Origin of the sequence: Pseudomonas hunanensis, from assembly GCF_013393325.1 — a bacterium.
GTDB lineage: Bacteria > Pseudomonadota > Gammaproteobacteria > Pseudomonadales > Pseudomonadaceae > Aquipseudomonas > Aquipseudomonas putida_P.
The window spans coordinates 674867-790209 of record NZ_QJRC01000095.1 but is presented as its reverse complement, the minus strand read 5'-3'; the positions used below and the strand labels follow the sequence as shown (position 1 = coordinate 790209).

Below are 115343 nucleotides of genomic sequence, written 5' to 3'. Positions count from 1 at the left end.
CATTGACCGCAGTGACCTCCCAGCTCTGGCGAGCCTTGCGGCGGTCCTGCAGGAAGCTGTCGACTTCGTCGAGCAGCAGAACGGCCTGTTCTTGCTGGGCACGATCGAACGCTTGTGCCAGGTTCTGCTCGGTCGTACCCACGTAGGGCGAAACCAGGTCCGAGACACGCTTTACCATCAGCGGTTTGCCCAGCTGTTGCGCCAACCAGTGGCCAAACGCGGTCTTGCCGGTGCCTGGCGGGCCGTAAAAACAAAGCCGGGCCTCTGCGTCAGCGCGTAGCCCGTCGACCAGCCCGTCGAGGGGCTGGTCGGTGTTGATCCAGGCGGGGGAATAGAAAGCGGGCAGAGAATGCTCATTGCTTTGCAGCTTGTCGAAACCTTGTGCCTTCAAGGTCGCGTTCACGACGCAACGAATGGTGTTGTCCAGCATCTTGCCGGCGCGCGGGGCCACGCTTCGCCCCACACGCACTGCCCGGTCCAGCACAGCAGGGGTGACCTGGTCATGGGCGCTGAGGTGTTCTACCAAGGTACTGCCCAGCTTGCCTGCGCCACATTCGCGCAGCATCTGCTGGCGCTGCGCCAAGGGCGGGTTCGGCACCTCGATCACCAGGTCGAAGCGACGAATATGCGCAGCGTCGATGTCTTCGATGCTGTTGCTCAGCCAAAAGCACGGCAGCGTGTTTTCTTCCAGCATGCGGTTGATCCAACCCTTTTGCGAGCGCTTGCCAGCGTCTGCACTGGCGGCCTGGAAGATGTCTTCGATTTCGTCCAGTACCAGCAGGGCGGATTGCGTTTGCAACACACTGTTGGCCGCGCGCAGCGAACACAGGCGCTGTTTTGCCGATACCGGGTCGCCGTGGCTGTCGGTGCAGGCTACTTCATAAAGCGCACGGCCCAAGGTATTGGCGAGTAGCCTGCTCAGCTGGGTTTTGCCAGTGCCAGGAGGGCCGTACAGCAGGATGTTCACACCTGGGCGCTGTTTGGCCAGGACGCTGCCCAGGTAGCGCTCGGCGATCAGCAACTGCTGGCTGACATGGCTGTAGTGTTCCGCCGTCAAGCTGCCAGGAGGGCTCAAGCGAAAAGCGTAGGCGAACAGCTCCAGGGGGGTACCCTTGTTGAAGCGCAACCGGCCAGGCAGCTCCTGGTTGCTCACCGACAACATCGAGCTCAGCGCCATGGCGGCGCGGTTGCTGGTGCTGATTTCCAGCAGGCCGGTGCGCAGCAACGGGCTGTTGTGTGCCAGGCAGGCTTCTACGGTCGCAAGTGGCAAGCCGAGGAGTACAGACAGCACTTTCACTGCTTGTTTGAACCCCAGCATGCCCAACTGGTCGGTGGCATCGCTCAGCGTTGGGTCGCAGTGCAACAACACGCAGAAGCCGAGTACCTGCAGGTCCGCTTCGGAAAAACTCAGCAATTGCCCCAAAGCCTCGAGATTGGCCGCCAGGTTATCCGGGTAATCTACTTGCGGATGCTCGGCGGTGAACGCGCGCGCGCTCTTGCGCAACGCGGCCAAGGCAAGGGCAGGTTTGTAGTGGTCGTCATCCACCCACTTTGCGATGCCCAGCTCATAACCCAGGTCATCGTCATTCAGCCCGTGGCGGCCGATGAACGTACGATGCGCCCCAAGGTCCAGGAGCAGCTGGAAACTCCACTTCAGGGACAGTGTGCAGGTATCGACAGTGCGACGGCTGTCGAAGGCGAAGGGGTGCAGTCGAGAACCCATGATGAACATCCTGATGCTGTGGGGTGCTCATGGTCTGGGGGGCGATGGTCAGAATGTGTCGTCATCGGCGCTGCGCACCCCAGCGCAGCCGACCGCAAACAAATGAAAAGAAGCAATCGAACACGGGCGCGAAGCTTGGATACATCGATAAAGATAAAGGGTTGAAGCTTGCGCCGTCGTGCAAGTCATGGGTTCGGGCCAGGTGACTGGGCGCATTCCACGAGCCAGTCGATCAACACCTGCAGGCGTTTGGGCATCGGGTCATGATGCGGGTAGACCAGGTAATAGCCATAGTTGGAGGTGTCGACGAAACCGCCGAACGGCAGGACCAGTTCACCTTGCGCAATGCGCGTTCTGACCAGTTGTTCCCGGCCGATCGCGATGCCTGTGTGGTTCAGTGCCGCGAGCGTGCAAAGGTCGGAGCGATCGAAGGTGAGGAACCGGCGCGGGAGGCTGATACGCGCACCTGTGGTGCTGGCCCAGAGCTGCCATTCGGCATCGAATGCAGCGTTGTCCCAGGCCGCTACATCATGCAATGTGGTGCATTGATCCAGCCGGTTCAGGTCATTGGCCAATGCATGGGTCTGAGCGTAATGAGGGGAGCACACCGGGGCGATTCGCTCGTTCATCAAATGGATGCTCTGCAAACCCGGATGGTGACCATCCGAATAACAGAGGACCAGGTCGATCTTGCGGGTGCGGTAATCGATGCTCTCGTTGCCCACCCTGATATCGAGCTGGATGTCGGGGTAACGGGTGGTGAACTGCGCCAGCCGTGGCACCAGCCAGCACTGTGCGACTGACGGGCGTACATACAGCGTCAGCTGGCCGGCGATTTCGGCGTGCGCGCGTGCCTGCACGGCCTCGCTGAGCTCATCCATGGTGCGCTGCATGACCGCGAACAGGCGCTCGCCGTCTTCGCTGAGGCTGACTTTGCGCGGCATGCGGTGGAACAGCTTGAGCGCCAGTTCATCTTCCAGTCGATTGATGCGATGGCTCACGGCACTGGCCGTCAGGCACAGCTCATCCGCCGCGCGAGAGAAGCTCAAGTGCCGTGCGGCCACCAGAAAGACATGCAGGCTGCCCAGGTGCGAGCCACTGAGTTTCACGGCGCCGCCGCTGGGCTTTTTCATGGTTCAATCCTTCCTGTGCAGTTCACTGATTGCGGTTACACGCTGCGCCCTTTCGCCAGGTAGGCGTTGAACTCATCTTCCGGCACCATGCTGCCACCGGTTCCCCAGACGAGGTGGGTTGCCTGCTGCAGCTGGGTTGGGGTGAAGCCTTGACGAGCCAGGTACTCGTCTGCCTGCAATACCCGTAGCATACCGGGTACGCCGGCCAAGGCAGAAGGTTCCAGTTTGACCTTGTCCTGCTCATGGGCGATGACCATCAAGCGGTACAGTGCTTCGTCGGTCACGGTGTAGTAACCATCGATCAGCCGCTGCATGGCTTTGCCGACGAACCCGGATGGCCGCCCGACCGCCAGACCGTCGGCGGCGGTGATGTTGTCGATGCCGAAGTCCTGCACGCTGGTTTCATCGTGCAGGCCGGTGTACACGCCCAGCAACATGCAAGGGGAGTGGGTGGGTTCGGCAAAGATACAGTGCACCGCATCGCCGAATACCAGCTTCAACCCGAACGCTACGCCGCCAGGGCCGCCCCCTACGCCGCAAGGCAGGTAGACGAACAGCGGGTGATCTGCGTCCACCTGGATGCCAGCCTGGTCGAACTGGAGGGCCAGCCGTTCAGCGGCGACGGCATAGCCCAGGAACAGCTGAGGCGAGTTCTCGTCGTCAACGAAGTAGCAGCTGGGGTCGGCTGCCGCCTGTTGGCGCCCTTGCTCGACCGCAACGCTGTAGTCGGAGGCGTGCTCGACCACGGTCACGCCGTTGGCACGCAGCTTGTCCTTTTTCCACTGCCTGGCGTCGGACGACATGTGCACGCTCACCTGGAAGCCCAGCTTCGCGCTCATGATGCCAATCGACAAACCCAGGTTACCGGTCGAGCCCACGGCGATCTTGTACTGGCCGAAGAAGGCGCGCGCCTGCTCGCTTGCCAGCCGGGTGTAGTCATCCGTTGGCGTGATCAGGCCGGCCGCCAGGGCCAGGTCTTCGGCATGCTTGAGTACTTCATGAATACCACCCCGGGCCTTGATCGAGCCGGAAACAGGCAAGTCGCTGTCTGCCTTGAGCCACAGGCTGCCGGCGTTGCGCAATGCGCCTTCCTCGATCAGCCGTTGGCGAAGCAGCGGCAATGGGGCGATGTGCGACTCGATGATGCCACCGGCTGGCGCTGTTTCGGGGAAGACTGTTGCCAGGTACGGCGCAAACCGCTGCAGCCGTGCGCTCGCCGCCTGCACGTCTGCAGCCGTGAGGCCCACGTCGCGTAGGGCTTCGGATGCCTGGGCGATACCCGGGTTGAACCAGCTTGTTTCTTTCAGGGCGACCAGGTCGGCGATGATCGGGTGGCTTTGTTGCCAGGCTTCCAGGGTTTTTCCGTGAATCATGATTTCACCTGTTGTGCAGTCTTTGCAGAGTAGATCAGACAATTTTTGAAAGGAGCAGGGTCAGGCACAAGGCGATCACCGAGGCCAGCACTGTCGCCGCAGTGAATTTTTTCAACGCATCGCTGAGTGACAGCCCCAGATACTCCTTCACCACCCAGAACGCCGAATCGGTAATGTGTGTCCAGCCGATGGCGCCTGCACCGATGGCGATCACCAGGATTTCCCGGTTGTATTCGGGGTGTTGGCCCAGGATCGGCATGACCATGCCGGCCGCGCTGATCATTGCCACCGTGGCCGAACCGACCGCGAAGTGCATGATCCCAGCGATCAGCCAGGCGAGGATGATCGGGTTGAGCTGGGTCTGGTTGAGCACGTCAGCCAGCGCCTTGCCGATGCCGCTACCGACCAGCATGTCGTTGAAGGCGCCGCCGGCACCGATAATCAGCAAAATACCGGCCAGGGGCGGGAAGCAGCGCTGGGTCAGGTTGAGCAACTGCGCCATGTCCAGGCCGCGGCGCAGGCCCAGTGCCCAGTAGCCGAACATAACCGACAGCGCCAGGGCGATCAGTGGGTTGCCAACGAAGGCCACCCACTCGTACAGCGTGGAGCCCTTTGCCAGCACCATGACGGCCAAGGTTTTGCCGACCATCAGCAGCAACGGCAGCAGGACGGTGGCGAGGGTAATGCCGAAAGCAGGCAGCGGCTGGTCATCGACCTGGGCCTCGGTACGTGCCGAAAGGAAGGTATCTTGCGCTTGTGTTGCGCCGCGCTTGCAGGCGAAGCGTACCCAGACCGGGCCGGCGATGATGGCAGTGGGCAAGCCAACGATCAGGCCATAGAGGATGACCGTGCCGATATCGGCATTGAGCATGCCGGTAATCGCCGTAGCAGCTGGGTGTGGCGGCAGAATGCAGTGCACCACCATCAGCGAGGTGGCCAGCGGGACGCCGAGGTACAGCATGCTGATGCGGGTTTGCCGGGCAACCACGTAGATCAGCGGAATGAGCAGCACGAAGCCGACCTCGAAAAACACCGGGATGCCAGCGATGAAGCCCACCAGCATCATGGCCCATGAAGCATTGCGTTCACCCAACAGGTTCAGCAGCGTGGTGGCGATGCGCCTGGCCCCACCCGACTCTTCCAGCAGTTTGCCGAGGATACTGCCCAGGCCGATGATGCCGGCAAGAAAGCCCAGCGTGCTGCCCATGCCTTTTTCGAACGCGGCAACCATGGCCGTCGGCGGCATGCCGGTACCAATGCCCACCACCAGGCTTGCGGCCAGCAGTGCCAGGAAGGGGTGGACCTTGAGCTTGCTGATCATGACCACGATCAGCAGTATTGCAGTGCCCAGAACGATTAATGAGAACGTTGGAGTCATCGTGTAGTTATCTCTATCGCTGATCGCTTCCGTGCGAGCTTCTTGTTGGTTTGCAACCATTAGATTTCAGCGATTTGATCGACTCAAACGATCACTCCTCACACCATAGGTGAGCCCATGTCATGCATGGCGTCAGCACTTATTGTCGCGCCGACCAGGCGCAATTCAAGGCTGCCATCGCGATCGCCAGTGCCGCCCCGGCGTAGGCCCAGATCGCTGGCACCTGCGGCAGCAGCACACCCGCCAGCATCGGCCCGAGCCCCGCGCCAATGTCACGCCACACGGCGTTGCCGGCCAGCGCCTGGATGCGTTGTTGCGGGTTGCGCAGGGCCACCAGTGTCATCACCAGCGGCAGTTGCAGGGCGCGTAGCACCAGCACGAAGAAGGCGCCGATGAACAACCAGTGGCTGGCAAACAGCAGCAGCGCCAGCGACGTGGCCAGTGACAGCGCTACCAACATGCGCAGCGGCCCGAAGCGGTCGGCCAGGCGCCCGCCGAAGGGGCTGAAGAGCATTTCGCTCAGGTAGCGCACCGCCATCAGCACGCCCGCTGCCAGCACGCCGGACTCCCCCAGGTGGGTTTGTGCGTAGAGCGAGAGGCCGAAGATGAACAAGCCGTCCAGGGTCACCCCTTCGATGAAGGACCAGGTAGCGATGCTGTCGGGCAGGCGCAGGCGCCGGCCCCCGCGGCTGGCGACCGCGTGGCCGGTGCCGGGCAGGGCGCGCGCACGCCACAGCCCGAACAAAGCACCGATGCAGAGCACGAAGAACACACTGCGCGGGCCGTAGGCCTGTGCCATCAGTGCACCCAGCGGCAAGGCCAGCATTGGCCCGATGGAAAGGGTCGCTCGCGAGCGCCCCGCACGGCGTGCCGCCCCTTGTACCTCAGCGGTAGCGAGGGTTTGGGTACTCAGGTTGAACGTGGCAAAGCACAGGCCCCAGACCAGGCGCAGCAACAGTAGCGCGGCGAAACCGGTCAGCATCGCATTGCCCAGTGCGCACACGGCGGCGGCGAAGGCCGCAAGGCTGCAGGCCGCGCGGTCACCATGGCGGGCATAGAAGCGCACGACCCAGCCGTAACCGATGATGCGCACCAGGCGGTTGGCCGCCAGCAGCACGCCAGCTTCGGCCAAGGTCACGCCGAAGTCGGCTGCGTACATCGGCAGCAGCAGGTAGAGCAGTACGTCACTGGGCAGGCACAGGCTGAGCACCTGGGCCGCGTTGCGCGAGTCTCGGTCGGCGCGTTGGGTTTGCACCGGAGTGGCGACGGACGACATGACAATCTCGTGACAAGGGGAGGGTGCAGGATAACCTGCGTCGCTTCCCCAATGAAACCTGGCCACGGCGCCTCATTCAGCCATAAGGCGGCGCCGGCAGTTCAGCCAGGAGTGTCTTCAACCCGTCGCTCCATTGCCTGCGAATTTGCTGGTAATAGGCATCGTCGCTGTTGATGCGCCTGCGTGTCATGCTCTCCAGGCTGTTCTTGCGGTACACCAGCAAGTCCAGCGGCATGCCCACCGACAGGTTGCTGCGGATGGTGGAGTCGAACGAAATCAGGCCACAGCGCAACGCTTCATCGAGCGGCGTGCGGTAATCCAGGTTGCGGTCGAGTATGGGTCGGCCGTACTTGCTTTCACCCAGTTGCAGGAACGGAGTATCCGGCGTGGCCTGAAAGAAATTGCCCTGCGCGTAGACATTGAAAATGGCCATGGGCCCGGCGGCTATCTGGCCGCCGACAATGAATGAACTGCTCAGGTCGATGCCCGCGGTGAGTTTGCTGCGGTCACGGCTGACCACTTCGCGCAGGGTGTCGGCAACCAGCACCGTGGCATCGAAAAGCGTGGCAACGTTCAGCAGGTGCTGGCCGCTGCCCAGGGTACGCTGGCGCAGCAGGTTGACCACGGACTGCGAGGTCGCCAGGTTGCCGGCGGTCTGCAGCACGATCAGCCGCTCGCCTGGCACGCTGAAGACGAACAACTTGGCAAAGGTGGAGATCTGGTCGATGCCGGCATTGGTGCGTGAGTCGCTGATGAAGACGAGCCCGTCCTCCAGGTGCATGGCGACGCAGTAAGTCATGCGGTTTCCCTTGTGTTGCGTATGGAGTGGCCTTGCCGCGCTCGCGCGACAAGACCTGCCTGCAGCCAACCTGTCACTGGCGATGAACGTGGACGCTGGCCTGCATCGATTCGACGCCGCCGCCACGGCGCACCCCCCTGACTGGGCAGGCATCGAGGTAGTCCAGGCCAACTGCCAGCTTCAGGTGACGTTCTGGGCGCGTCAGGCGGTTGGTGACGTCGAAGCTGAACCAGGCGTCGTTGATCCACGCTTCGGCCCAGGCGTGGCTGGCCAGATGCTGCTCGTCCTCGGTGCACAGGTAACCGGAAACGTAGCGTGCCGGCACCCCCAGGCTGCGTGCGCAGGCCAGGAAGGCATGGGTGTGGTCCTGGCACACGCCAGCGCCACCCCTGAACGCTTCGATGGCTGTGGTGCCCACCGAGGTGGCCCCAGGGCTGTAGGGCATGTGCTCGGCCAGGCCTTGCATCAGCCCCGTCAATGCCCCCCGGTCGCGATGCTTGCCGCACTGCCGGTTGGCGAAGGCCTTGAGTGTGTCATCGGCTTGAGTCAGTCGGCTGTCACGCAGGAAGGGCAGAGGCGACTGGCTTTCGCCCTCCTGCTCGCAATCCGGGTCGATCTCTACCTGGCCACTGGCAGTCAGTGCAAGGTGCCCGTGGGGTTTGTCCAGGGTCAGCACATGCAGGATGTTGCCGTACGGGTCGATCTGGCTCTTGACCTTGCTGGGAAGGACCAGTTGCCAATCATCGATGCGTTGGCGTTCGCTGCTGCGTGGCGTCAGGCGCAGGAACTGAATGCTGTTGCTGACGTCGCTGGCGTAGCTGTAGGTAGTGTCGTGGCGAATGCACAGTTTCATACAACCTCCAGGTAGGAGTGATGGACCGCCTGGCCCAGTTGGTTGACGCGGCCGATGAAGTCGGTCAACCAGGCGTGCAAGCCTGCGTCGAGGACTTCCTCGATGGCGGTGTAGCGCAGGCGCGCATTGAGTTCGGCGGCCATGCGCTGGGCGGCGCGCCCGCTGCTGCCCGGCAGGCCAGCCAGGATCAGGTCCAGCTCCTCGATGCAGGCGTGCAGCGAGCGCGGCACATCAACCCGCAACAACAGCAGCTCGGACACCGGCCGGGCACTGGGCGCGGCGCGATACAGCTCGTTGAAGGCTTCATACGAGGTCAGCGCGCGCAGCAAGGCGCTCCATTGGTAGTAGCCGCGGGCGGAACTATCGCTGACCTCTTCGGAGGCTTCGCCGAACATTTCGTAACGCGCATCGAGCAGGCGCAGGGTGTTGTCCGCCCGTTCCAGGAAGGTCCCCAGGCGGATGAAACTGTAGGCGTCGTTGCGCATGATGGTGCCGGAGGTCGCGCCACGGAACAGGTGCGAGCGCTCCTTGACCCAGTCGCAGAACTGGCTGATGCCATAGCGGCCAAGGCCATTGCTGGCGATGTTGCGCATTTCGATCCAGGTGGCATTGATGTTCTCCCACATGTCGGCGGTGATCCGGCCGCGCACCGCATGGGCATTGGTCCTGGCGGCCTGCAGGCAGCAATAGATACTGCTGGGGTTGGTCGCGTCGAGGGCGAAGAAGTGCAGCATGCGCTCGGTGTCGAGCTCGGTGTGCCGGCGGATGTAGTCGTCCAGTGTGCCGGAGGCCAACAGCGACATCGCCAGCTCGGCATGGCCGTCGCTGCGCCCAGCCTGTGGCATCAGCGACAGCGAATAGCTGACCTCAAGCATGCGCGCGAGGTTTTCTGCACGTTCCAGGTAGCGGGACATCCAGTACAGGTCCGAAGCGGTTCGCGAAAGCATGGTTCAGTCCTCCACCACCCAGGTGTCCTTGGTACCGCCGCCCTGCGACGAGTTGACCACCAGCGAGCCTTCCTGCAATGCCACGCGGGTCAGGCCGCCGGGCACCAGGCGCGTTTCACTGCCCGATAGCACGAACGGGCGCAGGTCGATGTGGCGCGGTGCGATGCCACTGTCGACGAAGGTCGGGCAGGTTGAAAGGCACAAGGTGGGTTGCGCGATATAGGCGTGCGGGCGGGCTTTGATGCGCGCACGAAAGTCCTCGATCTGGGCTGCAGTCGACGCCGGCCCGACCAACATGCCATAGCCGCCGGAGCCTTGGGTTTCCTTGACCACCAGTTTGGGCAGGTGGGCCAGCACATGGGACAGGTCCGCCGGCTTGCGGCATTGCCAGGTCGGCACGTTGTTGAGGATCGGCTCTTCGCTCAGGTAGAAGCGGATCATGTCGTCGACATACGGGTAGATCGACTTGTCGTCGGCCACGCCCGTGCCCACTGCGTTGGCCAGCACCACATTGCCGGCACGGTACACCGAGATCAGCCCCGGTACGCCCAGTGTCGATTCCGGGTTGAAAGACAGCGGGTCGAGGTAGTCGTCGTCCAGGCGCCGGTAGATCACGTCCACTTGTTGTGGGCCGGCGGTGGTGCGCATGTAGACATGCTCGTCACGCACGAACAGGTCAGCGCCTTCGACCAGCTCGATACCCATTTCCCGGGCCAGAAAGGCATGCTCGAAGTAGGCGCTGTTGAACCGGCCAGGGGTGAGCAGCACGGCAGTGGGGTTGTCCAGTGGGCTGGCGCTCTTGAGTGTGTCCAGCAGCAGGTTGGGGTAGTGGTCGATGGGCGCGATACGCTGCGCGGCAAACAGTTCGGGGAACAGGCGCATCATCATCTTGCGGTCTTCGAGCATGTAGCTGACGCCGCTGGGGGTGCGCAGGTTGTCTTCCAGCACGAAGTAGCTGCCATCGCCGTCCCGCACCAGGTCGACCCCGGCGATATGGGCATACAGCCCACGGTGCAGGTCCAGGCCCTGCATGGCGATCTGGTAGCCCTCGTTGGCCAGTACTTGCTCTGGCGGGATGATGCCGGCCTTGAGGATGCGCTGGTCGTGGTAGATGTCCTGCAGGAACAGGTTCAGCGCCTGCACCCGCTGGATACAGCCACGCTCGACCGTGCGCCATTCGCTGGCGCGGATGCTGCGCGGGATGATATCGAAGGGGATCAGGCGTTCGGTGTCCTGTTTGTCGCCGTACAAGGTGAAGGTGATGCCAGCGCGGTGGAACAGCAGATCGGCCTCGCGCCGGCGCTGCTCCAACAGCTCCAGCGGGGTGTTGGCCAGCCAGCGGGCGAACTCCTGGTAATGCGGGCGGCAACTGCCGTTCGCTTCGTACATTTCATTGAAAAAAGCCCGGGACATACCCACTCCTTGCCGCCGTCGCCGGCAGCTTCATTGCTGTTTTTCTGGGTTCTACAGGGTGCTGCCTTGCTGGGGTCGGTGGGTGCTGTGAGCCTCGGTTGCAAGTGATCGTCTATGCGTCATGCGCACAATTGCCTTTGCAATGAAGGTGCCTAAAGGCCTGTGGCGTTCCGAAATAGAGTGGAACGGGCGCGAAAACAGCAAATAGGTGCTGCTTCAGGTTGCCAGTACACGGCGGTGTTCGCCTCGGCCCCAAACAAGCAACACCTGGCTGGAAGAAGACGTGCATCAAAAAAGGGCACTTTGAATCCGCTTATGGGTTTTGACCCGCGTTGGGGCGTGCAGCGAGCAGGCTGTCCGGTGTCACCTGCGAAGAGGGCGGTATTACTTGCCAGAGCGCTCGGGAGCAAGCTTCGGAGGTAATGGCTCATGGACCTGACACCTGATGGATGGCACTGACGAATACAGCGGTGGCACAATAATGGCGGTCACCTTTGTAGCGTTTGCGCAAGGCTGGCGCTATTTCCAATTTTTCGTTTGCCAGGGACACCCATGCGTCAACCAATAAGAACGCTGAACGCCGAAAACATACACGCCATCAAGAGTGAGTTTGAACAGAGCCTTGATTGCCTGGGGGCGTCAATTCAAGGCAAGCACGGTGTTCAGCTATTGACTTCGATCAAGCGGGATAAGGTGGGGGCCGGCCCCTACCCGCAGGTCACCCTCTTTGAAGCTGCCAACCGAATCATGTCCGACCTGGTGATCCTCAATGGCATCGCTGGCCTGCTTAGAGAAAAAACATTCCCGTTCACCGAATACACGGTGGAGTTTGGAAATGAAGACAAGAACGGCTTCGACATTCGCGCCTCCTCCCCCAGCGAAACGCTGATTGGCGAGGCCTTCAATGTCGCGCCGTCGTTCTTCCAAGGCAAAAAGGCCAGCGCACTGCGCAAGTTACGTCAAGGCGGCGCTGCCGCACGCTACAAGCTGCTCATGTTCAATTCAGATGCCACGCCTGAACGGTATTCAGCCAAGCATGAACCGGGCACCTTCCACATTGCAGTCGATATTGCCTCCGGCATGATCTCGGTGCGCTGCGCGCCGGTGACAGCGTAAATTCCAACAACGAAAAGATCAGTCCAAAACCTGCTGCACGGTTCGTCAGGAGGATGAGCATTTCAGAGTGACTACGTATTTGCTGAAGACATTGCTCAAAGACATTTCTAGACGGCGTCGAGATGAGAGGCCGTCCTCACGGTACAGGCAGCCAAATCCTCCAGAAAGGCCTGCAGGATAGGCGGGCGCGACACACCGCGCCGGGTAGCCACATCGAAGGGCGAGCTGAGGTCCAGCGTGTTGGCCCCCAGGCGGCGCATTTCGCCGGTCTTGACCCATTGCTCGGCAAAGTGCACGGGCAAAAAGCCGATATAGGCCCCGGAAATGATCAGGATCGCCGCTGCCTCGATGTTCTCCACCGTCGCATCGGCCTTGGTGATGCCCAACTGCTCCAGGTCGTACTGCTGCATGTAGCCGCGCACCACGATACGGCTTTGGCGCACGTCCTCCATCAGTCGGCCGTTGCCCGCATTGCTGGCAAACAGCGGGTGACGCCTGCCGCAGTACAGGCCAAGCGCCTCGTCATAAAGCGGCAGGTAGGACAGCCCGGCGACGCGCATGGGGAAATGGCCGATGGCCAGGTGCAGCCTGCCGTCCAGCACGCGCTCTTCAAGTTCTGCCGGGGCACCGATGTAGATGTGCAGGTGGGCATCATGCCCACGTGAAACGAAGCGTTGGGTGGTGCGCGGCAGTGGCGAGACGGGGTCGGTCAGGGTGGAGTCGATGATGCCCAGGTTGAGCTTGCCGCTGATGTGCTGCTTGAGCACGTCGGCGTCCAGGCAAAAGCTCTCCACGGCACTGAGCAGGCGCAGGGTTGCCTCATGGATTGCCACCCCTTGCTCGGTCAGGCGAAAGCCACTGCGCCCGCGCTGGCAAAGCCTGACCCCCAGGCGGGTTTCCAGGTGCGACATCTGTTCGCTGATGGTCGACTGCCCGGCATTGAGCGCCGCTTGCGCTGCGGAAAAGCCGCCGCACCGGACGATAGTGGTGAATACCCTGAGCAGCTTCAGGTCGACATCGTGGAGCTGGATCACCGTAGCCTCCCGGCAGAGCCTCACATCGCCAGTGCTGATATGAGCGCCCATGTATTGTTCTTGTTGCGCAAGCTAAACATGAGCGCCTCGCCACTGCAATGCCTGGCATTTTCTGGACTCGCTGCCTGCCAATACTTCGGGCTATGGCGATGTATGTATCTGCACTTGCGCATTTTTCCCCGCCAACCTGGTTGCCATAGTGGCTGCAACGGTGGTCGAGCAGTCGCCCCGTCTCCTGACATAGAACAACACGTGGAGAAAGCAGAACATGGCAAAGCACGGTTACGAGTCTGGCCGCCTGAACCTGCCCTTCGTGGGCCATTGCACGTTCGCCAAGGCGCCGGTATGCACCGACTGGGCGGCAATCGACGCCGATGTGGCGATTTTGGGGGCACCCAACGACATGGGCACCCAGTGGCGTTCGGGTGCGCGTTTTGGGCCGCGCGGCATTCGTGAGGCATCGACCTTGTTTTCCTTCGGCCATGCCGGTGCCTATGACTTCGAAGATGACGCCACCTACCTGACCGAAGACCAGGTGCGCATGGTCGATGTGGGCGACGCCGACATCGTGCACACCGACATGGCCAGCAGTAACGCCAACATCGAGTCGGCCGTGCGGCAGATTCTTGCGGCGGGGGCGATGCCGGTGGTGCTGGGCGGTGACCATTCGGTGCATGCCCCGGTGATCAAGGCGTTCGAAGGCCATGGGCCGATCCACATCGTGCATTTCGACGCCCACCTGGATTTCGTCGACGAGCGCCACGGCGTGCGCTACGGCCACGGCAGCCCGCTGCGCCGCGCATCGGAGCTGGAGCACATCGTTGGCATGACCCAAATGGGCATCCGCAACGTGTCCTCATCCAACCGCGACGACTACGACGCCGCGCGTGACGCCGGTTCGCAGATTCTTTCGGTGCGTGACGTACGTCGGTTGGGCTGCGAGGGCGTGCTGGCGAAAATTCCTGAAGGCCGCAACTACTACATCACCATCGACATCGACGGCTTCGACCCGTCCATCGCCCCGGGCACTGGCACGCCGAGCCATGGCGGATTCTTGTACTACGAAGTGCTGGAGATCATCCAGGCCCTGGCCCGGCGCAGCCATGGCCGCATCGTCGGCATGGACCTGGTCGAAGTGGCCCCGGCCTACGACCCCACCGGCATGACCTCGATCCTGGCCGCACAATTGCTGATGAACAGCATCGGCTTCATCTTCCACGCGCGCGCCAACGCCCGCTGACTCGGAGACTGTACTGTGGACAACAAGGTTAAAGCCTACTTGCAGGCCTTTGGCGTTTCCGAGGCGACCCAGCGTTTTCTCAGCAAGCCGCAGCGCATGTTCATCGGCGGTGCCTGGCTGGAGGCCAGCGACGGAGGTACCGCCGAGGTCATCGAGCCCTCCACCGAAGGGGTACTGACACGCATCCCCATGGGCACCGCAGATGACCTCGACCGTGCCGTGTGCGCCGCGCGCGCGCAGTTCGACGGTGGTGCCTGGCGCCAGCTGAAGCCGCTGGAGCGCGAGCGCCTGATTCATCGCCTGGCCGACTTGATCGAAACCCACGGCGACGAATTGGCGCAGATCGAAGCCATCGACATGGGCAAGTCGGTGGTGCAGGCGCGCGCAGTCGACATCCAGGGCACGGTCGATACCCTGCGCTATTTCGCCGGCTGGGCCAGCAAGATCCACGGCCGGACGGTCGAGCCTTCGCTGCCTGGCAACTACCTGGCGTATACCCGCAAGGAGGCAGTGGGTGTGGTCGGCGCCATCGTGCCGTGGAACTTCCCCCTGCAGACCATGGCCTGGAAACTGGGCGCGGCGCTGGCCACCGGCTGCACCGTGGTGGTCAAACCGGCGGAGCTGACCTCGCTGTCGGCGCTGCGCTTTGCCGAGCTGGTACAGGCGGCAGGTATTCCCGATGGCGTGGTGAACATCGTGACCGGGCGCGGCAGCGTGGTCGGCCAGGCGATGTCCAGCCACCCAGGCATCGACAAGCTGAGCTTTACCGGCTCTACCCCAGTGGGGTGTGCGGTGGGCAAGACGGCGATGGACCAGATGAAGCGCCTTACCCTCGAACTGGGTGGCAAGTCACCGGTGATCGTGTTTGCCGACGCGGACATCGAGGCGGCGGCGCAAGCCGTGGCCAATGGGGTGTTCTTCAACTCTGGGCAGGTGTGTGATGCCGGTACCCGTGCGTATGTAGAGCGCAGTGTCTATCCGGCATTTCTCGACGCGTTGGCACGCTACACGGCGACGTTGAAGATTGCCCCAGGGCTTGACCCCGATTGCTTCATCAGCCCGATGGTGTCGCAGCAACAGCAGCGGCGCGTGCTGGACTATATCGCCCTGGGTAAGGCCGAAGGCGCGCAGGTGCACTATGGTGGCGAGCTGCTCGACGGCCACGGCTTCTACGTGCAGCCGACGATCTTCGCCCATTGCCGCAATGACATGCGCATCGTCAGCGAGGAGATCTTCGGCCCTGTGCTGGTCACTCAGCCGTTCGACAGCCAGGAGGAGGCACTGCAGCTTGCCAACGACTCGCTGTTTGGCCTGGCAGCGGCGATCTACTCCAACGACCTGGGCAAGGTGCATGGGCTGATCCCGCAGCTTCGCGCCGGCACCGTATACGTCAATGCCCACAGTACCCTCGACCCGGCCATGCCGTTCGGTGGCTACAAACAGTCCGGCTACGGCAAGGACCTGGGCGCGGAACAACTGGAGTTTCTGCTGGAGACCAAGGCGGTGTGGATCACCTTGCCCTGAGGTTCAGGGCCGGCCTGCGTCGCTGAGGTTTGGCGAGCGACGTGGGTTCAATCAAGCATCGAATTTCAAGAACAAGAACCTGTAGAGGTGATGCCGATGAACAGCCAAGTGGATGTAGAGCGTGCGCAAGACCTGGAAAGGCGCCTGTGCGCCTATGAGGAACTGGAGAGGAGGGCGCATTGGCCGGGCGCCCTGACGGCGGCAGATGTGGTCGCACTCGCTTTGCTGGTGCTGGTGATGATCGCTGGCGCGTACTACCTGGGAGGCCACCCATGAGTGCTTCCCGTGAGCAGGAGTTTCGCCTGGGTGCGGAACGTGGTGACACCCCCTTGCTGCCCAGTGAGCGGGTGTGGGGTTTTTGGGGCTTTGCCTACGCCAACTCGGCGCTGGCGGTGGCTACCTGGGTGTTCCTGATCGGCGGTGCCACGGCGCTGTTCGTCGGCCCCTTGCAAGGGATTGCGGCGATCATCATCGGCAACATCATCGGCGTGGTCCTGGCAGCCTCGTCCACCTGCCTGCCCTGCGGCAAGTACGGTGTCGAGCAGTTCACCTTCCTGCGCAGCATGTTCGGCCTCAATGGCAGCCGCCTGGTCTACTTCCTCTCGGTGGTGGTGCTGACCATGGGTTGGCTGGCGGTGCTGGGGCTGATGTGCGGGCGGGCGCTGGACAACCTGCAGACCCTGGTGCACCAGGCCCAACCCAGCGGCGACGGTTGGCTGGTGACCGGCGGGGCGTTGCTGGCCATTGTGCTGGCAGCGCTGGTCGCCATGCGCGGGCCAGACATGATCCGCCGCCTGAGTGCGGTGATCGCGCCCAGCCTGATCCTGATCATGCTGGCGCTGATGTACTTCATTTCGCGCCGCTACAGCCTTGACCAGCTGCTGGCCATGCCGCCCTTGCAGCCACCGTTCGAGAACCCGCACGTCAACTTCATGGTCGCGGTGGAAATCAACATTGCCGCGGGCTTTTCCTGGTGGCCCTACATCGGCAACCTGTCGCGCCTGTGCAGCAACCAGCGTACCGCCTTCTGGCCCAACCTGGTGGGCATCTTCGGTGCCGCTTCACTGGGCGAGTCGGTCAGCCTGTTCGCCGCCACCACCCTGGGCAGCAGCGACCCTACCGCCTGGATGCGCCTGGCCGGTGGCATGGGCTTTGGCATCATCGCCCTGAGTTTCCTGGCGCTGGCCAACCTGACCGGCATGGTCAACATCCTCTACACGGCGGTGATCGGCCTGCGTCAGCTGGCCGGGGAACGGCTGCGCAGCATGGGCTGGGGGGTATTGATCACGCTGTTCTGCATCATCCCGGTGGTGATCGTGGTGCTGGTGCCGGGTATCTACGATGGCTTCTTCATCTTTTTGGTGTGGACCTCCGCACTCAACAGCGCCCTGGCCGGCATTGGCATCGCCGATTACTTCTTCCTTCGCAAGCAGCGGTTGAACCTGCGCCAGCTCTACGCCGAACCAAGCGTGTCACCCCTGCGCTACTGCAAAGGCTTCAACCCCATTGCGCTGGTGGCGCTGGTGGCGGGCTTTGCGATCTATGTGGTGGTGTTCAACCCGCAGACCCTGGCCCATACCGACTTCTTCACCTTCGCCACGGCCTCGCTACCGTCCTGCCTGCTGGCCGGGCTGGTGCATTACGGCTTGACCCGACTGCTGGCCGCGCGCCTGGGTTGGGGCGGCTACCCAAAGCGTAACGAACGCAACATCGAGGCCGTCGGCCTTCGCGCACAGGACTAGAACAATGACCAAGCGATACGACTACATCATCATCGGTGCGGGCTCTGCCGGCTGCGTGTTGGCCAACCGCCTCAGCGAAGACGCCGGTACCTCGGTGCTGGTACTGGAGTTCGGTGGCAGCGACCGCAGCGTGCTGATCCAGATGCCCAGTGCGTTCTCCTTGCCGATGAACACCAAGAAATACAACTGGCACTACGAGACCGTGGCCGAGCCGCATCTGGACAACCGGCGCCTGCATTGCCCTCGGGGCAAGGTGCTGGGCGGCTCGTCGTCGATCAATGGCCTGGTCTACATCCGCGGCCATGCCTGTGATTTCGATGAGTGGGAAAGCCTCGGCGCGAAGAACTGGAGCTACCGCAACTGCCTGCCGTACTTCAAACGTGCCGAGCAGTACAAGTTCGGTGGCGACGACTACCGGGGCGGCGCCGGGCCGCTGTCGACCAACAACGGCAACAATATGCAGAACCCGCTGTATGGTGCCTGGGTCGAGGCGGGCGCCGAAGCCGGCTACATCAAGACCGATGACTGCAACGGTTACATGCAGGAAGGCTTTGGTGCCATGCACATGACGGTGAAGGACGGTGTGCGCTGGTCCACCGCCAATGCCTACCTGCGCCCGGCGATGACCCGGCCGAACCTGACCGTGATCACCCATGCCATGACCCGGCGCATCCTGCTCGATGGCAAGCGGGCGGTGGGCGTGGAATATGACCATGGCGGGCAGACGCACAAGGTCATGTGCAACCGGGAAGTGCTGGTGGCGTCCGGCCCGATCGGCTCACCGCATTTACTGCAGCGCTCTGGCATCGGCCCAGCGGCGGTGCTGAAAAGCGCCGGCATTGAGGTGCGCCACGACCTGCCGGGGGTGGGCGAGAACCTGCAGGACCACTCGGAAATCTACATCCAGTATGCGTGCAAGCAACCGGTGACCCTCAACGGCAAGATGAACCTGCTGGGCAAGGCCATGATCGGCTTGCGCTGGCTGCTGTTCAAGGACGGGCTGGGGGCCAGCAACCACTTCGAAGCCGGCGGTTTCATCCGCTCGTCCAAGGGCTTGCGCTGGCCGGACATCCAGTTCCACTTCCTGCCGGCGGCCATGCGCTACGACGGCGACAAACCGTTCAAAGGCCATGGTTTCATGGTGCTGACCGGGCCCAACAAGCCCAAGAGCCGAGGCCATGTGCGGGCGTTGTCGGCCGACCCGTACCAGCATCCGCAAATCCGCTTCAACTACCTGGAGAGCGAAGAGGACCGCGAAGGTTTCCGTCGGTGCGTACGGCTGACCCGCGAGATCATCGCCCAGCCGGCCATGGACCGCTACCGTGGCGAGGAGCTGGCGCCCGGGCCGCAGGTGCAGACCGACGAAGAAATCGACGCCTTCGTGCGCGCGAACATGGAAAGCACCATGCACCCGTGCGGCTCGTGTCGTATGGGTGAGGATGAGATGGCGGTGGTCGATTCAATGCTGCGCGTGCGTGGATTGCAGGGGCTGCGGGTGATCGACTCGTCGGTGTTCCCGAGCGAGCCCAACGGCAACCTCAACGCGCCGACCATCATGCTGGCCGAGCGCGCAGCCGACCTGGTGCGCGGGCGTCAGCCGCTGGCGCCGGTCGATGTACCGGTGGGCCTGGTGGGGGGCTGGGAGGAGGAGCAGCGTAGCCGCAAGCCCGTGCGGGAGATGCCTATCCGTTAAATATCCGCTTGATGGGGTCAACGTGGGAGCGGCCAAGGCCGCTTCCACAGAGGCCAGTCGATGATTGTGGAGTGAATACGCTCCATTGGAATGATTTCGATACGTGGCGGGCAAGTGCAGTGCTGCCGATGCCTCCGGCAGTTAAACCGCCTGATTGATACGAATATATGGAGTGACTTCTTTACAGGAAGTACCCGTGCTCTCAATAAACCCCCTCTAACTAGCGCTATTTGCACTTGGCACAGACCTTGCTCCCGACCTTGCACTCGATCGGCGTTGAAAGTTGTTCATCCGGTCTCGAGCGTTGAACTTGTGACGTTATAAAAACAATTAAACTAGCAAGGTACATGACAATGAATAACTTGCCGCACGGTCACTGCCCGCCTGAGGGCGATACTCACGAACTCAAGCGCAACCTGTCCAACCGCCATATCCAGCTGATCGCCATCGGCGGTGCCATCGGCACCGGCCTGTTCATGGGCTCTGGCAAGACCATCAGCCTTGCCGGGCCTTCCATCATCTTTGTCTACATGATCATCGGCTTCATGCTGTTCTTCGTCATGCGGGCAATGGGCGAGCTGTTGCTGTCCAACTTGAATTACAAGTCGTTCATCGATTTTTCCGCCGACCTGTTAGGGCCGTGGGCAGGCTTCTTTACGGGCTGGACTTACTGGTTCTGCTGGATCGTCACCGGTATTGCCGACGTGATTGCGATCTCTGCCTATACCCAATTCTGGTTCCCGGACATGCCGTTGTGGATACCGGCGCTGGCGTGCGTTGGCCTGTTGCTCACGCTGAACCTGATGACGGTGAAGATGTTCGGGGAAATGGAGTTTTGGTTTGCCATGATCAAGATCGTGGCTATTTGCGCCCTGGTCTGCACAGGCTTCTATATGGTGGCGGCAGCGTACCAGTCGCCGGCCGGGCATGCGGCCGCGCTGGCCAACCTGTGGAACGACGGGGGGATGTTCCCCCATGGCGCCATGGGCTTCTTCGCTGGCTTCCAGATCGCCGTGTTTGCCTTCGTCGGCATCGAGCTGGTTGGCACCACTGCGGCCGAAACCAAGAACCCGGAGCGCAACCTGCCGCGGGCGATCAATTCGATTCCGGTGCGTATCATCGTTTTCTACGTGCTGGCGCTCATCGCCATCATGGCCGTGACCCCCTGGCGCGAAGTGGTGGCCAACAAGAGCCCCTTCGTCGAACTGTTCGTGCTGGCCGGCCTGCCCGCCGCTGCGGGCATCATCAACTTCGTGGTGCTGACCTCGGCCATGTCCTCGGCCAACAGCGGGGTGTTCTCCACCAGCCGCATGCTCTATGGCCTGGCGGTGGATGGTGATGCGCCCGGCAAGGTCAGTGCACTGTCCAGCCGTGCCGTGCCTTCCAATGGCCTGATCTTCTCCTGCGTGTGCCTGACTGGTGGGGCATTGGTCATCTACCTGGTGCCGAACATGCTCGATGCCTTCACGCTCATCACCACGGTGTCGGCGCTGCTGTTCATGTTCGTCTGGTCGATCATCCTGCTGTCGTACCTGGCGTACCGCAAGCAGCGTGACCCGTTGCACCAAGCGTCGAAGTACAAGATGCCGGGCGGCACCTTCATGTGCCGGGTGTGCCTGGCGTTCTTCGCCTTCATCCTGGCGTTGCTGGCCCTGGAAGCCGATACCCGCATGGCCTTGTACCTGGTACCGGTGTGGTTTGCCGTGCTGGGGCTGGCGTACCGCTCCATTCGGCAGAAGAAACAGGAGACCGCGCAGTTGTCGTTCGACGCCGATTGATCGGCACATTCACGTTTTGCCCAAGGGGGACGGCGCCATTGCGCTGTCCCCCTGTTGTCTTTCTGCCAGGCAGGGCTTTGGATAAGGAGCTTTGATGAGAATCCACGTCACTTTCGTCGACCGTGTCGGTATCACTCAGGAAATCCTGTCGCTGCTTGGGGCGCGCAACCTCAACCTGGACGCGGTGGAAATGATTCCGCCCAACGTCTACATCGATGCCCCAACTTTGTCTCCGGCCGTGCTGGATGAGCTGTATGCAGCCCTGTTGGGTGTGGACGGTGTACAGGAGGTGTCGCTGGTCGACTTCCTGCCTGGCCACCGCCGGCGCCTGCAGCTGGAAGCCTTGCTGGCGGCCATGAGTGACCCGGTGCTGGCTGTGGACCCCGCTGGCCATGTGCTGTTGGCCAACCCGACGCTGGTCAGCCTGGTGGGCCGCGAGCCGGCGGGGGAGCCGTTGAACAGATTGTTTGCCGAGCCGAACCTGGCCCGCACCCTGATCGACAAGGGCTTTCGCCTGCCGATGTGCGAGGTGAGCTTTCAGGACCAACCGTTGCTGTTGGAGGCTACGCCCATCAGCGGCGGGGCCGATGGCCTGGTCGGTGGCCTGCTGACCCTGTACCCGGCGAGTCGCATCGGCGAGCGCCTGGCCTCGTTGCTGCATGACAACGCAGACGGGCTGGGCGCGTTGTTGGGGGAGTCGGCGGTGCTGCAGGCGCTCAAGGCACGTTTGCACAAAGTGGCGAGCCTGGAGGCACCCTTGCTGATCCAGGGCGAGACCGGCACCGGCAAGGAGCTGGTGGCCCGCGCTTGCCATGCGCTCAGCGCCCGGCGCGACACGTCTTTCCTGGCGCTGAACTGCGCGGCACTGCCCGAAAGCCTGGCTGAAAGCGAACTGTTCGGCTATGCCGCTGGTGCCTTCACCGGCGCCCAACGTGGCGGCAAGCCAGGCCTGCTGGAACTGGCCGACGGCGGAACGGTGTTTCTCGATGAAGTGGGCGAGATGTCGCCGTACTTGCAGGCCAAGCTGTTGCGCTTTCTCAATGACGGCAGTTTTCGCCGGGTAGGGGGCGGCAACGAAGTGCGGGTGAATGTGCGCGTGGTCTGTGCCACCCACCGCAATCTGGAGAGCATGGTGATGGAGGGCAGTTTTCGCGAAGACCTGTACTACCGGCTGAACGTGCTCAACCTGAAGGTGCCGCCGCTGCGTGAGCGGGGCAAGGACATCCTGCTGCTGGCCGAACACTTTCTGCGCCAGGCCTGTGCGCAGATACAGCGTGGGCCATGCCGTCTGGCGTTGGCGACCCATCCGCTGCTGCTGGGCAATCGCTGGTCAGGTAACGTGCGCCAGTTGCAGAACGTGATTTTCCGCGCCGCGGCGATCAGCGAAGGCGAGGTGATCGACTGCGATGACCTGGAGCTGGCCGGTACCGCGTTGAGCAGTCAGCAGGCTGACGGGGCCGAAATCATCAGCCTGGAAGCCGCCGTTCAGGCCTTTGAAAAGTCCTTGCTTGAAAAGTTGTACGAGAGCTACCCCTCGACTCGGCAGTTGGCCGTGCGTCTGCAGACGTCTCACACTGCCATCGGCCAGCGCCTGCGCAAGTACGGGATCGCCAGCCGGGCTTTGTAACCGGCTCGGTGCGAATGCGCTCCGCTGGAGCGATAGCGCTCCGTTTGTCTGTGAGGCGCGCATTCAATGGGCGGCCCCAAAAGAAGCAGGCAGAGGGCTCAGGCAGTGGAGCGAATACGCTCCGCTGCAGGGGGGCGAAAACACTACGATACGTTTATAAGCACCTGATAAATATAAATAAATACTGATTGGCATTGCTCTTGCTCTGGTATCCGGCAGCCCCGCGAAGGGGCCTACCCAATAACAAGAGAGGACAATCCATGAGCACTCTGCGTTTTACCCCCGAACACGAATGGCTGCGCCTGGAGGCGACTGGCGAGTTGACCGTCGGTATTACCAGTTATGCCCAGGCGGCCTTGGGGGACGTGGTGTACGTACAGCTGCCGGAGCCGGGTGCGTATGGCGAGGGCAATGAAGTCGCGGTGCTCGAGTCGGTGAAGGCCGCCAGCAACATCACCATGCCTTTGACCGGCACCGTGGTGGCCGTCAACCAGGCGCTGGCCGACGACCCAGAGCTGGTCAACGCCTCGCCAATGCAGGACGGCTGGTTCTTCCGCATCCAGGCCAGCAACCCTGGCGACCTCGATAGCCTGATGGACCAGGACGGCTATGACCGTTTCCTGGCCGAAAACGCCTGAGCCGGGGTGGCAGCCATGAACAAACCGCGCATCCCGCTGGGCACCGATAATGAGTTCGTCGCCCGCCACATTGGCCCGCGCGAAGACGATATCGCGGCCATGTTGGCGCTGACCGGCCATGAATCGCTCGACGCGCTGATCGACAGCGTCATCCCTGCCAGCATCAAGGGCAGCAATGTGCTCGTGCTGACCCCAGGGCTGGGCGAAGCAGAGGCCTTGGCCGCGCTCAAGGCCGTTGCTGCCAACAACCAGCTGTACCGCAACCATATCGGCCAGGGTTATTACCCCTGCCATACCCCGACACCGATCTTGCGCAACCTGCTGGAAAACCCGGCCTGGTACACCGCGTATACGCCCTATCAGCCAGAAATCTCCCAAGGGCGCCTGGAAGCGCTGCTGAACTTTCAGACCCTGGTCAGCGACCTGAGCGGGATGGAAATCGCCAACGCCTCATTGCTCGATGAAGCCACGGCTGCCGCCGAGGCCATGACCTTCTGCAAGCGCCTGGCAAAAAACAAGGCGCCGGCGTTTTTTGCTTCCCGTCATTGCCACCCGCAAACCCTCGATGTGTTGCGTACCCGTGCCCAGCCACTGGGGATCGACGTGGTCATCGGTGACGAGGCGGCCCTGGATGGCCAGCCGCTCGACGGCTATTTCGGCCTGCTGCTGCAGTACCCGGCCAGTACCGGCGAAATTGTCGATCATCGTGCCTTGATCCAGCGCGCCCATGCCGATGGCGCACTGGTTTCGGTGTGCGCAGACCTGCTGGCACTGACGTTGCTGACCCCGCCGGGAGCGCTGGGTGCCGACGTGGTCATCGGCAGCGCCCAGCGCTTCGGTGTGCCGCTGGGTTTCGGCGGCCCGCATGCGGCCTATTTTGCAACCCGTGACGCGTTCAAGCGCGACATGCCTGGCCGGCTGGTCGGGGTATCCATCGACCGCTTCGGCAAGCCGGCATTGCGCCTGGCCATGCAAACCCGCGAGCAACACATCCGCCGCGAGAAGGCCACCAGCAACATCTGCACCGCGCAGGTACTGCTGGCCAACATCGCCAGCATGTATGCGGTGTATCACGGCCCTCAGGGCTTGAGCCAGATCGCCCGGCGTGTGCATCGCCTGACCACGATCCTGGTGCAGGGGCTGCGTCAGCTTGGGCATCGTGTGGAGCAGGCGCATTTCTTCGACACCTTTACCGTGGTGACTGCAGGGCCAGTGGCCGATGTGCTTGCCGCGGCTAAAAGCGCAAGACTGAACCTGCGTCCGATCGACTCGGTGCGGGTCGGCCTTTCACTGGATGAAACCTGTGAGCAAGACAGCGTCGAGGCGCTGTGGCAGGTGTTTGCGGTGGCCGGGCAAACGCTGCCGGATTACGCCGCCCTGGCGGCCGACGGCACCGACTGCCTGCCGCTGGCGTTGCTGCGCGCTACGCCATTCCTGCAACACCCGGTGTTCAACCGTTACCACTCGGAAACCGAGCTGATGCGCTACCTGCGGCGCCTGGGTGACAAAGACCTGGCCCTGGACCGCAGCATGATTGCCTTGGGGTCGTGCACCATGAAGCTCAATGCGGCCAGCGAGATGATCCCGATCACCTGGCCCGAGTTCGCCGCCCAGCACCCGTTCGCCCCGGCCGAGCAAGCGCTGGGCTACCGCCAGTTGACCGATGAGCTCGAAGCCATGCTGTGTGCGGCCACCGGTTATGACGCCATGTCGCTGCAACCCAACGCAGGGTCCCAGGGCGAGTACGCTGGCCTGCTGGCCATTCGCGCCTACCACGCCAGCCGTGGCCAGGCGGGGCGCGATGTGTGCCTGATTCCATCGTCAGCCCATGGCACCAACCCGGCCACGGCGCAGATGGCCGGCATGCGGGTGGTGGTGGTCAACTGCGACGCGCGTGGCAACGTCGATATCGACGACCTGCAGCGCAAGGCCGAGCAGCACACAGACACGCTGGCGGCCTTGATGATTACCTATCCCTCGACCCACGGCGTGTTCGAAGACGGCATCACGCGCATCTGCGACATCATTCATGCACACGGCGGCCAGGTTTACCTGGATGGCGCCAACATGAATGCCATGGTTGGCCTGTGTGCACCGGGCAAATTCGGTGGCGACGTGTCGCACCTGAACCTGCACAAGACCTTTTGTATTCCCCATGGGGGCGGTGGCCCTGGGGTTGGTCCGATCGGGGTCAAGGCGCATCTGGCACCGTTCCTGCCGGGGCATGGCCATTTGCAGAAGCAGCAGGGCGCGGTCAGTGCGGCGCCGTATGGCAGCGCCAGTATCCTGCCGATCACCTGGATGTACATCCGCATGATGGGCGGGGCAGGGCTCAAGCGTGCCTCGCAGCTGGCGATCCTGAGTGCCAATTACATTGCCCGGCGCCTGGAGGAGCATTACCCGGTGCTGTACACCGGCGACAACGGCCTGGTGGCCCACGAATGCATCCTCGACCTGCGCCCGCTCAAGGACAGCAGCGGCATTGGCGTCGAGGACGTAGCCAAACGGCTGATCGATTTTGGTTTCCATGCCCCGACCATGTCGTTTCCGGTAGCCGGCACGCTGATGGTCGAACCGACCGAGAGCGAGTCGAAAGAGGAGCTGGACCGCTTCTGCGCCGCGATGATCTGCATCCGCGAAGAAATCCGTGCGGTGGAAAACGGCACGCTGGACGCACTCGACAACCCATTGAAGAACGCCCCGCATACCGCCAGCGAGCTGGCGGGCGAATGGCCGCACCGCTATAGCCGGGAGCTGGCGGTGTACCCGCTTGCCGACCTGCGCGAAAGCAAATACTGGCCGCCCGTGGGGCGCGTGGACAACGTCTACGGCGACCGCAACCTGGCCTGCGCCTGCCCGCCGCTGTCGAGTTATCAAGACGCCTGAACTTGCCGATCTAACCAAAAGGAATCACCCCCATGTTCCATAAAAGCCTGACCCTGTCTGACTTCGACCCTGCGCTGTCCGAGGCCATTCGCCGCGAAGTGCAACGCCAGGAAGACCACATCGAGCTGATCGCCTCGGAAAACTACACCAGCCCGCAGGTGATGCAGGCCCAAGGTACCGAACTGACCAACAAGTACGCCGAAGGCTACCCAGGCAAGCGCTATTACGGTGGCTGCGAGCATGTCGACGTGGTCGAGCAACTGGCCATCGAGCGTGCCAGGCAACTGTTCGGCGCGGGTTACGCCAACGTCCAGCCGCACTCAGGCTCGCAGGCCAACGCTGCGGTCTACCTGGCCTTGCTGCAGGCCGGGGATACCCTGCTGGGCATGAGCCTGGCGCACGGCGGCCACTTGACCCACGGCGCCAAGGTGTCGGCTTCGGGCAAGCTGTACAACGCTGTGCAATACGGCATCGATGCCAACGGCTTGATCGACTACGACGAGGTTGAGCGCCTGGCCGTCGAGCACCAGCCGAAGATGATCGTGGCAGGCTTCTCGGCCTATTCGAAAACCCTCGACTTCCCGCGTTTCCGGCAGATCGCCGACAAGGTCGGGGCCTACCTGTTCGTTGACATGGCCCACGTCGCCGGCTTGGTGGCGGCAGGCCTGTACCCCAATCCGCTGCCTTATGCCGATGTGGTCACCACCACCACCCACAAGACCCTGCGCGGGCCACGGGGTGGCTTGATTCTGGCCAAGGCGGACCCGGAGCTTGAGAAAAAGCTCAATTCGGCGGTGTTCCCAGGCGGGCAGGGTGGGCCGCTGATGCATGTGATCGCAGCCAAGGCGGTGTGCTTCAAGGAGGCCCTGGAACCTGGTTTCAAGGACTACCAGCGCCAGGTCGTCAACAACGCACAGGCCATGGCGCAAGTCTTCATGCAGCGGGGCTTCGACGTGGTTTCCGGGGGCACCGACAACCACCTGTTCCTGCTTAGCCTGATCCGCCAGGGCATCACCGGCAAGGACGCCGACGCCGCGCTGGGCCGGGCGCACATCACGGTGAACAAGAACGCCGTGCCTAATGACCCACAGTCGCCGTTCGTGACGTCGGGCCTGCGCATTGGCACCCCGGCGGTAACGACCCGTGGTTTCAAGGAAGCGGAATGCCGGGCCCTGGCGACCTGGATCTGCGACATCCTCGACCACCTTGGTGATGCCGATGTCGAGGCCCATGTGGCGGGGCAGGTGGGCGAACTGTGCAAGTTGTTCCCGGTTTATCCGGCCTGAGCCCAACACCTGAATCGCAGGCCAGGAGCCAGCCATGTCAACCGAACAACTGCAACACAGCCCACCGCGTCCCCAGCCGCTGCAGGCCGGGGTGAAACTGCGCGGTGCCGAGAAAGTGGCGCGTATCCCGGTGAAAATCCTCCCCACCGAAGATGTACCCCGCAAACCCGACTGGATCCGCGTGGCGATTCCCACTACACCGGAGGTGGCGCGGGTCAAGGCCCTGCTGCGCAAGCACAAGTTGCACAGTGTGTGCGAGGAAGCCGCCTGCCCGAACCTGGGCGAGTGCTTTTCTGGCGGTACGGCGACGTTCATGATCATGGGCGACATCTGCACCCGGCGTTGTCCGTTCTGCGATGTCGGCCATGGTCGGCCCAAGCCGCTCAACGTCGACGAGCCGAAGAACCTGGCCATCGCCATTGCTGACCTGCGCTTGAAATACGTGGTCATCACCTCGGTAGACCGCGACGACCTGCGTGACGGTGGTGCCCAGCACTTTGTCGATTGCCTGCGCGAGATCCGCGCATTGTCGCCGGGCATCCAACTGGAAACCCTGGTGCCGGATTACCGTGGGCGCATGGACGTGGCGCTGGCGATCACCGAGCAGCAACCACCGGATGTGTTCAACCACAACCTCGAGACCGTGCCACGCTTGTACAAGGCGGCACGTCCGGGCTCGGACTTCGAGTGGTCGCTGGACCTGCTGGAGCGCTTCAAGCAACGTGTACCCACGGTGCCGACCAAGTCAGGGCTTATGCTTGGCCTGGGCGAAACCGATGCCGAGGTGCTCGAAGTGATGCAGCGCCTGCGCGAGCATCAGGTCGACATGTTGACCTTGGGGCAGTACCTGCAACCTTCGCGCAGTCATTTGCCGGTGCAGCGCTTCGTCCACCCGGACACGTTCGCCTGGTTTGCCGAGCAAGCGTTGGCGATGGGTTTCAGGAATGTAGCTTCCGGGCCATTGGTGCGCTCGTCCTACCATGCGGACCGACAGGCGCAGGCTGTGTAAGCGTGGGTTGGGCAGCGGGGGATGAAACGGCTGCCCAACTTTCTTTCAGAGGACCGGGCCTGAAGCCACGCTGACACCCGCCAGCGTGGTGAAGGAGATGTCCTTGGCCGTGAGCAGAAAATCACTCACGTAGGGTACTTCCAGCATGTCGCTGCGCAGCGCTGCGTAGAGGTTTGCCTGCAAGCCGTGTTCGCCGAGGCGCTTGGCGGTGACATAGCCGCGTGAGCTGTACTCATGCACTGCCCAGTTGGGCAGGCAGCAAACGCCGCGCCCGGAGGCCACCAGTTGCATCATCATCACGGTCAGTTCAGAGGTGCGCACCTGTGCGGGTTCGACGTCGGCGGGGTCGAGGAAGCGGGTGAAGATGTCCAGGCGGCTGCGTTCGATCGGGTAGGTGATCAGTGTCTGGCTGGCAATATCGGCGGGCTCAAGGTAAGGCTTGTGGCGCATGACGTGATGGTTGTCGATGGCCAGCAGCGCCTCGTAGCCGAACAACGGCACGTAGCTGATACCCGGCAGGGTCACCGGGTCGGAGGTTACCACCAGGTCCAGGTCCCCGCGCTCCAGGGCCGGCAGCGGCGCGAAGGAAAAACCGGAAGCGAGGTCCAGCTCTACCTCTGGCCAGGCGCCACGGAACTCATCCACCGAAGGCATCAGCCACTGGTAGCAGCTGTGGCATTCGATGGCGATGTGCAAGCGCCCGGCGGAGCCCCCGGCCAGTTTGCCCAGGTCCCGTTCGGTGCTGCGGATCTGCGGCAGTACCTGATCGGCCAACTGCAGCAGCTTCAGCCCGGCACTGGTGAAGCGCACCGGCCTGGATTTGCGCACGAACAACGGCATGCCGATGCGCTCCTCCATATCGCGGAACTGGTGCGACAGGGCTGATTGGGTCAGGTGCAGGCGCTCGGCGGCCTCGTGCAGGCTGTCGGTTTCACGCAGCGCGTGGAGGGTTCGCAGGTGGCGTAAATCGATCATGGGTAAATTACGGATCCACTCGCTAGAGGTGGGTTTCCCTCATTATCGAGTGGTCCTGACAATCCCTTTCAGTGGGTTTCCGTGAGTAGGGCTGAGGCTCAAGCCGCGTGGTGCGCGGCGAGGTTGCAATATTGCCCCTTGAAATACAGCAGCGGCTGCGCAGCAGCACCTGCCTGCAGGTTCAGCGCTTTTACTTCGCCAATCACGATCAGGTGATCCCCGGCGGTGTGCTCGGCGTGAATTTCGCAATCGAGCCAGTGCAGGCAGCCGGCAATGATCGGGTTACCCAGCGGCGACACCTGCCATTGGACGCCGTGCCACTTGTCGGCGCCTCGCTGTGCAAACCGGTTGGAAATGCCGGCCTGTTCACCCGACAGGATATTGACCATGAAGCGGCCAGCCTGGCGAATTCTTGGGTAGCTGGCAGAACTGGACATCACACTGAATGACACCAGCGGCGGGCTCATCGACACGCTGTAGAACGACTGGCAGGTGAAGCCGATCGGCTCACCGTCATGGTGCGATGAAATCACCGTGATGCCAGATGCGTAGTGCCCGAGTGCCTGGCGAAAAGCCGATGGCTCGATAGCCTTACCGGTAAGCAACATAGTAGGTCCTGTGGCTGCGTTTGCTTCAGCGTGCGTTAGCGAGTTCCTGGCGGACGATGGCCGCGCCTGCACTCAACGCTTTGAGCTTGCCGCTGGCAACCTGGCGCGGTAGCGGCGCCATGCCGCAGTTGGTGCAAGGGTAGAGCTTGTCGGCGTCGACGAACTGCAGTGCCTTGCGCAGGGTGGCAGCGACCTGCTCGGGTGTTTCAATGGTAGGGGTGGCCACATCAATGGCACCGACCATGACTTTCTTCCCGCGAATCAGCTCGATCAGGTCCATCGGCACATGCGAGTTATGGCACTCCAGCGAAATGATATCGATGCTGGACTGTTGCAGCTTGGGGAAGGCTTGTTCATATTGCCGCCATTCGGCGCCCAAGGTCTTTTTCCAGTCGGTATTGGCTTTGATGCCATAGCCATAGCAGATATGAACGGCCGTTTCGCACTTCAGGCCTTCAATGGCCCTTTCCAATGCGGCCACGCCCCACTCATTCACGTCGTCAAAGAAAACATTGAAGGCGGGTTCGTCGAACTGGATGATGTCAACGCCCGCGGCCTCCAGTTCCCTGGCTTCCTGGTTGAGAATCTTGGCGAACTCCCAGGCCAGCTTCTCACGGCTTTTATAATGGCTGTCATACAGCGTATCGATCATGGTCATGGGGCCGGGCAGCGCCCACTTTATCGGCTGTGTGGTTTGCTGGCGCAAGAACTTGGCATCGTCGACAAAAACCGGTTTTTGCCGAGCGACTGCACCCACCACTGTAGGAACGCTCGCATCGTAGCGGTCACGGATTCTAACGGTTTCACGTTGCTCGAAATCAACACCACTGAGGTGCTCGATAAACGTGGTGACAAAGTGCTGACGGGTTTGCTCACCATCACTGACGATGTCGATACCGGCGTGTTGTTGTTCTTGCAACGCCAGGCGCAAGGCATCCTGCTTGCCTTCGCTCAGTTGTTCGTCTTGCAACTTCCAGGGTGACCAGAGGGTTTCGGGTTGGGCCAGCCAGGAGGGTTTAGGCAGGCTGCCGGCAGTGGAAGTGGGGAGCAATGTGTTCATGAACAGTGACCTTGTACTTTGAATTAATCAACGGGCGTATTGCGCGGACCATTGTTCCAGCGTGGCCTGGTAGGGTTTGACAAATTGCGCTTCGGCAAATTTGCCCTGCTCGATCGCCAGGCGACCGCGCTCTTCCCGGTCGTAGACAATGCGCGTAAGCGAGTAGTCCTGGTGCTTCAGGCTGGGCTGGTAGGCATGGCCCGCAGCGGAGTTGGCGTTGTAGATCTCGGGTCGGTAGATCTTCTGGAAGGTGTCCATGGTGCTGATGGTGCTGATCAACTCAAGGTTGGTGTAGTCAGCCAGCAAGTCACCGGCAAAATAGAACGCCAACGGCGCGACACTGTTCGGCGGCATGAAATAGCGCACCTTCAAGCCCATCTTGTTGAAGTACTCATCCGTCAGGGAGTATTCATCCTGCTGATACTCGATACCCAGCACGGGGTGCTGGTTTTCGGTCCGATGGTAGGTTTTGCTGCTCGAGACGCTCAGGCAGATAACCGGTGGTTTGTTGAAGTGCTCCTTGTAGGTTTGCGAGTTGACGAAGCACTTGAACAGGTTGCCATGCAGTTCGCCAAAGTTGTCAGGCGTGCTGAAGGCTGGTCGATGCTTGTTGTGTTCGAGCAGCAGCACGCTGAAGTCGTAGTCACGCACGTACGAGGAAAAGTTGTTACCTACCATGCCCGCCAGGCGGGTGTTGGTTTTGCGGTCGACAATATGGGTTTTCAATATTTCGATCAACGGCAGTGCATGGCCGTGCCGCTCGGCTTCAATGTTCATTTCGACCGATATGATTTCCAGTTCGACGTGATATCGATTACTTTCAGGGTTATCCCAATGCGCCAGTGCATTGAAACGGTTGTCAATCATGGCCAACGTGTTGCGCAGGTTTTCCTGGCGGTTCGCACCCCGCGCCAAATTGGCGAAGTTGGTCGTGATGCGGGTGTTTTCGGCAGGGTGATAATGTTCGTCGAAGGCGATGCGTTTGACGGTAAATTCAGGTTCAATATTCATCTTGGGCGCTGTCCTGTTGCCTGAGGTCGATCGACTCGGTCATTTCCCGGGGCCTTCACTCAGGCGTCTTAATGTTGTCCTTGATTAAGACGTATTTTAGGCAGCCCCCTTGCATGAAGGGTATTGAAGATATTTCACAGATTTTTTAGTGCTGTTCATGATGCGTTCTACGATTCGGCCTGTTGGGTGTCAGGGCTGAGGACCGAATTGTCCAGCAAGGGCACTGCTTGCAGGGTTGATGAGGCGGTTTTTGGGCCAGGCGGCTGTGCGTGATAGGGCCACAGAAGTTGTCACACACATTGGAGGGATTTACAGTTGGCATGAATATCTCATGCCAATCGCAAGCCATACGATTATCCAGGCTTATCAACCACCCTCCATGGATGAAGAACAAAAGGGGGCTTACATGAGTTGTCTGATCTGCGCAGGGCAGGCGGAATCCGTCGAGTGTGCCCACGGGTGGGAAGAGCGGTGTTGTTCCCGATGCGGATGTTACCGAATGTCCCAGGCGCTCATTCTGGTCATGATGGAAGAGGGGCAGATCTTCGATACCGAGCGCATGCGCGAATGGCTGGTCGCGCAGCGCGGTCAGGTGTCGGTTCCTGCCATCGATCATGCTCAGGCGATACTGTTCCCCTGAGCAGCGGGTTAACTGGCGGGCGTTGGCGCAAGCACTGTGTACCTGGCGTGGCGCACTGCGGCATCATATCCCGCTCGGCCATCACCCTAATCAGGAAACAGCGATGATCAAAATTGGCGATCAACTGCCCGACGTTACCCTTTACCAATACAACACTGACGCAGGCGCCTGCGCGATCGGCCCGAATGCCTTTTCCATTCGCGAGCGTTGCAAGCAGAAAAAGGTACTGATCTTCGCATTGCCGGGCGCGTTCACACCGACCTGTTCTGAACGTCATGTTCCCGGTTATGTCGCTGAAGCACCTGCGCTGTTCGCGGCTGGCATCGACGAAATTCTCTGTGTCTCGGTGAACGATGCCTTTGTCATGAATGCCTGGGGCAATAGCCTGCAGGTGGGTGACGCGGTCAAGATGATCGGCGATGGCAATGGCGAATTCAGCGAGGCGCTGGGCCTGATCCAGGACCTTTCGGCGCGCGGTATGGGGCGTCGTTCACAGCGCTATGCCATGTTGGTCGACGACCTGGTGGTCAAGCACATCGCGGTGGAAGCCCCCGGCAAGTTCGAAGTCAGTGATGCCGCCAGCATGCTGGCCGCGCTGCGCTAGTTTCACGCTTCAGGCCTTGCCGGCATAGGCTGTCGGGGCCGCCAAGGAACATTTCAAACCGCCCGCTAACAACAAGGTAAAGACGGTTGAAACTTCACCAACTCAGGGCGCTGGTCGCCATCCATAACGCAGGCAGCATCCTTGAAGCTTCCAAGCTGATGCACATTACTCAGCCCGCGCTGAGCCGTTCGATCAAGGAACTGGAGCGGGAGGTGGGCTTCATCCTGTTGCAGCGTTCTCACAAAGGCATGGCGCTTACCGAAGAAGGCAAGCGTGTCATCCGCCATGCCAACCTCGTGGTGGAAAGCATCCGCCGCCTGCAGATCGAAGCGGCGAGCATTCAGGATGCGGCGCTGGGGGCGGTGTCGATCGGGGTGACATCGCTGACGGCAATGCTGGATGGGGTCGACGAAAGTATCCTGGCGTTCAGGCGCAAGTACCCTCGGGTAAAGATCACCATCACCGACTTGCGCCCCAGCCAGATCCTGCAGCGTTTGCGCGACGGTAGCCTGGACTTTGCCATTACCTCGCAGCAACCCCTGAGCCGGCTTAGCCTGGATTGGGAGGCACTGGGCAGTATCAAGGGCAGGGTGATCTGCCATGCCTCTAACCAGCAAAAGTTCACCCAGTCACTGCGCACCTTGCAGTATGCCCACTGGATCAGCCTGGACGAGCTGTCCGACCAGGCTTCCCAGTTCCATCAGCTGTTCGAAGCCAACGGCCTGCGGGTACCGCAGAACACCGTCGAATGCACCTCGGTGATGATGGCGCTCAAGCTGCTGAAGAACACCGAATCGTTGATGACCATCAGCCAGCTGGCGGTGGACCAGGGGTTCACCTTCGGCGTCGATTGCGAGTACGTGGCCATGCCGGTGCAAGAGCTGATTCCCGATTACCCCATCAACCTGGTCTGCATTGACCGTCACAGCCTCACGGCGCCTGCCCAGGAGCTGTTCCATAGCTTGCGCGGGCAGGTGCTCAGGCAAACCCGTCCAGTGGCGTCAGAAGTGGTAGTACATGCCTAGCGACACGTTGCTTGGGTTGTCACCCACCTGATCCACCGGGGTGCCTGCGTAGGTGACCGATGACGCGCGCTGGTTGCCGATCATGCCGAGCCGCCCGTACACGGCCCAGCGCGGGGTGATGAAGTGGTCATAGCCGACCATCGCCCCCCATGCGTCCTTGTCATGGGCGGTGACCTGGCGCTGCATCACCGCCAGGCGCAGCACATCCCGCTCGCCGACTGGCGCCATCACGCCGAAAGTGTACAGCGTGGTGCTGGGCGTGCCGGCCTGGTCCACGTCCTGGCGCTGCCAGGTCAAGCTGGTGGCCAGCGGACCGAAATCGTAGAACGCTGACAGGCTTTTGTAATAGTTGGCGGTCTGGCGAGAAACGCCACCGTCATCCCAGGGGTCGCTGTAGTACAGGTTGTACGAGGCCAGCAGCATCACCCGGCTGTTGCGGTATTGCAACCTGGCACCGCCGCCGCGCACGGTGCGCCCTTGGCTGGCGGCATCGTCGAAGCCGAAACTCAGTGCGGTACCGAGGCTGAAGCCGCTGAGGGTAGGGCTTGTGTAGGCCAGGGTGTGCTTGGGGCGCAGGTCCAGGTAGAAGGCGCCCTTGCCGGCGGCGGGCAACGCCAGGTAGGTGTAGGGCGAGCCATAGGTGGCCAGGAACGGGTCGGCGTAGGTGGGGGTGCCCATGCTGTAGGTCTTGCCGAATTCGAGTTTGCCCAAGGTGCGCGAGCGCAGGGCAACGGTCGCCAGGCGCAGGGTACCGAGGGTGTCCCAGGTGCCCTCCAGGGCCTTGCCATTGACGTTGAAGCCTTCCTCGACGTCAAGTTCCACGACGGTATCGGGGGTCAGCCCCTTGCGTGCATACAGCCCGAGCTTGTTGGTCCAGGCACCGCCACCGGCCAGCTTGAAGCCCGAGTGGTGCTGTGAATCGTGATAGCTGGCGAACGCATCCACGGTGCCGTAGACCTTGAGTTTGTCATCGAAACCTTGATCCACCCCGTAATACCCAAAACCCGGCGCAATCCGAGCGAGCGTCGGAAAGCCCTCTGCCTGTGCCTGCGCGGCCAGGCAGGCCCCTTGGATCATCAACAGCAACGACGTAGTGCGAGTGTTCATTCACGACTCCAGGCCAGCACGGTGATGTGGTGGCTGTAGCCTCGGTGAACAACAGGTTGCAGCGTGATTGCTTATTCAGCCAGGTCATGCCGTTTGGTTAATCAAAGGCCGGCGCAGCGCGAGGATTGGCGCTAGCACGCGCATTAGACAGGCGTGGAACAGGCTGCAAGGCCGCCCCAAGGTCGCTGCTCGGTGAGCCTTGTTGGGGCAGCGCGCGGAGTGAGGGCGAACTGTGCGCCAGCTCAGGGCAATTTAGCCAACGGCCGCGCCAGGCAATTAACCATTGGTTAGCCACATGCCGAAACTGCAAGTGTGTTGAGTGCCCGATTGGCTGATATTCGCTGCACGCCGCGATTTGCCAACGGAGATAACAATGACCAGACCGCTACCCGCATCGCCAAGCTTGCACAAGGGCGCGCATTCTGCCGCGCAGGCATCGTCTTCACGCAAAACCTTGATCGCCTGCTCGTTGGGCAATGCGCTGGAAATGTACGACTTCACGATCTACAGCTTCTTTGCTGTATTGATCGGCAAGCATTTCTTCCCCTCCGACTCGGCGATGGCTTCGTTGTTGATGTCGCTGGCCACGTTTGGCGTCGGTTTCCTGATGCGCCCGGTCGGGGCGATGGTCATCGGTCGCTATGCCGACCGGCATGGGCGCAAAGCGGCATTGAGCCTGACCATCGGGCTGATGACCCTGGGCACCGCATTGATTGCCTTTGCCCCCACGTATTCGCAGATCGGTATTTTCGCCACGCTGCTGCTGGTAACCGGCCGGCTCATCCAGGGGATGTCGGCGGGTGGGGAGATCGGTACCGCGTCGGTGTTCCTGATGGAGTCCAGTGCGGTTGGCAACCGCTGCCAGAGCGTGAGCTGGCAGGCCGCCAGCCAAGGCTATGCCGCGTTGGTCGGGGCCGGCTTTGGCCTGGCCCTCAGCCAATTGCTCGACCCCGCTGCGCTCGAAAGCTGGGGGTGGCGGATACCGTTCATTTTCGGCCTGCTGATCGGGCCGGTCGGTTGGTACATTCGCACGCGTTTGCCGGAAACCCACGAGGCCGCGCCGGCGCGCGAAGGGGAGAAGAGGCTGGACGGCGACCTGCTCAAGCGCATCGCGCTGGGCATCGGCCTGATGGCCAGTTCGACCATTGGCATGTACCTGTTCGTGTTCTACATGCCTACCTACTTGACCACGGCCTTGCATTATCCGGCGGGCAGCGCGATGGCGATTGCCTGTATCAGTAGCGGTTGCATGGCGGTCATCTGCCCGTTGGCGGGCAAGTTCGCCGATAAGTACCAGCTCAGAAAGCGCCTGCTGGTGTGGACGGTTGCCGCGCCAGTGGTGTTGACCTTGCCGGTGTTCTACCTCTTGGGGCATGTGCAGCACATGGGCCTGGCCATGATGTGTGTGGCAATTCTGATCCTGCCGACCTGTATCGGTGCCGGTGCGTTCTTTGCGCTGATCATGGAGGGCTTCCCGAAGGCCAGTCGCTCCTTCGGTACTTCGGTCAGCTACAGCCTGGGGGTGACGTTGTTCGGCGGCTTTTCTCCGTTGGTGGCCACCTGGCTGATTGCCGCGCTGGGCACGCCGTTGGCACCTGCCTATTTCCTGCTGGCCGGCGGTGTCGTCAGCCTGGCCTGCCTCAAAAACTTCCCCGAAAACAAAGGATGCGCGTGATATGGGTATTTTGCACAGCAATCAACCCCGGCACTCGGCAGCAGCGCTGGACGAGTTCGTCATGCTTCGCCGGCAGATCCACGCCGCGCCGGAGCTTGGTGGCGACACCCCCGATACGGCGGCACTGGTGGCCGACAAGCTGCAGGCCTTGGGCTATGTAGTGCATCGCAATGTGGGCGGGCATGGTGTGGTCGGGGCGCTCAAGGTTGGCGACAGCCCGCGCAGTGTGGGCCTGCGGGCAGACATGGACGCATTGCCCATGAGCGAAAAGAATCCCTTTGCGCATGCCAGCAAAATCCCTGGGCGTATGCATGCCTGCGGCCATGATGGGCATACCGCGATCCTGCTGGCAGCCGCTGCCCAGCTGGCGGCAACGCGCAACTTCAACGGCACGCTTAACGTGATCTTCCAGCCGGATGAAGAAGGGCTGGCCGGCGCCAAGGCGATGATCGACGACGGCCTGTTCGAGCGCTTCCCGTGTGACTCGGTATATGCGCTGCACAACATGCCCGGCATGCCGGTGGGTACTTGCGTGGTGCAGGCGGGCCCAACCATGGCCTCGTCCGAGCGTGTCAGCATTCGAATCACCGGCAAAGGCGGGCATGGTGCGATGCCGGAGCTGTCGGTAGACCCGGTGATGGCGTTGAACAGCCTGATCAGTGGCATCCAGACCATCAAGTCGCGCAACCTGAGCGTGGAAGAGTATGCGGTCATCAGCATCGGCATGATCCAGGCTGGCACCGTTTACAACATCATCCCCGATGAGGCCTGCATGCTGCTGAGTGTGCGCACCGACACGGCCGAGACGCAGCAGAAGATCAACAGCCGCATTGACGCCCTGGCCAAGGGGCACGCCGCAAGCTTTGGCGTGGAGATCGAGGTGCAATTCACCCAACTGGCGCCGGCATTGTGCAACAGCGATCACGAAAGCGCGTTGTTGCGTGAAAGCCTGCGGCCGTTGTTCGTTGAAGGCGCGTTGCTGGACAAAATGCCGAAGAAGGTCATGGGCACCGAAGACTTCGCCTACATGCTGCAGGCACGGCCTGGCTGCTACTTCATGCTGGGTAATGGCACCGGCGAGTTTCATGGTTGCTCGGTGCACAACCCTCATTATGATTTCAACGATGCGTTGGTGAAGGTGGGCGCCGATTGTTGGGTGAAGTGGGTCCAGGACTATTTGCGCTGACACCTTTGCCGGGGCCGCAAAGCGGCCCCGATGGCTTGTCTGGCTTGCGCTCGCTCAAGCCAGAACATCCACGCGGCTACGCCGAAATAGACTACCCTTTCAGCCGAAGCCCGCCGTAATGGGCTTTCATCCTGCTATCGTCGCTCTGGCGATTCACACCGGCGGACCAGATTCGGTCCCAAGAGGGTGCACCAATGGCGACCATCGAAACTCAGGCCCTTGAAAAAGGCCTGCAGCAGGTTGAAGCCTGCTGGCAAACGTATACCTCGTCACAGCGACTTGTCGAAGGCCTGAAGGGGAGTGACCTGAGCGCAGCCGTTGACACGGCCAAGCGAGATTTCACAAGGTTTCAGAACCAATGCCAACTTTTCTACGCCGAGGTGCGCAAGCGGGCAGCGGACGCGGACAAGCTGGAAAGCGACATGGCACGGTATCCCCATCACTACCCGTAGACGCCGGATTCGATCCAGCGGCGCATCGGTATTTAGCGTGGCTCAGTATCAAGTCACTGCATTTGGTATCGCTCATCGGAAACGTCGGGAATAGATGCACCCACGCCAGCAAACCCACAGTCGTACAAACACACAGGCCTTTCTGTGTGTGACTTGAGGTAAGCGATCATGGCTAACAATCAAGACAAGGGCGGCAATCAGGGCAATACCAACACCGGTGCGGGCAACAACACCGCGGGTGCTGGCCAACAAGCTGGTCAAGGCTCGGGTGGCGGTAGCCAAACCGGACAAAAACCTGACGACAAGATGAACAGGGAAGGGGACCGCGCTAGTGATACTGGCAGCAAGGGAGGCAGCCCTGAACACCGCGGGACCGACAAGCAGAATGTGACGGATAAAGACCGCATGGGCGGCCAGCAATCGCAAACCGATAAACCGCAGTGGGACAAAGACCGCTAATCGGTGCTCATGCGCACCGGGGTGGGATAGCCACTCCGGTGCGAACGGAACGCGTCAGATTGAGCGCTGATTGACGCGGGCAGATAGCTGCTCGGCGCTTTCCTTGCGCTCCGAATAACGATCCACCAGATACGCCTGGCGGTCGCGCAGCAGTAGGGTGAACTTCACCAGTTCTTCCATCACATCAACCACGCGATCGTAATACGGCGAAGGTTTCATGCGCCCGGCGTCATCGAATTCCAGATAGGCCTTGGGCACCGACGACTGGTTGGGGATGGCGAACATGCGCATCCAACGGCCCAGGACGCGTAGCTGGTTGACTACGTTGAACGACTGCGAACCGCCACACACCTGCATCACGGCCAGGGTCTTGCCTTGGGTTGGGCGCACCGCACCCAGCGCCAGGGGGATCCAGTCGATTTGCGCCTTGAACACGGCGGACATCGCCCCATGACGCTCCGGCGAACACCACACCTGGCCTTCCGACCACAGCACCAGTTCCCGCAGTGCCTGCACCTTGGGGTGCTCCATAGGCGCATCATCAGGCAACGGCAGGCCTGATGGGTCGAACGTGCGGGTTTCGGCACCGAAGTGCTCCAGCAGGCGCGCGGCTTCTTCCACCAGCAAGCGACTGAAAGAGCGCTCGCGGGTCGAGCCGTACAGCAGCAGGATGCGTGGTTTGTGTTTGCAGGTTCCGGCTGCCGCTGGCGGCAGGTCGAACAGCGTGAGGTCGAGGTTAGGCAGTTGCTCGGACATGTATTCCTCCTGCTCAGAGCGTGCCGATGCGGTCCAGCTCATGCTTGAGCTGCTCGCGGTCGAGGGTGCCGAAAGGCAGAGCGAAGAAGGCCTGGCAACGGTACTCGATGCGGGCCAGAGTGGCGCGGAAAGCCGCGTCGACCGACGCCTCGTCCCCCTTCAAATCGGAGGGGTCTTCCAACCCCCAGTGTGCCTTCAGTGCAGGGCCGAAATACACCGGGCAGGCTTCGCCGGCAGCCTTGTCGCACACGGTGATGACGATGTCCGGCGGATTATCTTCGAAAGCATCGTTGCCTTTGCTGGTCAGGCCTTTGGTCGAGATGTTGGCGTGCTGAAGTGTGGTCAGGCTGCGGGGTAAAACCTGCCCCTTGGGAAAGCTGCCGGAGCTGACTGCCTCGAAACCGGGCGGCGCCAGGTGGTTGAACAGCGCTTCGCAAAGGATGCTGCGGCAGCTGTTGGCCGTGCACATGAACAGGACTCGCATGGAGGGTTCCTCGGTTTGATGGCGGACGTCAGAGGCTCAGGCGCAGTGCCAGGGCCGAGAGGGTGATCAGCAAAACCGGCAGGGTCAGCAGGAGGCCGACAGCAAAGTAGTAACCCCAGGTGATGCGCATGCCTTTGCGCTCCAGCACATGCAGCCAAAGCAGCGTGGCGAGGCTGCCTATCGGGGTGATTTTTGGACCGAGGTTGCAGCCGATGACGTTGGCGTAGATCATCGCCTCACGTATCAGGCCCTCTGCGCCGCTGGCCTGGATCGACAAGGCGCCGACCAGAACGCTGGGCATGTTGTTCATCACCGAGGACAGCAGCGCCGAAACAAGGCCGGTGCCGATGGCAGCACTCCATAGGCCTTGTTGCGCAAGCCGGTCGAGCAGGTGAGTGAGCATGTCGGTGAGACCGGCGTTTTTCAGGCCATACACCACCAGATACATCCCGAGCGAGAAGATCACCACCTGCCACGGGGCCTCTCGCAGCACGCGACGCGTTGAAATACGGTGACCGTAAGCAGCGACGGCGAACAGAGCTGCGGCACAGGCTGCGGCCACCGCACTGATCGGGATACCCAGCGGCTCCAAGGCGAACAGGCCTGTAAGCAGTGCCACCAGTACCCACATTCCGACTTTGAAGGTGGCGCGGTCGACAATCGCCTCGCTCGGTTTCTTCAGCGCATCGAGTGCATACCGCCTTGGGATGTCACGGCGGAAAAACAGAAAAAGCACCACCAGGGTGGCTGCCACGCTGGCGATATTCACCGGCACCATTACCGAGGCATATTCGGTGAAACCCAGGCCGAAGTAATCGGCCGAGACGATGTTGACCAGGTTGGAGACCACCAGCGGCAGGCTCGCCGTGTCGGCAATAAAGCCCGCAGCCATGACAAAGGCCAGTGTCGCAGCAGGCGAGAAGCGCAATGCGAGCAGCATCGACATGACGATTGGTGTAAGAATCAGCGCCGCGCCATCGTTGGCAAACAGCGCCGACACGGCGGCGCCGAGCAACACGCTGAAGGCGAACAGGCGATAGCCGCTGCCGTTTGCCCAGCGCGCAACGTGCAGCGCGGCCCATTCGAAGAAGCCGGCTTCATCGAGCAGCAGGCTGATGATGATGACGGCGATGAAGGTGGCGGTAGCGTTCCAGACAATGGCCCACACGGTGGGGATATCGTGCAGGGAAACCGCGCCAGCCAGGAAGGCAATGACGGCACCCAGCGCGGCACTCCAGCCGACGCCAAGCCCCTTCGGCTGCCAGATGACGAGGGTGAGGGTGAGGACGAAGACAGCAATGGCAACCAGCATGAACATCTCGCTTGGTGAGGATCAGCAGCAGGCGGAATCACGAACGGGGCGCCCGTCCATGTTCTTCAGGCGAAGGGAATTGTCTGCCAGCCACTGCGAATTGGCCTGCAGGGTGACCTGCAACATTTCAAGTACCCAGGCGGGCAACTGTGGATTCAGGCGGTAATACACCCACTGGCCCTGGCGGCGATCCAGCAACATGCCGTTGCTGCGCAGTTGCGCCAGGTGGCGACTGATCTTGGGTTGGCTGTCGTCCAGCGCGCACATCAGTTCGCAGACGCACAACTCCCCCAGACTGGCGATCAGCAGGGTGGCACGAGCGCGAGTCTCGTCTGACAGGCTTTTGAAAACTTCAGGTGGAGTGATCATGGCAGCACCAGACATATGGAAAAGCGAATATACGTTTATCCATATGTTTGGTGCAAGCGCAGCTTGGCTGAAGCTCAGGCGAGGGTCACCCACTGGCGCAGGGTAACCTGCGCCGGTCGGTCACTTTGCAGCGGATATCAGGTTTTCCTGGCTCTGCTGCTCGACCGTTCGCTGGATCTCCCGCGCCAAGGTCTTCACATCATGCTGCTCGATTTCCTTGGGCATCACTTCAAAGCCAACCGAGTTGTACAACCGCCCCCAGGCGGCCTGTGCATCGGAGTAGGCCGCCTCGCGCTGGTAGCGTGACAGCAGCAGGCGGCCTTCGGCGCGGATCAGTTCCAGCTCGCTACCCAATGCGGCGCTGCGCGAGGAACGGGCGTAGTCCAGCAGGCTTTGATCGACGCGCAGGCTTTCGTCGGCGAAGTCCACTTCCTGGCGGGCCAGCTGGTAGCGCAGCAGGCCCACGCGGACCTGGGTGAGGATGGCCATGGACAACGCCGTGCGGCGCATGTCGTCGGTCTTTTCCTGGCTTTTTTCCGCAGCGGTGATGTCGGGGTATTGCAGCAGGCGCAGCAGGTTCAGCGAGACATTGATGCCGGTCTGGTTCCAGTCGCTGTTGTACAGGTACTTGTTGGAGTCGTACTCGTAGCCGTAGTTGAAGCTCACGTTGGGCCACAACTGGGCCTTGGCGATCTTCAGGTCGTTCATGCTCACGCGCTTGCGGTACCACTCTTCCATGATTTCCGGGCGGCGCTCCAACGACAGGCGTTCGAGTTTTTCCATGTTGCCGTTGAGCAGTGGCAGCGGCTGCTCGTTGGTGTCGGCCAGCACCATGCGGGTGTTCGGCGGCAGCGACATCAGCGCGGCCAGTTCGGCGCGGGCGAACTCCAGGTCCTGGCGGCGCACGGTGAGCATGTACACCGAGTCGAGCAGGGCGCGTTGGTAGGCGAGGATGTCCTGGCGCGGCAGCAGGCCACGGCCCTCGGCTTCACGGGCAGAGGTCAGGGCACGGTGGGTACGCATCAGCAGGCCGTCCACTTCCGGCAGCAGGCGTTGCGCACCGAGGGCACGCCAATAGGCGTTGCGCACGTCCTGCAGGACGTTTTGCGCCACCTTTTCCCGGCGTTCCTCGGCCATCAGCATCTGGTCGTTCTTTTGCTGGGTGCGGAAGTAGGCAACACCGAAGTCCAGCAGGCTCCATGACAGGCCGAGGCTGTAAAGCGTGCGGTAGCGCTCCTCGGAGGTGGACGGGCGCAAGCTGACCTGGCGGTCTTCGATGCCGATCGAGGTGCCGCCGGAATCGTTGTTGCGCCCGGCGTAGCCGGCGGAGGCGACCAGGCGCGGCAGCATCTCGTGGCTGGAAACATCGCGCAGGTCCGAGGCCAGGGCGCTCTCCAGCAGTTTCAGGCGATAGTCGAGGTTGTATTTCAGGGCCCGCGCCGACGCTTCGTAGAAGGTAATCGGCCCGTTGACCGGTTCCTGTTCCTTGTACATGCGCGCCTGGTCCTCGATGACCCGCTGACGCATTTCGTCTTCACTGTAGGGCTTGGGCTCGAAGGCCGAGCAGGCGCCGAGCAGCAGGCCGAGGGCTGTGACGGTGCTCAGGCTTTTCAATGTCGATACGGGCATAGGCTGTCCTTGTTCAATCCGTGATGAGACATCGGCGTTATGGTGCGTTGCTACCGCGACGCTGCGCGGCTTCGCGCAATTGTGCGCGGAAGCCGTTCGCCGGCTGCGCGCGTTGTTCAGGCGCCATGTCACGAGGCAGAGGTGCCCACAGTGACGGGTCTGGCAACAGGCCATCGGCACTCAGGCTGATGACGCCCTGGCGGCCGTCGACCCAGTCCTTGTCCTCCTCGCTGGCCAACCGGCTGGCGGCCACTGCCTTGGCGACGAACTGGCCGTTGACCAGGCCAAGCTGGGCGCCGAGGGACTGGCTTTCGATTTCGGGTGTGGCGAACAATTGAACGTTGCTGCCATCGGCTCCCCAGGCCGACAGGGTCAGGGACTGGTTGATCTGTTCCACCACCGGCGTGACGTAGATCGCTGGCGTAACCTCCGGCAGCGGCAAGCCGCCCAACCTTTCCTGGCTGTCGCGGTCCAGGTACGGCCCCGGTGGAATGTAAGGCGTGGAAATATCCAGGGTGATGGTCAGCTGGGCCTGGTCGGTTGCACCGGCCAGGTCGCTGACGGTGTAGGTGAAATAGTCCTGGAGCACTTGCCCCAGGCCCGCCGCCGCCAGCACCTCGCGGTTGCTCAGGTCGATGGTGTAGGTGTAGCTGCCGTCGGCATTGAGCACCAGGGTGCCGTAGCGGCCGGCGATGGGCTGGCCAATGACACCGGCAGTGCCACTGGCGCCTTCCTGGCCGCTGCGGATACCCGTGACGGTCAGGCTATCGCCGCCGTCCACGTCGCTGTCGTTGGGCAGCACATTACCGCTGGTGTGCGGCGCTGGTACCTGGTCACTGGCAGTGTTGCTGTCATCGCGGGCCACCGGGTTGTCGTTGGCCCCCTGGACGGTCACGCTCAGACGTGCCTCGGAGGTGGCGCCAGCGGTATCGCGCATGCGGTAGGTGAACACTTCGCGTAATGTTTCGTTCGCACTGCGCATGGCCTGCACGATGGGGTTGGTGTTGTCGACCAGGTATTGGTAACTGCCGTCAGCACTGATCAGCAGGGTGCCATACAGGCCTTGCAGCAGTTGGCCGGCGCTGGCGGTCTGGCCGTTTTCGGCGCTGTACTGCAGCACGGTCTTGCTCTCACCGTACTGCACGCCGTCCACGTCGGTGTCGTTGTCCAGCACGTTGCCGCGCGGGTCTACCCCCGCGCCGGTATTGTTCACACCGCCGGCTTCCACGGCGATGGCGGTGTCATCGTGGGCTACCGGGACGTCGTTGCGGCCGTCGATGGTAATGCTCAGCAGGCCGTTGGCGGTGCCGCCCCAGAGGTCGGTGAGCAGGTAGGTGAAGTTGTCCACCAGGGTTTGGCCGCTGACACGCAGTGCCTGCACCGTTGCCAGGCTGTTGTCGAGCACGTAGCTCCAGCTGCCGTCGGCGTTCAGGGTCAGGTCGCCGTACTGGCCGCGCAACGTTTGCCCGACTGCGGTGGGGCTGCCTGGCAATGGCCCGTCGCCGCTCCAGAACGCCAGCACTTCGAGGGTTTCCGGCACGATGATGTTGATGGTGTCGGGGTCGCTGTCGTTGTCCATCACGTTGCCGGACGGGTTGCTGCCGGGGATGGCGTTGTCCAGGCCGCCGGCTTCGATGGCCAGGCCCTGGTCAGGGTTGGCCACCGGTGGCTGGTTTTCACCGCGGATGAGCACGAAGAGGGTCGCGGTGTCGCTCAGGCCGCCGCCGTCGGTGACCTGGTAGGTGTAGCGCTGGATGAGGAAGCCCAACGGGCCGAGTGCGATGATGTCCGGGTCGCTGGAGTTGACCACGAAGCGGTAACTGCCGTCGGCATTGAGGGTCAGGGTGCCATAGTTGGTGGTGACGGTGGCGCTGCCGGTCAGCGGGTCGAGCGTCGGGTTGCTGCTTTCCTCGCCCACACCCACGGCGGTGACGGTCTTGCTGTCATTGGCATCCACGTCAGTGTCGTTGTTCAGCACATTGCCGGTGGGGTTGCGCCCGCCATTGCCATCGTCATCGGTGGCCACCGCGTACGCCAGGTCATCATGGGCCACGGGGGTGTCGTAGCGCCCTTCGATGGTGATGGTGATTTGTGCCTGGGAGCTGGCACCTTCGGTGTCGTGCATGCGGTAGCTGAAGGTTTCGACCAGGCTTTCGCCGGCCTTGAGAGCCTGTACGGCCGCCAGGCTGTCGTTGACGGTGTAGACGTAATTGCCGTTGGCATCGATGCTCAAAGTGCCGTAGCTACCGGCTACCTGCGTGGCGCCCGCGCCAACCTGGACGAACGTACCGCCGGCGGCGAGGGTGCCCAGGTAAACACCATCCAGCGTCTTGCTGTCACCGGCGTCCACATCAAGGTCATTGCCCAGGGCATTGCCGCTGCCGGCCTGGCCTGGCGTGCCGTTGTTCACGCCACCGGCTTCGACGGCGATGGCGCTGTCATTGGCGGCGATCGGCGTGTCATTGCGACCGTGAATGACCACGGTAAAGGTGGCGGTGACGGTCTTGCCGTTACCATCGCTGACGCTGTACTGGAATACCTCGGTGAGCCGGTCGGCATCGGTACGCAGGGCCTGCACGGCGCTGTTGGCGTTGTCTACCACGTAGCGGTAGTTGCCCTGGCTATCCAGGACCAGGCTGCCGTAGTTGCCCGCCAGTGGTTGCCCGAGAATGCCTGTCACCCCCGTTGGGCTGAGCACGCCGCTGATGCTCAGGGTATCGCCGTCGGGGTCGCTGTAGGCAGCACTGATGTTGCCGCTGGGATCGACGCCGGCGATGGCGTTGTTCAGGCCGCCGGCTTCGATGGCGTCGATGCTGACGGCGTTGACCACGGGTGGGTCGTTGACCCCGGTGACGGTGATCACCAGCTGCGCCTGGTCCGTCAGCCCGCCGCTGTCGTGGATCTGGTAGGTAAAGATCACGTCGAGGCTTTGCCCGGCCGCCAAGGCACGTATGGCAGGGTCGGCACTGTTGACGATGAAGGTGTAGGTGCCGTCCTGGTTGAGGATGAGCTGACCGAAGTTGCCGCTGATCAGGCTGTTGTCGGCCAGCCGGGCCACGCTGCCGTCTATGGCTGCGGGGCTGCCGGCGCCGACCGGGGTGAGTGCACCCCCGGTGCTTTCCAGGCCACTGCGCACACCGTCGACCTTGAGCTGGGTGGCGGTTGGCTGGTCAAGGTTGTCGACGTCGGTGTCTGCGCCCACGCCACCGTTGCCGGTGATCACGTTGCCACTGGCATTGACCGGTGCTGGGCTGCCATCGCTGGCACCGGCAGTGGCGGTGCCATGGTCGTCCACGGCCACCGGCGCATCATTGGCACCCTGGATGGTGATAACCAGCACGCTGATGGAACTGAGGCCATCAGTATCGGCCATCTGGTAGCTGAACTGTTCGACCAAGGTCTGGCCGGGGGACAGCGCCTGGACGGCAGCGTTGTTGTTGTCGACCACGTAGCGGTAACTGCCGTCGGTGTTGAGGGTCAGGGTGCCAAAATTGGCCACCATGGTGGTCGACCCACCGCTGGGCAGGGGGATGATGCGCCCGCCGCCCGGGCCGTCGAAACGTAGGGTGGTGACATGCTTGGTTTCGCCCAGCGCTGGGGAGTCCACGTCAGTGTCGTTGTCCAGCACGTTGCCGACTGCGTCCTGGCCCGGTGTGCTGTTGTTGGTGCCCCCGGCTTCGATGGCAGTGGCGACGTCGCCGTGGGCGATCGGCGTGTCGTTGGCACCGTGGATGTTGATCTGCAGCACCGCGCTGCTGCCCAGGCCGCCGGTGTCGACGATGTCGTAGCTGAAGAACTCGCTGATGAACTGGCCAGCGGTGCGCAGCGCCTGCACAGCGGGGTTGTCGTTGTCGACGATGTACTGGAAGCCCCCATTGGGCCGCATGACCAAGGTGCCGTAGAGGCCCTGCAAGACTGTGACGAGATTGTCGCCCACCGCCACACCCCCTGGCGTGAGGTTGTTGGCAATGCGGGTGACGGTAAGCACGTCGCCGTTGGTCTGGATATCGACGTCGGTGTCATTGAGCAGCACGTTGCCGGTCGGGTTCACGCCCGGGTCGCCGTTGTTGAAACCGCCGGCCTCCACCGCGATCGCCAGGTCGGCGTTGGCGATGGGCGCGTCGTTGACCGGGGTGATGATGATGTTCATCACGTCGGTGTCGGTCAGGGCATCGACCGGGTTTTGCCCAGGAATACCGTCGCCGTTGAGCGGGTGGTCGCCGTAGTTGCCCTGGTCGTTGGTGACCATGGTCAGGGTTTCGGCGGTGCGTGCCGTGTTGAAGTCCTGGTCGCCTTTGTAATAAAGCTGCGCGAGCAGTGCGTTCAACTCGGCCAGGGTGCCAGTCAGTACCAGGCTGCGTCCGGCACCGGCCGGTGGTGTGGCATTGGCTGCCGGAGGGGTGGCGCTTTGCCAGAGCACCCCGTGGAGTACCGACAGGGTAATGGTCATGACTCCGTCGGCATTGCCAGCATTCACGTCCACGTCGCTGATGGCCAGCCCCGTGAGGTGCAGCACCGTGTCTTCCAGCCCCTGTTGGTCGGCCACGGTGTTGACCGGGGCTTCGTTCAGGTGCACGTAGCCGGCATCGGCGGTGCCAGTCGAGCCTTCGCCCAAGGCCAGGTTGATGCCGCCAAGCCCGTTCGCCGCAGTGCCGGTATCGCTGTCGATGCGTAACCGGAAGTTGTTGTTCGCCGCTGCTTGATGGTCTTGCGCCACGGCCACCAGGTAGCTGCCCGAGGGCAACAGGGCGAACTGGTACAAACCGCCATTGGCGGTAACGGTGGTGAAGGTGCGATCGTCAGCGGTGCCGAACTGGCCGTCGTCTCCGGCCCAGGTCAGGGTCACGTCGATGCCGTCCAGGCCTGGGCCATCGGGGGTGACGCTGTCGGTGGCGCTGCGGGTGTCGTCCCATAGCGTGCCTTGGATCACGCCCATGCCAGCCCCTTCGCTGAGCACGTAGTTGTTCAGGCCGTTGGCGCCGTCCTGGCCGTTGCGCTCACCGGTGGCGCCACCGGCGATGGCGGGCAGCGAGCCGCCCCAGCCGTTGTTCTCGAAGTCGGTGGGCAGGCTGGTCCAGGTCAGTACCGCAGAACTGGCAGCATTGTCGGCGATGGTGACGTTGGGCAGGGTGACCGTGTAGATCACCTGCACGGTGTCGCCTGGTGCCAGGCGATCGAAGCCCAGTGAAATTCCCGTACCGTCGCTGAAGCTGACGCCTGCCGGCAGGTTGGCCAGGTCCAGCGCCGCGCCGTTGAGCAGAATGCTTTGTACCAGGTAGTTGCTGCCGTTGGGGAACTGGTCGGCCAGGTGAGTGTTGTAGGCGGGCACGTCACCGTTCTGGGTGAAGCTTACCGAAACCGTGGCGTTGGTGGTGCCGTTGCCTGGGCTGACGTCGATGACCGATTTGTCCAGGTTGACGAAGCTGGGCTCGACCACCCGCTCGAACAGGGTGTCGCTCTTGCCCCTGTCCACGCCGCCGTTGAGGCCGACGTGTTCGTGGGCCGACACGCCCAGGTTGGCACCGGCCTGGTTGCTGGCCACGTTGCTGACGCGCACGTTGAATTCCAGCACCACGCCTTCGACATCGGGGTCGTTGATTTCGTTGTTGATCAGGTTGCCCAGGCTGAACGTGACGGTCTGGCTGCCATCTGCATGGGTGGTAATGACCAGCCGCCCATTGTTGATGTCGAACACCCCGGTCGGTACGGCGCCGGACAGATCTGGGTTGATGCCTTGCGCCACATCGCTGAGCTCGTTGCCCGGCATGCTCAAGGTGCCGCTGCTGATCAGGTTGGTGGCATCGGTGGTCAGCCCGGTAGGGGTGTTGGACAGGAAGGCGATGAGGATGTTGTTGAGGCTGGCGGGAATGAACTCCAGGCCTGCGGCGAGTTCGATGCGGATCTGGTAGTCAGGGTTGTCGCCGGTGGGCACCAGCACAGCCACGCGATAGCGCACGATTTCACCGACCACCACAGTCTCGGAAACACCGCTGGTGTCGGTCACGCCGCTGCTGTTGGTGGCGGGGGGCGTGTCGGTGACGCCGCCTACCCGAGAGATGCGCACGCCGTTGCTGACCTGGAAGGTGAGCAACGATGCCAGTCGGTAATCGTTCAGGCTGCCGCCATTGAGCAGGCCATCTTCGCCACTGCGTTCGCCATTGACGGTGTCGATCGCATTGCTGCTGCCGTCAAGGCTGGTCCAGCGCACCTCCACGGCGTTGGCAAAGGCCGCTTCACCGGCTGCCGTGGCGTTCACGGTGCCGGTCAGTTGCAGCACGATGCGACCGCCGTTGGCGATGTCGATATTGGCCCCGCTGACGCTGATCAGTTGGCCACCCTGGATGATGAAGTCCGCGCCGCCATTGTTGGTCGCACCACCGCTGTAGGTAATGCCGGTAATGCTGACGCCAGAGAGTTCGGTGGGCAGGCCGTCGAGCAGGCTGATATCGAAGGCGTTGGTACCCGAAGTGTTGGTGATGACGATCTCGAAGGTGACCACGTCGCCGTCTTCGTAACCTCCGAACACCGGCGTAGAGGTGATCTGTTGCGTCACCGTCAGCGTCGGCTCGACGATGGAGACGCTCGGTTGCTGTGCGCTGACCACGTTGCGCTCTACCGGCGTGGCGCCATTGGGGGTATCGCCGTCGGGGTCGCTGTATACCAGTTGCGCCCCGTTGTTCAGCGTGGTGCCTTGCTGGTTGCCAGTCACGTTGCTGGCCACCAGTACCAGGCGGATGACGAAGCTGTTGTTGCCGGTTACGTTGTCGGCGTTGGCACCGGCACTGCTGAACACCAGTTGCAGGTCGGCACCGTCACTGCCGTCCGGCGTGAGCGGGTTGATACTGACGCTGCCATTGAAGTCTGCGGTCAGCGCCGCGCTGCCGGCCACCGTGGTAATCAGCTGGTAGCCGAGGTTGCCATTGAAGCGTGGGTCCAGGCGCAGGCCGGGCGGGATCAGGTCGTTGAGGCGCAGGTTGCTGGTCACGCCTTCGGGCAAGGTGATGACGATGTCGTAGGTCATGCTTTCGCCGACCACCAGGTTGCTGCCGGTGGTGTGCGCGGCACTGGAATCATCGTCGCTGAGGCTGCCGTTCTGGTAGGTCTTGCTGATGCCAGGGGCGGCGACCTGCTGGTTGGCGACTTCCACCAGGTCGGTTGGGGTGAAGTCCTGGCCGCCATTGACGCTGGCGTAGTTGGTCAGCGCTGCGCTGCTTTGCAGGGTGCTGGAGGCGAGGATCGCGTCGTTGACAGTGACGTCGTAGGTGATGACCACCACGTTGGCACCGGACAAGTCGCTGGCGGTGCCTGCACGGCCAGCCAGGAGGGTGGCCTGGCCATTGGCGTCGAGGAACGTGATGGTGCTGCCGTTGACGCTGTAGTCGGTGCCGGCCACCAGCAAGATGCCGTCGCCACGGTAGATTTGCAGGTTGGCCGCCGCCAGGCTGCCACCGACAAAGGCAAGCCCGGTGGGCAGGGTGATGCTGGTGCTGACATCGTAGGCACCGCCGCCACCGGTGTTCTTGAGGGCGGTGGCCAGGCGCAGGGTGTCGGCGCCGTCGATGCCACTGACGTTGCCGTCCACCGCCGCCAGGCTGGTGACGCTGCCGCCGAACGGCACGCCGCTGGTGCCGGGTGCGTTCCAGCTGCCCGTGGTGCCGGTGACCGTGCCGTTGCTGCTGGAGACAACCCCGTGCTTGATGTCCAGCACCGGTTCGGCCACCGACTCGATCACCGCCACGTCCGAGGAGACGAGCACGGTTTTGTCCACCGTGGTGGTCTGGCTCGATTGCGCCAGCACGTCGAGTTCACGCTGGTCGGCGAACGGCTGGTCGCCGACCACCATGGTGAAGCGCACTTGCACCGTGCCGCCATTGAGGCCGCCGGAGGCGTAGTTGCCGAAGTCGAAGACGATGGAGTTGCCGGGGCCGGTGGTGACGCTGTCCGGCACGTCCAGAATGGTGTTGCCGCTGCCGATGCTCCATTGCCCGACACCGGTGCCGAAGCTCCAGCTGATGCCGCTGGCATCCAGCAATGGCAGCGGCAGGTAGGCGGTAAGCTTGAAATTCTCGTAGTCGGCTATCAGCAAGTCGTAGCTGATGGTGAAGGTCACCACATCGCCTGGGCGCAGCTCACCGTTGGCGGGCGGGTTACCGCCGTTGACCTGGGTGAGCTCGATATCGACGTTGGAGGTTTCGATGGTGCTGAGGGTGCTGGAACCATCCGTCTGGGTGCCGCCGATGTTCAACGCATCGCGCAGCACAGTAGCGGCCACGATGGCATTGTTGCCCACGCTGTCGCCTTCGTTGAGTTGGTCGTGGGGCGGGTGGTCGGTGGTGTAGGTGGTGTCGACAGTAGCGTCATAGACGATGCGCAGGCCGGTAGCGCCGTTCTGTTCGGTATCGTCGTAGAGGTCACCGAACAAGGCCGCCACGCCGGGGCCGGCGATTGCCTGGCGAATGGATTCGGCAATGTCGAACACCAAGGTGGTGCTGCCGTCGGCGTTCACCGTCTGGGTAAAGACCAGGGCGATGCTCAACGACGTGCCGTTGCCCTGCAGCAGCAGGGTGGGTGGGTTGGCTGAGCTGAACGTCAAGCCGTCGCCAAGCTGGTCGGTGACGGTGAACTGGCCTTGCTCGAGGATGTTTTCGCCGAAGGCGAAGAAGTCGGAAATGGCCACGTCCATGGTGTAGCGCAGGGTGTCGCCGGGGGTGAGGCCGACGCTGCCGACGTCGTTCTGCAGGTCGACTTGCTTGAGCAAGGTGATCGACTTGGCGACGAAGGTCACGCCCTGGCCATTGCCGGTTTCACTGAACGGGTAGCCGTCCGGGTCCAGCGGGCGGTCGCGCGGGTCGAGCGGGTTCCAGCCGCCTGTGACGCTGGCGGTCCCGAAATTGATGGTGACCGGGTTGCCGGTAGTCGGGTCGAGCACTGGGCGGCCATTGGCGTCGATTTCCGGCACATAGAAGCTGACCTGGGTTTCGCTGGCGGCGCTCAGGCTGTCGTAGTGAATGGCATAGCTGGCCACGAAGGCGTTGGGGTTGGCCAACGCTGCTGCGATCAGCGCGGGGTCGGTCAGCACCGTGCCGTCGTGCAGGGTGACCGACGTCAGTGTGCCGCCGGGGCCTGGGGTGATGGCGCTGACATGGACCTGATCGGGCACCGTCTGGGTCACGGTGACGTTGGTCAGGGTCTGGCCGGGGGCCGGGGTCACGGTGACCGTCTGGGTGCGGGTGTAGTTGGGGCCGGTGACGGTTTCGCCTTCGGGCATGTTGACCGTTTGCGTGACCTTGAGCAGGGTGGGGGTGATGATGAAGCTGTGCAGCGAGGCTTCGACCAGGCTTGGGTCCTGAACCGGGTTGTTCAGCGAGTCGTTGCCGTACTCGAAACCGGCCCTGGCATTGATGGTGAGGTTGGGCGCGCCATCGGAGTAACTGGTATCGGCCAGGTTGCTCAACAGCCCGGTGACCTGGATGTCGATGCTGGGCTGGCCATTGGTCACGCTGGCGTAAGGCAGTTGCAGCACCACCATCTGGTCACCGGGCTTCATGCCGACACTGGCGGCATTGATTACCAGTGCATTGCCACTGGCATCCTTGGCCAGCGGGTGGCTGGCATTGCCGTTGGCATCGAAGGTGATCACGAAGCTGTTCACCGCCTGTCCCAGATAGGTAGCGGACACGAATGTGGCGCCATCGTTGCCGTCACGGCCAGTGGCGGGCATGAACAGGTCGAGATAAGGGGCGTAGCCTTCCTGGGTCGAGGGGTTGGTGAAGCTGACGGTAAAGGTGAATTGTTCGCCCAACTGCACTTCGGCGCCACTGCTGCCAAGGCTTGCGGTGGGGCTGGCATCGGCCAGCAGGCCCTGGAAGCTGGTCAGCGTGGAGGCGGCCAGGGCGATGGTCTTGTCCACGTCGCCACTGCGCACTTCCAGGCGCCAGTCGCCACCGGCCAATTGGCTGCCGGTGGCATTGTTCGAGGCGCCGACATCGGCGCCGGTCCAGCGCGCCAGTTCGTCAACCAGCGCCTGGCCGCTGCTGCCGGCGCCGACGTCGCAGCCGTACAGCTGGATGTCGGCCCCGGCATTGAGTTCGCCGCGCCATGCGCTGAGGCGCTCGCCCAGTTGCTCGACGGATTGCTGGGTGAACACCTGGTTGCCCAGGGTGAACTGGCCAGCGGCGCCGTGGGAGAACACCTGAATGGAATCGACCTTGCCCAGTTGCGCCAGGGTATTGCTGATGGCCGCGATGGCGTCCTGGCCTGCGTCCACGACCAGTGCGGTGGTGCCGGCCGGCAGGTTGGCGACGAGCTGGTCGCGGTTTTCCACGCGGGCGTCGATCACCACCAGGTTGCGCGGTTGGGCGGCGGGTGCGGCGGTGGTTTGCGCTTCACTGGCGGTGGGGGCGGGGTGGCTGGTGTCCTTGGCCTCGGCGTGACCGGGGTCGCTGTGCTGCTGGTCGACAGCGGCAGCGGCTGCACCGTCGAACAGAATCCGTTGTTCGAGGGCCAGGGTTTGTGACCGGGGGCGCAAGGTAGCGCCGATACCGGCTCTGTTCTTCATGTCCATGATGAATACCTGCTCGCAGAAACGTCACCAGAATCGGGATCTCAGCAAGCGTAGTCGCTTCCCATTCTGGTGCAAGCATGGCCGGTGCGGTCGTTCAGAAGCCGCTTTCGCGCAACACTACCGACGCCAGCCAGGTGCCCAGTTCCCCTAGTACGCTGCGCCGCTGCCCTTCGATCTTCAGCCTGCCACGCATCTCGTGCAGGCTTGCAGGAGGCTCGTCCAGTGCGATCAGTACTTGGAACATGGCGTTGTTGGGCACCAGCGGTTGCGAGCCGGTTGGTACCGGCCCGCCGAAGTGCGAAGACAGCATGCGGTGGGCCAGCTGGCTGGCGCGCGTGCTGCCGATGGCCAGGACCTTGCCGCGCAAAGCGCTGGCCTGCCCCTCGGGATAGAACAGCACGGGGTTGCCGACGGCCAGGTGGTGAACCTGGTCCTGCGCCACATAGGCATCGATCTGCCAACGGCTGGGGTCGATCAGGATGCCCAGGGGCTCCTGGCGACTGACCCACTGGCCGGGGCGCAAGTCCTGGTCGTGGTCCAACCAGGTGCCTGCGAACGGCGCTTGCAGGTTAAGCCGGGCGATTTCGTTGCGTGCGGCACGCGCCTCTTCGTTTTGCACACTCAGGCGTTGCTGGGTGGCCGCGTCCACGCTCAGCCCGGCCGGGTCGGCCAGCAGGCCGGACAGGCGTGCCTGATAACTGCGGGCGGTGGCTTCGCTGCTGCGCAGGCGTGAGTCCAGGTCGGGTTCGTCGAGCACTGCCAGCACTTCGCCGGCCTTGACCGGGCCCTGTTCACGCAGGGTTTGCAGGCGCGCTGGGTAGGGCGTGTAGACCCGCAGTTGATGCTCGGCGCGGGCCACCCCTACGGCATCCACCTGGCTGTGCCAAGGGATCGCCAGCGCCAGCACGGCCAACCCCAGGCCCAGGTAGAACAGTTGCTTGCGCCGCCCCGGGATGCGTGTACGTTGCTGCCACCAATGGTTCAGCTCGCGCTTCACCGGCAAGGCAATGAACCAGGCGATTTCAACCATGAACAGAACGATCCCCAGCAATTTGAAGAAGAACAGGTACACCGCCACGGCGATACCCAGAAACAGCACCAGGCGGTACAACCAGGTGGCGAAGGCGAATGCCACCAGCAACCGACGTTGCCCGACAGGGAACGGCTCTGGCCACGCTTCCTGCAGCCCCAACAGGTTGCGCCGTAGGGCAACCCGTGCCAACGCGGAAGCGCGTTCGTGCAGGTTGGGAAAGTCGAGCAGGTCGCTGAGGATGAAATAGCCGTCGAAGCGCATGAACGGGCTGGCGTTGAGCGCCAGTGACAACACCCAGCTGGTGGTCGCCAGGTACAGCAGGGCATTGCGCAGCGGGCCGTCGTCACATAGCGCCCAGCCCAAGGTTGCAAGGCCCGCCAGGGACAGTTCGGTGGCGATGCCTGCCGAGGCGATCGCCAGTCGCTGGCGGGGACGTTTGAGCTTCCAGCTTTCGCCGGTATCGGTGTACAGCATGGGCCACAGCACGAGAAAGGCCACGCCCATGTGCCCGACCCGCAACCCCAGGCGTGTGGCCACCAATGCATGGCCCAGCTCATGCAAGGTCTTGGCGACGATCAGCGCCAGGGCGAAGCTCAACAGCCCTTCGCTGGAGAACGACTCCACCACCGCATGGGTGAAGCTGTCCCACTGTTGCATCACCAGGATGATGCCCAGCAAGCTCAGCGCGACCACCGACAGGCCGGTCAGTGGATGGAACAGCCAGCCCAGGGCTTTGGCCAAATGCTGCAGCGCCACTTGCGGGCGCAGCAGCGGGACGCGAAAGAACAGGTAGTGGTGCAGCCACCAGCGCCAGCTTGACCAGGTGCGCGCTTCGCTCTGCGCCTGCAGCCGGCCCAGTTGCTCGCTGCCGGGGCGCAGCAAGTGGTGTTGTTCGAGAAACGCACGCAGCTCCAGCACCTGTTCCACATCCGGGTTCAGTGCGCTGTCGCGTGACACTTGGGCGCTGATCTGGCGGGGCGACTGGCCCCAGCGCAGCAGGCATTCGAATTCCAGCCAACCGATGCGGTAGAAGCGGTTGATGACCGTGTCGTGGATCATCCAGGCAGGCTCGCCGTCGCGGTTGTCGGCTGCTTCGCACAGGCGCAGGTCTTCGCGCAGCGGCGGCAATGGCAGGTCGGCGGGATCGAGCATCACCAGCCGCTCCAAGCCCGCAGGCTGGCCAACGGTCGGCGCAGCAGGTAATAGCCGAGTATCACCCGGTCGCCGTAGAGCTTGGCCGTGCCATGCAGGCCAAGGCGGGCATGCGCGGCATGCTCGTCGATGCTGGCCAGCAGGCGGTAGGCCACCACGCCATCGTCGGCAGGCCTGGCCTGGTAGCTGGTTTCAAGGACTTTGCCCTTGAGCGGGCTGAGCGGGTAGGCGGTGAGGAACAGGGTGACTTCTGCACCCGGCTCCAGGGCGATGGCATCGGCCACGGCGAGTTGAATCTGCATCGCCGGTTGCGCAGGGTCGGCGACTTGCATGATCCGTTCGCCGGTCGAGACAGGTTTACCGAGCCAGTCGTTGGGGTCACTGAATACCGCCACGCCGGCCCGTGGTGCCAGCACCTGGGTACGCTTGAGCTGCGCCTGTACGGCGGCAAGCTCCGCGCGCCGCTGCTGGGCCCGGCCTTGCAGCAAGGTCAGTTCGCCCTTGCTTTGCGGGTTGTCGAAGGCGCGCTGGCTGGCGGCCACAAGCTCGGCATCGGCCACTGCAACTTCTTTGCCGAGCACATCGGCGCGGCTTCGCAGGGTGGTTTCGTCCAGGGCGAACAAGGGTGTACCGGCCTCGACCGGTTGGTTGGGGCGTACCTGTACCTGGTTGATCACCCCATCGATCGGTGAAGTGACGATCTGCGCCTGGCGCGAAACGATTTGCGCCGGCGCCAGTGCAGTCTGGCGCACGGGCACCAGCAGCAGGGCGCCGAACAGCAGCGCGACCAGCAGCACCTGGCGGCGGCTCGGGCGCCAGCGGCCGAGGCGCTGGCGGCGGGTCAGGGCGCTCCAGCAGTAAGCCCAGGTACGGGTCAGACCGTCCAGGTGCTGGTACAGCGCAGCGGGCGGGGCTTCTTCGAGCAACAGCACCAGCACGCCCAGGCGTTCACCTTCTTGCGTATGCAGCGGCACGCAGAGCAGGCCAGACGGCCACCATTCCGACCAGCCTTCGGCAATGTCTGGCGGGGGCGTGGCCGTGGTCTGGGTCAGCCACGCAGGTGTTCGATCGGTCAACTGCTCAGCCAGCCAGCGGCTGGAGCGCTTGAGCCAGACCAGGTAGGGCGAGTCTTCGCTGGGGCGCGCCAGGCCCGATACGCACAGCAGCTCGAGCGCCCCCTTGGCCTGCCTGAATACCAGCGCTTGGTGAAACGGCAGTAGCGGGTAAAGGTCGTTGGCCATACTGAAGGCAAGGGCATTCAACGACTCGGCGGTCATGGCCTTGTCGCGCAAGGCGTCCAGTTGCAGCAACAGCTGGGGGTGGGGCAATGGCTGGTTCATGGTCATGGCGCGAACCGCGCCGTGCCGCTCATGCCCGCCATCAACTCAGGGAACGGCTGGTCGAAGCGTGCTTCCAGTTCTACGGTCTGAGCCACCGCGTCGACCCTGGCGTTGATCACACTGACTTTCGCCGGGTAGGTCTTGCCGGTTTCATGCACCTGCACTTGCAGCGCTTGGCCGGGGCTGAGTGTCTTCAGTTGGCTGGAGGGCACATTCAAGCGCACTTTCAAGGCGCCATCACTGACCAGGTCGAACAGTGGCGTGCCAGCGCTGACCGTCTGGTAAGGCTTGACGTAGACCTTGGCGACATGGCCGGAGAACGGCGCTTGTACCTGGCAGTAACTCATCTGTGCCTCGCCCATGGCCCGCGCCCCGTCGGCTTTCTGCACTTCGGTGTTGGCGGCGGCCACTTCGATATCGCCCACGGCATCCAGCTTGCGCAGCTGCTTCTTGGCCTCCAGGTTCTGCCGGGCCATGGCCAGTTCGGCCACCGCCACCTTGCCCCGTGCCTGGGCTTCGCTGCAGTTGAAGCGGGCCAGGGTCGCGCCCTTGGCCACCCGTTCACCGAAGCTGGTTTTCAATTCGCCCAGCGTGCCGTTCATCTGGCTGGACAGGGTGGTTTCCAGCTCGGCGGCGAGCAGTACACGGATCGGCTGTGTGCCCTCGGCCGGTATCTCCTGTTCGGCATAGGCACAAAGGCTGGTCAGGGCCAGCAGCATGGGCAGGCAATGACGGGCAACGACGGGTATGGGCATTCTCGGTTCCTTGTCGAGAGGCGTCGGGACACGCAACAACAATGCTGCAACGCCTTCATACTAGAAAGGAAACCGATTTTTGCCCAATTGCCTCCAACGTTTTTGCAGGGCGCAGCCGATCAGCACAGGGTACGCAGCGGCAAACCGGCTGGCAGGTTCAAGCAAGGTGAGTCAACACACGATCAGAAGCCTTCCAGAACGATCTTGCCACGTGCTTTTCCACTCTCGATCATGGCGTGGGCACGTTTGAGGTGCTCGGCGCTGATCGTGCCGTAGTGCTCGCCGAGGGTCGTCTTCAGCACGCCCTCATCGACCAGCTGCGAAACGCGCTCGAGCAGTTGATGCTGCTTGATCATGTCCTCGGTCTTGTACAGCGAGCGCGTGAACATCAGCTCCCAGTGCAGGGACAGCGACTTGCGCTTGAGCGGCACCACATCCAGTTGCGCCGGGTCGTCGATCAGTGCCAGCTTGCCTTGTGGGCGAAGCACTTCGATCAGCTGGGTGAGGTAGGTGTCGGTGTGCGTCAGGCTGATCACATGGTCGACCGGGTCAAGCTTGAGCGTTTCCAGTTGCAGGGGGATCGATTCGGTGTGGTCGATGACATGATGAGCCCCCAGTGCTTTGACCCACGCTTGGGTTTCAGGCCTTGAAGCGGTGCCGATGACGGTCAGCTGGGTGAGCTTGCTGGCGAGCTGCACCAGGATCGAGCCAACCCCGCCAGCGGCACCGATCACCAGAAGGCTCTGGCCCTGGCCGCCGTTTTCTTCAACGCCCAGGCGGTCGAACAGCAGCTCCCAGGCGGTAATGGAGGTCAGGGGCAGGGCAGCGGCACTGGCGTTGTCCAGGCTGCGGGGCTTGTGCCCGACGATACGCTCGTCCACCACATGGAATTCGCTGTAGCTGCCAGGGCGGTCGATGGCGCCGGCATAGAAAACTTCGTCGCCGGGCCGGAACAACGTTACTTCTGGGCCGACTTCGCGGACAACGCCGACCGCATCCCAGCCGAGGACCTGTGGTTGCTCTCCACCACGGCTTGCACGGATCTTGGTATCGACCGGGTTGACGGCGATGGCCCTGACTTCAACCAGAAGGTCTCGGGCGCCAGGTTTCGGTGTGGGCAGTTGTGTGTCGTACAGCGACTGTGGGTCCTGGATCGGCAACCCAGGCTGGGTGTAAACGACGGCCTTCATTGGCGCTACCTCATTGGGGATTGGAAAGTGGGTTCAGGCTATGCGTTTTGATTGAGTCGATAAACAGCTTGAATAGCGCAAGACTTTCTCTCTTGAAATGAAAGTTGCATGAAGCGCTGGCGGCAAGGTCCCAGCGCTCCACGCCAGCCCTTACTCAACGCTGTAACGCGGCGCCAACTGGTTGCTGGACAGCAAGCCGAACAGGGCCTGTCGGCCAGCTTCGTACTGGTCGAAGGCTTGCAGGTCGTGCAGTGATGGAAGGGAGATCAGCACGCCGTTGTCGAAGTCCTGCAGCGCGCCGTCCACCAGGTCCTGGGCCGACATCACGATGGCGGGGTCGAGGTTTTCGACCGGCAAGCCGCCGATTTGCCAGAAATCAGTGGCGGTGGCCCCAGGCAGTACCGCCTGTACCTTCACACCCTTGCCCGCCAGTTCCTTGTTCAACGCTTGGGTAAAGGCGGTGACATAGGCCTTGCTGCCGCCGTAGACGCCGTTGAGCAGCTCTGGCGCCAGGCTGACGACGGACGAGATGTTGATGACCGCACCTTGCCCGCGAGCGACAAAACCAGGTACAGCCGCATAGGTCAGGCGGGTGAGGGCGGTAACGTTGAGGGTGATCATTTCGGCCATGCGCTCGACATCGCTGTCCAGCAGGCTGGTATGGGTGCCGATGCCGGCATTGTTTATCAGCACGCTGATGCTGGCGTCTTCGCGCAACTTGCGTTCGACCTTGGCCAGGTCATCGGCATTGGCCAGGTCTGCCGGGAGCACTTCCACGTTCTGTCGGGTTTCGCTGGTGAGCCGGCCGGCCAATGCGTTCAGGCGCTCCCGGTTGCGTGCCACCAGCACCAGGTCATAGCCGCGGCGTGCCAGCCGCTCTGCGTAAATCGAACCGATGCCGGTGGAGGCGCCTGTGATGAGCGCGGTGCCTTTGAATACCTGTGTCATGGTGATACTCCGTTGTTTGGGTATGTGTGGCCATGATGCAGAAGGCGCTGCTTGTCTTAAACGACGTATATGGTAGTGTTTCAGGACATTGCGCAGAGGGCTTCCACCATGCACCGGGTCGGCTATTTGATCACCGAAGGCTTCCAGATCATGTCACTGGCCACGCAAACCGTGTTCGAGCTCGCCAACATCGTCGTGGGCAGCGCGGTTTACCGGATCGAGAATTTTTCCATCGAAGGCGGCATGGTGCGCTCCTCGCTGGGGATGCATATCGACACGCTACCCATGGCCGCCCCGGGCCTGGCGGACACCTGGATGGTCACTGGCACGTTGACGCCCTGGACGCCGCCCGGTGCAGAGGTACTGGCCTGCGTGCGGGGCTTCGTCGATGCTGCGCGGCGCACAGCAGGGCTTTGCACCGGCTGTTTCGTGCTGGCGCAGGCAGGCGTGCTGGATGGGCGACGCGCAACGACCCACTGGGCCTATGCGCCCAAGCTGCGTGAATTGCACCCCAAGATCGATGTCGAGGAAGACCGGATTTTCATCGTCGATGGAAACATATGGACGTCTGCCGGCATGACCGCCGCCCTGGACATGGCGTTGGGCATGGTGGAAAAGGACCTGGGCGCCGAGATGGCCAGGTCGGTTGCGCACAAGATGGTCATGCACCAACGCCGTTCCGGCGGGCAGTCCCAGCACTCCGAACTGTTGTCGCTTGCGCCCAAGTCGGACCGTATCCAGAGCGCGCTGGACTACGCACGCAAACACCTAAGCCGCCCATTGAGCGTGGAGGAGCTTGCCGAAGTGGTGCACCTGAGCCCGCGCCAATTCACCCGTGTGTTCACCGCCGAGACCGGGCAGTCACCGGCCAAGGCCATCGAGAGCCTGCGCCTGGAGGCTGCCCGGCTGATGATCGAGCAGAGTCGGCACAGCCTGGATGTGGTGGCCAAGGAGGCTGGCTTCAGGGACCGTCGCCATATGCGCGAGGTGTTCATCCGTGGGTTTGGTGTACCCCCTCAAGCCGTGCGAAGAGATGCTCGGCAGGTGCCGGCCCTCTGACAGGGAGGGCCACCTCAACGCAGCCCCAGTCGGCGATCGAGCGACAGGGCACCCGCTCCCCGCCCGATCAGCAGCAGCAACAGGCCGGCCCAGGACAAATGGGTCGGCCAGGCATCGGGGTAGACGAACACCTCGATCACTGTGGTCATACCCAGCAGCGCGAACGCCGAAAGCCGTGTGAACAGGCCAAGCACCAGCAGCAGCGGGAACAGGTGTTCAGCGTAGGTGGCCAGGTGGGCTGCCAGCCAGGGCGATACCAGCGGCAGGGCGAACTCGCCTTGGAACAAGTCGTATGTAGAGGGGGTGATGGTCAGCAAGCCCTCGACTTTGGTGCGGCCAGAGAGAAAGAAGATCGAGGCGATGGCAACGCGCGCCACCAGGCACAGCAGGGTGTCGCTCAACAGCGTCTGCACCCGGTCGGCAAGGTGGTTCCAGCGCTGGCGCAGGCCATTGCCGGGGTGGGAGAGGTGAGTGGTGTCCATGACGCCTCCTTCAGGCGAATGACAGGGGACGAAAGACCTGTGCCGCCAGCAAGCGGCTGAGTAGCTGTGTGAAGTCCAGGTCGGGCTGGGCCGACAGTGCGGCCTGTGAGGCTTGTTCCAGGGGCAGGCCTTGGGCGCAGGCATCCAGGAAGGCGCAGCCGCCGACTTCCAGTGTTTGTTTGGCGACACCTTCTGCCGTGCCGCTCAACAGCGCGCCCTCTGCGATCCAGGGCTGCTCTGGCGGCCAGGCCAGGCCCTCGCGGCTGTAGTGCCACAGGGTGAAAACCGGGTGCTGTGCGAACCAGCGCCAACGCACGCTGGTTCGTGGTGCCAGGCAGCTGTTTGCCAGGTCTGCGGCGGTCATCCCAGCCAGGTCGGTCAATACAAGGCAGGGCTCCAGGGGCGCTGCAAATGCTTCGCACCAGGCAAAATCCAGGCGGGCGACATCGGCCAGGTAAGGCATGTCGTAGTGGCGCTGCAGCGGTTCGAGAAAGTCGGCGAAGGCCGCGCCATAGTGGATCAGCCGTGGGTCGTCTGGCGGCATTCGTTGTGCGTAGGCCGCGGCGACCTCCTGCATCCAGGCCTGGCCGACCAGCACTTCGACGCTGGGGAAGTTGCCGCGCAGGGCTTCGACAGCACCTGCCAGCACGCTGTTGCGGTACACCGCGAATGCAGCTTGGCCCGCCAGTGCGGCCAGTTGGGGGGCAGGGCGGTGATACAGCGCGTCGATGAAAGCGTCCTGAAACTGGCCAAGGGAAAGTGTCATGGTCGTGTACCTGCCTGATCGAGCAGCGCCTGGGCGGTGTCACGCTCTGCCAGCAATTCATCGAACGCAGGCAGGTTGCCGTCGCGCTCGACCAACGTCGGGCGGGGGCCGATACGGGCGATCAACTGCTGATACAAGGCCCAGACTGGCGCGGTGATGGCGGCGTCATGGGAGTCGATCAGCAGGCTGCCCTCGGAGTCGTGGCTGTGGCCGGCCAGGTGTATTTCGCTGATGGCCGCAGCCGGAAAACGTTCAAGGTACGCTGCCGCGCTGAACCCGAGGTTGTGGGCACTGACGTATACATTGTTGACATCCAGCAACAGGCTGCAGCCAGTGCGACGCACCAGTTCGTTGAGAAAGCCGATTTCATCCCAGTCATGCCCCTCCAGTCGCAGGTAGTGGCTGGGGTTCTCCAGGGCGATGCAACGCCCCAGGGCATCCTGGGTGCGCGAGATGTTGTCGCTGATGCGGGCCAGGGCCTCGTTGCTGCGGGGGAAGGGCAGCAGGTCGGGGTGGTACAGCCCGCGCCAGGTCGACCAGGCCAGGTGCTCCGACACCAGCGTCGGCTGCACCTCATCGACCAGCGCCCGCAGGCGTTGCAGGTGTGCCGCATCCGGTGCGGCGTCCGCCGCCAGCGATAGCGCGACACCGTGCAGCGCCAGCGGGTGGCGCTCGGCGAAGCGTTGCAGCCAAGCCCTGCGCGGGCCGCCGACCATGTAGTTCTCCGGGTGCACTTCGAACCACAGCCCACTGGCCTGGCACGGCAGGGCGTCGGTGTAGTGCTCGGCCTTCAGCCCGAGCCCGGCGCCCAGAGGCGCGATGCTATTCATGGTCGACGGCCTGCGCTCAGGACTTGATCGGGGTCAGCGAGCCCATGCCGCTGGGTGTCTTGATGGACGTGCAGGTGCCTGCGGGCACGTTTTTCCAGTGCATGCCGTCGTAGTCCTTCTTGGCACTGCCCGCACAGGTGGTGCCGGCACCAGCCTTGCAGTCGTTCTTGCCGGCCATGGCGACGCCGTAGCATTTCTCCATGGCAGCGCCAGCGCTGGTGGTGTTGGCCGGGTCAGCGGCCAGCGCAGCACCGGCCAGCGAAGCCAGGGCGAGGGCGGCGGTGGCGAGGGCGAGGGTTTTCATGATGCGGTCTCCGGAAGATGGGGCCGCGGCGTTGTACCGGCGGCTCATGGAGTAGTTCGCCCGCTGGGCCGAACCGGTTACAGCACCTTGAAAAAAAAGTGCGGCCGCGTGACAGTCGCCTACCGTATGAAGGCGGCAGGTTTTACGCGACAAAAACTTCCACGGTGGGTGTAACCCGGGTGGCCGATGCAACGAACTATTACTCAGGAGGCACTTGGCGCACGCGAGGCCCAGTTGCAGGCGTTGCTGCTGCAAGGGCTGACCGGCGATGCGGCGGCCTATCGGATGTTCCTGGCGGCGTTGGCCGTGCACGTGCGCAGTTTTTTGTCACGGCGCCTTGCTCAACGCCCCTGCGAAGTCGAAGACCTGCTGCAAGAGGTGTTGTTGGCCGTGCACAACGCCCGCCACACCTACCAGGCGCAGCAACCGCTGACCGCCTGGGTGCAGGCCATTGCCCGCTATAAACTGGCGGACCACTATCGCAGTTACGCCCGCCACGATGCGTTGCACGAAGGGCTGGAGGATGACAGCGACCTGTTTGCCGCCAGCGAGCAAGAGGCGGCTCAAGCCACTCGGGACCTGGCCAAGCTGTTGGCGCAATTGCCAGAGCGCCAGCGCTTGCCCATCGTCCATGTCAAGCTGGAGGGGCTTTCGGTGGAAGAAACCGCGCGCATGACCGGCCTGTCCAGCTCGGCTGTGAAAGTGGGCATTCACCGGGGCCTGAAGGCATTGGCCAAGCTGATGGGAGGCAAGGGCGACGATGAAGACCGATGACCTGATAGCCCTGCTGGCCGCCGGCGAAGGGCCGGTGCAACGCCATGCGCTGGCCCGACGCCTGGCGCTGGCGGTGCTGGGCGGTGCGTTGGGTGCGGTACTGATGACTGTGGCCTTGTACGGTGTGCGCGCCGACCTGGCATTGGTGGCGCACACCCCGCTGTTCTGGGCCAAGCTTGCCTTGCCCGGTAGCGTGGCGCTGCTGACGCTGTGGCTGACCCAGCGGTTGGCCAGGCCTGGAGTGAAAGGCGGCGCGCTATGGGGGCTGCTTGGTTTACCGCTGCTGTTGGTCTGGCTGGGGGCTGCGACGAGCTTGCTCGGTGCCCCAGAGGGTGCCCGTGCCGAGCTGATCCTGGGGCGCACCTGGCGCACCTGCGCCTTGAACATCGCCTTGCTGTCGGTACCCACCCTGATTGCCATTGGCTGGGCGCTGCGTGGCCTGGCACCCATTCACCTGCGTCAGGCGGGCGCGGCGGGCGGTCTGCTGGCAGGTGCCACGGCTACCCTTGCCTATTGCCTGCATTGCCCGGAAATGGAGGCGCCGTTTTGGGGGCTCTGGTATGTGCTGGGCATGCTGGTGCCGGCTTTGGCGGGCACCTTGCTCGGGCCACGCCTGCTGCGCTGGTGACCGAGGCAGCTTTGTGGCCTTGCGGCTAAGCACCCAGGGCCCGTTTCAACACGTCGAAAACTCTGGCGTCACCTGATTGAGCAACGTTGAAACGAAGGAAGTCGCCTGCCGTCATGGACTGGCTAAAAGCATTTCCGGGCGCAAGCACTACACCGTCATTCAAACAGGTTCTCGCCAGCGTTGCTGCGTCCTTGCCTTGTGGGAGCTGGCACCACACGTACATACCTGCCTGGGGCGTTATCCAGGGTTTGATACCAATGGCCTGAAGCCTGGCCACTGTTACGTCCATTTGCTCGGCCAACCGGAGGCGAACGCTTTCCATGTGTTTGCGGTACCCGCTATCGGTAATAGCGTGATGGATGATGTCCGCGGCCAAGCGCCCACCGCCGAAGGTTGTCGCAATCTTGAGGTCGACCAGGCTGTCGATCCATTCACCACGCGCAGCGATATAGCCGCAGCGGACAGAGGCGGAGATAGTCTTGGAAAAGCTGCCGATCTGGATGACGCGAGAGAGGCCATCGAAGGCAGACAGGCGTGGCGCGGGCGTATGTTCGAAGTCGGCGAAGATATCGTCCTCCACGATCACCAGGCTGGAGTTGTCGGCCAGCTTGAGCAGGCGGTGCGCCGTGACCGGAGAGAGGGTGGCCCCTGTTGGGTTGTGGATGCCGGAATTGGTGATGTACAACCGGGGGGCGTGCTCGAGCAGGGCAGTGCCGAACGCCTCGATGTCTGGGCCCGTTGCCGTGTAGGGTACGCCTACGATGTTTACCCTGTGCGCTTTCAGAAGTGCGTGAAAGTTGAAATAGCAGGGGTCGTCCACCAGCACCGTGTCGCCCGGTTCCAGCAGAAAACGGCAAATCAGGTCGATGGCGTGCGTGCCCGATTCGGTGAGCATGATCTGTTCAAGAGGGGCTTCGATCCCGATGCCAGCCAGCCGCCGTGACAAAAACTGCCTGAGCGGCGGATGCCCAAGCGGAGAAGCGTATTCAGTCAGTTTGGCCGTGTCTGAACGGGCAACGACCCGAAGCGCTTTACGCATGCCCGCTTCGAACATCCAGGAGGGCGGTAGCCAGCCGCATCCCGGTTTCAGCGCATCGCTGGAGGTTTCCAGAGACTGGCGCGAGATCCACAACGGGTCGACCTCAAGATCAAGTTTTGGGCCAAGTTCGGTGAGTGCCAATGGCGCCACCGGCCCGGCTACGTAAAAGCCCGAACCAGGGCGCGAGCTAAGTACACCCTCTGCCATTAACCGCTCGTAGGCCTCAAGGACGGTAGAAACCGAAAACTGCATTGTCTGAGCCATTGCGCGGACCGAAGGAACTCTCGCACCCGGTGTGTAGGCCCGAGAGGCTATCCTGGACTGGATCTCACCCATGACCGTTCGAATTCGCGTGCCATTGCGCTTCATCGCATCCTCAACTGTGCTGGATTAATGTGCATAACAGTTCTGTTGAATTGTATTGGATTGTACGTGGCCTTGGTGAGCCTGTCAGTGATGTACTGAGCCCTGACTTATCGAGGGCTTACCGATGGAAAGAACAACAAGCGGGTGGATCAACGGCTTCATTGGCGTCGCGATCTTTGCGGGCTCGTTGCCCGCCACCCGTGTGGCAGTGGCGGCCTTCGAACCTACGTTTCTGACCTGTGCCAGGGCAACGATTGCCGCCACGGTGGCTGCGTTGTTTTTGATCGTGCTACGGCAGCCGCGACCTAAACGTGGTGATGTGTCCTCCTTGGTGGTTACCGCGCTGGGTGTTGTTATCGGTTTTCCGCTACTGACGGCGCTGGCCCTCCAGCACATCACCTCGGCACATTCCATTGTTTTTGTCGGGCTGCTGCCACTGTGTACCGCAGCGTTTGCCGTTTTGCGGGGCGGTGAACGACCTCGGCCACTGTTCTGGCTGTTCTCGTTGACCGGTGCTGGGCTGGTCGTTGGCTATGCGTTGATGAATGGCGCAGAGGCGTCGGTGGTGGGCGATTTGCTGATGATGGCTGCTGTAGTCGTTTGTGGCTTGGGGTATGCCGAAGGGGCGCGTCTTTCGCGAACATTGGGCGGGTGGCAGGTGATTAGCTGGGCGCTGCTTGTAGCCTTGCCGTTCATGTTGCTGCTGACTATCGCCAATTTTCCAGCACCTGATGCCTTTGCCAAGGTAAGCGGCCCTGCGTGGTTCAGCTTCGGCTACGTTTCACTGTTCAGCATGCTGATTGGCTTTGTGTTCTGGTACCGAGGGCTGGTCCAGGGTGGCATCGCGGCAGTGGGTCAGCTGCAACTCTTTCAGCCGTTCATGGGGCTTGGGCTGGCCGCATTGCTTCTGCACGAGCACGTCAGCTGGCTGATGCTTGTGGTAACGCTGGGTGCGGTTATCTGTGTTGCCGGGGCCAAGAAATACGCGCAGTAAATGGCTGACGCCGTTTTCATCCAGACGATACCGGGGCGCAATTTTCTTGCGGCGCTGCGCCTGTACGGCAGTGAAGATGCCTTCTACGATCAGACCTGGAAGTCGGACGCCGTCGCGAACGTCAGACAAGGGGCACGACACGCGACAGCACTGAAAACAGCCCGGGACAGGGCGGAGCGTGGAGCTGATGAATGGGATGGCGTGCACAGGTGATGCAGGGCGGTTGGGTGGCGCTCTGCCTGGGGGTCCTATTACTCATTGCAAGTGGTGTCAGCCTTGGCGCGGCAGCTGTTGGTGAAGGCCAACTACCTGCCTTGGCCAAGGACCGCGAGGGCTACGCCGATGCCGAAAGTTGCCAGGGCTGCCATGCCCAGCAGGCCGGGCAGTGGCAGCATTCCGACCATGCCTGGGCGCTGCGCGACGCCAGCGCGGCGAATGTGCTGGGCGATTTCAACGATGTGCACTATGACCAGGACGGGGTCAAGGCACACTTCTATCGCAAGGGTGGCGGGTACTTCGTCAACATCGAGGGCGAGGATGGCAAGCCTGCGGACTTCCAGGTGCTGCATACCTTTGGCTACGCGCCGCTGCAACAGTACCTCGTTGCCTTGTCGCGCGGCCGCCTGCAGGCGCTGACCATTGCCTGGGACAGCCGGCCAGCGGAGCAGGGTGGGCAACGCTGGTTCTCGCTGTACCCCGGGCAGCGCTTTGCACCGGGCGATCCGCTGCACTGGACCGGCCGCTACCAGAACTGGAACGGCATGTGCGCCGATTGCCATTCGACGCGGCTGGTCAAGCATTACGACGATACCAAGGACAGTTTTGCCAGTACCTGGCAGGAGAAGACCGTTGGCTGCCAGGCTTGCCATGGCCCAAGCCAGGCCCATGTCGACTGGGCCCGCGAGCATCCCGGCGCTTCGCCAGCCCAAGGGCTGAGCGTGGACGTCAAGGCGTTGGGCAGCAGAGGCCAAGTGGAACAATGCGCCTACTGCCACAGCCGTCGGCAGAGCCTGGGCACTGGCCAGATGCCTGGCCACCCGCAGTTGGACCAGAGTTTGCCGGCCACACTGCGCACCGGCTTGTACCATGACGACGGGCAGATCGACGGCGAGGTCTACGAGTACGGGTCCTTCACCCAGAGCAAGATGTTTGCCGCCGGGGTCGGTTGCACCGATTGCCATGATCCCCATACCACCCAGGTGCGTATCGAAGGCAACGGCTTGTGCCTGCAATGCCACAACGCTCAACCCAACACCGCGCGCTTCGCCGGCCTGCAGGCCAAGGACTACGACAGCCCCGCACACCATCACCATGCCGCCGGCTCACCTGGGGCGCAGTGCGTGAACTGTCACATGCCAAGCAAGGATTACATGGTGATCGACCCTCGGCGTGACCACAGCTTGCGCATCCCTCGGCCTGACCTGGCTGCCCAGGGCATTGGCCCGGATGCTTGTACCACCTGCCATCAGGGCCGCGAGCCGGCGTGGGCTGCCAGTGCGATCGATAGCTGGTTCACCGCACCCAAGCGCGCGGCCCATTACGGGCAAGCGTTCCATGGCGTTCGTCAAGACCCAGGCACCAGCCTCAGCCGGCTGGGCTACCTCCTCGCGGACAAGCACAACCCTGCGATCGTGCGGGCAACGGCTGCCCAGCAACTGGCCGATCTTGGGCCTGCGGCCGCCAGCAACCTGCGCTGGGCGTTGCAGGACAGTGACGCGCTGGTACGGGCCTATGCCGTGGGCAGCTTTACCCGTTTGCCGGCTGAACAGCGTATTGCGCCGTTGCTGCCGCTGTTGCAGGACCCCGCCCTGGCGGTACGCGATGAAGCCGTGCGGGCCTTGGCCGATGTACCCGCGGCACAGCTTCCCGAAGCCAGCCGCGCAGCGTTCACCACTTCGCTTGCCGCCTACGAGCAGCGCTTGCGGGGTAATGCCGACCTGCCTGGTGGGCGGCTCAACCTGGCGGTGCTGATGCAGCGCCAGGGCCATGACGCGCAGGCCATGGAGCAGTACCGCCAGGCGTTGCACATGGACCCGTATTTCACACCGGCCAGGGTCAACCTGGTGACCCTGGCCAGCAGCAGCCAGCGTCTGGATGACGCCGAAACACTGCTGCGCGAAGGCGTTGCGCTGGACAAGATGCCGGCAACGGACCGTGGCAACCTGGCGTACATGCTGGCCCTGTTACTGGTCGAGCGGAGCAAGCCGCAAGAAGCGGTCGACTGGATGGAGCAGGCAGCTGTGGCGCTGCCGGGCAATTCGCGTATTCGCTACAACCAGGGCCTGTTGCTGTCCCGCATGAACCGCCGCGACGAAGCGCTGCAGGCCTTGCGCAGCGGCCTGCAGCAAGCGCCTGAAGATGCCGACTTGCTGTATACGCTGATCTACCTGCATGCCTTGGCCGGTGAGCGTGAACAGGCCTACCCGTATGTGCGGCGAATGCGCGAGGCCGCGCCCGACGATCCACGGTTGCAGGCGATCGAACCTTACTGGCGCAACAACCCGTGAGTGCTGCCATGTTCTCTTCACGACACCCCATTGCAGCCTTGCCGTGCGCGTCTAGATTTACCACACCGCTCATCCCACCGAAGGACCGTTGCCGTGAATACCCACGAACACGTCCAGGCACTGGAAGCATCGGTCGCGGAAAAGGTCCTCGGCCAGGCTGATACCATTCGCCATGTCCTGTTAGGCCTGCTGGCCAACGGTCATGTCCTGCTCGAGAGCCTCCCAGGCCTGGCCAAGACCCGCACGGTCAAGGCACTGGCGACGCACCTGGACGCGCAGATGCGGCGCATTCAGTTCACCCCCGACCTGTTGCCCTCGGACATCACCGGTGGCGAGGTGCTGCAGCAGACGGCCGAGGGCAACACGATCAGCTTTCAGCCTGGCCCGTTGTTCGGCAATGTGATCCTGGCCGACGAAATCAACCGTGCTCCGGCCAAGGTCCAGGCAGCCTTGCTCGAGGCCATGGAAGAGCGCCAGATCACGGTGGCCGGGCAGAGTTACCCGATGTCTGGGCTATTCATGGTGCTGGCGACCCAGAACCCGATCGAACAGGAAGGCACCTACCCGTTGCCCGAAGCGCAGATGGACCGCTTTCTCATGAAGCTGCAACTCGATTATCCACGCCCTGAAGATGAAACCCAGGTACTGCGCTTGGTGCGGGAAGAGGACCAGGCCGGTCATGAGGCGGCGGCGCAACCTGCGCGCCTGGCCCAGCAGGTGATCTTCGATGCCCGTCGCGAGGTGGCGCGGGTGCACGTATCGCAGGCCATCGACCGATACCTGGTCGACCTGATCAATGCCACGCGCTATCCCGCCACGCATGACCCTGACCTGGCGCGCTGGATCAGGATCGGTGCCAGCCCGCGCGGCGGCATCAGCCTTGACCGGGTGTCGCGCGCGCATGCCTGGCTCAACGGCCAGGATTTCGTTTCGCCCGACAATGTGCGTGCCGTGGTGCACCCGGTACTGCGCCATCGCCTGCAGCTTTCCTATGATGCGATCACCGATGGCGTGGCGGCCGACCAAGTCATCGACCGGTTGTTGGACAAGGTGGCCATTCCCGCCTGACGGACTTGCCCATGGATGCGAACATGGTAGTGCCGGATGGTTTCGCCTATGCCTCGCTTGCCGAGTTGATGGCGCTGGAGGCCCGTGCCCAGGGGTTGAGCTTTGTCGCGCGCCAGCCGCTTGCGAGCATCCTTTCCGGCAACCATGCCTCACGCCTGCGAGGCAGGGGCCTGAGTTTCGACGAGCTGCGCCGCTACCTGCCCGGCGATGACCTGCGTCACCTCGACTGGCGCGCGTCGTTGCGCTATGGCAAGCCCTTCGTGCGCACCTTCACCGAGGAGCGTGACAGGCCCACCCTGGTGCTGGTCGACCAGCGCATGAGCATGTACTTCGGCTCGCAGCGTTACTTCAAGTCGGTCAGCGCCGCGCAGTTGGCGGCGATCTGTGGCTGGGTGGCCTTTCACGCCGGTGACCGGGTGGGTGGCATGGTCTTCGATGGCCAACGGGTAGAGTATGTAAGGCCCCTGCGCAGCCGAGCACGGGTTGAAGCGTTGTGCAGCGCAGTGGTCAAAGCCAATCATCGGCTGTCAGCCTATGCCGCTGATCAGGAAAACGATGCACAGCTGGACAAGGTGTTGCGTAGCTGCGCCGCCAGTGCCGGTCACGACCACCTGATCTGCATCATCAGCGATTTTGCCGGCACTACGGCCGAAACCTTGCCGTTGTTGCGCCGGCTGAGCCTGCACAATGATGTGATCGCCATCCAGGTCTATGACCCGATTGCCCTGCAGGTGCCGGACAAGGGGCGGTTGAATGTCACCCAAGGCGCCGAGCAGGTCGAACTGGCGGTGGGCCAGCGGCGTATCAACCGGCCGTTGGCCGAGTTTCTTGCCGGGCGCCTGCAGGGTGTGGCCGAACTGCTGCGCCGTAGCCAGGTGCCATTGATGCGGGTCAGCACCGCCGATGACAGCCTGCAGCAACTGCGCCGCGAGCTGGGCCGCCTGGCTCAGGTGCCGCGATGAACGCTGCCGCCCCCTCCATCGACCAGTTGCGCGAGCTGACGCCGGGTGTGCCGCCGTTCAGCTACCTGCCGCAGACCTGGGCCTGGTGGGTGCTTGGCGTACTGGTGCTGTTGCTGGCCTGCCTTTGTGGGGCGCTGCGCTGGCACCGTTGGCGGCGCGACCGGTACCGCCGTGAAGCGCTGGCCCGGCTTGATGAGCTGGCAGCGAGTGAGGGTGAACAACGGCTTGTGGCGTTGCGTGAACTGCCCGAATTGCTCAAGCGTGTGGCGCTGTCGATGCCGGATGCGCCGCCCGTGGCGAGCTTGGCCGGCGCGCAATGGCAGTGCTTCCTCGACCAGCGCGCCCGCCGGCCGCTGCCATCGGGCTTTGCCGACACCCTGCAGTTGCTTGCCTACGCGCCGGACGCGACCTTGCGCCGGCTGGACACGCAGCAGGCGAACGCGTTGTTCGGTGCCAGCCGTGGCTGGATCGAGGGGCACCATGTGGCGCTTTGACTACCCGTGGGTGTTCCTGCTGTTGCCGCTGGCGTGGTTGGCCTATCGTGCGCTGAGCCCGTACCAGGAAGGCCGTAGCGCGTTGCGGGTACCCTTCTTCGCAGCCATGAGCCGCGCTGTCGGCAAGCAGCCCGGGAGGGCCAGCAGCGGGCAAGGGCATGTACTGCTGAACCTGCTGGTGTGGTGCCTGCTGGTGGCCGCTTGCGCAAGGCCTGTGCTGGTGGAAAAGCCGATCCAGCGCGAGCAGCCAATCCGTGACCTGATGCTGGCCATCGACATTTCCCAGTCGATGGAAGCGACCGACTATGCCGACGCCAATGGCGCTAAAAGCGACCGCCTTAGCGCGGTGAAGTCCGTGGTGCGCGACTTCATCGCCCGGCGCAAGGATGACCGCATTGGCCTGATCGTGTTTGGTACCGGTGCCTATCCGCAGGCGCCGTTGACCCTCGACCATGCCAGCCTGTTGCTGTTGCTCGATGAGGTGGGGATCGGCATGGCTGGGCCAAACACCGCGCTGGGCGACGCCATCGGCTTGACCATCAAAGCCTTGGAGAAGACCCCAGAGCAGGAGAAAGTGCTGATCCTGCTGACCGATGGCAATGACACCAGCAGTGCCATTACCCCTGACCATGCGGCCCACCTGGCCCAGGCCAACGGTATCGTGGTACATACCATTGGTATCGGCGACCCGCAGGCGACTGGTGACGCCAAGGTCGACCTGACGACCTTGCAGGCAATCGCCCGCACCACCGGCGGGCAATTCTTCCGCGCCGACGACCGCCAGGCGCTGCAACAGGTGTATGCCACCCTCGACCGCCTGACCCCGCACAAGGTGCAGACCTTCAGCCACCAGCCCAAGCGTGACTTGTTCGTCTGGCCATTGGGTATGGCAGCCGGTTTGCTACTGGCGGGGCAACTGCTGGCCCTGGTCCGGGCACGGCTTGCGCAGGTGCAGGCATGACCATCGACCTTGCGGCCTTTCACTTCCTTCGCCCCTGGTGGTTGCTGCTGATCGTGCCGGGTGTCGTGCTGCCCTTGCTGTGGTTGCGCCGACACGATCTGCGGCATCAGTTGAGCGGCATCATCGCTCCACACCTGATCAAGCACCTGATGATCACCCCGGCCCACGCGCGGCGGCTGCGCCCGGTCCACCTGCTGGGTGCGGCACTGGTGTTGAGTGCCATTGCCGCTGCCGGGCCGACCTGGCAGCAGGACACACCTGATTTTCTCGACGACCGCGCACCGCTGATCGTTGCCGTGGACCTGTCGCCCTCGATGGATGCCGACGATGTGCCGCCCAGCCGGTTGGCCGCAGCCCGACATACCTTGCACGACCTGGTCATGCGCCGTGGCGGCGCGCGTACCGGCCTGATCGCCTATGCCGGCAGTGCGCATCTGGTGTTGCCTTGCACTGAAGACCCAGGCTTGCTGGATACCTTTATCCAAGCCTTGTCGACCGACTTGATGAGCGCGCCCGGCAAGAATGTATTGGGCGTGATCGACGAGGCCTTGAAGCTGCTGGGTGCGGAAAAGTCCCCTGGAACCTTGCTGCTGTTGACCGATGGCGCCGATGCCAGCCAGTTCGACGCCATCGCCAAGCGGCTGGCCGGCACGCAGTTGCAAGTGTTGGTGCTGGCTGTCGGCAGCCAGTCCACCGGCCCCCTGCGCAACGCCCAGGGCATGCCGCGCCTGGATACCCTGGGCCGGCCGGTGCTAGGGGGCTTCGACGTTCAGGGCCTCAAGGGCCTGGCCAAGGCCGCCAATGCACCCTTGGGCAGTTTATCGCTGAACGATGACGACCTGGATTGGGTCGAGTTGCATGCCCAGCGGCACTTCAAGGCCGCCAGTGCCGAAGCCGACCAGGTGCACTGGAAAGATGCCGGTTACTGGCTGTGCTGGCCGTTGTTGCTGGTGGTGCTGTTGAGCGTGCGACGTGGCTGGCGGGTGAACTGGCTGCCGGGGCTTTTGTTGGCCGTGCTGCTGGGGACAGGCGCTGAGCCCGTCAGGGCCGGGGGATTGGCCGATGCGTTTTTCACGGCTGACCAGCAAGGGCGCTGGGCATTCGAGCATGGCCGTTACCCGCAGGCCGCCGCGCACTTTCGCGACCCTTACTGGAAGGGCGTTGCCGCCTACGAAGCGGCCGACTACCCGGCCGCGCTGGCGAACCTGGGCAAGCTGGACACGGCACCGGCCTGGTTCTATCAGGGCAACAGCTATGTACGGCTTTTCAAGTTCCCGCAGGCAATAGCGGCATATCGCCAGGCGCTGCGCCTGCAACCTGACTTTGCCGAGGCCAAGGCCAACCTGGCGCTGGCCGAGGCGTTGCTCAAGGACTATGAGGGCCAGCAGCAAGCCGGCACGCCTGACGAAAAGGCCGACAAGGTGGTGGAGGATCAGACTCCCGCCGCCGGCGACCAGCAACAACAGCAGAAACCGCCGCAGGCGGCCTCCGACCAGCTGTGGCTGAACAACCTCACCACGTCCCCTGCGCAGTTTCTCAAGCGCAAGTTCTCGATCCAGGATGCCGCCGCGCAGCAAGCGGCCAAGGAGGCGCCATGATCCGCCTGGTGGTGCTGGTGCTGGCTGGCCTGGCAACCGTTGCCATCGCCGCCGAGCCCGAGGTACGGGTGCAGGCGCGCTTGGTGCCGGATACAACGGTCATGGTCGGGGCCAGTGTGACACTCGAGGTCGATTTGCTGGTCGACACCTGGTTCACCGCGCCGCCGGAGCTGCCGGTGTTGCAGTTGGCCGGTGCCGTGGTCAGCCCGCCCGGTGGCGAGGCTGAGCACCTCAATCAGCGGCTCGATGGCAAAGCCTTCTTCGGCCTGCGCTACCGCTATCAGATCACACCGAGCGTGGCGCAGTCGTTCACGGTTCCGGCACTGACAATCCGTGTCCATCCTGGCCAGGCCAGCGCTGCGCAGACAGTGCAAAGCCAACCCTTGTCGTTTGCCGCCAAAGGGCAGGCCGGTGGCGATGGCGAACAGCGCTTGGTGGCACAGGCGCTCGACGTCAGCCAGGCCATCGAGCGCTCGCACACGCCGCTGCGCGCTGGGGATAGCATCACCCGCCGTTTGCACATCGTGGCCCGCGGGGGCCAGGCAATGCTGATTCCGCCGCCGATCTTTGCCGAGGTCGATGGCCTCAAGCGCTACGTGCAGACCCCAATCGTGTCACCGGTCAGCGACGGGCGCGGTGGCACCCTGGGCGGCCAGCGCGAGGACAGCGTGACCTATGTGGCCGCTGCCGCTGGGCACTATCGGCTGCCTGCCATCGAAGTGACGTGGGTGGACGCTGCGAGTGGTGAACCGCGCACGGCCTCGGTGCCAGCGCTGAACATGGAGGTGGGCAAGGGCAGTTACCAGGCACCGTTCTCCTTGAGCGAAGATTTGCGCGCACTTGGCCGAGGCGCGCAAATCAGCATCGCTAGCCATTGGGTAGTGCTGGTGCTGCTGGCGTTGCTGGTGGGCGGGGTGGGCTGGGCCGGTCGCGCTTGGGGGCAGGGCGCCTGGTTGCACTTCAAGCGCTGGCGGGCTGGCCGCCAGCAGGCCTGGCTGAATTCACCGAACTACGCCTGGCGTCAGGCTCGTCGACAGTGCGCCAGCGAGCCGGCACGGCTGGATGCCATGTATCTGTGGCTGCGTCGGGCCACAGGCCAGCGCACGCTGTCGTCAAGTGAACATCCTCGTGGCAGGCAAAGCGAAGAGGCTTTGCTAGCCTTTTTGCAGGATTTCTATGCTGCCGGGCGCCTTCGGCCACCCCCCGCCGATGCCAGGCTGAGCCTGCTGTACAGCCTGCGGCAACAGGTTGAGGCGCACCCAGCCAAGCCTGTCGGCAAGCACGCGCTCAAGCAACTCAATCCCTGACAGCCTAGCTGTCAGGTCGGCAACTCAAGCAGGGATGATTGGCCATGCGCAAGGTCCTGGTGAGCACCGCTTCCGTTCGTGCGCTGTTATGTGTCTTGCTGCTGGTGCCGGCCCTGCAGGTGCTGGCCGCCGAGCCGTTGGCCTCTTGGCGTGACGGGCCGTCGCGCCAGGCCATCGTGGCTTTTGTTGGCGCGGTCACCCAGCAAGGTGGCCCCGACTATGTCGCCCCGGCCGAGCGCATCGCGGTGTTCGACAACGATGGCACGCTGTGGAGCGAGCAACCGTTGTATTTTGAAGTGCTGTTCGCCATGGATGAGGTCAAGCGCCTGGCGCCGCAGCACCCGCAGTGGCGTAATCAGCAGCCGTTCAAGGCGGTACTGGAGAACGATCACCAGGCGCTGGCGGCGCAAGGCATGGACGGCATGCTCAAGATCGTCGCGGCCACCCATTCGGGGATGAGCAGTGAGGATTTCATTGCCCGCAGCCGCAGCTGGCTGGTCAGCGCCCGTCACCCACGCACCGGCAAGCCGTACACCGAGATGGTGTTCCAGCCAATGCTCGAGCTGCTGGGCTACCTGCGTGACAACGGCTTCAAGACCTACATCGTGTCAGGTGGCGAGGTCGCCTTCATGCGCGCCTTTGCCGACGAGGTGTATGGCATCCCGCCGGAGCAGGTGATCGGCACGACCCTGGAGGCTTCGTTTCAGGACCAACAGGGCAAGCTGAGCATCCAGCGTTTGCCCAAGGTAGTGCACAACGACGACGGCCCGGGCAAGCCGGTGAGCATCGATTCGATCATCGGCCGCCGACCGCTGCTGGCGTTCGGTAATTCCGACGGCGACCTGCAGATGCTGCAGTGGACTAAAGCGGGCAAGGGCCGACGCTTTGCCGGGCTGGTCCACCACACCGATGCCCACCGCGAATGGGCCTATGACCGCAAGAGTTCGGTCGGGCGCCTGGACAAAGCCCTGGACCAAGCCACCGCCAAGGGCTGGACCGTGGTCGACATGGCCAGTGAATGGCGCCGTGTCTACCCCTTTGAAACACCGCAATGATTCATCAACCAGCCGCAGCAGCACGGCGATCGCCGTGCCAGCAGTCGTGGACGACAGCAGTGACGTGAAACGGAGAGCGTAGCTATGAAGTCCAGTAGAGCATGGTTGTCGGCGGCCGCCCTCGCGGCAACGGCAACGTTTGGGGCGGGGCTGGCCAGTGCGGCGGACAAGCCGAACATCCTGGTCATCTTCGGTGACGACATCGGCCAGACCAATATCAGTGCCTATGGCAAGGGCGTGGTCGGTTACCAGACGCCGAACATCGACCGTATCGCCAAGGAAGGCATGATGTTCACCGACTATTACGCGGAAAACAGCTGCACCGCCGGCCGGTCGACGTTCATCACCGGTCAGTCGGCATTGCGCACCGGCCTGTCCAAGGTCGGTATGCCTGGCGTACCGGTGGGCCTGCAAGCACGCGACGTTACCATCGCTCAAGCGCTCAAGGCCCATGGCTATGCCACCGGCCAGTTCGGCAAGAACCACCTGGGCGACAAGGACGAGTACCTGCCGACCAACCACGGCTTCGACGAGTTCTTCGGCAACCTCTACCACCTCAATGCCGAAGAAGAACCAGAACGTCCCTACTGGCCCAAGGACGACGCGGACTTCGTCAAGGCAGCCTCGCCCCGTGGCGTGATCAAGTCCAGCGCCGACGGCAAGATCGAGGACACCGGTGCGCTGACCAAGAAACGCATGGAGACCATCGACGACGAAACCACCCAGGCGGCGATCAACTTCATCGACAAGCAGGTCAAGGCCGACAAGCCGTTCTTCGTGTGGATGAACACCACGCGCATGCACGCCTTCACTCACGTGCGCGAGTCGATGCAGGGGCAGAGCGGCATGGTGGGCAACGAGTACGCCGATGGCATGCTCGAGCACGACGGGGACGTCGGCAAGTTGCTTAAGACCCTCGACGACCTGAAGGTGGCCGACAACACCATCGTTGTCTACACCACCGACAATGGCCCGAACCAGTGGTCTTGGCCAGATGCGGCGACAACGCCGTTCCGCAACGAGAAGAACTCCAACTGGGAGGGGGCCTTCCGAGTACCGGCGATGGTACGGTGGCCAAATCACATCAAGCCGGACACCATCTCCACCCAGATGTTCTCGGGCATGGACTGGTTCCCCACGCTACTCGCCGCAGTGGGTGACACCGACATCAAGGAGCGCCTGCTCAAGGGTGCAGACGTGGGAGGCAAGAACTTCAAGGTGCACCTGGACGGTTTCAACCAGCTGGACTACATCACCGGCAAGACTGACAAGAGTGCGCGTACCGAGTTCTATTACTTCAACGATGACGGCGAGCTCGTGGCGATGCGTTACGATAACTGGAAGGTCGTGTTCTGCGAGCAACGTGCGCCGGGCGGCTTTGCGGTCTGGAGCGAGCCGTTCACCTGCCTGCGGGTACCGAAGATGTTCAACCTGCGCATGGACCCTTACGAGCGGGCTGACGTCGTGTCTGACCAGTACTACGACTGGCTGACCAAAAACGACTACCTGGTTTTCAATGCCGTGAAGAAGTCTGCGGCATTCCTGCAAACCTTTGTCGAGTACCCACCTAGCCAGCGGCCGGCCAGCTTCAGCATCGACCAGATCCGCGCTGACGTGGACAAGAAAATTGAAGAAAAGATGAACAAGCAGTGAGGTCTACACTGTAGTGCCATGACCGCAGGGGCGGGCGTGCTCGCTCCTGCATCTTTACCCGCATGCACAAGGCGCTCATTCATGGCATCACCTGCAGCATCTTCCGCTGTTTCCCGTGAGCCTCGCACCCAGTCCCGTCCACTGCTCGCATTGCCTGCCACGCTGCTGTTCCTCTCCGGTGCTGCCGGTCTTGTCTACCAAGTGCTGTGGATCAAGCAACTGTCATTGGTCGTGGGCGTGGAAGTGCATGCCGTCGCCACCGGTATCAGTGCCTTTTTTGCCGGGCTTGCCTTTGGCGGCCTGCTGTTCGGGCGTTGGGCCGACCGCCTGCAACGCCCAGTGCGCCTGTACGTTTATCTTGAGCTCGCCGTTGCGCTGCTGGGGCTCGGCGCCACCCTTGGCCTGGCCCATGCCGCCGGACCGTTCGCCCGCCTCGAGGCCAGTGCCGGCCTGCTGGCCTGGGCACTGCCCTTCGTGCTGGTGGGCGTACCGGCCTTGCTCATGGGCGGTACCTTGCCCGTACTGGTGCGCGCGCTGGCGCCTGTCACCGGGCAGTTGGCAGAGGCGGGTGGGCGCTTGTACGCGGCGAACACCGCTGGCGCGATTGCCGGCACGCTAGCGGCGGCCTTCGTACTGCTGCCGCGCCTTGGCGTTACAGGCAGCGCCTGCGCAGCTGCCAGCCTGAACCTGCTGGCAGCATTGGGTGCCTGGCTTTCTTACCGGCGAGAAGTGAGCTTGCCGCCGCTTGCCAATGCCTCGTCGACATCACGCTCGCCGCAGGCACGCCTGGCCATCGCCCTGTATTGCATCGCCGGGGGAGTGGCGCTGGGCTACGAGGTGGTGTGGAGCCAGTCGATCGTGCCCTTCATGAGCACCCGGTCCTATGCCTTTGCCGTGGTGCTGGCCACTTACCTGGCCGGGCTGCTGGCCGGTAGTGCGCTGTATGCCAGGCGTGCCGACCGAATTCGTGATCCTTGGGGTGTGTTCGGGCTGTTGATTGCCATTGCCGGGCTGCTTGCCCTGTTGCAGCTTGCCGGGCTGGGCCGCTGGCTGGTGCAGGCCCAGACGCAGGCCGAACTGTTCGCCCTGCAGCTGACTGGCAACGAACTGCTCGGCATGTGCGCGCGTTTCGCGGTGGCGGCCGCGTGCATGGTGTTGCTTCCAACCACATTGCTGGGCGCCGCATTTCCACTGGCCTTGCGCCTGGTGGTGGACAGCGGTCATGTGGGGCGCGATGTGGGCGCGGTGGTGGCGCTCAACACCCTGGGTGGCATCGCCGGCGTGCTGCTCACGGGGTTCGTACTGGTGCCGCAATTGGGCCTGGTACGTGCCTTGGGGGCGCTTGCCGCAATGGCCGTGCTGGTAGGGTTGGTGGCGGTGTGGCGTGGCCAGGGTGTACGTCGCCCTGCTGCGTTGGCCGTGTGCCTGGTGGCCCCTGCAACCGTGCTGGTGGTGCTGTTGATGCCGCCGCAGCGCCTGGCCGAGCTGCTGCCAGGCGCACGCAACGGGCAACTCACCTACTACCATGAGGGCAAGGGCGGCACGGTGGCAGTGGTCACCCAAGGGCGCCAGGGGCAAACCTTCAGCCGCCTTTACATCCAGGGTGTTTCCAATACCGGCGACGCCATGCCATCGCTGCGCTACATGCGCTTGCAAGCCTTGCTGCCGTTGCTGATCCACAATGGCGAGCCGCGCTCGGCCTTGGTGATCGGCTTTGGCACCGGTATCACCGCCGGGGCGATGCTACGTTACCCTGGACTGGAGCGCCCGGTGGTGGCCGAATTGCTGCCTGAAGTCTTGCAGGCGGCGCCCCGTTTCAAAGGCAACTATGCCGCGGTGGCGGACCCGCGCCTGGACATTCGCTTGCGCGATGGTCGCCGTGAGTTGCTGCGCAGTGAGGCGCGCTACGATCTGATCACCCTGGAACCACCGCCACCCTCGGCGGCCGGCGTGGTCAACCTGTACTCGCGCAACTTCTATCAGCTGGCCGCCGCCCGCTTGCAACCTGCTGGCCTGGTCGCGCAGTGGCTGCCCTTGCCGACCCAGAACGACGAAGACAGCCGCTCGCTGGTGCGCAGCTTCATCGATGTCTTCCCCCATGCCACGCTGTGGACCACTGAGTTCCACGAAATGCTGCTGATCGGCTCATTGCAGCCATTGCAGTTGGATGTACCGCGTATCCGCCAGCGCCTGGCGCAAGCGAGCGTGGCCCAGACGCTGGCCGAGGTGGGTGTCGCTTCGCCAGAGGCCTTGCTGGCCACCTGGATTACCGACCGTGCCGGGCTTGAACGTTACGCCGGCGATGCATTGCCAGTGACCGACGATCAGCCACGCATCGAGTACGCGCCGTGGGTGCGCCCCCGGGAAATCACCCGTGTGCTGCCAGCCTTGCTGGCCCTGCGCAGCACGCCACCGCTGCAGGGCGCGGAACCAGGCTTCGCCAGCGCGGTGAGTGACCAGTGGCGCAGCCTGGCACTTTTCTACAGCCTCAGCTTGCATGCCTACAACGGCAACCGCCAGGCCTGGGCGCGGGAAGCCCGCGAACTGGCCCGCAGCGACGGCGACAACCCGTATTATCGCTGGTTCCTTGGCCCCAGTACCGGCCAGTGAAGCCTGTGCTATCACTACAGGACTATCGGCCAGGGAGTGAGCAATGAACCGTCTGTTGACTGCGCTGTTGATGCTGTGTGCCTTGCTGCCGCTGGCGGGGCATGGCAAGGATGCGGTGGGTAGCGCGACCGATGGCGTGCCGGGTGAACCGGCAGAACTGCGCATCGCCAACCGCAGCATCTTCACCTTCCACGCCACCTTGCTCGGCGAGACCCCGGCCGCGCGCGCGCAGCGGGCGACGGCGGTGATCGATGAGGCATTGCGCGGCACCGACGAGCTGAAAGTCAGCGTCGACCCCATCGTCAACAGCCACCTGGTGCTGCTAGGTGGGCGGCGGGCCTTCATCGTCGCCCCGCAGGACCTGGGCGTGGAGGGTGGCGACACCCGGGAGGCGGCCGAGCAGGCTGCGGCCACGTTGCGTCAGGTCGTGGATGAAACCGGCGAGGCGCGCAGCCTGCGTTTTCTGCTCAAGGCGCTGGGCTTTTCCGCCGTCGCGACACTGGTGTTCGTGCTGCTGATCAAGGCTGCCAACCTGGGCCGACGCAGACTGCGCGGCCGTTTGCCGCAATTGATGCGAGAACGAGCCCGGCAGATCAAGGTAGGCCAACTGCCGCTGTTCGACATGCAGTATGTGTACTTTGTGATCGACCGGCTGCTGCGCCTGATGTACTGGGTGATCGTCTTGCTGCTTGGCTACCAGTGGCTGAGCTTCGTGCTGTCGCAATTCCCCTATACCCGGCCGTGGGGCGAAAGCCTCAACGTGCATCTGCTCGACCTGCTGCGCTACCTGCTCGACGGCATTCTGCATGCCATTCCCGGTATTGCCGTGGCCGTCATGATCTTTTTCATCGCCCGCGGCATCAGCGGCTTCAGCCGCCGCGTGCTGGAGCGCATGGCCCGCCCGGGTACGCTGAAGTGGTTGACCGAAGAAACCTTGCAGCCCACCACCCGGCTAACTTCACTGGCGATCTGGCTGTTTGCCCTGGTGATGGCTTACCCGTACCTGCCGGGCTCTGGTACCGATGCCTTCAAAGGGCTTTCGGTGCTGTTGGGCCTGATGATTTCGCTGGGTGCCTCCAGCGTGGTCGGGCAGGCTGCGGCGGGGCTGATCCTGACGTATTCGCGCACACTGAAGGCCGGTGAATACGTGCGGGTAGGGGATAACGAAGGCACGGTGACCGAGGTGGGCATGTTCAACACCACCATCCGCACCGGTTTGGGCGAGGTGTTGACGCTGCCCAACTCGATGATCACCGGGTCGGTGACGCGCAACTATTCACGGGTGGTGCAGGGCCAGGGGTACATCGTCGATACGGTGGTCACCATCGGCTATGACACGCCCTGGCGTCAGGTCGAGGCGATGCTGGTGGAGGCCGCGCAGCGCACCGAGGGCATTCTTGCCAAACCCAGGCCGCAGGTGTTCCAGACCGGGCTCTCGGACTTTTATCCCGAATACCGCCTGGTGGGCCAAGCGGTGCCCAGCGAGCCACGGCCGCGCGCCGAGCTGTTGAGCCTGTTGCACGCCAACATCCAGGATGTATTCAATGAATACGGCGTGCAGATCATGTCGCCGCATTACCTGGGCGACCCGGCTCAGGAGAAGTGGGTGCCGCGTGAGAAGTGGTTTGCCGCGCCGGCGCGGGAGCCAGGTGGCGATGGCAAGGACGCCTGAGCGTTACTCAAAGTGCGGCGATCACCGGGTCGCCGTATTGCCGTCGATGCTCAAGCGGCGTGATATCGAACCAGCGCAAATGCGCACGGCAGAACGAGGTGGTACGACGATAGCCCAGCTCGTTGGCGATCTGCCCGACAGACAAGGTGGTCTTGCGTAGCATCTGTTGTGCCTGGCGGCGGCGAATACCGTCCAGATAGCCTTCGAATTCGATACCATCGCTGGCCAGGTGCCGTTGCAAGGTGCGTGAATTCATGTTCAAGGCCAGCGCCACCTGTTCCAGGGTGCAGCGTTGGGCGGGCAGCAGCATCTGGATCTTGCGCTCTACCGAGGCCAGCAGGCTGTCGCAAGGGACGGCCTGGTTCTCCAGGAAGTGGCGGACGATGGCATGCAGGTCGGCGTCATGGTGCACGCAGGCTTCTTGCAGTACGTCAGCCCCCAGCACCAGGCTGTTGTGGGCCTGGCCGAACAGCACCGGGCAGTCAAAGTAACGTGTGTAGCCCGAGGCATCGCCCAACGCGGCGTGGCGCAAGGTCACCGCCCGTGGCCGCAGTGGCGCGCCGCGCAGCTCGCCAATCAGCAGCCGCGCCCCCATCACTGATTTCTCGACAATTTGCGGCGTCTGTTCGGAACTCGGCAGGCCGTTGTCGAAAAACAGCATGGCCTGCCCGGCGCGGTGTTCCAGGCGAAAGTGGATAGCCGGGCTGTAGTGGCGCATGTAACGGATTACCGCCACCAGGGCGTGGCCTACGGTGGGGGCTGAGTTGGCCAGGTGGCGCAGCGGGCCGACCAGGGTCGAGCCTTGGCGCAATGCTAGCTCCAGGCCGAAGCGGGGCAGGCTCAGGGCGTGCGCGCTGCCTTCGAACAGTTGCACCAGGCTCAGGTAGGGTAGGTGCTTGCCGTAGTTGCCGACCACATCCGGGGCAATGTGCAGCGGGGCCAGAAAGTCCCGCTGCGCAGCACCGTGTTCGACCAGTAGCTGGTCATATTGCAGCAATGCGCTGCCGCGAATGCTGTCCATGGAATCGCGCCTCATCAGTGACCGGGGGCGGGCCTGCACGCTCCTGGGCAGGGCCGTGCTTAAGGGAAGCGGCCTATTTCCGCAATGCCTGGAAGGAGCCGACCATGTCCTTGGCCCAGCCATCGAGTACGGCTTTGGCGTCTTTTGCCTGCATGACCTGGGATGAGTCATCCAGCTCGGTACCTGCACCTTTGCGCACCACTTCGGCCACCACCTGGTTGCTGTCACCATCAAGGAACGCCGCTTCGGTGGCGATGCTGGTGTCCTGGTCACGGATACCGGTGGCGGTGCTGATGCCTGCGGCGATCAACGCAATCGGAATGACTTCATAAGGGCGCAGGCTTTTGGTCTGGGCGCTCACCGCCGTTATCGCCGGGCGCACCACCAGTACGCGCGGACCAGGGCTGGTGGCCAGCGGTAATACCTGGGAGAAGTGGTTCTTCAGGGTCTGGTCGTAGTACTGGGTGATCCCCGTCAAGGTCGATTGCGGCACTTTGTCGGTCGGTTGCGGTTTGGGGTAGAGCTGGCTTGGCTCTATGTACACGCTGGTGTAGCGCTTGGCATCGACCCCGGGCTTGATCCAGCGCATGACTGGCGCGCCGGACGGCGACTTGTCTTCCTTGAGGATGCTGTAGTCCTTAAGGAACCCTGAATACTGGTCGGACTCCACGTACTTGCTGGCGCACCCCTGCAGCATGAGGGTTGCAAGGCACAGCGATGCAGCCAATGTCTTGGTGTTCATGCAGCTTCTCCTTCGTTGCGTTGATCAATGCCCACCGCTTTGCCGGGGCCTCAGAAGCGCCAGGTGGCGCCACCGCCGATGATGTGCAAAGCGCTGTTGTCATAGCTGCCTGACAGCGTGCTGCCCGAGCGCGCCTTGGTCTGCTCGACGTCCATGTCGCCGAGCCACACCAAGGTGTAGGCCAGGTGCAGCTCCAGGCCCTCATCGACCTGGTAGTTGACCCCGGTAGCCAACCGCCAGGCCTCGCCCATGGGGTTGTCGACCGTGCGGTCCTTATCGTCCACGGCCGAGCTGTCGTAACCCAGGCCGACGCTCCAGCGCCATTGTCGGGTGGCCTGGTACTGTGCGCCCACGGAGGCATGCCAGGTGTCCTTGTATTGGCGGTCGACGGTGCGGCTGGTGCCGCCAGCGTCGCTGTCCACCTCCACGCCGACGTCGCCAAAGTCGCTCCAGTCCTGCCAGTTGAGGCTGCCGAGCAGGGTCCACTGGTCGTCCAGCTCGTGGGCGATGCTGAAGGTGACGGTTTGCGGCACGTTGAGGTCGAGCTCCAGCGAATCTACGTCGAGGCGGCGCAGGGCGACGTTGAGCAGCGGGTTGTCGATGTCCTTGAGGTGCGGTTTGTCCTCGAACTCCAGCTTGACCTTGCTGGTGTAGGCCAGGCCCACACGGGTGCGGGCATCAAGCTGGTACAACAGGCCCAGGTTGACGCCTACGCCGACATCGGTGTCCTTGTACTCCAGCTGGCCATCGGGCCGGTCGGCCAGGCCCAGCAGGTTATTGTTGATGGCCATCTCGGTGCGGTAGTAGCCGACCATGATGCGCGGGCCAACCCCGATGGACAGGTCGTCGGTGAACTTGTAGGCCCAGGTCGGTTGCATCGAAACGCCAATCACTGCGGCCTCCTGGGTGAAATAGCGGCCGGCCCAGTCGTCGTCGTAGTCCAGCGCCAGGCCAAAGTTGCCATACATGCCGAAACCGATGGCAGAGCGCTCGTCGAGCTGGTGGCTGATGAACAGGCTGGTACCGGGCAGGTATTGCAGCGCATTGCCGCCTTCGTTGCCGTCGAACTGGTTGCCGGCGTCGCGGGAAAAACGCAGGTCGCCAAGAATGACCTGGGCGTTGGCGCTAATCTGAGTGCCTTTAAGCCGGGTGATGCCCGCCGGGTTGCTCATCAGCACGCTGGGGTCGGTGGCCAGTGCGGCAGACCCGGCATTGGCCAGGCCGTTGCCCTCCTGGCCGGCTTCATAGATGAGGATGCCACCAGCCCAGGCCGCATTGCCGAACAAGGATGCCGTGCAAAGCAACAGGGTTGCTGAGCGGCGCAGGCAGTACAACGATTCCATCAGACGCTCCTTGTGACTGAAGCGCTGTACCGTTTTATGGCAACTACCAGCGAACGTTGAGGCGTAGTAGAAGCAGGGTAGCCATGTTGAAATCAGGCAGCTGGCGCCGGGCACACTCTTTTCACGACAATTTCACATTCTGAATGAGTAGCAGCTGCTGGCACTGTGAGTCAGTACTTTAGACGACACTTGCCGGCGGGCAAGTCGAGGCGTCAGGCAAAGGCGATGATGATCGGGCCACATACTGCGAGCAGCACATTGGAGACGGCATAGCAGACGGTGAAACCGATGACTGGGGTATTGCTTCCCGACTGCTCGATGATCTTGTTCATCGAGGCCGCTTCGGTCTGTGCTCCGGCCAGCGCGCCCAACAGGATCATCGGATGCAAGCGCAGCACGTAGCGGCCAACGTAGAGTGTGACCAGCGGCGGAATGAGGGTCACCAGTGCGCCTGCCAGCAACAGTGCCATGCCTTGTTCCCTGACCGCCGTCAGCGCCGCCGGCCCGGCCAGCAAGCCCACGACCGCGCCGAAGGCGGTCAGGCCAAACTCGGAAAACGCCCACTGTGCGGCAGGTGGCAGGGCGCCGAGATCGGGATGTCGCGAGTTGTACCAACCGATCAACAGCCCGGCTAGCAACACGCCACCGCCGATGCCGAGTTCCACTGGAATCATGCCGATGTGAGTAGACAGCAGCCCCACCAGTGAACCGGCAACCAGGCCCAGCGCATGGATGGCGATATCGCTGCGGTAGCTGGCGTGTCGGATCCGGCCCAGTTGCGCGGCCAATGCGTCAACACTGCTGGCTCGCCCAGTAAGGCTGATGACATCGCCCCGACGCAGAATGGTTTCCGGCAAAAGGGGCAGGGGCAGGCCTTGACGGGTGATGCCCGTGAGAAAGCAACCCATGCGCTCGGAACCGGTAAGTGCGGCCTTCACCTGATGCAGGCTGCGACCGGCCAGGTGGCGGCTGGTCAGCACGATGTCGGCGCTGCGAGTGGCGAACGACAGGCTTTGCGGGTGATCCACTTCCGGGCCTATCCAGCCGTGCAGATCGCTCACAGCATCGCGCAGGGCGTATATGCCCAGGATGTCGTCACGTTCAAGGCGCAATGCCGGGTCGCGCTCCAGGTGTTGCCCGGCGCGGGTGACGCGTTCGATGCTCAGCGCCGGGTGCAGCGCCTCCACATCGGCGATGGTTGTGCCGGCTGCATGGGCGGCCGTGAGCCGATGGGCGCGCACGACGATGCGGGTATAAGGGATGCTGATGGCGTCTTCATTGCGTTCAATGCCCAGTTCACGCTCCAGCGCCTGGGCGCTGCTGCGCAAGTCCACCCCGAGCAGGCGTGGCGCCAGGCTGCCGACGAAGACGATCAGCCCGACGGTGCCGAATACATAGGTGATCGCATAGGCTACAGCCATGTGGCTGTTGAGCTCGGCCTTGGCTGCCGCGTCCAGCGGTAATTGGCCGATCGCGCTGCTGGCCGTGCCCATGATCGCCGTGTCCGTCAGGGCGCCGGCGCCCAGGCCTGCGGTAAAGCCTGCATCGAAGCCGTACAGCGCGTTCATCGCCAGAATCACTGCCAGGGCAGTGCCGCACAGCACCAGCGAGAGAATGACCAGCTTGAACGTGCCGCGGTTGAGGCTGCCGAAGAATTCCGGCCCACTCTTGAAGCCGACCGCATAGATGAACAAGGCGAAGAATACCGATTTCAGTTCGTGGGGCACTTGCAGGCCGATCTGACCAATCAGCAGCCCCATCAGCAGTGCGCCAGCGACAGAACCCAGATGGAAACTGCCCAGCTTGATACGGCCGAGCAGGATGCCCAGGGCAATGGCGAGAAATACAGCGATTTCGGGATTGTCTCGCAGTGCATCCATGACCCGGTCAAGCATGGTGGCAACCTCCTGAAGCGGCGATGGCGGACATGTCTTCATGAGTATGCGTGCAATTAGCTGATGCACGGTGCATGTCGCCAAATGCGCATGCTCTGGTGGACCGCATGAAAGTCACGCAGGGACAAGCTGGCTGGCAGGTTCAAGCAAGCAATAGGGGCTGGCAGTAGAGGATAGTGGCGCTGCCTCACCAGGCGATCTCTTACTTCATACGTACTGCATTTGAGCGCCGGCCTCCCGCCGGCGTTTTTTTGTATGACGTCCAGAGCGCGTACGCCTGTACGTCGAAAACCACAGCAGGAGCGGGTGCATGTTTTTCAGGAAAGTCCACTGGATGCAGGCGTTTTCCCAGGCACTGGCCCAGGCCCAAGCGGGGCAGGTGCCACAGCGCTTTGAGTACCCGCTGCTCGCGCGTTGTCCCGAGGTGCTGCAAGGTTTGAGCGAGGTGGTTGCGCAGCGCCAGCAGAGTGCTTTGGCGTTGCGCCGGCTGGAAGTGTCGCTGGGAGCCCGAGAGGTAGAACTGGAGGCCGCTCGCGCTAGCTTGCGAGCAGCGGAGCTGCGTGAAGCTGGCCTTGTCGAGCGCAATCGTGAACTGGACGCACGACGTGTCGAGCTTGCGCAGCAGGCGCAGGTATTACTGGATCAACAGCAGCTTTGGGCGTTGTTGCAGACCACGCTTACCGAAGGGGTGTGGGATATCTCGGTAGCCCATGGCGATGTCGGGCACCCGTCCAGTCACATGCGGTTTTCCGACCAGTTCCGCTGCCTGATGGGCTATACATCCGAAGAGTTGCCTGATGGCTGGCAATCTCAGGTCGACATCACTCATCCAGACGACCTGGCGGGCATCATGAGCGTCTTCGATGCCGCGATCATCGCGCCGGTTGAGGCGGCGGAGTACGTGTTCGAATACCGCATGCGCCACAAGCAGCGGGGTTATATCTGGTGCCGCGAGCGAGGGCGCGCAGTGCGAAACGAGCAAGGGCGGCTGGTGCGCGTGATCGGGGCTGTGCGGGATATCAGCGATGAGCGCAGTGTCCAGGCCAGCCAAGCGCAGATGCGCCAGCAGAATCAAGCCAGCTACGAGCGTATCGCACAGATGATCAGCGTCATTCGAAGTATCGCCGAGCAGACCAACCTTCTGGCGTTGAATGCGGCCATCGAGGCCGCCAGGGCGGGCGAGGTGGGGCGAGGGTTTTCGGTGGTTGCCGATGAAGTGAAGAAACTCGCGCGAAGTACCCGCCAGGCGACGCAACAGGTTCAGGACATGCTCAATGGGCTTTCCTAGCCGGTTGCCAGGCCGTGCCGATGACCGACACCTGCGTGGACTGCACCCAAAGGTCACTTGAAACTCATCCTGTTTGCTGGGTTCTGGCAAACAGGATGAGCAACCGGAGGGTTAGTGCTTGCGGATGTCTTCGATCGTCGCAGCGCTCCCCTCCATAGGGAAATCGAACCTCACCTTGCCCCTACCTTCAAGCCGTCAACCTGTCGGCGTCGGATCATCCAGTACGCTGCGGGGATGACGAACAGCGAGAGCAAGGGTGCAGTCAGCATGCCGCCCACCATCGGTACAGCGATTCGCGCCATCACTTCGCTGCCGGTGCCGTCGCTCCAGAGAATCGGCAGCAGCCCTGCGACAATTACCGCCACGGTCATGGCTTTGGGGCGAATACGATGCACGGCACCCTCGCCAATCGCGTCCAGCAGCGCTGCTTGCGTGTGCTCGCCTTTGGCTAGGCGCTCGGCCCAGGCGTTGTTCAGGTAGAGCAGCATGATGACGCCGAACTCCGCGGCCACCCCTGCCAAGGCGATGAAGCCGACACCCGTGGCCACCGACAGGTTGAAACCCATCAGATAAAGCAACCACACACCACCGGTGAGGGCGAAGGGCAAGGTACCCATGATCAGCAGCGCTTCTTCCATACGGCCGAAGGTGAGGTAAAGCAGAACGAAAATGATCGCCAGCGTTGCCGGTACCACCCACGTCAGGCGAGCATTGGCACGCTCCAGATACTCGAACTGGCCGGAGTAGCTGAGGCTCATGCCGGGTTCAAGCTTCACCTCGCGCTCTACCACTTGGCGCAGGTCGGCCACCACGGACGACAGATCACGACCGCGTACGTCGATGTAAACCCAGCCCGAAGGGCGGGCGTTCTCGCTCTTGAGCATCGGTGGACCATCGGTGATGCGCACCTGTGCGACGGTACCAAGGGTGATCTGCCCGCCCTGGGCTGTGTAGATCGGCAACTGACGCAGTGCATCGGCGGAGTCTCGCCATTCCCGTGGGTACCTTACGCTGATGGGATAGCGCGCCAACCCTTCAACCGTTTCGCCAATGGTTTCACCACCGATGGCTCCGGCAACAATGGCTTGCACGTCTGCGATGTTCAGGCCGTGGCGCGCTGCCGCCTGACGGTCGATATCGAGGTCGATGTAGCGCCCGCCAGTCAAGCGCTCAGCCAATGCCGAGGTCACGCCGGGCACCGTTTTCGCTGCCCGCTCGACGGCCAGTGTCACGCGATCGATCAGCCCGGGGTCGCTGCCAGCCACTTTCACGCCAATGGGGCTCTTTATGCCGGTAGCCAACATGTCGATCCGGTTTCGAATGGGCGGAATCCAGATGTTGGTCAGCCCTGGTACCTGAACTGTCCGGTCGAGCTCTTCAATCAGCTTCTCGCTGGTCATACCCGGTCGCCACTGGTCTTTCGGCTTCAGGCGCACGATGGTTTCGAACATCTCCAGCGGCGCGGGGTCGGTCGCCGATTCGGCGCGCCCGGCTTTGCCAAATACGCTGGCCACCTCGGGCACGGTCCGAATCAGCTGGTCGGTGCGCTGCAGCAACTGTGAAGCTTTTTGGGTGGATAACCCAGGAAGCGCAGAGGGCATGTACAGCAGGTCGCCCTCGTCCAACGGCGGTAGAAACTCCCCGCCTAAATGGTTCAATGGCCACAGGCTGCTGAGGAGGATCAGCAGTGCACCCATCAGCGTCATGCGTGGTCGGCGTAACACAACCTCCAGCGCGGGGCGATACAGCCGAATCAGCCCGCGGTTAAGCGGGTTGCGCGCCTCCGCTGGCAGCGGGCCGCGAATCCAGTAGCCCATCAGCACCGGTACCAGCGTCACCGCCAGCCCTGCGGCAGCAGCCATGGCGTAGGTCTTGGTGAACGCCAACGGTGCGAACAACCGTCCTTCCTGGGCCTGCAAGGTAAAGACCGGAACGAACGACAGTGTGATGATCATCAGGCTGAAGAACAGGGCCGGCCCCACCTCGACTGCCGCCTCGGTCATGACCTTCCAGTGTTGTTCGCCCTGCAGCTGGCCCCCCGGGTTGCGGGCATGCCAGGCCTCGACATGCTTGTGTGCGTTTTCGATCATTACCACTGCCGCGTCGACCATTGCACCGATAGCGATAGCGATGCCGCCAAGTGACATGATGTTGGCGTTCATCCCCTGATGGCGCATGACGATCAGTGCAATCAGCACCCCCACTGGCAGGGAGACGATCGCCACCAGTGATGAACGCAGGTGCCAGAGAAACGCCGCGCACACCAGTGCGACCACGATGAACTCTTCGAGCAGTTTTTGGCTCAGGTTGTCCACGGCGCGGTCGATCAATTGGCTGCGATCATAGGTGGTAACCAGCTCCACCCCGGCGGGCAGGCCCTTCATCAACGCTTCGAGTTTTTCCTTGACGCGGGCAATGGCTTCCCTTGCGTTTTTGCCGCTGCGCAAAATGACCACACCACCCACGGCCTCGCCCTGGCCATCCAGTTCACCAATCCCTCTGCGCGCCTCTGGCCCAAGCTGTACGGTGGCGACATCGCCAAGCGTTACTGGTGCGCCATTGGTGGCCAGACGCAGGGGGATGGCGCGCAAATCATCGAGTGTCTTCAGGTAACCCGAAGCACGAACCATGAATTGCGCCTCACCTTGCTCAAGGACACCCCCGCCGGTTTCCTGGTTGGCCTTGGCGATGGCATCCGTCACCTGCGCTTGGGTAATGCCAAGCGTGGCCAGGCGCAACGGGTCGAGCACCACTTGGTACTGCTTGACCATGCCGCCGATACTCGCCACTTCGGCGACATCAGGCAGGGTCTTGAGCTCGAAGCGCAAGAACCAATCCTGCAGGCTGCGCAGTTGCGCCAGGTCATGACCACCACGGCGGTCGACCAGCGCGTATTGATAAATCCAGCCCACACCTGTGGCATCTGGCCCGAGTATGGGTTTGGCCGACGCAGGCAGGCGCGATTGCACCTGGCTCAGATACTCCAGGACCCGCGAGCGTGCCCAGTAGAGGTCGGTGCCATCCTCGAACAACACGTAGACGAAGCTGTCGCCAAAGGCCGAGAAGCCGCGCACTGTCTTGGCGCCAGGCACTGAGAGCATGGTGGTGGTCAGTGGGTAGGTCACCTGGTTTTCCACAATCTGTGGCGCTTGCCCAGGGTAGGAGGTGCGAATGATGACTTGCACGTCCGACAAGTCAGGCAACGCGTCGATTGGCAGGCTACGCACCGAGAGCACGCCCCAGGCCACCAAAAACAACGTGGCGAACAGAACCAGCACCCGGTTGCCCACCGACCAGCGTATCAGTTGCGCAATCATGGCTGACTCTCCTGCGCATCGAGCTGCTCGATCACCATGCCTTCGTCACGTTCGCGGATACCAAAGTGAATGCGACTACCCACTTTCAGCCCGGCGAGCATCACGGAGTCGGCCACCGGGAAGGTCATGGTCATTCCAGGCATGCCCAAGGTGATGAAAGGGCCATGGGCGATGGTGAGCTGCTTGCCGTCTATCTGCACAATTTGCCCGTCTGCCTCGTGCAGTGGCGGTTGTGCAGGTACCAGTGGGGTCTCTTGCGCAGTTGCAGCCTCGATGCCCTTGAGGCTGGCCTCGGAGTCAATAAGAAATTGCCCCGACGCCACTACCCGCTGGCCTGCCTGCAGCCCTTGCAGCACGGCGACCTGGCCGCCGCTTTCCTGGCCCAGTACCACTTCGATCGGGCGGAAGTGGCTTTGATCTTCGGCAAGCATCACCACATTGCGTTTACCGGTACGGATCACGGCCTCGGCAGGTATCAGCAAGCTGTCATCGGCTTGCCCAACCGGATGCAGGGTGACCTGGGCGGTCATGCCAGGGCGCAATCGACCCTCGAGGTTGGGCAGCTCGATGCGCAGCCGCAAGGTACGGCTTTGCAGGTCCGCGTCAGCCAGCAGCGCTGTCAGCTTGCCGGTCAATGCATGGCCGGGATAGGCGGGCAGTTCGGCTTGCACTGCCAAGCCTTCACGCAAGCCCTGAGCCTGAGCTTCAGGTACTGCTGCCTCAAGCCAGACGTTGGTCACACCGTTGATGCGCGCCAGGGTAGCGCCAGGTAGTACGGTCATGCCTGGGCGTAGCTCCAGCGCCTGGATGACACCGGCGGTGGGGGCAACCAATGTCACCAGGGCCTGCACCTTGCCACTGCGTGCGACCCGGTCAATCAACGTCGCCGGCATTCCCGCCAGCAACAGGCGCTGGCGGGCGGCTGCCTGCAGGCCGGCATCACCCGAACGGCGCAGCGCCAGAAACTCTTCTTGCAACCCTACCCATTCTGGCGCAAGTACATCGGCCAGCGGTGCCCCCTTGGTCACTGCATCACCTGTGGCGCGCCCGTAAGTGCGTTCGACGAACCCTGCGGTTCGCGCTTGCAGCACACTGAAGTCGCGCTCGTCGTAGGCCAGTACACCGCTGACCTGCAGTGTGCGCTCAAGGCGACCCTGGGTAACTGTCGCCAGCCTGACCCCAAGGTTCTGCTGGATACCCGGCGTAATCTGCACAGCGGGCCGTGTGTCATCCGGGGTGCCTCCCGCGTATTTCGGCACCAGCTGCATATCCATGAAGGGCGACTTGCCTGGTGCGGAAAAGTGTTGCTGCGGGTACATCGGGTCGTACCAGTAAAGTGCCTTTTGCTCCTCTGAACTCGGCGCCTTGGCACTTTGCCCGCGTGCTGCCAACCAATAGCCCGCACTGCCACCCAGAGCCAATGCAACGGCTGCGATCAGACCGATAGACGTACTTTTCATGCCCGAACCTCGCCGTACGCGAAATGCAAACGTGCCGCTGTCGCTGCCAGTTGGCCTTGCAGGTCTAAGTCCTGTAACCGCGCGTCTACCCGTTGCCGCCGCGCCGCGAGCACTTCACTCAAGGCCGATTTGCCTGCTCGGTAATCTGCCAATGCCAAACGCACGCGTGCCTCGGCGAGCGGTAGCAGGGTGTCTCGGCTTCGCGCCACTGCACGCTGCAGGCGCTGGTATTCAGCCATGTCTGCCTCCAGCTGCGCGGTATGCTCCCGCAGGGCCGCGTCTTGCTCGTCCTCCAGCTGGCGCACTTGTGCACGCCGGGCGGCGATCATCGGGTCTTGCCGAGAGCCTGTGAACAAGGGCAATTGAAAACTGACCTGCACACTCACCATGTTGCTGAATGCCGGCCCGCGCCGTTGGTAGTCCAGTTGCCAACCCCAGTCAGACTTCTTCTCGGCTTGCGCCTGATGCACCTGGGCTTCGGCTTCTCGGCTCATGGCGCCATAAACCGCCAGCGCAGGGTGGGCGTGTAGCGCATGCAGGTAGTCAGTTGCATTTACCGCCCACTGAGGAAATGCGCGTGCTTGCACATCTGCGTCCTGGCCGGTCCAGCGTTTGAGGGCGGCTCGCGCCTGGCTCGCCTGGCTTAGCAGCAGGTCTTTCTGCGCGTCCAACTGAGCCATTTCCTGGTTTGGAGCAAGTGCATCGGTTGCTGCACCGCCTCCGCCGGCCAGGCGGGCGTGGACGGCCGAAGTCAGCAGCTGATTCTCTTTGTAGAATTCGTCGAATTGCTGCAGCTTTCGCTGCACCGTGTAGGCCGCCAGCCACGCCTGTGCCGTCGCTGCGCGTACGTTTTGACGCTCCAGAACCGCCTCGGCATCGGCGCGTTCAACCGCTGCCCGCGCGGTTTCGACCCGTGCCTTGCGTTTGTCTCTGTTGGGCACTTCCTGGGACAGGCCAACCACCTGCATGGTCATGAAGTCTCGGCTTGTGCTCCAGCGATCACTGCCCTCCACCGGCAGGTTCTGCAGCCCGAGATTCAGCCGAGGGTCGGGCAGTTCACCCGCAGGCAGGATCGCGCTGCGTGTCGCCGACACCTGCTCCTGGCGTGCCTGAAGCGAAGGGGCATTGCGCTCTGCCAGTTGCAGCGCATCGTCCAATGAAAATGAAGCGGCCTGCGCCGATAGCGTCGGCAGCAGGATTACCAGGCCGAGCGCAAGCGTCCGTCCTGAATGCAAACGTAGGGGAGTCATGAGCATGATTCCTCGAAAAAACCAGCGCGCACGCGCATGCCATCGTTCGGCCGCCAAGGCAGAACAATCGTGTGAGGTTTACGAAGGAATCAGGCCCGAGGAGGGCGCCAGTGGTCAGGCTGGGCGCTGGCTACCAGGCTTTCGGTATAGGTATCGGCAGGGTGCGAGGTAGCGAAGGTCAACACAGGCTCCAGCATGCTGACCTGGAGCGCAGTCGCCGTTCGACATTCCTGGCCGACCTTGCAGGTTTTGGTGTCGTGATGGGAGGACTTGCCCTGATCTTGCTCCTGGCAGCAGTCGTGCTCCATGCCGGCCATCATTTGCATACCCATGGCCTGCATGGGGCACGGTTCTATGGGTGAGTCGATACCCGCCATCCCGTTGAAAGGAAGCGCGATAACCAGCAAGAAGAGGGTAACCAGTCGCAAGAAGCGGTTCATGCGGCGAGTGTAAGCGAAGTCGATTAGCGCTGCATTAACGTTGCTTGGCGCGATACCGGGCACGGTGGCATGCGCCAGCTTGCTGACCCACTGGGAATCTAGCGCTGATGGTGAATGACAGCCCTGCATTTGATGGGGAAGTTGACCGAGTTGGCAATGAAGCACTCATGATGAGCATCGTCATGCAGACGCATCGCGAGGTCGATATCCGATTGGCTGCTGATGACGATCTGAGGCCGCAACTCTGCGTCCTTGAAACGCCCCTTTTGCTGTGCATCGCCCTCAACCATCCGGGCCACTGGGTAGTCGACGTACTCCAGCACGTTCACATTGTTGACCGCACACAAATGGAGATACCACAGTTTATGGCAGGCCGAGATCGAGGCCAGCAACATGTCTTCTGGGTTCCAACGATTGGAATTGCCGCGAAAGGCCGGGTCGGCGCAGCCGAGGATTTGTGGCTTGCCCAGGCCTTCTACAGTGAAGTCCCTCTGGTAGGACGTATAGCTGGAAGTACCTTCACCCGTGTTTCCCGTCCAGTTTACGGTAACAGCGTATGCGTGTTCTTTCATCGTAGCGCCTGTGTTGTAAAAGCTGCCCGGAAGATAATGTTGGCCCCTGCCTGTGCTGAAAGTATCTTGCACGCGCTAGGTGGCTTCGCACCAGCACCTGATGATTGCAGTGGTGCATGCTCTTGCGGTGCGTACGCACAGCGTCTTCCAGCGTTCTGGCCTGATGCTATCCTTGCTGACCGGCAGCTCTGGGTTGATAACGGCTAACCCTGATCACACAAGACGCCTCCAGCAGTCAGCTGGGGCGGGGGTTAATTTGCGTGTTTAGAAAAAGTTTCTTTTGCGTCAAGGGAGCAATCAAGGTGTGAAAGGGGCAGGCCCGAAGACGTCTGCGTAACTCAACGGCTCCTGAGCGCACCCTCAGAAGCCTTTACCAGAGAATGCAATACCCTCCGCACGAATCAGTGCGAGGTCACTTCGACGGGCGGGAACTTGTACCCGCCGCCTTGCACTGCCTTGCTCGGGCCATACAACCTCAAGACAATGTAGGCATCCTTTTCGGGAATTGGCAGGTAATTGGGGTTGCTCTCTTCACCCTTGGCGCTCAGCTCAATGGTGTATTCGCCATTGGCATCCGGTTTGAGTGTGCGGTCGCCGCGGCTATGGCGATTGATGGCGTTGTGGGCCATCAGGCGGTTGTCTGAGGCGTAGACGGTAAAGGACCAGAACTGGCTGACCTCGGGCGCCTTGAAGTGCATGGCGTACGACTTACCATTGGCACCATTGATCGGCTTACCGTCGGCAGCGGTCTCGGTGCGCAGGTAGATACTTTCATCTGGGGGCAGCCCCCACTGGCCGATGTAGGTGCCCTCGGCGAACAGGTCACGGGGGCCGTCACCCAACTGCTCGCGGGTGCCCAGCAGCTTGCCGGCGTCGGTCATCTTCGGAGCGAGGTCCTTGATGTGCTTCATGCCCAGTTCCTCACCCTTCTTCGCAGCTGCCAGCTGCTCCTTGGTGAAGTTTTCTTTGCAGGGTTCGACGCCGACTGACTTGTACTGGTCGAGCCATTTCTTGTCGGCCTGGCCCATGTTGCCGTCACACAGCACGAAGTTCACCCGTTGCAGCCAATTGGTCTTGGCTGGGTCGGGGTAAGTGCGCTGCTTGGCTTTTGGGCCGGGCTCGCCCAGGTAGGCCGAAAGCGTACGGACGTTCCAGTCATCCATGTAGGCAAGCGCCTTTTTCTGGTCCTCAGGCCCGGTGGACATGATCCTGCCCATCAATTTAACCAGGTTGGACTCGACACGGATCACTTCGGTGACACTATCGGGCACCGTGCCCTTCCACTGGGGTGAGGCGAACATGAAGTGGCCGCCTTTGGTGTCCCGCGTGCGGGAGCCGATCATGGACGTCGTGTAATGGCCCATGTCCATGGTGTGCAGGATCCAGTAACGACCTTTTTCCATGTCCGGAACGCTGACGATCACGGGTTCTGCGGCGATATCCAGCCAGCCCATCAAGTGCAGCGTGTCATTGTTGATGGTCGGGTGATCGACGTAGGTGTCATCGGCCAGGTGGCGGATGTTCTGAAAGCGATTGAGCGGCGTGTTGGTCTTGACTGCCGTCTCATAGAAGAACTTGTAGGCCTCGTCCATGGAGTAACCATAGATGTAGGCATCTTCCGCCAGCTTGTCGGGGATCTGTGCGAAGGCCGGCACGGCAAGCGAAAGCAGGGCTGCTCCAAGCACCATGGGTTTCATCAAGTCTCCTTGGGCCAGCGGGCCAGCCCCTGTGGTTTGGTTTTCCAAGGTTGTAGGCAGTGCTCAGGGGATTACCCGTTCGAAGTCGGGCAACTTGAAAGTCTTGTTGTTGAACGCTTCGGTGGGACCGTAGAAGCGCATGGCCGGCAATGGGCGCTTGCCGGAGGTGGGAATCCAGTTGGCTTCCTCGCCTTGCGGGGCCGTCGGCCCGACATAGATCGTCACGCCGCCATCGGCATTCTTCTTCATCTTGTCAACGTCGAACGACGACAGCGTGGTGCGGTTGCTGTCGCTGTAGATGAACGAGAAGGTGGCTCGGTCATATACCGTCAGCGCCCAGAACTGCTTTACCGGCATGTCCTTGGGCACATCGAGCTTGTAGAGCTGGCCGGCTTCCAGTGGTTTGCCGTCCTTGTCGGCCATCGCCATCTGGTACGACGTCGCCGGTGAGGCGCTGAGGACTTTAGGCATGTAAGTGCACCAGAAGTACTCCGCTGCCCGTTCGAGCAGGTCGATGCGATCTTCGTAGATGAACGTGAACTTGTGATTGGCATCTGGCTGCAACAGCGAGACGTAGTGCCGATCCGGCCAGTACACGCGCTTGGACATCTCGGTGTCGAACCATTGCTGGAGGAAGAACCAGGCATCGATCGCGGCCTGGTGCATGGCCTTCTTGGCGGTTTCGTCCGGTGCGAAAGGTTTGCCTTTGACGATGCCCAGGGACGACAGCATGCCCATCATGACCTTGTCGTGTTCGCGCACTGGCTCCACGCTCATGATCGCGTGCATGTCTTCGAAGTGACGTTCGTCGTAGAACGGCAGCGTCGGGTAGCGCTCATGGGCAGGGTCGATGAACTTTTGCTGCGGTGGCGACTTGGCTTCAGCCAGGAAGTACATGCGCAGGCGCTTGGCATATTCGTAAGCGTCCTTGGCTGTCTTGCCAGCGGGCGGCACCGAGCGAAACGCCAGGGCGATACGGTAGTTGGGCGAGGCCACGTGAATATAGCCCTTGGGCACTTCGCCTTTGTAATCAGGTGCAGTGAACAGGTACTTGCCGCCTTTGCCTCTGTCGAGCCCTGCCGGGCCTACATCGGCGATAGTAAGTTGCCAGGCGTCCACCACCTGGCCATAAAGGCTACCGTCCGCAGAGGCTGCCGGGATTTCGAGAACCACTGGGCCTTTGCGCAGGTCCGTGTAGGCCGCGATATAAGGCGTGGTGCTGTTGGCAGTAATGGCTTCAAGTTGTGGAGTAGCCGTTGCCGAATAGGCAATGATGTCATTGTCCTTGTAGCCAAGATCCTTTTCGGCAGCACGGCGGAAGGAGTAGATGGCAATCGCCGGCATGTTCCAGAGGATCGCTTCGAACGCACGCTGGTACTTGACCTGGTAATCGAAGTCCTTCACCGAAGGGGTGGCCCCCGCTGGGGGTTGCCCGCCTAAGGGTTCGGTAGCTGCCTGCGCGGTTAAGACAGTACAAGAGGCAATGGTTGTGGCTAGCAGGCATGGCTTCAGACAGGTGACCATCCGAGTCATCAATCCATCAATGGCATCCATGAGGATCTCCTGTGGGCAAGAGACTGCCGGTAGGCCGCTGCTTTGCAGCATGGCCGCCTTCATCGAACTTGAAGCAGTGTAGGTGAGGTTTTCTGGACAATCGGGAAAATGCTTACGTTTTGCACCCGTTCTTTAACGCCGCTGCGGTGGCACGGGTTGCATCACTCGCCAAGGCTGCACCACCACTTATGGCATCACGGAATCGACCTATGACTGGCATTCGCGCGAGTGGTCTATCCCCATCAATCAGACCGTCACCCAACTGCTCAGCTGGCGGCGACTGAGTGCATAAAAACTAGCGGCCGGCAATTGACCTTTCTAACCAGTCAGCACGAGTCATCTCCCATATTTCGACCTCCATCAGTCCAGATACAAATTCTCCTGCCCGCACGTCTACCAAGCGCATACCCTCATGTTTCGAGACCCTGCGAGATGCGTCGTTGGCAACAGCTTTGGGAACCTGCATGACCGGACGCGACAGTGTCTCGAACCAATAGGCATTGATAATCCGGCATGCCTCACGCATGTAGCCCTTTCCCCACCACTGTGGTGCGAGCCAGAAGCCTCTGTTGTTTCCAGGCTGATCATACAAACTGATGCTACCCAGGGTGCAGCCAGCATCGCTGCGCATGCGGATCATCCAGTGCCTTTCACGACCTGCTGCCATAGCAGGCAGGGCGATATCTCGGACATAAACCAGCGCCCCGTCTTCTGGATACGGCCATGGGACACGACGATCCAGGTAGCGAACCACCTCCCAGCAGGGGAATAGCTCCTGAATGATGGGTGAATCCTCCAATTGGAGAGGGGTGAGAACCAGCCGATCGGTGATCAGCGTCGGAAGACAGTCCATGACATTCGTTCCTGGGCATCCCTGTGAGACGTTGATTATCAGTACAGGGCTTTCCTGTGTCGACCGCTCTCTGATTTGTGAAACGTCACTGGCCTCGCCCTACCGTAAAACTCACAAACCGAGCGCCAACGCTGCAAGCTTCGCCACCTCAAGGGGTACATTCGGATCAATGTCGTCCTCGAGCATCCAGGCTGCTGACAACCCGGTCCAGGCGAGCACCCATTGCAACAACCTGCGGCGATCAATTTCGGAAGCTTGTGCCACGACCCCTATACGGCGCTCGAAACAACCTGGAGCCAAAGCGCTTTTGATATCCGGATTGCAGAAAATATTCGCGTAATCGAAGCCGCGCTCACCGTACAGTCCCTTAGGATCGATAGCGAGCCATCCCTTGGGGCCAAAGTCCAAGACATTTCCGTGATGGATATCGCCATGCAGTACCGTGACTTCGCGAGGGCACCTAAAAAGTTGGCGGGCGGTTTCTGCGCTTTGTTCAAATACACCTCTGTGCGTTGCCGCTGCGCTCCATAAGGCTTCGAACCGTTTAACCAGGGGGACCAAAGCAGGTAGCGGTTTTGTACGAGGGATGTGGAGGCGGCGGACCACCGCACAGATAATACGAGTAGCCTCGTCGTCCTGGCCGCAGCTCACCATGTGCCCAAGGGAGACCGAGCCGTTCGCCCGCTCCATGAGTAAGGCCTCACCGTCATGTGCCAGCACGGGAGCTGCTCCTTCACCGTCCCACCAAGCCATAAGCAGGTTGCCTGCTTGCTCTTCTAGCGCTTGCGAGATTTTGAGCATGGCTGGCAGGCCGTGGTGGCGAACGGGCAGTAGATGTCCATTCAGCGAGGCGAAAGCATCACCGTCGATGGTCAGCTCCCATCGTTTCAAGTATTGATCAAACATAAATTTATTAACTTTCGCACTTTCCAGAGCAGCATCATGAATGATTGAGACATAAGACGAAATGTCTGCTTAGGTCAGCACTGCTGACTGTCCCTCGGGTAGCTTTGGGTCGGTTAGCGCCCCTGGATCGGAATTACCATCCTTGTCCTCCCTCACGTGGAGGACAAGCCATGAACACCATTACGACCGGCAGCCATCAACCTTGGAACAAAGGAAAATTGGTCGGGCAGAAAGCCCCGCTCCGACTCAAAGATATCTGGGCCATTCGGGTAAGGCTCCAAATCGCGGAGGAAACTCGTGATTTAGCTCTCTTCGATCTGGCCATCGACAGCAAGCTACGAGCCTGCGATTTGACCAAGCTTCGTGTACGCGACGTTGCGCATGGGGAGCACGTGTCATCGCGAGCAATAGTGATGCAGCAGAAAACCCAGCGCCCCGTGCAGTTTGAGATTACTGAGCAAACGCGGGTGGCTCTGGAGGCCTGGATACATCAAGCCCATCTCCATAGCGAGGATTGCCTTTTTCCAAGCCGGCTACACGCCTCACTGCAACTCTCTACCCGGCAATACGCCCGAATCGTCAAAGCTTGGGTAAAAGCTATACCTGGGCATTGAGGTCGATGACGCATTGGAGATGGCGGAGCAGACGGAGGTCTGACAACTTACAGCGGCGGTCGAGGTATGACCGTCGCTATCCGACCCATAGCGACCATTCGACACCGGCAGTAATTGGCTGATTGGCCGCAAGGTTTCCCGGCAGGCCTGTGAAGGCCTGGAAGCAACTGGTCTTGCGAATGGCCTTGCCGGGAGGTTATGGCGTAGAGGCATGCAGATGTGCAGCTAAGGGAGTAATCAGACCGTTGGCAATGGCACTGGCTTCAAGCTTCGCATGCTCTGCGTTCAGAAAGACATAAGCGGCTTGAAGGGTGGCGATTTTCGCTTGAATTTCGACCATCTTGCTGGCAACTAAAGCTGCGCCTTGCGCGCAATCGATCTTATTGCCTCGCTTGGCTGCAAGAATTTCTCCAATCTCAGCGAGGGAAAAACCGCCACTCTGGGCGCTCTGAATAAAGGCCAGGTCAACAACCGTCTGATCGCTGTAACTGCGGTAATTGTTGGCTTGTCGTTGTGCCACGATAAGCCCGAGCTGTTCGTAATAGCGCAATGTATGCCGACCGACGCCACTGCGGCGCTCTAATTCTCCAACGTTCACACTAAAAACTCCTTGACTGTAGAGCGTGCTCTACACCTTAGCCTGCACCCATTATCCAAACAAGGGATCAGGCATGAGCGTGGAATGCTTCGTCACAGGCGGCAGTGGATTTGTGGGGCAACATTTACTGGCCCGTCTTACTGCTGCAGGGTACAAGACCTGGGTGCTTATGCGCACCCCTGGCAACATTGAGCGTCTTAGAAAACAGGTAGGTCAACTGGGTGGTAATCCCGCCTATATCCATGCCGTTGAGGGCGACATCAGCATAGAGGGGCTTGGGCTCAGCGAAGCGGACAAGCAGTGCGTGTCTTCGACCTCTGTGATCTTCCACCTCGCAGCGGAGTTTTCCTGGGGGCTGACAATGGAGCGCGCCCAATCAGTCAATGTGCTTGGGGCGCTGAGGGTCGCCAAGCTTGCGGCGAGCCAGAGCATCCGATTGCTGATGGTGGGCGGCTTTATGCTGAAAAACCTTAACCACCTTGCCAGTATCGGTGTTGATATAGAGTGCCCTGAAAACACAAGTTGGCACAAAGTCTACGGCCGTGTAGGTGGTTACGAAGGAAGCAAGATCGAGTCACATTTTGCAGTCATCCGTTATATGCAGGATGCGGGCGCGGACTACACGATCGTTCATCCTGCTACGGTGTGTGGCCACAGCGAGAGTGGGCACATACTGGAGGGACAACCTCTGGTCGCACTCATTCGAAATCTGGCACAAGGTCGGTTCAAAGCGGTCCCCGGTTCCCCCAGGCACTGGTTGCCATTAGTCAGCGTTGACTACCTGGTGGCGATGATGACCTATGTGGCGTTCGATCCCTCGATGGCCAACCGGCAGGCGCTGGCGCTCTATGAATACACATTGAGCCTGCAGGGGATGCTTGAGCAGATCGCAAAAACGCTGGAGGTCAAGGCGCCCCGCCGGCATGTACCGATAAGGTTGCTCAGGTGGCTTTTGACGATTCCCGGGCTGGCAGCACGATTTGCGATCAGCGACGAGTCATTGGACTTCATCCAGACGCAGCGCTTCGACATGAGTGATAGCGAGCAATTGGAACGCAAGTATCAGTTAACTCATCCCGATATGGCGCGCACGTTGGAGAAGACGGTGCACTACGTCAAGGATCAGTTTCTCCACTAAAGCAGGCCGGCCGTAATGGCTCAAGAAATACGTAAAACAGCGAGCTCGCGTTCGAAGCGCGTGGCCCTATGTCAGCAAGACCTCTCCGTACTCTAAAGACCCGTGACAAGGAATGTACTAATGCAATCCTATTTTGGCAAAGGCGTCCTCTTTGCACTCTGCGCCGCAGCCCTGAATGCGACAATCGGCGTACTTAGCAAGGTGTTGATGAACAGTGGGTTCAACTCCAGCAGCATCGCCTTAATTAAGACAGTTCTCGGCTGCCTGCTACTGTCAGTCCTGCTCCTGTTTCTCAAGCGACCCGCGACCACTGCCAAGTGGTTTCACGCAGCCATTTGTGCCTTTCTCGGCATTTTCGTGTTGTTCCACTTTGAAACCTCGGCCTATAGCCATTACGCGGCGGCGGGCGTCGTCGTCATTCTGATGGCGAGCGCCTCCATATCGTCGATTCTCTTTGGACGCATGGTCCTTCATGACCCCATTACCGCCAACGCAATGGTTGGCGCCGGCTTGGCCATCGCCGGTATTACGGTGATTTTTGGCGCCGACCTGGGACAAGGCTTCACGCTGCAAGGCGCAATGCTTGCTTCGATTGGTGGATGTGGCTACGGGGCCTTTTCGGTTGCCATGAAAAGGATGGGGGTATCGGGAGGGCTGCATTTCACCCGACAATTGTTGTTCTTTGGCAGCCTGTACCTGCTGATGCCGGCTGCGGCCGATGGTTTCGTGACAGGAGAGCTGTCGCTGCTGGCGATCGCTGTACTGCTGGCGCTGGCCACGCTGCCGACAGTCCTGGGTTTCTTCTGCACCACCAAGGCCATCGAGTATCTCAAACCATCACAAGTGCAGGCGCAGGCGCTGGAGCTGACCGAACCCCTGTTCGCCGCGCTGCTGGCATTTGTGGTGCTCAATGAGGTACCGCGCGAAAGCCTGTACGTGGGAGCGGCACTGATCATCATCGGACTGTGCTTCTCCAATGAACTAATCCGCTTGGGCGGCAAAGTATCTGCCCCTTCGACCGAATGAGTTTTTTCGGACCCTGATAACTTCAACAATCAGTTATTTGAAGTGGCTCAGGAGGCTGGGCGTTGCTGGCCGAAAGTGGACATCCTCCGGGCTACCCAACCTCCAGGTGCTGGCTATCGGCCAAGTTGCTGTCGAGTGACAGGGCAATGGTTGGTCGCTGCCAGGTGGTTTGCAGTGCCGGTGTTCGCGGCTAAAACTGCTCCCACGAAGATTGCGGATGAGCTCTGTGTCAGCTTTGGGTCGTAAGCAGCCTTTCGCGACTGGCCGCTATCGACCCGAAGCAGACGGTCCATGCCTTGAGATCAGCGCCTTTGACATCGAGCGGCGCTCGCTCCTACGTTTGTTTCCGGCCAGTAACGCGTGTGACAGAGGACGCGACTGTGTCGTTTGTGTTAGCTCAATCACCTGAGGAGTTACCAATACAAGAAGAGTGGGCGTTTTGCCAACAAAATGCCATCACGCTACAATCGCGCAGCCGTCGTAATTTTGCACTGTTTAAATAAACAGTGTTGGTCTGGCTTCCCGGGGCACATGTCTGTTGTGCCTGAGTTGATTTTCCCGCTGCGGTTGGCGGATTTGCCAGGATGGCGCTTTATCTCCTGGCGATAATAGCCACTGCAATGGTGGAGCAATAAGCGGAGAATAGTGTGGCTAAACTTGCCAACAATGCAACCAGGCTTCTTGAGGCAATAGACTATCAGTTGATAGTCACGCTTGAGCATTGCTTCGACCTCGTTGAGGGGCAAACACTCTGGCTTGAAGTTTTTGGTGATGTTACCGTCAGCGGCAGTGTCCAGGTTGAAGTTAAGAACTTTATTGATGACCTGACCGATGGGCACATCAATTTCTGGAACACCTTAAAGAACTGGCTGGCTCCAAAGTTTAAGCAAGAAAAATATGCTGAGCTCATATTGCTCACGACACAGTCTTACGGCGCTACTGCGGAGCTCCGTCATTGGAACGACATCTGCGCTGAGGAGCGCCTGGCGTTGCTCACTAGGGTGTTGGAGAATAGCGAGACACGCGTTGCTCATTCTGGAAAGCAACTGTCAAAGTCTGTTAAGACTCAGCAATTTGTCATGTCGCATGAACGGCGTTCCTTATTGCTGGAAGTCATTGAGAAGATCAAGATAATCTCGGATGAGCCAGACCTCAAGACGCGCGCTGTAGGTGCGAGAAGTCGTTTTGGTAAAGGCATCGATCAGTCGAAGCGTAATGATTATTTCCAGTCGCTGTTAGGGTACTTGATAGAGCCGTGCCTTGAAAAAGATGGGTGGAAAGTTACCTATGACGATTTTGGTAATAAAATAGCTAGGTTGTTTGCTCGTTACGGTCAAAACTCTAGAGAATTTCCAGTGGTGGATGCGGCTATATTTGAGGGCGAAGATAAAACAGACTATGCACATCGGCTGTTTGTAAAAAAACTTTATGAGATTGAGTATGCCGCGATTGTGCCTTCCGCTATTCTTGAACATATGGTTGCGGTGCACACCATTACTCACGAGTTTAAGCGATTTACTGTCGAAAAGGTCGATCTCGACAATTACAAGCACGATCAACTGAAACGGCATAGAAGCTTAAGGTCGGCCGAGATGAGGCGCTGTTCCCGAAAGCCGAGGGAGGAGTGGTGTTTAGCGTCTCAGGATTTCTTTGACGCTAGATGCGGTGAACCCGTCGATGGGATGCCCACCTTTGACGGTACCTCTGTAGAGTTTCGAAATGGCATTTGGCATATGCTTGCCGATGACGAAGATGAGGAAGGCAAAGAGAAACTGCACTGGAGGCTTTGGTGATGAGCCTTACGACTATTGATCACATTCATACACTGCAGCGTAGTCCTCTGATCATGGCGCCTATTGTTCATGCCTTCTTCAGTGAGCTGAAAGAAACACAGAAGAATATCTTGCTCGGTTACCTAGTGCTGCCATTCGTATTGCATGAAACTACTGGGGCCTATCTGCGAAGCATCAGTGAGCGCAACACTTGGCGAACCATGGTCGCTGACAAAACCCGGATTGCAGGGGTGCAAAAAAGAATCAACTCACTTCGAGAAGTTACGAATGTCACGATCTTGAGCCTGGTCAACTCAGGTTATCTGACGATTGATGACGACATGGTCGTTAGGGCGACCAAGAAAAAATTCCCACCCTTGCAAGGGCTAGGGAAGCAAATGACCTCTGCCCGCAACCTGGCGAAGCTGCTGGAAAATCGTGAGGCTCCACCTGTTTTCAAATCGCTAGGGATAGTGCAATTATGAAGTGCTACGTAAAATCGGTGGGCGTGATTGATTACGATAATATCATTCACCAAGTCACGTTCAAGCCAGGATTAAATATTATTACTGGCAAGTCGTCGATGGGTAAGAGCGCGATCATCGAAATTTTCGATTTCTGCTTTGGTAATAGCGATGACACTATTCCAAAGGGCGTGATTACCGAGCGCTCAAAGGTGTACTTCACCTTCCTGCAGTTCGAGGCGGAGCTCTTACTTCTGGCGCGCTCACGGAATACCGATAAGCTGTTTATCAGTCCGGTGAAAGGCACACTCGAAGAAATTTTCGTGAAAATGAAGACCGCTAGAGAGTTTTTCTCTTCCAGTCTTTATCTGCCGCTGCGTGAGTTCAAAAAAGAGTTGGGTCGGTATTTTCAGGTCACCATGGCAGATATTGACGAAGACCAAAATCGTCGTGAGCAAGGAAAATCCAAAAGCGCTACGCCCTCTGTGAGGAGCTTTACTTCTTACATGCTTCAGCATCAAAACTTGGTTGCGAACAAGCACGCCCTTTTCTACCGGTTTGACGAGAAGGAAAAGCGCGAGCAAGCCATTGAGCATTTAAAAATATTCATGAACTTTGCGGATCAGAAATATTTTTGGCTGTCTCAGGAGAGCAATCAGCTTAAGGCTGATCTGAAAAAAATTGAAGCGCAAATACCAAAAAACAAGAATGAAAAAGACAAGTTCATCAAGAAAGTCGAAGGGCTGTTAGAAGACTACAAGGCCATTAGTGGCACTGATCTGATCCCGTTGACGGGGGCGCAAATCGCAGGAAGTATTAAAACTTCCTACAAAAAGATACGTGACGCCAACGTACGTATCGACAGCTTGGCAGACACGTACTCCATCCGAAAGAAGGCGTTGGAGGACGAACGGTCTAAGCAGACGGTTATTGTTCGCGGTATACAGGATAAACTGCACGCTGTGCAGTCTTCTATAAGTCTGACTGAAGACTTTGCCAAAGAAGTTACCGAGATCCCGGTGCCCGAATACGCTGAGGTCTGTGATGCTCACTGTCCATTTTGTCATACCCCGAATGAGCAGGTAGAGCAAGAAGCGAACAAGCTCACAGCTGCAATCGGCTGGATGAACCGTGAACTGCGGACTTCATCCTATGCGCGTGAGAGTTTTCGGGATGAAGAAAGCAAATTGATCAAGCTGCTTGCGAAGGAAAAGGAAATCCTTTCTAGTATCCAAGCCAGCATCAATCAGCTCGCCAAGCAAGTCCAAGACCTGAAGAAAAGCAAAACGGTTGATGAAATTGCATTGCGTGTCAAGCATCGGCTCGAAGGTGCTATCGAGGATTATGCTAATCGAGACAATTCAGAATACGAAGGCACACAGAAGTATATCAAGGATAGACTGGCTGAGATAAAGCCTCTGCTGGATGCTTACAACGTCCCTGGCAAGATGGCTGATCTGAGCGACCTCATCAACAGTGAAATGGCGCGCATCGGGGCAGGGTTCGATTTCGAGGAGGCTTACAAGCCCATAAACCTCAAGTTCGATCTGCACACCTTCGATCTATGGCATGAAAGCCCCAACATGGGCAACGTATACCTGCGCTCAATGGGTAGCGGTGCGAACTGGCTGTACACTCACCTAACCCTTTTCCTGGCACTTCATTCAGTGTTCGCCCTCAAGCATGAAGAGGGCTGCAGAATTCCTCCCATTTTGTTCCTGGATCAGCCAACGCAAGTTTACTTCCCAGCCAAGATCGATCATCGAGAAGCAGGATTCGATGCCAAGGCATTGGCGGCTCTCACGGATCGCAAAGAGCACGTGGATGAAGACATCGGTTCGGTGACCAACATGTTCGACAAGCTGGTCGAATTCTGTGCACAAACCGAAAAAGCCACCGGCATCATGCCTCAGATCATCGTCACGGATCACGCGGATGATTTGAAGCTCAGGGGAGAAGCTACCTTTCAATCCTTTGTTAGGGCGACTTGGCGCAAGCGCGGCTTCATTGACGCACGGACGGTAGACACTCTATCGTGAGTCTTGGAGGGCTGCTTACGATGTGACGCTGACCCCCGACCTCCTACGTGCTGTCTCGTTGATTCGCGGTGTTCCACCGCGAAGGTTGGAAAGCCCAGGCGTGCACTCAAAGCCGCTTGGGACTTCCTGGAGACTTTCGCTTGCCATGCAGACTCATGGTTTTTTTCGAAGCCTCAAGGCAGTCAAATCACGTAACTGGCAGAGTGAATCGACCCTGGTTTCGTAGACACCTCGAACGGCTGCAAAGGGTCGATTGCGGCCACTCGCGACCGTCTGCTTTCGATCCAAGGCGGGCGCTCACCATTGTCACATTTCGCCAATAGGCAGCCTTGAAGCATCTTGGCTAGGGGCTAACTGGATTCGCCTGCGCGAGATAAAGCTTGGAGGACATCGATGGCTTTAGCGGCATCATCCTTGGCCACGAAAATGTGATCATGGTAGAACGCGGCGATCACGTTGCAACTGAGGCCAGCCTTTCCGAGTGCGGTCGCGAATGCGGCCGTCAAACCCACCGCATCAAGCGCTGAGTGGATCGTGAGCGTGATCCAAGCCGCCACAAAATTGTACTCAAGGCCCAGTGCATCAGCGCGTTCGCGCTCAATGATGACAGTGAAGCCTTCTTTTTCGCGGAATGTACCAAGTACATCGGTACCCAGAAGCGCGGACGCGTCCGCCACTGTGCAGAATACAAAGTCGCCTTCATTGAGGACTGGGCTCATGCCGCGGAGCAGGGCTGAGATGGATTTTTCGCCTGACATAGGGTACTCCCGCTTGAAAGGCAGTAGTGTGCATTTCAGCGGGTCATTAGTTTAATCAATTCTACTCATTATCGATTAGTTCTACTTATGCAAGATCCCGCCCAAGTCACCTTTCGTTCACCAGGCTAGACCAGGTCTGCCAGACGCGAGTGGCGCCATGCAGTAGAGGGCTGTTGTAGCCTCCTGTGTAGAGCATTCGAGCGCCGCCAGTAGGCAAGCATGCAAACTGTCCTTGCGCTGCGCTCGATGAAACGCAACCCCGTGCCTAGTTCGTGGGCAAGAGGATCACGAAGTTCTTTTTCATATCTTCCAGCACGGTCCATTTCCCCTTGGCGCCCGGCTCGATAATGAACGTGTCCCCAGCGGCCAGTGTGAGGGGGGCGCAACCTTCAAGTTCAATGACGCAGCATCCACTCAGGACATGGCAGAACTCCCAAACTTTGTAGTCGATGCGCCACGCTCCGGTGCTGGCTTCCCATTCTCCAGAAATGCGACCTTGCTGTTCATCGTGATAGTACTTGGACGTCAGCGTATGAGGGGCGCCTTCCACGACCTCTTCAAAAAAAGGCAGGTCGCGCACCGGTTGGATATCCAGTTCGCGGAACACGGTCAGTTTCTTGTTCATGGTTTTTTCTCGAGCACGTTGTGGGTAGGGCGATACATCAAATAGGCTTCGCCGGTTACGCTCAGCATGGGGTGCGGAACGATCTGGCAGGTTTTAACAATTTGAAAACCGTGACGTTCATAGAAGCGGCGTGCACCGTGGTTTTCTGCATAATCGATCAGGCATAGCCCATCCAGGCCAGCGTCGTCGGCGCGCTGCTGGGCGTGGCGAAGAAACTGGACGCCCAGCCCCTGGCTGCGCCAGGCCTCATCTAACGCCAGGCTGGATATGTATAAGGTGGCGGGTATTTCCATGTCGGAATAAGGCGCGAGGACCGGGTCTGTCTCGACAGGCCTGTCAGGGGTCTCGCGCAACGCATAGCTATGCATCATGCCGATGACGCGCCCTTCGAAAGTGGCCATCAAGCAGTTCTTGTAGGAAAAGTCACCCTGTTCCCTGGCATAGCGAGACGCACCGACACTCAGCAATGCTTCTCCTGGCACGGCAAGCTTGCTCCATATGTAATCGGCCATGCCCTCCGATGTCAGTTGAAAGAAGCGCGCAATATCGTGCGCGTCCGCGGCTTGAGCGGGTCTGAATTCGATAGACATGTACGGTGCTCCCATGGGATCGGGTAGTTCGTTTTCAAGGATTACGCCTTTGACAGGGTGGCAGGGTAGGCGGGTTTAACGGTTCCCATCATGCTCTGGGCGAACACCGTCAGCATGGTGTGCGACGCTATCCCACGATCAAAGGCTCGTGGCCGTCTAATGGCTCAAGCCTGGGAAATCGATCGATCAGTTGCCGGAGGTGGTGAGGCGAGAAGCAGGGCAACGTGTACTTCCATGGCGGGATGGCAGGATTCAGCGCGGGTTTGCCTCCTAGTGGGGGCGTCTAGGGGCCGCACTGGCTATCGCTGGAATTTCGGTAATCTTCGGTGGCGACCTGCAGCCGGTTTTAGCCTGCAAGGTGCTGCGCTCACCTCCATTGCCGGCACCGGCTATGGGGCCTTTTCGGTTGCCATGAAACGTATGGAGGTATCGGGAGGGCTGCACTTCACCCGGCTGTTGTTGCTCTTTGGCAGCCTGTATCTGCTGATGCCGGCTGCCGCCGAAGGTTTCGTGATCGGCGAGTTGTCGCCGCTGCTGGCGCTGGCTACGCTGCCGACAATCCTCGGTTTCTTCTGCACCACCAAGGCCATCGAGTACCTTAAGCCATCCCACGTCCAAGCGTTGGAGCTTACGGAGCCACTGTTCGCCAGAAGTCGTCATGTGAACCAGTTCAACGCCCGAGGCTCGCAATTGAGTAGCACGTGTTTGAGCTCACTGAATTCCTCCAGGCCCGTCGCCGATAGCTCGCGGCCGATGCCGCTGGCCTTGAAACCACCCCAGGGCGCCTGGGGAAATGCCAGGTTGTAATCGTTCACCCACAGTGTCCCAACCCGCAGCCGCCGGGCCATGCGATTGGCGCAGCCCAGGTCGCCGGTCCAGACCCCGGCCGCCAGGCCATAGGGCGTATCGTTGGCCAACCGCACGGCATGTGCCTCGTCGGTGAAGCGTTCGACGGTGATTACCGGGCCGAAAATTTCTTCGCGAGCAATGCGCATGTCGGCCTGCACGTCACTGAGCAGGGTAGGGCGTAACCAGAACCCCTTTTCCAGGTGCGCATCCGTGGGGCGCTGGCCGCCGGCGCGCAGGCGAGCGCCTTCGCCTTGTGCCGCCTGGATCAGCGACAGCACGCGATTCCGCTGGGCCGCCGATATCAGAGGCCCCATGCGCGTGCGGCTGTCGAAGCCATCGCCGAGAACAATAGCGTCGATGCGTTCGACCAGGCGCGCGACGAAGCGATCATGCACGGAGGCTTGCAACAGCAGGCGCGAGCCGGCCGAGCACACCTGCCCTGCGTTGAAGAACACGGCGTTGAGCGCCTGGTCCAGGGCCACGTCGAGGTCGGCATCAGCAAACACGATATTTGGGTTTTTGCCACCGAGCTCCAGCGCCAGGCGCTTGAAGTTGCCACTGGCGGCCTGCATCACCTTGGCACCGGCTTGGGCGCCACCGGTGAACGACACCATGTCCACCCGGTCGCTGAGCGCCATGTGGTGGCCTACGGTGCCATCGCCGCAGACCAGGTTGAACACCCCGGCTGGCAGCGCCAGGGCGGCCAGCAAAGCCGTCAGGTGCAAGGCACTTAGCGGCGTCAGTTCGCTGGGCTTGAGAATCACCGTGTTGCCCGCAGCCAAGGCGGGGGCGAGCTTCCAGGCGGTTTGCAGCAGAGGGTAGTTCCACGGCACGATCAACGCGCAGACACCTACCGGCTCATGGCGTGTGACGCTGATGACGTGGTCGGGGGCATGCGGGTGAGCGCGATCGGTGCGCGCTTCAAGCAGCCCTGCGTAGTAGCGAAAGGTGGCCACCACGCAGGCCATATCGGCCTCGCTCTCGCCCAGGGTCTTGCCGGTGTTGAGGGTTTCCAGGCGCGCCAGTTGCGCGGCATCGGCTTCGATGGCTGCCGCGATGCGCAGCAGCCAGGCGCTGCGCTCACTCGGTGGCAGCTGCGGCCAAGGGCCGTGGTCGAAGGCGTGACGGGCGGCGTCGATCGCGGCGTCGACATCCTGGGCGTCGGCTTCTGGCGCCAAGGCCAGCAAGGACTCGTTGGCGGGGTTGAGGATTTCCCGATAGCGGCCGCTGTGTGGCTCACGCCATTGCCCTGCGATGAATAGCGATTGATGGGACACACTGAGTCTCCTGGCTTGCCTATGTATGGGCACACCATAGACAGGCAGCAGGGTGCGAACTTGACGAAATACGACAGGCCAGTGCTGCGCTCGTTCGCGACAAGGCAGGTCGCATCGCATCAAGTCAAAAGCGTCGCCATCCCTAGACTCGAAGGGTATGAACGCGCCCCCGAGGGGCGCGCCTGCCGCCCGAGGAGCTGCCATGCACAACTCATCCATCGCTGTTCTAGACGCCCATGCCCAGGCCCGCGTCGAGCTCGCCTGCGCATTTCGCTGGACCGCCCGCCTAGGGATGCACGAGGCGATTGCCAACCATTTCAGCCTGGCTGTTTCCGAGGATGGCCGGCGTTTTCTGATCAATCCCTATGGCCGGCATTTTTCCAGGATCCGCGCCAGCGACTTGCTGCTGCTCGATGCCGACGACCCCTCGGCGTTGCAACGCCCCGGGGCGCCGGACATCACTGCCTGGGCCCTGCATGGCGCCTTGCACCGGCGGCATCCGCATGCGCGCTGCATCCTGCATGTGCATTCGAAGTACGCCACCGCCTTGGCCTGTTTGGCCGACTCGCGCCTGCCACCGATCGAGCAGAACGCCATGCGCTTCTTCGAGCGCGTGGCCATCGACGAGGGGTTCGACGGCATGGGGCTGGGGGATGAAGCCGAGCGGGTAAGCCGCCAGTTGGGCGACAAGCCGATTCTGCTGATGGGCAACCACGGTGTGCTGGTGGCGGCCCCAAGCGTGGCCCAGGCCTTCGACGACCTCTACTACTTCGAGCGGGCCTGCGAGCTTTACCTCACCGCGCTTGCCAGCGGCCGCCCTCTGCGTATCGCCAGCGATGCCGTGGCGCGCAAGACAGCCCGGCAATGGCTTGATTATCCGGATTTCGCCGCCCGCCATTTCGCTGCGCTGCAGGAAATCCTCGATGAGCAGGAGCCGGACTATCGCAGCTGAGTGCATACGCCCGTGCATTGTCACGCCCACCCTGAACCGTTCTGGAGTCGCTCGCATGCCAAAGAAAACCTCAGTGCCCGTGCTTGCCGCATCGCTGCTCGTCGCGTCCATCGCCACCGCCCAGGCCAGTGACCCCGCTGCCTGCCAGACAGTCAACTTCGCGGAGGTCGGCTGGGCTGACATCGCCGCCACCACTGGGCTCGCGACTACCGTCTTGCAAGGCCTGGGTTACAAGACCAAGACCCAGATGCTGTCGATCCCGATGGCGTACCAGGCCATGGAAATGAAGAGCATCGACGTCTACCTTGGCGCCTGGATGCCGTCGATGGCGGCAATTTCCACGCCTTTTCTGGAAAAAGGCAGCGTCGAGCG

Annotated in this window: 91 protein-coding genes and 5 pseudogenes (2 of these 96 running past the window's edge); 47 read left to right on the top strand and 49 right to left on the bottom strand. The window is 61.7% G+C overall.

Features of this window, described 5'->3' with window-relative positions; genetic code table 11:
* The 9 genes from DM807_RS20395 to DM807_RS20355 all read right to left on the bottom strand — a co-directional run.
* Positions 1 to 1723, bottom strand: partial view of an AAA family ATPase gene (locus DM807_RS20395; protein WP_012272736.1) — the 5' portion only. 374 nt of this gene lie to the left of the window's left edge; 1723 of the gene's 2097 nt are visible here — the first part of the coding sequence; the start codon lies at positions 1721 to 1723; the stop codon falls past the left edge of the window.
* A gap of 185 nt (positions 1724 to 1908) precedes the next feature.
* Positions 1909 to 2856, bottom strand: a complete 948-nt coding sequence (dsdC, locus tag DM807_RS20390) for a DNA-binding transcriptional regulator DsdC (protein WP_179027816.1) — start codon at positions 2854 to 2856, stop codon at positions 1909 to 1911.
* Positions 2857 to 2891: 35 nt separating this feature from the next.
* Positions 2892 to 4229, bottom strand: coding sequence for a D-serine ammonia-lyase (locus DM807_RS20385; RefSeq protein WP_012272734.1), 1338 nt, complete (start codon positions 4227 to 4229; stop codon positions 2892 to 2894).
* A gap of 34 nt (positions 4230 to 4263) precedes the next feature.
* Complete coding sequence (locus DM807_RS20380; RefSeq protein WP_179027815.1) at positions 4264 to 5607, bottom strand: GntT/GntP/DsdX family permease; 1344 nt, start codon at positions 5605 to 5607, stop codon at positions 4264 to 4266.
* A 139-nt stretch (positions 5608 to 5746) separates the two neighbouring features.
* Positions 5747 to 6883: an MFS transporter gene (locus DM807_RS20375; RefSeq protein WP_012272732.1), complete on the bottom strand. Its 1137-nt coding sequence runs from the start codon at positions 6881 to 6883 to the stop codon at positions 5747 to 5749.
* A gap of 76 nt (positions 6884 to 6959) precedes the next feature.
* On the bottom strand, positions 6960 to 7682 hold the full coding sequence (locus tag DM807_RS20370) for a proteasome-type protease (RefSeq protein WP_069942442.1): 723 nt from the start codon (positions 7680 to 7682) through the stop codon (positions 6960 to 6962).
* 73 nt (positions 7683 to 7755) lie between these two features.
* The gene (locus DM807_RS20365; protein WP_012272730.1) at positions 7756 to 8535 is read right to left on the bottom strand and encodes a transglutaminase family protein; all 780 of its coding nucleotides are present in this window, start codon (positions 8533 to 8535) and stop codon (positions 7756 to 7758) included.
* A complete protein-coding gene (locus tag DM807_RS20360) occupies positions 8532 to 9482 on the bottom strand; it encodes an alpha-E domain-containing protein (protein ID WP_179027814.1) in 951 nt (316 codons plus the stop codon). The genes DM807_RS20365 and DM807_RS20360 overlap by 4 nt, the downstream gene beginning before the upstream one ends.
* Before the next feature lie 3 nt (positions 9483 to 9485).
* Entirely contained in the window at positions 9486 to 10895 is a 1410-nt protein-coding gene (locus tag DM807_RS20355; protein WP_012272728.1) for a circularly permuted type 2 ATP-grasp protein, read from the bottom strand.
* Positions 10896 to 11447: 552 nt separating this feature from the next.
* On the opposite strand from DM807_RS20355, the gene DM807_RS20350 reads away from it, so the two are divergent.
* Positions 11448 to 12011, top strand: coding sequence for a hypothetical protein (locus tag DM807_RS20350; protein WP_012272727.1), 564 nt, complete (start codon positions 11448 to 11450; stop codon positions 12009 to 12011).
* A gap of 107 nt (positions 12012 to 12118) precedes the next feature.
* On the opposite strand, the gene DM807_RS20345 is transcribed toward DM807_RS20350, so the two are convergent.
* A complete protein-coding gene (locus DM807_RS20345) occupies positions 12119 to 13045 on the bottom strand; it encodes a LysR family transcriptional regulator (RefSeq protein WP_060515297.1) in 927 nt (308 codons plus the stop codon).
* 268 nt (positions 13046 to 13313) lie between these two features.
* Between DM807_RS20345 and speB the strand changes: the two genes are divergently transcribed.
* The 11 genes from speB to lipA all read left to right on the top strand — a co-directional run bounded on the left by speB (position 13314) and on the right by lipA (position 28468).
* Complete coding sequence (gene speB / locus DM807_RS20340; protein ID WP_012272725.1) at positions 13314 to 14285, top strand: agmatinase; 972 nt, start codon at positions 13314 to 13316, stop codon at positions 14283 to 14285.
* Positions 14286 to 14300: 15 nt separating this feature from the next.
* On the top strand, positions 14301 to 15809 hold the full coding sequence (locus tag DM807_RS20335) for an aldehyde dehydrogenase family protein (RefSeq protein ID WP_179027813.1): 1509 nt from the start codon (positions 14301 to 14303) through the stop codon (positions 15807 to 15809).
* 96 nt (positions 15810 to 15905) lie between these two features.
* Positions 15906 to 16085 (top strand): hypothetical protein, encoded by a 180-nt coding sequence (locus DM807_RS20330; RefSeq protein WP_012272723.1) that lies wholly within the window; start codon positions 15906 to 15908, stop codon positions 16083 to 16085.
* Positions 16082 to 17551 (top strand): cytosine permease, encoded by a 1470-nt coding sequence (locus DM807_RS20325; RefSeq protein WP_179027812.1) that lies wholly within the window; start codon positions 16082 to 16084, stop codon positions 17549 to 17551. The genes DM807_RS20330 and DM807_RS20325 overlap by 4 nt, the downstream gene beginning before the upstream one ends.
* A 4-nt stretch (positions 17552 to 17555) precedes the next feature.
* A complete protein-coding gene (gene betA / locus DM807_RS20320) occupies positions 17556 to 19244 on the top strand; it encodes a choline dehydrogenase (RefSeq protein ID WP_012272721.1) in 1689 nt (562 codons plus the stop codon).
* Between the two features lie 353 nt (positions 19245 to 19597).
* The gene (cycA, locus tag DM807_RS20315) at positions 19598 to 21022 is read left to right on the top strand and encodes a D-serine/D-alanine/glycine transporter (RefSeq protein ID WP_179027811.1); all 1425 of its coding nucleotides are present in this window, start codon (positions 19598 to 19600) and stop codon (positions 21020 to 21022) included.
* A gap of 94 nt (positions 21023 to 21116) precedes the next feature.
* Entirely contained in the window at positions 21117 to 22649 is a 1533-nt protein-coding gene (locus DM807_RS20310) for a sigma-54-dependent transcriptional regulator (protein ID WP_060515290.1), read from the top strand.
* Between the two features lie 260 nt (positions 22650 to 22909).
* Positions 22910 to 23287 carry a glycine cleavage system protein GcvH gene (gene gcvH, locus DM807_RS20305; RefSeq protein WP_012272718.1) on the top strand — a complete coding sequence of 126 codons (378 nt, stop codon included), beginning with the start codon at positions 22910 to 22912 and terminating at the stop codon, positions 23285 to 23287.
* 15 nt (positions 23288 to 23302) lie between these two features.
* Positions 23303 to 26173, top strand: a complete 2871-nt coding sequence (gcvP, locus tag DM807_RS20300) for an aminomethyl-transferring glycine dehydrogenase (protein WP_179027810.1) — start codon at positions 23303 to 23305, stop codon at positions 26171 to 26173.
* A gap of 32 nt (positions 26174 to 26205) precedes the next feature.
* Positions 26206 to 27459 carry a serine hydroxymethyltransferase gene (glyA, locus tag DM807_RS20295; RefSeq protein WP_012272716.1) on the top strand — a complete coding sequence of 418 codons (1254 nt, stop codon included), beginning with the start codon at positions 26206 to 26208 and terminating at the stop codon, positions 27457 to 27459.
* Between the two features lie 34 nt (positions 27460 to 27493).
* The gene (gene lipA, locus DM807_RS20290) at positions 27494 to 28468 is read left to right on the top strand and encodes a lipoyl synthase (protein ID WP_179027809.1); all 975 of its coding nucleotides are present in this window, start codon (positions 27494 to 27496) and stop codon (positions 28466 to 28468) included.
* 45 nt (positions 28469 to 28513) lie between these two features.
* Here the strand turns inward: lipA and DM807_RS20285 are convergent, their stop codons facing one another.
* The 4 genes from DM807_RS20285 to DM807_RS20270 form a co-directional block, all read right to left on the bottom strand.
* Complete coding sequence (locus DM807_RS20285) at positions 28514 to 29443, bottom strand: LysR family transcriptional regulator (protein WP_012272714.1); 930 nt, start codon at positions 29441 to 29443, stop codon at positions 28514 to 28516.
* Between the two features lie 98 nt (positions 29444 to 29541).
* A complete protein-coding gene (locus DM807_RS20280) occupies positions 29542 to 30051 on the bottom strand; it encodes a flavin reductase family protein (RefSeq protein WP_060492476.1) in 510 nt (169 codons plus the stop codon).
* 25 nt (positions 30052 to 30076) lie between these two features.
* Entirely contained in the window at positions 30077 to 31111 is a 1035-nt protein-coding gene (locus DM807_RS20275) for a methionine synthase (protein ID WP_012272712.1), read from the bottom strand.
* Between the two features lie 27 nt (positions 31112 to 31138).
* Positions 31139 to 32122: a DUF1852 domain-containing protein gene (locus DM807_RS20270; RefSeq protein ID WP_012272711.1), complete on the bottom strand. Its 984-nt coding sequence runs from the start codon at positions 32120 to 32122 to the stop codon at positions 31139 to 31141.
* 499 nt (positions 32123 to 32621) lie between these two features.
* Here DM807_RS20270 and DM807_RS20265 point away from each other — a divergent pair, with 499 nt between their 5' ends.
* The 3 genes from DM807_RS20265 (at position 32622) to DM807_RS20255 (ending at position 34391) form a co-directional block, all read left to right on the top strand.
* Positions 32622 to 32762 (top strand): hypothetical protein, encoded by a 141-nt coding sequence (locus DM807_RS20265; protein ID WP_012272710.1) that lies wholly within the window; start codon positions 32622 to 32624, stop codon positions 32760 to 32762.
* Between the two features lie 103 nt (positions 32763 to 32865).
* A complete protein-coding gene (locus DM807_RS20260) occupies positions 32866 to 33366 on the top strand; it encodes a peroxiredoxin (protein ID WP_012272709.1) in 501 nt (166 codons plus the stop codon).
* A gap of 86 nt (positions 33367 to 33452) precedes the next feature.
* Positions 33453 to 34391 (top strand): LysR family transcriptional regulator, encoded by a 939-nt coding sequence (locus tag DM807_RS20255; RefSeq protein WP_060492478.1) that lies wholly within the window; start codon positions 33453 to 33455, stop codon positions 34389 to 34391.
* On the opposite strand, the gene DM807_RS20250 is transcribed toward DM807_RS20255, so the two are convergent.
* Positions 34368 to 35498, bottom strand: a complete 1131-nt coding sequence (locus DM807_RS20250) for a porin (RefSeq protein WP_012272707.1) — start codon at positions 35496 to 35498, stop codon at positions 34368 to 34370. The genes DM807_RS20255 and DM807_RS20250 overlap by 24 nt on opposite strands.
* Positions 35499 to 35871: 373 nt before the next feature.
* Between DM807_RS20250 and DM807_RS20245 the strand changes: the two genes are divergently transcribed.
* The 4 genes from DM807_RS20245 (at position 35872) to DM807_RS20230 (ending at position 39270) form a co-directional block, all read left to right on the top strand.
* Entirely contained in the window at positions 35872 to 37173 is a 1302-nt protein-coding gene (locus DM807_RS20245; protein WP_060515295.1) for an MFS transporter, read from the top strand.
* A gap of 1 nt (position 37174) precedes the next feature.
* Positions 37175 to 38359, top strand: coding sequence for a M20 aminoacylase family protein (locus tag DM807_RS20240; RefSeq protein ID WP_179027808.1), 1185 nt, complete (start codon positions 37175 to 37177; stop codon positions 38357 to 38359).
* A gap of 194 nt (positions 38360 to 38553) precedes the next feature.
* The gene (locus DM807_RS20235) at positions 38554 to 38811 is read left to right on the top strand and encodes a hypothetical protein (protein ID WP_012272704.1); all 258 of its coding nucleotides are present in this window, start codon (positions 38554 to 38556) and stop codon (positions 38809 to 38811) included.
* 168 nt (positions 38812 to 38979) lie between these two features.
* Positions 38980 to 39270 carry a hypothetical protein gene (locus DM807_RS20230; protein WP_060492481.1) on the top strand — a complete coding sequence of 97 codons (291 nt, stop codon included), beginning with the start codon at positions 38980 to 38982 and terminating at the stop codon, positions 39268 to 39270.
* A 54-nt stretch (positions 39271 to 39324) separates the two neighbouring features.
* Here DM807_RS20230 and arsH read toward each other — a convergent pair whose 3' ends face one another.
* The 11 genes from arsH to DM807_RS20175 form a co-directional block, all read right to left on the bottom strand.
* Complete coding sequence (gene arsH, locus DM807_RS20225) at positions 39325 to 40026, bottom strand: arsenical resistance protein ArsH (RefSeq protein ID WP_179027807.1); 702 nt, start codon at positions 40024 to 40026, stop codon at positions 39325 to 39327.
* 13 nt (positions 40027 to 40039) lie between these two features.
* On the bottom strand, positions 40040 to 40510 hold the full coding sequence (locus DM807_RS20220; RefSeq protein ID WP_179027806.1) for an arsenate reductase ArsC: 471 nt from the start codon (positions 40508 to 40510) through the stop codon (positions 40040 to 40042).
* Positions 40511 to 40538: 28 nt separating this feature from the next.
* Positions 40539 to 41822 (bottom strand): arsenic transporter, encoded by a 1284-nt coding sequence (locus DM807_RS20215; protein WP_179027805.1) that lies wholly within the window; start codon positions 41820 to 41822, stop codon positions 40539 to 40541.
* A 21-nt stretch (positions 41823 to 41843) separates the two neighbouring features.
* Positions 41844 to 42191, bottom strand: a complete 348-nt coding sequence (locus DM807_RS20210; protein WP_012272699.1) for a metalloregulator ArsR/SmtB family transcription factor — start codon at positions 42189 to 42191, stop codon at positions 41844 to 41846.
* 120 nt (positions 42192 to 42311) lie between these two features.
* Positions 42312 to 43820 (bottom strand): TolC family protein, encoded by a 1509-nt coding sequence (locus DM807_RS20205; protein ID WP_012272698.1) that lies wholly within the window; start codon positions 43818 to 43820, stop codon positions 42312 to 42314.
* Between the two features lie 37 nt (positions 43821 to 43857).
* Positions 43858 to 54384: a VCBS domain-containing protein gene (locus DM807_RS20200; protein ID WP_179027804.1), complete on the bottom strand. Its 10527-nt coding sequence runs from the start codon at positions 54382 to 54384 to the stop codon at positions 43858 to 43860.
* A gap of 94 nt (positions 54385 to 54478) precedes the next feature.
* Entirely contained in the window at positions 54479 to 56569 is a 2091-nt protein-coding gene (locus DM807_RS20195) for a site-2 protease family protein (protein ID WP_179027803.1), read from the bottom strand.
* Positions 56569 to 57915: an efflux RND transporter periplasmic adaptor subunit gene (locus tag DM807_RS20190; protein WP_012272695.1), complete on the bottom strand. Its 1347-nt coding sequence runs from the start codon at positions 57913 to 57915 to the stop codon at positions 56569 to 56571. Before DM807_RS20190 ends, DM807_RS20195 begins: the two co-directional genes overlap by 1 nt.
* The gene (locus tag DM807_RS20185; RefSeq protein WP_012272694.1) at positions 57912 to 58664 is read right to left on the bottom strand and encodes an efflux RND transporter periplasmic adaptor subunit; all 753 of its coding nucleotides are present in this window, start codon (positions 58662 to 58664) and stop codon (positions 57912 to 57914) included. Before DM807_RS20185 ends, DM807_RS20190 begins: the two co-directional genes overlap by 4 nt.
* A gap of 182 nt (positions 58665 to 58846) precedes the next feature.
* Entirely contained in the window at positions 58847 to 59854 is a 1008-nt protein-coding gene (locus DM807_RS20180) for a zinc-binding alcohol dehydrogenase family protein (protein ID WP_012272693.1), read from the bottom strand.
* 150 nt (positions 59855 to 60004) lie between these two features.
* A complete protein-coding gene (locus tag DM807_RS20175; protein WP_060514071.1) occupies positions 60005 to 60802 on the bottom strand; it encodes an SDR family NAD(P)-dependent oxidoreductase in 798 nt (265 codons plus the stop codon).
* Positions 60803 to 60910: 108 nt separating this feature from the next.
* Here DM807_RS20175 and DM807_RS20170 point away from each other — a divergent pair, with 108 nt between their 5' ends.
* The gene (locus DM807_RS20170) at positions 60911 to 61861 is read left to right on the top strand and encodes a GlxA family transcriptional regulator (protein ID WP_060514124.1); all 951 of its coding nucleotides are present in this window, start codon (positions 60911 to 60913) and stop codon (positions 61859 to 61861) included.
* Positions 61862 to 61875: 14 nt separating this feature from the next.
* Here DM807_RS20170 and DM807_RS20165 read toward each other — a convergent pair whose 3' ends face one another.
* From DM807_RS20165 to DM807_RS20150, 4 genes are read right to left on the bottom strand one after another with little or no spacing between them, the layout of a single operon-like run.
* Complete coding sequence (locus DM807_RS20165) at positions 61876 to 62343, bottom strand: DoxX family protein (protein WP_179027802.1); 468 nt, start codon at positions 62341 to 62343, stop codon at positions 61876 to 61878.
* A gap of 10 nt (positions 62344 to 62353) precedes the next feature.
* Complete coding sequence (locus DM807_RS20160) at positions 62354 to 63109, bottom strand: HvfC/BufC N-terminal domain-containing protein (protein WP_012272689.1); 756 nt, start codon at positions 63107 to 63109, stop codon at positions 62354 to 62356.
* Positions 63106 to 63939: an MNIO family bufferin maturase gene (gene bufB, locus DM807_RS20155; RefSeq protein WP_179027801.1), complete on the bottom strand. Its 834-nt coding sequence runs from the start codon at positions 63937 to 63939 to the stop codon at positions 63106 to 63108. Before bufB ends, DM807_RS20160 begins: the two co-directional genes overlap by 4 nt.
* 16 nt (positions 63940 to 63955) lie before the next feature.
* Positions 63956 to 64243: a BufA1 family periplasmic bufferin-type metallophore gene (locus DM807_RS20150; RefSeq protein WP_012272687.1), complete on the bottom strand. Its 288-nt coding sequence runs from the start codon at positions 64241 to 64243 to the stop codon at positions 63956 to 63958.
* A 186-nt stretch (positions 64244 to 64429) separates the two neighbouring features.
* Here DM807_RS20150 and DM807_RS20145 point away from each other — a divergent pair, with 186 nt between their 5' ends.
* The gene (locus DM807_RS20145) at positions 64430 to 65017 is read left to right on the top strand and encodes a sigma-70 family RNA polymerase sigma factor (protein WP_041166520.1); all 588 of its coding nucleotides are present in this window, start codon (positions 64430 to 64432) and stop codon (positions 65015 to 65017) included.
* Entirely contained in the window at positions 65004 to 65645 is a 642-nt protein-coding gene (locus DM807_RS20140; protein ID WP_179027800.1) for a DUF1109 domain-containing protein, read from the top strand. The genes DM807_RS20145 and DM807_RS20140 overlap by 14 nt, the downstream gene beginning before the upstream one ends.
* 25 nt (positions 65646 to 65670) lie before the next feature.
* On the opposite strand, the gene DM807_RS20135 is transcribed toward DM807_RS20140, so the two are convergent.
* Positions 65671 to 67053, bottom strand: coding sequence for an aminotransferase-like domain-containing protein (locus DM807_RS20135; protein ID WP_012272684.1), 1383 nt, complete (start codon positions 67051 to 67053; stop codon positions 65671 to 65673).
* Positions 67054 to 67174: 121 nt separating this feature from the next.
* Here DM807_RS20135 and DM807_RS20130 point away from each other — a divergent pair, with 121 nt between their 5' ends.
* From DM807_RS20130 to DM807_RS20070, 13 genes are all read left to right on the top strand, one after another.
* Positions 67175 to 68044, top strand: a complete 870-nt coding sequence (locus DM807_RS20130) for a DMT family transporter (protein WP_012272683.1) — start codon at positions 67175 to 67177, stop codon at positions 68042 to 68044.
* Positions 68045 to 68257: a hypothetical protein gene (locus DM807_RS20125; protein WP_012272682.1), complete on the top strand. Its 213-nt coding sequence runs from the start codon at positions 68045 to 68047 to the stop codon at positions 68255 to 68257.
* Positions 68236 to 70551, top strand: a complete 2316-nt coding sequence (locus DM807_RS20120) for a tetratricopeptide repeat protein (RefSeq protein WP_179027799.1) — start codon at positions 68236 to 68238, stop codon at positions 70549 to 70551. Before DM807_RS20125 ends, DM807_RS20120 begins: the two co-directional genes overlap by 22 nt.
* A 93-nt stretch (positions 70552 to 70644) precedes the next feature.
* On the top strand, positions 70645 to 71619 hold the full coding sequence (locus tag DM807_RS20115) for an AAA family ATPase (protein ID WP_012272680.1): 975 nt from the start codon (positions 70645 to 70647) through the stop codon (positions 71617 to 71619).
* A gap of 11 nt (positions 71620 to 71630) precedes the next feature.
* Positions 71631 to 72581: a DUF58 domain-containing protein gene (locus tag DM807_RS20110; protein WP_012272679.1), complete on the top strand. Its 951-nt coding sequence runs from the start codon at positions 71631 to 71633 to the stop codon at positions 72579 to 72581.
* Positions 72578 to 73075, top strand: a complete 498-nt coding sequence (locus DM807_RS20105; protein ID WP_060492491.1) for a DUF4381 domain-containing protein — start codon at positions 72578 to 72580, stop codon at positions 73073 to 73075. Before DM807_RS20110 ends, DM807_RS20105 begins: the two co-directional genes overlap by 4 nt.
* Positions 73062 to 74036 (top strand): VWA domain-containing protein, encoded by a 975-nt coding sequence (locus DM807_RS20100; RefSeq protein WP_179027798.1) that lies wholly within the window; start codon positions 73062 to 73064, stop codon positions 74034 to 74036. The genes DM807_RS20105 and DM807_RS20100 overlap by 14 nt, the downstream gene beginning before the upstream one ends.
* Positions 74033 to 75634, top strand: a complete 1602-nt coding sequence (locus tag DM807_RS20095; protein WP_179027797.1) for a VWA domain-containing protein — start codon at positions 74033 to 74035, stop codon at positions 75632 to 75634. The genes DM807_RS20100 and DM807_RS20095 overlap by 4 nt, the downstream gene beginning before the upstream one ends.
* On the top strand, positions 75631 to 76941 hold the full coding sequence (locus tag DM807_RS20090; RefSeq protein WP_179027796.1) for a BatD family protein: 1311 nt from the start codon (positions 75631 to 75633) through the stop codon (positions 76939 to 76941). The genes DM807_RS20095 and DM807_RS20090 overlap by 4 nt, the downstream gene beginning before the upstream one ends.
* 44 nt (positions 76942 to 76985) lie before the next feature.
* Positions 76986 to 77996: an HAD family hydrolase gene (locus DM807_RS20085; protein WP_060492494.1), complete on the top strand. Its 1011-nt coding sequence runs from the start codon at positions 76986 to 76988 to the stop codon at positions 77994 to 77996.
* 84 nt (positions 77997 to 78080) lie between these two features.
* Complete coding sequence (locus DM807_RS20080) at positions 78081 to 79649, top strand: arylsulfatase (RefSeq protein ID WP_179027795.1); 1569 nt, start codon at positions 78081 to 78083, stop codon at positions 79647 to 79649.
* Between the two features lie 81 nt (positions 79650 to 79730).
* Complete coding sequence (locus DM807_RS20075; protein WP_179027794.1) at positions 79731 to 82259, top strand: fused MFS/spermidine synthase; 2529 nt, start codon at positions 79731 to 79733, stop codon at positions 82257 to 82259.
* A gap of 43 nt (positions 82260 to 82302) precedes the next feature.
* Positions 82303 to 83931 (top strand): mechanosensitive ion channel family protein, encoded by a 1629-nt coding sequence (locus DM807_RS20070; RefSeq protein WP_012272671.1) that lies wholly within the window; start codon positions 82303 to 82305, stop codon positions 83929 to 83931.
* A 7-nt stretch (positions 83932 to 83938) separates the two neighbouring features.
* On the opposite strand, the gene DM807_RS20065 is transcribed toward DM807_RS20070, so the two are convergent.
* The 4 genes from DM807_RS20065 to aspT all read right to left on the bottom strand — a co-directional run bounded on the left by DM807_RS20065 (position 83939) and on the right by aspT (position 88932).
* On the bottom strand, positions 83939 to 84952 hold the full coding sequence (locus DM807_RS20065) for an AraC family transcriptional regulator (protein ID WP_179027793.1): 1014 nt from the start codon (positions 84950 to 84952) through the stop codon (positions 83939 to 83941).
* A gap of 73 nt (positions 84953 to 85025) precedes the next feature.
* Positions 85026 to 85694, bottom strand: coding sequence for a DUF3313 domain-containing protein (locus DM807_RS20060; protein ID WP_012272669.1), 669 nt, complete (start codon positions 85692 to 85694; stop codon positions 85026 to 85028).
* A gap of 50 nt (positions 85695 to 85744) precedes the next feature.
* On the bottom strand, positions 85745 to 87037 hold the full coding sequence (locus DM807_RS20055) for an OmpP1/FadL family transporter (RefSeq protein WP_179027792.1): 1293 nt from the start codon (positions 87035 to 87037) through the stop codon (positions 85745 to 85747).
* Positions 87038 to 87249: 212 nt separating this feature from the next.
* A complete protein-coding gene (gene aspT, locus DM807_RS20050; protein ID WP_060492498.1) occupies positions 87250 to 88932 on the bottom strand; it encodes an aspartate-alanine antiporter in 1683 nt (560 codons plus the stop codon).
* 310 nt (positions 88933 to 89242) lie between these two features.
* Between aspT and DM807_RS27895 the strand changes: the two are divergent.
* Together DM807_RS27895 and DM807_RS28185 are read left to right on the top strand one after the other, a co-directional pair.
* Positions 89243 to 89911 (top strand): annotated as a pseudogene (locus DM807_RS27895) (PAS domain-containing protein); the annotation flags it as partial.
* A gap of 105 nt (positions 89912 to 90016) precedes the next feature.
* A pseudogene (locus DM807_RS28185) lies at positions 90017 to 90172 on the top strand (methyl-accepting chemotaxis protein); the annotation flags it as partial.
* Positions 90173 to 90390: 218 nt separating this feature from the next.
* Here the strand turns inward: DM807_RS28185 and DM807_RS20040 are convergent.
* The 7 genes from DM807_RS20040 to DM807_RS20010 form a co-directional block, all read right to left on the bottom strand.
* Entirely contained in the window at positions 90391 to 93537 is a 3147-nt protein-coding gene (locus DM807_RS20040) for an efflux RND transporter permease subunit (protein ID WP_179027790.1), read from the bottom strand.
* Positions 93534 to 94997: an efflux RND transporter periplasmic adaptor subunit gene (locus DM807_RS20035; RefSeq protein ID WP_179027789.1), complete on the bottom strand. Its 1464-nt coding sequence runs from the start codon at positions 94995 to 94997 to the stop codon at positions 93534 to 93536. The genes DM807_RS20040 and DM807_RS20035 overlap by 4 nt, the downstream gene beginning before the upstream one ends.
* Complete coding sequence (locus tag DM807_RS20030) at positions 94994 to 96247, bottom strand: TolC family protein (RefSeq protein WP_179027788.1); 1254 nt, start codon at positions 96245 to 96247, stop codon at positions 94994 to 94996. The genes DM807_RS20035 and DM807_RS20030 overlap by 4 nt, the downstream gene beginning before the upstream one ends.
* 89 nt (positions 96248 to 96336) lie before the next feature.
* On the bottom strand, positions 96337 to 96573 hold the full coding sequence (locus DM807_RS20025; RefSeq protein ID WP_342356495.1) for a hypothetical protein: 237 nt from the start codon (positions 96571 to 96573) through the stop codon (positions 96337 to 96339).
* A 212-nt stretch (positions 96574 to 96785) separates the two neighbouring features.
* Positions 96786 to 97259, bottom strand: a complete 474-nt coding sequence (locus DM807_RS20020; RefSeq protein ID WP_179027786.1) for an OsmC family protein — start codon at positions 97257 to 97259, stop codon at positions 96786 to 96788.
* Between the two features lie 401 nt (positions 97260 to 97660).
* Complete coding sequence (locus DM807_RS20015) at positions 97661 to 98956, bottom strand: DUF1254 domain-containing protein (protein ID WP_081336933.1); 1296 nt, start codon at positions 98954 to 98956, stop codon at positions 97661 to 97663.
* Positions 98957 to 99019: 63 nt separating this feature from the next.
* A complete protein-coding gene (locus tag DM807_RS20010; protein ID WP_342356494.1) occupies positions 99020 to 100360 on the bottom strand; it encodes a DUF1254 domain-containing protein in 1341 nt (446 codons plus the stop codon).
* A gap of 331 nt (positions 100361 to 100691) precedes the next feature.
* Here DM807_RS20010 and DM807_RS28180 point away from each other — a divergent pair.
* Positions 100692 to 100778 (top strand): annotated as a pseudogene (locus tag DM807_RS28180) (transporter); the annotation flags it as partial.
* 27 nt (positions 100779 to 100805) lie between these two features.
* Here DM807_RS28180 and DM807_RS20005 read toward each other — a convergent pair.
* Positions 100806 to 101363, bottom strand: a complete 558-nt coding sequence (locus DM807_RS20005; protein ID WP_060492503.1) for a GNAT family N-acetyltransferase — start codon at positions 101361 to 101363, stop codon at positions 100806 to 100808.
* 111 nt (positions 101364 to 101474) lie between these two features.
* Positions 101475 to 102269: an aminoglycoside phosphotransferase family protein gene (locus DM807_RS20000; RefSeq protein ID WP_177336835.1), complete on the bottom strand. Its 795-nt coding sequence runs from the start codon at positions 102267 to 102269 to the stop codon at positions 101475 to 101477.
* Positions 102270 to 102439: 170 nt separating this feature from the next.
* On the opposite strand from DM807_RS20000, the pseudogene DM807_RS19995 reads away from it, so the two are divergent.
* A pseudogene (locus DM807_RS19995) lies at positions 102440 to 102926 on the top strand (tyrosine-type recombinase/integrase).
* A 153-nt stretch (positions 102927 to 103079) separates the two neighbouring features.
* On the opposite strand, the gene DM807_RS19990 reads toward DM807_RS19995, so the two are convergent.
* Positions 103080 to 103481, bottom strand: coding sequence for a MerR family transcriptional regulator (locus tag DM807_RS19990; RefSeq protein WP_012272655.1), 402 nt, complete (start codon positions 103479 to 103481; stop codon positions 103080 to 103082).
* Between the two features lie 73 nt (positions 103482 to 103554).
* Here DM807_RS19990 and DM807_RS19985 point away from each other — a divergent pair, with 73 nt between their 5' ends.
* From DM807_RS19985 to DM807_RS19965, 5 genes are all read left to right on the top strand, one after another.
* The gene (locus tag DM807_RS19985; protein WP_060492506.1) at positions 103555 to 104619 is read left to right on the top strand and encodes an SDR family oxidoreductase; all 1065 of its coding nucleotides are present in this window, start codon (positions 103555 to 103557) and stop codon (positions 104617 to 104619) included.
* Positions 104620 to 104739: 120 nt separating this feature from the next.
* Complete coding sequence (locus DM807_RS19980; RefSeq protein ID WP_060492507.1) at positions 104740 to 105645, top strand: DMT family transporter; 906 nt, start codon at positions 104740 to 104742, stop codon at positions 105643 to 105645.
* Between the two features lie 647 nt (positions 105646 to 106292).
* Entirely contained in the window at positions 106293 to 107438 is a 1146-nt protein-coding gene (locus tag DM807_RS19975) for a hypothetical protein (protein ID WP_179027784.1), read from the top strand.
* Positions 107438 to 107902, top strand: a complete 465-nt coding sequence (locus DM807_RS19970; protein ID WP_179027783.1) for a three component ABC system middle component — start codon at positions 107438 to 107440, stop codon at positions 107900 to 107902. Before DM807_RS19975 ends, DM807_RS19970 begins: the two co-directional genes overlap by 1 nt.
* Positions 107899 to 109920 (top strand): DUF3732 domain-containing protein, encoded by a 2022-nt coding sequence (locus DM807_RS19965; RefSeq protein WP_179027782.1) that lies wholly within the window; start codon positions 107899 to 107901, stop codon positions 109918 to 109920. Before DM807_RS19970 ends, DM807_RS19965 begins: the two co-directional genes overlap by 4 nt.
* A 350-nt stretch (positions 109921 to 110270) precedes the next feature.
* Here DM807_RS19965 and DM807_RS19960 read toward each other — a convergent pair whose 3' ends face one another.
* The 3 genes from DM807_RS19960 to DM807_RS19950 all read right to left on the bottom strand — a co-directional run bounded on the left by DM807_RS19960 (position 110271) and on the right by DM807_RS19950 (position 111893).
* Positions 110271 to 110678, bottom strand: a complete 408-nt coding sequence (locus DM807_RS19960; protein ID WP_060492517.1) for an ACT domain-containing protein — start codon at positions 110676 to 110678, stop codon at positions 110271 to 110273.
* A gap of 265 nt (positions 110679 to 110943) precedes the next feature.
* Positions 110944 to 111303, bottom strand: coding sequence for a cupin domain-containing protein (locus tag DM807_RS19955; protein WP_060492518.1), 360 nt, complete (start codon positions 111301 to 111303; stop codon positions 110944 to 110946).
* Entirely contained in the window at positions 111300 to 111893 is a 594-nt protein-coding gene (locus DM807_RS19950; protein WP_012272648.1) for a GNAT family N-acetyltransferase, read from the bottom strand. Before DM807_RS19950 ends, DM807_RS19955 begins: the two co-directional genes overlap by 4 nt.
* A gap of 283 nt (positions 111894 to 112176) precedes the next feature.
* Here DM807_RS19950 and DM807_RS19945 point away from each other — a divergent pair.
* Positions 112177 to 112541 (top strand): annotated as a pseudogene (locus DM807_RS19945) (EamA family transporter); the annotation flags it as partial.
* A gap of 8 nt (positions 112542 to 112549) precedes the next feature.
* Here the strand turns inward: DM807_RS19945 and DM807_RS19940 are convergent.
* Positions 112550 to 114019, bottom strand: a complete 1470-nt coding sequence (locus DM807_RS19940) for an aldehyde dehydrogenase family protein (protein WP_060492519.1) — start codon at positions 114017 to 114019, stop codon at positions 112550 to 112552.
* A 202-nt stretch (positions 114020 to 114221) separates the two neighbouring features.
* Here DM807_RS19940 and DM807_RS19935 point away from each other — a divergent pair, with 202 nt between their 5' ends.
* Together DM807_RS19935 and DM807_RS19930 are read left to right on the top strand one after the other, a co-directional pair.
* The gene (locus DM807_RS19935) at positions 114222 to 114971 is read left to right on the top strand and encodes a class II aldolase and adducin N-terminal domain-containing protein (protein WP_060492520.1); all 750 of its coding nucleotides are present in this window, start codon (positions 114222 to 114224) and stop codon (positions 114969 to 114971) included.
* A 55-nt stretch (positions 114972 to 115026) separates the two neighbouring features.
* Positions 115027 to 115343, top strand: the beginning of a protein-coding gene (locus DM807_RS19930; RefSeq protein WP_060492521.1) for a choline ABC transporter substrate-binding protein. 631 nt of this gene lie beyond the right edge of the window; the window shows 317 of its 948 coding nt (coding positions 1-317); its start codon is at positions 115027 to 115029; the stop codon falls past the right edge of the window.

Bases quoted from the DNA above. Each gene is read 5' to 3' on its own strand.
- DM807_RS20075 (WP_179027794.1), top strand. From the start codon at position 79,731: ATGGCATCACCTGCAGCATCTTCCGCTGTTTCCCGTGAGCCTCGCACC.
- DM807_RS20025 (WP_342356495.1), bottom strand. From the start codon at position 96,573: ATGCAAATGATGGCCGGCATGGAGCACGACTGCTGCCAGGAGCAAGAT.
- DM807_RS20070 (WP_012272671.1), top strand. From the start codon at position 82,303: ATGAACCGTCTGTTGACTGCGCTGTTGATGCTGTGTGCCTTGCTGCCG.
- DM807_RS20355 (WP_012272728.1), bottom strand. From the start codon at position 10,895: ATGTCCCGGGCTTTTTTCAATGAAATGTACGAAGCGAACGGCAGTTGC.
- speB (WP_012272725.1), top strand. From the start codon at position 13,314: ATGGCAAAGCACGGTTACGAGTCTGGCCGCCTGAACCTGCCCTTCGTG.
- DM807_RS20020 (WP_179027786.1), bottom strand. From the start codon at position 97,259: ATGAAAGAACACGCATACGCTGTTACCGTAAACTGGACGGGAAACACG.
- dsdC (WP_179027816.1), bottom strand. From the start codon at position 2,856: ATGAAAAAGCCCAGCGGCGGCGCCGTGAAACTCAGTGGCTCGCACCTG.
- DM807_RS20180 (WP_012272693.1), bottom strand. From the start codon at position 59,854: ATGAAGGCCGTCGTTTACACCCAGCCTGGGTTGCCGATCCAGGACCCA.
- DM807_RS20210 (WP_012272699.1), bottom strand. From the start codon at position 42,191: ATGATCACTCCACCTGAAGTTTTCAAAAGCCTGTCAGACGAGACTCGC.
- DM807_RS20260 (WP_012272709.1), top strand. From the start codon at position 32,866: ATGATCAAAATTGGCGATCAACTGCCCGACGTTACCCTTTACCAATAC.
- DM807_RS20240 (WP_179027808.1), top strand. From the start codon at position 37,175: ATGGGTATTTTGCACAGCAATCAACCCCGGCACTCGGCAGCAGCGCTG.
- lipA (WP_179027809.1), top strand. From the start codon at position 27,494: ATGTCAACCGAACAACTGCAACACAGCCCACCGCGTCCCCAGCCGCTG.
- DM807_RS19955 (WP_060492518.1), bottom strand. From the start codon at position 111,303: ATGAACAAGAAACTGACCGTGTTCCGCGAACTGGATATCCAACCGGTG.
- DM807_RS19950 (WP_012272648.1), bottom strand. From the start codon at position 111,893: ATGTCTATCGAATTCAGACCCGCTCAAGCCGCGGACGCGCACGATATT.
- DM807_RS20080 (WP_179027795.1), top strand. From the start codon at position 78,081: ATGAAGTCCAGTAGAGCATGGTTGTCGGCGGCCGCCCTCGCGGCAACG.
- DM807_RS20195 (WP_179027803.1), bottom strand. From the start codon at position 56,569: ATGCTCGATCCCGCCGACCTGCCATTGCCGCCGCTGCGCGAAGACCTG.
- DM807_RS19970 (WP_179027783.1), top strand. From the start codon at position 107,438: ATGAGCCTTACGACTATTGATCACATTCATACACTGCAGCGTAGTCCT.
- DM807_RS20360 (WP_179027814.1), bottom strand. From the start codon at position 9,482: ATGCTTTCGCGAACCGCTTCGGACCTGTACTGGATGTCCCGCTACCTG.
- DM807_RS19960 (WP_060492517.1), bottom strand. From the start codon at position 110,678: ATGTCAGGCGAAAAATCCATCTCAGCCCTGCTCCGCGGCATGAGCCCA.
- DM807_RS20235 (WP_012272704.1), top strand. From the start codon at position 38,554: ATGGCGACCATCGAAACTCAGGCCCTTGAAAAAGGCCTGCAGCAGGTT.
- DM807_RS20205 (WP_012272698.1), bottom strand. From the start codon at position 43,820: ATGCCCGTATCGACATTGAAAAGCCTGAGCACCGTCACAGCCCTCGGC.
- DM807_RS20365 (WP_012272730.1), bottom strand. From the start codon at position 8,535: ATGAAACTGTGCATTCGCCACGACACTACCTACAGCTACGCCAGCGAC.
- DM807_RS20160 (WP_012272689.1), bottom strand. From the start codon at position 63,109: ATGACACTTTCCCTTGGCCAGTTTCAGGACGCTTTCATCGACGCGCTG.
- DM807_RS20120 (WP_179027799.1), top strand. From the start codon at position 68,236: ATGGGATGGCGTGCACAGGTGATGCAGGGCGGTTGGGTGGCGCTCTGC.
- DM807_RS20015 (WP_081336933.1), bottom strand. From the start codon at position 98,956: ATGAAACCCATGGTGCTTGGAGCAGCCCTGCTTTCGCTTGCCGTGCCG.
- DM807_RS19980 (WP_060492507.1), top strand. From the start codon at position 104,740: ATGCAATCCTATTTTGGCAAAGGCGTCCTCTTTGCACTCTGCGCCGCA.
- DM807_RS20165 (WP_179027802.1), bottom strand. From the start codon at position 62,343: ATGGACACCACTCACCTCTCCCACCCCGGCAATGGCCTGCGCCAGCGC.
- DM807_RS20330 (WP_012272723.1), top strand. From the start codon at position 15,906: ATGAACAGCCAAGTGGATGTAGAGCGTGCGCAAGACCTGGAAAGGCGC.
- DM807_RS20230 (WP_060492481.1), top strand. From the start codon at position 38,980: ATGGCTAACAATCAAGACAAGGGCGGCAATCAGGGCAATACCAACACC.
- DM807_RS20030 (WP_179027788.1), bottom strand. From the start codon at position 96,247: ATGACTCCCCTACGTTTGCATTCAGGACGGACGCTTGCGCTCGGCCTG.
- DM807_RS20325 (WP_179027812.1), top strand. From the start codon at position 16,082: ATGAGTGCTTCCCGTGAGCAGGAGTTTCGCCTGGGTGCGGAACGTGGT.
- DM807_RS19985 (WP_060492506.1), top strand. From the start codon at position 103,555: ATGAGCGTGGAATGCTTCGTCACAGGCGGCAGTGGATTTGTGGGGCAA.
- DM807_RS20040 (WP_179027790.1), bottom strand. From the start codon at position 93,537: ATGATTGCGCAACTGATACGCTGGTCGGTGGGCAACCGGGTGCTGGTT.
- aspT (WP_060492498.1), bottom strand. From the start codon at position 88,932: ATGCTTGACCGGGTCATGGATGCACTGCGAGACAATCCCGAAATCGCT.
- DM807_RS20265 (WP_012272710.1), top strand. From the start codon at position 32,622: ATGTCCCAGGCGCTCATTCTGGTCATGATGGAAGAGGGGCAGATCTTC.
- DM807_RS20055 (WP_179027792.1), bottom strand. From the start codon at position 87,037: ATGGAATCGTTGTACTGCCTGCGCCGCTCAGCAACCCTGTTGCTTTGC.
- DM807_RS20125 (WP_012272682.1), top strand. From the start codon at position 68,045: ATGGCTGACGCCGTTTTCATCCAGACGATACCGGGGCGCAATTTTCTT.
- DM807_RS20005 (WP_060492503.1), bottom strand. From the start codon at position 101,363: ATGGACTGTCTTCCGACGCTGATCACCGATCGGCTGGTTCTCACCCCT.
- DM807_RS20185 (WP_012272694.1), bottom strand. From the start codon at position 58,664: ATGCCCATACCCGTCGTTGCCCGTCATTGCCTGCCCATGCTGCTGGCC.
- DM807_RS20220 (WP_179027806.1), bottom strand. From the start codon at position 40,510: ATGCGAGTCCTGTTCATGTGCACGGCCAACAGCTGCCGCAGCATCCTT.
- bufB (WP_179027801.1), bottom strand. From the start codon at position 63,939: ATGAATAGCATCGCGCCTCTGGGCGCCGGGCTCGGGCTGAAGGCCGAG.
- DM807_RS20130 (WP_012272683.1), top strand. From the start codon at position 67,175: ATGGAAAGAACAACAAGCGGGTGGATCAACGGCTTCATTGGCGTCGCG.
- DM807_RS20150 (WP_012272687.1), bottom strand. From the start codon at position 64,243: ATGAAAACCCTCGCCCTCGCCACCGCCGCCCTCGCCCTGGCTTCGCTG.
- DM807_RS19935 (WP_060492520.1), top strand. From the start codon at position 114,222: ATGCACAACTCATCCATCGCTGTTCTAGACGCCCATGCCCAGGCCCGC.
- DM807_RS20105 (WP_060492491.1), top strand. From the start codon at position 72,578: ATGAACGCTGCCGCCCCCTCCATCGACCAGTTGCGCGAGCTGACGCCG.
- DM807_RS20270 (WP_012272711.1), bottom strand. From the start codon at position 32,122: ATGAATATTGAACCTGAATTTACCGTCAAACGCATCGCCTTCGACGAA.
- DM807_RS20000 (WP_177336835.1), bottom strand. From the start codon at position 102,269: ATGTTTGATCAATACTTGAAACGATGGGAGCTGACCATCGACGGTGAT.
- DM807_RS20350 (WP_012272727.1), top strand. From the start codon at position 11,448: ATGCGTCAACCAATAAGAACGCTGAACGCCGAAAACATACACGCCATC.
- DM807_RS20100 (WP_179027798.1), top strand. From the start codon at position 73,062: ATGTGGCGCTTTGACTACCCGTGGGTGTTCCTGCTGTTGCCGCTGGCG.
- glyA (WP_012272716.1), top strand. From the start codon at position 26,206: ATGTTCCATAAAAGCCTGACCCTGTCTGACTTCGACCCTGCGCTGTCC.
- DM807_RS20135 (WP_012272684.1), bottom strand. From the start codon at position 67,053: ATGAAGCGCAATGGCACGCGAATTCGAACGGTCATGGGTGAGATCCAG.
- betA (WP_012272721.1), top strand. From the start codon at position 17,556: ATGACCAAGCGATACGACTACATCATCATCGGTGCGGGCTCTGCCGGC.
- DM807_RS20280 (WP_060492476.1), bottom strand. From the start codon at position 30,051: ATGTTGCTTACCGGTAAGGCTATCGAGCCATCGGCTTTTCGCCAGGCA.
- DM807_RS20170 (WP_060514124.1), top strand. From the start codon at position 60,911: ATGCACCGGGTCGGCTATTTGATCACCGAAGGCTTCCAGATCATGTCA.
- DM807_RS20090 (WP_179027796.1), top strand. From the start codon at position 75,631: ATGATCCGCCTGGTGGTGCTGGTGCTGGCTGGCCTGGCAACCGTTGCC.
- DM807_RS20370 (WP_069942442.1), bottom strand. From the start codon at position 7,682: ATGACTTACTGCGTCGCCATGCACCTGGAGGACGGGCTCGTCTTCATC.
- DM807_RS20275 (WP_012272712.1), bottom strand. From the start codon at position 31,111: ATGAACACATTGCTCCCCACTTCCACTGCCGGCAGCCTGCCTAAACCC.
- DM807_RS20190 (WP_012272695.1), bottom strand. From the start codon at position 57,915: ATGACCATGAACCAGCCATTGCCCCACCCCCAGCTGTTGCTGCAACTG.
- gcvH (WP_012272718.1), top strand. From the start codon at position 22,910: ATGAGCACTCTGCGTTTTACCCCCGAACACGAATGGCTGCGCCTGGAG.
- DM807_RS20245 (WP_060515295.1), top strand. From the start codon at position 35,872: ATGACCAGACCGCTACCCGCATCGCCAAGCTTGCACAAGGGCGCGCAT.
- DM807_RS20285 (WP_012272714.1), bottom strand. From the start codon at position 29,443: ATGATCGATTTACGCCACCTGCGAACCCTCCACGCGCTGCGTGAAACC.
- DM807_RS20175 (WP_060514071.1), bottom strand. From the start codon at position 60,802: ATGACACAGGTATTCAAAGGCACCGCGCTCATCACAGGCGCCTCCACC.
- DM807_RS20095 (WP_179027797.1), top strand. From the start codon at position 74,033: ATGACCATCGACCTTGCGGCCTTTCACTTCCTTCGCCCCTGGTGGTTG.
- arsH (WP_179027807.1), bottom strand. From the start codon at position 40,026: ATGTCCGAGCAACTGCCTAACCTCGACCTCACGCTGTTCGACCTGCCG.
- DM807_RS20385 (WP_012272734.1), bottom strand. From the start codon at position 4,229: ATGATTCACGGAAAAACCCTGGAAGCCTGGCAACAAAGCCACCCGATC.
- gcvP (WP_179027810.1), top strand. From the start codon at position 23,303: ATGAACAAACCGCGCATCCCGCTGGGCACCGATAATGAGTTCGTCGCC.
- DM807_RS20060 (WP_012272669.1), bottom strand. From the start codon at position 85,694: ATGAACACCAAGACATTGGCTGCATCGCTGTGCCTTGCAACCCTCATG.
- DM807_RS20310 (WP_060515290.1), top strand. From the start codon at position 21,117: ATGAGAATCCACGTCACTTTCGTCGACCGTGTCGGTATCACTCAGGAA.
- DM807_RS20250 (WP_012272707.1), bottom strand. From the start codon at position 35,498: ATGAACACTCGCACTACGTCGTTGCTGTTGATGATCCAAGGGGCCTGC.
- DM807_RS20065 (WP_179027793.1), bottom strand. From the start codon at position 84,952: ATGGACAGCATTCGCGGCAGCGCATTGCTGCAATATGACCAGCTACTG.
- DM807_RS20145 (WP_041166520.1), top strand. From the start codon at position 64,430: ATGCAACGAACTATTACTCAGGAGGCACTTGGCGCACGCGAGGCCCAG.
- DM807_RS20140 (WP_179027800.1), top strand. From the start codon at position 65,004: ATGAAGACCGATGACCTGATAGCCCTGCTGGCCGCCGGCGAAGGGCCG.
- DM807_RS20375 (WP_012272732.1), bottom strand. From the start codon at position 6,883: ATGTCGTCCGTCGCCACTCCGGTGCAAACCCAACGCGCCGACCGAGAC.
- DM807_RS20110 (WP_012272679.1), top strand. From the start codon at position 71,631: ATGGATGCGAACATGGTAGTGCCGGATGGTTTCGCCTATGCCTCGCTT.
- cycA (WP_179027811.1), top strand. From the start codon at position 19,598: ATGAATAACTTGCCGCACGGTCACTGCCCGCCTGAGGGCGATACTCAC.
- DM807_RS20035 (WP_179027789.1), bottom strand. From the start codon at position 94,997: ATGAAAAGTACGTCTATCGGTCTGATCGCAGCCGTTGCATTGGCTCTG.
- DM807_RS20085 (WP_060492494.1), top strand. From the start codon at position 76,986: ATGCGCAAGGTCCTGGTGAGCACCGCTTCCGTTCGTGCGCTGTTATGT.
- DM807_RS20380 (WP_179027815.1), bottom strand. From the start codon at position 5,607: ATGACTCCAACGTTCTCATTAATCGTTCTGGGCACTGCAATACTGCTG.
- DM807_RS20200 (WP_179027804.1), bottom strand. From the start codon at position 54,384: ATGGACATGAAGAACAGAGCCGGTATCGGCGCTACCTTGCGCCCCCGG.
- DM807_RS19965 (WP_179027782.1), top strand. From the start codon at position 107,899: ATGAAGTGCTACGTAAAATCGGTGGGCGTGATTGATTACGATAATATC.
- DM807_RS20215 (WP_179027805.1), bottom strand. From the start codon at position 41,822: ATGCTGGTTGCCATTGCTGTCTTCGTCCTCACCCTCACCCTCGTCATC.